132 protein-coding genes and 1 tRNA gene (1 of these 133 running past the window's edge) are annotated in these 105,464 nt (G+C 66.1%); 31 read left to right on the top strand and 102 right to left on the bottom strand.

Going from position 1 to position 105,464, the window contains the following annotated elements; genetic code table 11:
* Window positions 1-2,531, bottom strand: the 5' portion of a protein-coding gene (locus tag DSX2_RS07410) for a lipopolysaccharide assembly protein LapB (protein WP_020880548.1). It extends 202 nt beyond the left edge of the window; the window shows 2,531 of its 2,733 coding nt (coding positions 1-2,531); the start codon lies at window positions 2,529-2,531; its stop codon lies beyond the left edge, outside the window.
* 56 nt (window positions 2,532-2,587) lie between these two features.
* Between DSX2_RS07410 and DSX2_RS07405 the strand changes: the two genes are divergently transcribed.
* Genes DSX2_RS07405 through DSX2_RS07390 form a run of 4 tightly spaced genes read left to right on the top strand, consistent with a single transcriptional unit; the run spans window position 2,588 to window position 6,088 of the window.
* A complete protein-coding gene (locus tag DSX2_RS07405) occupies window positions 2,588-2,965 on the top strand; it encodes a molybdenum cofactor biosynthesis protein MoaE (RefSeq protein ID WP_020880547.1) in 378 nt (125 codons plus the stop codon).
* Between the two features lie 36 nt (window positions 2,966-3,001).
* Window positions 3,002-4,180 carry a glycosyltransferase family 4 protein gene (locus DSX2_RS07400; protein WP_020880546.1) on the top strand — a complete coding sequence of 393 codons (1,179 nt, stop codon included), beginning with the start codon at window positions 3,002-3,004 and terminating at the stop codon, window positions 4,178-4,180.
* Window positions 4,177-5,295: a hypothetical protein gene (locus DSX2_RS07395; RefSeq protein WP_020880545.1), complete on the top strand. Its 1,119-nt coding sequence runs from the start codon at window positions 4,177-4,179 to the stop codon at window positions 5,293-5,295. The genes DSX2_RS07400 and DSX2_RS07395 overlap by 4 nt, the downstream gene beginning before the upstream one ends.
* Before the next feature lie 40 nt (window positions 5,296-5,335).
* The gene (locus tag DSX2_RS07390) at window positions 5,336-6,088 is read left to right on the top strand and encodes a UPF0280 family protein (RefSeq protein ID WP_020880544.1); all 753 of its coding nucleotides are present in this window, start codon (window positions 5,336-5,338) and stop codon (window positions 6,086-6,088) included.
* Between the two features lie 409 nt (window positions 6,089-6,497).
* On the opposite strand, the gene dnaA is transcribed toward DSX2_RS07390, so the two are convergent.
* From dnaA to DSX2_RS07355, 7 genes are all read right to left on the bottom strand, one after another.
* Window positions 6,498-7,922 (bottom strand): chromosomal replication initiator protein DnaA, encoded by a 1,425-nt coding sequence (gene dnaA, locus DSX2_RS07385; RefSeq protein WP_020880543.1) that lies wholly within the window; start codon window positions 7,920-7,922, stop codon window positions 6,498-6,500.
* A 589-nt stretch (window positions 7,923-8,511) separates the two neighbouring features.
* On the bottom strand, window positions 8,512-9,153 hold the full coding sequence (thyX, locus tag DSX2_RS07380; RefSeq protein WP_020880542.1) for an FAD-dependent thymidylate synthase: 642 nt from the start codon (window positions 9,151-9,153) through the stop codon (window positions 8,512-8,514).
* 16 nt (window positions 9,154-9,169) lie between these two features.
* Entirely contained in the window at window positions 9,170-10,162 is a 993-nt protein-coding gene (gene ruvB, locus DSX2_RS07375; RefSeq protein WP_020880541.1) for a Holliday junction branch migration DNA helicase RuvB, read from the bottom strand.
* A 41-nt stretch (window positions 10,163-10,203) separates the two neighbouring features.
* The gene (gene ruvA / locus DSX2_RS07370; protein WP_020880540.1) at window positions 10,204-10,812 is read right to left on the bottom strand and encodes a Holliday junction branch migration protein RuvA; all 609 of its coding nucleotides are present in this window, start codon (window positions 10,810-10,812) and stop codon (window positions 10,204-10,206) included.
* Window positions 10,813-10,876: 64 nt separating this feature from the next.
* A complete protein-coding gene (ruvC, locus tag DSX2_RS07365) occupies window positions 10,877-11,404 on the bottom strand; it encodes a crossover junction endodeoxyribonuclease RuvC (RefSeq protein ID WP_020880539.1) in 528 nt (175 codons plus the stop codon).
* Between the two features lies 1 nt (window position 11,405).
* Entirely contained in the window at window positions 11,406-12,155 is a 750-nt protein-coding gene (locus DSX2_RS07360; protein ID WP_020880538.1) for a YebC/PmpR family DNA-binding transcriptional regulator, read from the bottom strand.
* A 12-nt stretch (window positions 12,156-12,167) separates the two neighbouring features.
* Complete coding sequence (locus DSX2_RS07355; RefSeq protein ID WP_020880537.1) at window positions 12,168-12,797, bottom strand: RlmE family RNA methyltransferase; 630 nt, start codon at window positions 12,795-12,797, stop codon at window positions 12,168-12,170.
* A 67-nt stretch (window positions 12,798-12,864) separates the two neighbouring features.
* On the opposite strand from DSX2_RS07355, the gene DSX2_RS07350 reads away from it, so the two are divergent.
* Window positions 12,865-14,454, top strand: a complete 1,590-nt coding sequence (locus DSX2_RS07350; RefSeq protein WP_020880536.1) for a glycosyltransferase — start codon at window positions 12,865-12,867, stop codon at window positions 14,452-14,454.
* Window positions 14,455-14,543: 89 nt separating this feature from the next.
* A tRNA-Ala gene (locus DSX2_RS07345) sits at window positions 14,544-14,619 on the top strand.
* 148 nt (window positions 14,620-14,767) lie between these two features.
* Here the strand turns inward: DSX2_RS07345 and DSX2_RS07340 are convergent.
* From DSX2_RS07340 to DSX2_RS07150, 38 genes are all read right to left on the bottom strand, one after another.
* Window positions 14,768-15,154, bottom strand: coding sequence for a hypothetical protein (locus DSX2_RS07340; protein ID WP_020880535.1), 387 nt, complete (start codon window positions 15,152-15,154; stop codon window positions 14,768-14,770).
* Window positions 15,155-16,003, bottom strand: a complete 849-nt coding sequence (locus tag DSX2_RS07335; protein ID WP_020880534.1) for a hypothetical protein — start codon at window positions 16,001-16,003, stop codon at window positions 15,155-15,157. It abuts the gene before it with no gap.
* Between the two features lie 123 nt (window positions 16,004-16,126).
* Complete coding sequence (locus DSX2_RS07330) at window positions 16,127-16,834, bottom strand: hypothetical protein (protein WP_020880533.1); 708 nt, start codon at window positions 16,832-16,834, stop codon at window positions 16,127-16,129.
* On the bottom strand, window positions 16,834-17,073 hold the full coding sequence (locus DSX2_RS07325; protein WP_020880532.1) for a hypothetical protein: 240 nt from the start codon (window positions 17,071-17,073) through the stop codon (window positions 16,834-16,836). Before DSX2_RS07325 ends, DSX2_RS07330 begins: the two co-directional genes overlap by 1 nt.
* Window positions 17,070-17,249, bottom strand: coding sequence for a hypothetical protein (locus tag DSX2_RS07320; RefSeq protein ID WP_020880531.1), 180 nt, complete (start codon window positions 17,247-17,249; stop codon window positions 17,070-17,072). The genes DSX2_RS07325 and DSX2_RS07320 overlap by 4 nt, the downstream gene beginning before the upstream one ends.
* Before the next feature lie 7 nt (window positions 17,250-17,256).
* The gene (locus tag DSX2_RS07315; RefSeq protein ID WP_020880530.1) at window positions 17,257-18,654 is read right to left on the bottom strand and encodes a hypothetical protein; all 1,398 of its coding nucleotides are present in this window, start codon (window positions 18,652-18,654) and stop codon (window positions 17,257-17,259) included.
* Complete coding sequence (locus DSX2_RS07310; RefSeq protein ID WP_020880529.1) at window positions 18,651-21,254, bottom strand: hypothetical protein; 2,604 nt, start codon at window positions 21,252-21,254, stop codon at window positions 18,651-18,653. Before DSX2_RS07310 ends, DSX2_RS07315 begins: the two co-directional genes overlap by 4 nt.
* Entirely contained in the window at window positions 21,255-23,639 is a 2,385-nt protein-coding gene (locus tag DSX2_RS07305) for a hypothetical protein (protein ID WP_020880528.1), read from the bottom strand. It lies immediately after the preceding gene.
* A complete protein-coding gene (locus tag DSX2_RS07300; protein ID WP_152512872.1) occupies window positions 23,639-25,765 on the bottom strand; it encodes a hypothetical protein in 2,127 nt (708 codons plus the stop codon). The genes DSX2_RS07305 and DSX2_RS07300 overlap by 1 nt, the downstream gene beginning before the upstream one ends.
* 150 nt (window positions 25,766-25,915) lie before the next feature.
* Window positions 25,916-26,542 (bottom strand): hypothetical protein, encoded by a 627-nt coding sequence (locus tag DSX2_RS07295; RefSeq protein ID WP_020880526.1) that lies wholly within the window; start codon window positions 26,540-26,542, stop codon window positions 25,916-25,918.
* Window positions 26,539-26,988 carry a hypothetical protein gene (locus tag DSX2_RS07290; RefSeq protein ID WP_020880525.1) on the bottom strand — a complete coding sequence of 150 codons (450 nt, stop codon included), beginning with the start codon at window positions 26,986-26,988 and terminating at the stop codon, window positions 26,539-26,541. The genes DSX2_RS07295 and DSX2_RS07290 overlap by 4 nt, the downstream gene beginning before the upstream one ends.
* Entirely contained in the window at window positions 26,985-29,393 is a 2,409-nt protein-coding gene (locus DSX2_RS07285) for a hypothetical protein (RefSeq protein WP_020880524.1), read from the bottom strand. The genes DSX2_RS07290 and DSX2_RS07285 overlap by 4 nt, the downstream gene beginning before the upstream one ends.
* Before the next feature lies 1 nt (window position 29,394).
* A complete protein-coding gene (locus DSX2_RS07280; RefSeq protein ID WP_020880523.1) occupies window positions 29,395-29,964 on the bottom strand; it encodes a hypothetical protein in 570 nt (189 codons plus the stop codon).
* Between the two features lie 3 nt (window positions 29,965-29,967).
* Complete coding sequence (locus DSX2_RS07275) at window positions 29,968-30,435, bottom strand: hypothetical protein (protein WP_020880522.1); 468 nt, start codon at window positions 30,433-30,435, stop codon at window positions 29,968-29,970.
* 60 nt (window positions 30,436-30,495) lie between these two features.
* Complete coding sequence (locus DSX2_RS07270; RefSeq protein ID WP_020880521.1) at window positions 30,496-30,894, bottom strand: hypothetical protein; 399 nt, start codon at window positions 30,892-30,894, stop codon at window positions 30,496-30,498.
* Between the two features lie 27 nt (window positions 30,895-30,921).
* Window positions 30,922-31,854, bottom strand: coding sequence for a major capsid protein (locus tag DSX2_RS07265; protein WP_020880520.1), 933 nt, complete (start codon window positions 31,852-31,854; stop codon window positions 30,922-30,924).
* A 21-nt stretch (window positions 31,855-31,875) separates the two neighbouring features.
* Entirely contained in the window at window positions 31,876-32,748 is an 873-nt protein-coding gene (locus tag DSX2_RS18275; RefSeq protein WP_020880519.1) for a hypothetical protein, read from the bottom strand.
* Entirely contained in the window at window positions 32,749-33,129 is a 381-nt protein-coding gene (locus tag DSX2_RS07255) for a hypothetical protein (protein WP_020880518.1), read from the bottom strand. It abuts the gene before it with no gap.
* Entirely contained in the window at window positions 33,122-33,307 is a 186-nt protein-coding gene (locus DSX2_RS07250; protein WP_020880517.1) for a hypothetical protein, read from the bottom strand. The genes DSX2_RS07255 and DSX2_RS07250 overlap by 8 nt, the downstream gene beginning before the upstream one ends.
* Entirely contained in the window at window positions 33,304-35,028 is a 1,725-nt protein-coding gene (locus DSX2_RS07245) for a portal protein (RefSeq protein ID WP_020880516.1), read from the bottom strand. Before DSX2_RS07245 ends, DSX2_RS07250 begins: the two co-directional genes overlap by 4 nt.
* Before the next feature lie 8 nt (window positions 35,029-35,036).
* Window positions 35,037-35,231 (bottom strand): hypothetical protein, encoded by a 195-nt coding sequence (locus DSX2_RS07240; RefSeq protein ID WP_152512871.1) that lies wholly within the window; start codon window positions 35,229-35,231, stop codon window positions 35,037-35,039.
* 34 nt (window positions 35,232-35,265) lie between these two features.
* Window positions 35,266-35,814, bottom strand: a complete 549-nt coding sequence (locus DSX2_RS07235) for a hypothetical protein (RefSeq protein ID WP_020880514.1) — start codon at window positions 35,812-35,814, stop codon at window positions 35,266-35,268.
* Entirely contained in the window at window positions 35,801-36,568 is a 768-nt protein-coding gene (locus tag DSX2_RS07230) for a phage DNA packaging protein GP2 (RefSeq protein WP_020880513.1), read from the bottom strand. The genes DSX2_RS07235 and DSX2_RS07230 overlap by 14 nt, the downstream gene beginning before the upstream one ends.
* Window positions 36,568-37,338, bottom strand: coding sequence for a terminase family protein (locus DSX2_RS07225; protein WP_020880512.1), 771 nt, complete (start codon window positions 37,336-37,338; stop codon window positions 36,568-36,570). The genes DSX2_RS07230 and DSX2_RS07225 overlap by 1 nt, the downstream gene beginning before the upstream one ends.
* Window positions 37,335-37,904, bottom strand: coding sequence for a terminase small subunit (locus tag DSX2_RS07220; RefSeq protein WP_020880511.1), 570 nt, complete (start codon window positions 37,902-37,904; stop codon window positions 37,335-37,337). The genes DSX2_RS07225 and DSX2_RS07220 overlap by 4 nt, the downstream gene beginning before the upstream one ends.
* 2 nt (window positions 37,905-37,906) lie before the next feature.
* A complete protein-coding gene (locus tag DSX2_RS07215) occupies window positions 37,907-38,161 on the bottom strand; it encodes a hypothetical protein (protein WP_020880510.1) in 255 nt (84 codons plus the stop codon).
* Window positions 38,158-38,388, bottom strand: a complete 231-nt coding sequence (locus tag DSX2_RS07210; protein ID WP_020880509.1) for a TraR/DksA C4-type zinc finger protein — start codon at window positions 38,386-38,388, stop codon at window positions 38,158-38,160. The genes DSX2_RS07215 and DSX2_RS07210 overlap by 4 nt, the downstream gene beginning before the upstream one ends.
* 1 nt (window position 38,389) lies before the next feature.
* Window positions 38,390-38,869 carry a hypothetical protein gene (locus DSX2_RS07205; protein WP_020880508.1) on the bottom strand — a complete coding sequence of 160 codons (480 nt, stop codon included), beginning with the start codon at window positions 38,867-38,869 and terminating at the stop codon, window positions 38,390-38,392.
* A 4-nt stretch (window positions 38,870-38,873) separates the two neighbouring features.
* Window positions 38,874-39,056: a hypothetical protein gene (locus tag DSX2_RS07200; RefSeq protein WP_020880507.1), complete on the bottom strand. Its 183-nt coding sequence runs from the start codon at window positions 39,054-39,056 to the stop codon at window positions 38,874-38,876.
* Window positions 39,057-39,173: 117 nt separating this feature from the next.
* Window positions 39,174-39,383, bottom strand: a complete 210-nt coding sequence (locus DSX2_RS07195) for a hypothetical protein (RefSeq protein WP_020880506.1) — start codon at window positions 39,381-39,383, stop codon at window positions 39,174-39,176.
* The gene (locus DSX2_RS07190) at window positions 39,380-39,907 is read right to left on the bottom strand and encodes a glycoside hydrolase family 24 (protein WP_020880505.1); all 528 of its coding nucleotides are present in this window, start codon (window positions 39,905-39,907) and stop codon (window positions 39,380-39,382) included. Before DSX2_RS07190 ends, DSX2_RS07195 begins: the two co-directional genes overlap by 4 nt.
* A 129-nt stretch (window positions 39,908-40,036) precedes the next feature.
* Entirely contained in the window at window positions 40,037-40,438 is a 402-nt protein-coding gene (locus DSX2_RS07185) for a RusA family crossover junction endodeoxyribonuclease (RefSeq protein WP_020880504.1), read from the bottom strand.
* Between the two features lie 152 nt (window positions 40,439-40,590).
* Window positions 40,591-40,785, bottom strand: coding sequence for a hypothetical protein (locus DSX2_RS07180; RefSeq protein WP_020880503.1), 195 nt, complete (start codon window positions 40,783-40,785; stop codon window positions 40,591-40,593).
* Window positions 40,786-40,809: 24 nt separating this feature from the next.
* Complete coding sequence (locus DSX2_RS17540) at window positions 40,810-41,163, bottom strand: hypothetical protein (RefSeq protein WP_020880502.1); 354 nt, start codon at window positions 41,161-41,163, stop codon at window positions 40,810-40,812.
* Window positions 41,164-41,189: 26 nt separating this feature from the next.
* Complete coding sequence (locus DSX2_RS07170; RefSeq protein WP_020880501.1) at window positions 41,190-41,825, bottom strand: hypothetical protein; 636 nt, start codon at window positions 41,823-41,825, stop codon at window positions 41,190-41,192.
* Window positions 41,819-42,781: a hypothetical protein gene (locus DSX2_RS17535; protein WP_020880500.1), complete on the bottom strand. Its 963-nt coding sequence runs from the start codon at window positions 42,779-42,781 to the stop codon at window positions 41,819-41,821. Before DSX2_RS17535 ends, DSX2_RS07170 begins: the two co-directional genes overlap by 7 nt.
* 3 nt (window positions 42,782-42,784) lie before the next feature.
* Window positions 42,785-42,973, bottom strand: a complete 189-nt coding sequence (locus tag DSX2_RS07160) for a hypothetical protein (protein WP_020880499.1) — start codon at window positions 42,971-42,973, stop codon at window positions 42,785-42,787.
* Between the two features lie 287 nt (window positions 42,974-43,260).
* A complete protein-coding gene (locus tag DSX2_RS07150; RefSeq protein ID WP_020880498.1) occupies window positions 43,261-43,569 on the bottom strand; it encodes a hypothetical protein in 309 nt (102 codons plus the stop codon).
* On the opposite strand from DSX2_RS07150, the gene DSX2_RS07145 reads away from it, so the two are divergent.
* The gene (locus DSX2_RS07145; RefSeq protein ID WP_035041209.1) at window positions 43,568-43,783 is read left to right on the top strand and encodes a hypothetical protein; all 216 of its coding nucleotides are present in this window, start codon (window positions 43,568-43,570) and stop codon (window positions 43,781-43,783) included. The two genes, DSX2_RS07150 and DSX2_RS07145, sit on opposite strands and share 2 nt — an antisense overlap.
* A gap of 9 nt (window positions 43,784-43,792) precedes the next feature.
* Here DSX2_RS07145 and DSX2_RS07140 read toward each other — a convergent pair whose 3' ends face one another.
* A complete protein-coding gene (locus DSX2_RS07140) occupies window positions 43,793-44,011 on the bottom strand; it encodes a hypothetical protein (protein ID WP_020880496.1) in 219 nt (72 codons plus the stop codon).
* 117 nt (window positions 44,012-44,128) lie between these two features.
* On the opposite strand from DSX2_RS07140, the gene DSX2_RS07135 reads away from it, so the two are divergent.
* The 15 genes from DSX2_RS07135 to DSX2_RS07055 all read left to right on the top strand — a co-directional run bounded on the left by DSX2_RS07135 (window position 44,129) and on the right by DSX2_RS07055 (window position 56,731).
* Window positions 44,129-44,356, top strand: coding sequence for a hypothetical protein (locus tag DSX2_RS07135; RefSeq protein WP_152512870.1), 228 nt, complete (start codon window positions 44,129-44,131; stop codon window positions 44,354-44,356).
* Complete coding sequence (locus tag DSX2_RS07130) at window positions 44,353-44,718, top strand: hypothetical protein (RefSeq protein WP_020880494.1); 366 nt, start codon at window positions 44,353-44,355, stop codon at window positions 44,716-44,718. Before DSX2_RS07135 ends, DSX2_RS07130 begins: the two co-directional genes overlap by 4 nt.
* Window positions 44,708-45,178 carry a hypothetical protein gene (locus tag DSX2_RS07125; protein ID WP_020880493.1) on the top strand — a complete coding sequence of 157 codons (471 nt, stop codon included), beginning with the start codon at window positions 44,708-44,710 and terminating at the stop codon, window positions 45,176-45,178. The genes DSX2_RS07130 and DSX2_RS07125 overlap by 11 nt, the downstream gene beginning before the upstream one ends.
* The gene (locus DSX2_RS07120) at window positions 45,178-45,663 is read left to right on the top strand and encodes a thermonuclease family protein (RefSeq protein ID WP_020880492.1); all 486 of its coding nucleotides are present in this window, start codon (window positions 45,178-45,180) and stop codon (window positions 45,661-45,663) included. The genes DSX2_RS07125 and DSX2_RS07120 overlap by 1 nt, the downstream gene beginning before the upstream one ends.
* A 422-nt stretch (window positions 45,664-46,085) precedes the next feature.
* Window positions 46,086-46,283, top strand: coding sequence for a hypothetical protein (locus tag DSX2_RS07115; RefSeq protein ID WP_020880491.1), 198 nt, complete (start codon window positions 46,086-46,088; stop codon window positions 46,281-46,283).
* A 52-nt stretch (window positions 46,284-46,335) separates the two neighbouring features.
* Complete coding sequence (locus DSX2_RS07110) at window positions 46,336-46,530, top strand: hypothetical protein (protein WP_020880490.1); 195 nt, start codon at window positions 46,336-46,338, stop codon at window positions 46,528-46,530.
* Between the two features lie 2 nt (window positions 46,531-46,532).
* Window positions 46,533-46,826, top strand: coding sequence for a hypothetical protein (locus DSX2_RS07105; RefSeq protein ID WP_020880489.1), 294 nt, complete (start codon window positions 46,533-46,535; stop codon window positions 46,824-46,826).
* Between the two features lie 109 nt (window positions 46,827-46,935).
* Window positions 46,936-47,967 carry a hypothetical protein gene (locus tag DSX2_RS07100; protein ID WP_020880488.1) on the top strand — a complete coding sequence of 344 codons (1,032 nt, stop codon included), beginning with the start codon at window positions 46,936-46,938 and terminating at the stop codon, window positions 47,965-47,967.
* Window positions 47,968-47,976: 9 nt separating this feature from the next.
* Entirely contained in the window at window positions 47,977-48,909 is a 933-nt protein-coding gene (locus DSX2_RS07095; RefSeq protein ID WP_020880487.1) for a DUF1351 domain-containing protein, read from the top strand.
* A gap of 80 nt (window positions 48,910-48,989) precedes the next feature.
* Window positions 48,990-49,724, top strand: a complete 735-nt coding sequence (locus DSX2_RS07090) for a hypothetical protein (protein ID WP_020880486.1) — start codon at window positions 48,990-48,992, stop codon at window positions 49,722-49,724.
* A 71-nt stretch (window positions 49,725-49,795) separates the two neighbouring features.
* Window positions 49,796-50,152, top strand: a complete 357-nt coding sequence (locus DSX2_RS07085) for a hypothetical protein (RefSeq protein ID WP_035041199.1) — start codon at window positions 49,796-49,798, stop codon at window positions 50,150-50,152.
* 3 nt (window positions 50,153-50,155) lie between these two features.
* Window positions 50,156-51,310 carry a DNA cytosine methyltransferase gene (locus tag DSX2_RS18015; RefSeq protein WP_020880484.1) on the top strand — a complete coding sequence of 385 codons (1,155 nt, stop codon included), beginning with the start codon at window positions 50,156-50,158 and terminating at the stop codon, window positions 51,308-51,310.
* Entirely contained in the window at window positions 51,307-53,802 is a 2,496-nt protein-coding gene (locus DSX2_RS07075; RefSeq protein ID WP_020880483.1) for a DEAD/DEAH box helicase, read from the top strand. The genes DSX2_RS18015 and DSX2_RS07075 overlap by 4 nt, the downstream gene beginning before the upstream one ends.
* Before the next feature lie 493 nt (window positions 53,803-54,295).
* Window positions 54,296-55,447, top strand: a complete 1,152-nt coding sequence (locus tag DSX2_RS17520; RefSeq protein ID WP_020880481.1) for a site-specific integrase — start codon at window positions 54,296-54,298, stop codon at window positions 55,445-55,447.
* Window positions 55,448-55,828: 381 nt separating this feature from the next.
* Window positions 55,829-56,731 carry a tetratricopeptide repeat protein gene (locus DSX2_RS07055; RefSeq protein ID WP_152512868.1) on the top strand — a complete coding sequence of 301 codons (903 nt, stop codon included), beginning with the start codon at window positions 55,829-55,831 and terminating at the stop codon, window positions 56,729-56,731.
* Window positions 56,732-56,944: 213 nt separating this feature from the next.
* On the opposite strand, the gene DSX2_RS07050 is transcribed toward DSX2_RS07055, so the two are convergent.
* Complete coding sequence (locus DSX2_RS07050; protein ID WP_020880479.1) at window positions 56,945-58,018, bottom strand: response regulator; 1,074 nt, start codon at window positions 58,016-58,018, stop codon at window positions 56,945-56,947.
* A gap of 168 nt (window positions 58,019-58,186) precedes the next feature.
* On the bottom strand, window positions 58,187-58,972 hold the full coding sequence (locus DSX2_RS07045) for an HD domain-containing protein (protein WP_020880478.1): 786 nt from the start codon (window positions 58,970-58,972) through the stop codon (window positions 58,187-58,189).
* Between the two features lie 203 nt (window positions 58,973-59,175).
* On the opposite strand from DSX2_RS07045, the gene DSX2_RS07040 reads away from it, so the two are divergent.
* Window positions 59,176-59,574: a response regulator gene (locus tag DSX2_RS07040; RefSeq protein WP_020880477.1), complete on the top strand. Its 399-nt coding sequence runs from the start codon at window positions 59,176-59,178 to the stop codon at window positions 59,572-59,574.
* 99 nt (window positions 59,575-59,673) lie between these two features.
* On the top strand, window positions 59,674-60,624 hold the full coding sequence (locus DSX2_RS07035) for a Tim44 domain-containing protein (protein ID WP_020880476.1): 951 nt from the start codon (window positions 59,674-59,676) through the stop codon (window positions 60,622-60,624).
* A gap of 90 nt (window positions 60,625-60,714) precedes the next feature.
* On the opposite strand, the gene DSX2_RS07030 is transcribed toward DSX2_RS07035, so the two are convergent.
* The 16 genes from DSX2_RS07030 to DSX2_RS06955 form a co-directional block, all read right to left on the bottom strand.
* Window positions 60,715-61,809, bottom strand: coding sequence for a glycosyltransferase family 4 protein (locus DSX2_RS07030; protein ID WP_020880475.1), 1,095 nt, complete (start codon window positions 61,807-61,809; stop codon window positions 60,715-60,717).
* Between the two features lie 62 nt (window positions 61,810-61,871).
* A complete protein-coding gene (locus DSX2_RS07025; RefSeq protein ID WP_020880474.1) occupies window positions 61,872-62,828 on the bottom strand; it encodes an aminotransferase class IV in 957 nt (318 codons plus the stop codon).
* 5 nt (window positions 62,829-62,833) lie between these two features.
* Window positions 62,834-63,862 (bottom strand): aspartate-semialdehyde dehydrogenase, encoded by a 1,029-nt coding sequence (locus DSX2_RS07020; protein ID WP_020880473.1) that lies wholly within the window; start codon window positions 63,860-63,862, stop codon window positions 62,834-62,836.
* A gap of 20 nt (window positions 63,863-63,882) precedes the next feature.
* Window positions 63,883-64,752: a methylenetetrahydrofolate reductase [NAD(P)H] gene (gene metF, locus DSX2_RS07015; protein WP_020880472.1), complete on the bottom strand. Its 870-nt coding sequence runs from the start codon at window positions 64,750-64,752 to the stop codon at window positions 63,883-63,885.
* Window positions 64,753-64,787: 35 nt separating this feature from the next.
* Window positions 64,788-65,204 carry a (deoxy)nucleoside triphosphate pyrophosphohydrolase gene (locus tag DSX2_RS07010; protein WP_020880471.1) on the bottom strand — a complete coding sequence of 139 codons (417 nt, stop codon included), beginning with the start codon at window positions 65,202-65,204 and terminating at the stop codon, window positions 64,788-64,790.
* Window positions 65,205-65,251: 47 nt separating this feature from the next.
* Window positions 65,252-65,569: a hypothetical protein gene (locus DSX2_RS07005; protein ID WP_020880470.1), complete on the bottom strand. Its 318-nt coding sequence runs from the start codon at window positions 65,567-65,569 to the stop codon at window positions 65,252-65,254.
* Window positions 65,569-67,554 (bottom strand): ribosomal protection-like ABC-F family protein, encoded by a 1,986-nt coding sequence (gene abc-f / locus DSX2_RS07000; protein ID WP_020880469.1) that lies wholly within the window; start codon window positions 67,552-67,554, stop codon window positions 65,569-65,571. Before abc-f ends, DSX2_RS07005 begins: the two co-directional genes overlap by 1 nt.
* Before the next feature lie 335 nt (window positions 67,555-67,889).
* On the bottom strand, window positions 67,890-68,297 hold the full coding sequence (locus DSX2_RS06995) for a bacteriohemerythrin (RefSeq protein ID WP_020880468.1): 408 nt from the start codon (window positions 68,295-68,297) through the stop codon (window positions 67,890-67,892).
* 70 nt (window positions 68,298-68,367) lie between these two features.
* A complete protein-coding gene (locus tag DSX2_RS06990) occupies window positions 68,368-68,775 on the bottom strand; it encodes a bacteriohemerythrin (protein WP_020880467.1) in 408 nt (135 codons plus the stop codon).
* A 277-nt stretch (window positions 68,776-69,052) separates the two neighbouring features.
* A complete protein-coding gene (gene leuB, locus DSX2_RS06985) occupies window positions 69,053-70,132 on the bottom strand; it encodes a 3-isopropylmalate dehydrogenase (RefSeq protein WP_020880466.1) in 1,080 nt (359 codons plus the stop codon).
* Between the two features lie 3 nt (window positions 70,133-70,135).
* Complete coding sequence (locus DSX2_RS06980; RefSeq protein WP_020880465.1) at window positions 70,136-70,636, bottom strand: 3-isopropylmalate dehydratase small subunit; 501 nt, start codon at window positions 70,634-70,636, stop codon at window positions 70,136-70,138.
* 13 nt (window positions 70,637-70,649) lie between these two features.
* Window positions 70,650-71,909, bottom strand: a complete 1,260-nt coding sequence (gene leuC, locus DSX2_RS06975) for a 3-isopropylmalate dehydratase large subunit (RefSeq protein WP_020880464.1) — start codon at window positions 71,907-71,909, stop codon at window positions 70,650-70,652.
* A complete protein-coding gene (locus DSX2_RS06970) occupies window positions 71,894-73,429 on the bottom strand; it encodes a 2-isopropylmalate synthase (RefSeq protein ID WP_020880463.1) in 1,536 nt (511 codons plus the stop codon). The genes leuC and DSX2_RS06970 overlap by 16 nt, the downstream gene beginning before the upstream one ends.
* A gap of 103 nt (window positions 73,430-73,532) precedes the next feature.
* Window positions 73,533-74,303, bottom strand: a complete 771-nt coding sequence (pssA, locus tag DSX2_RS06965; protein ID WP_020880462.1) for a CDP-diacylglycerol--serine O-phosphatidyltransferase — start codon at window positions 74,301-74,303, stop codon at window positions 73,533-73,535.
* Window positions 74,304-74,331: 28 nt separating this feature from the next.
* Window positions 74,332-74,985 carry a phosphatidylserine decarboxylase family protein gene (locus DSX2_RS06960; protein ID WP_020880461.1) on the bottom strand — a complete coding sequence of 218 codons (654 nt, stop codon included), beginning with the start codon at window positions 74,983-74,985 and terminating at the stop codon, window positions 74,332-74,334.
* A complete protein-coding gene (locus DSX2_RS06955) occupies window positions 74,985-75,629 on the bottom strand; it encodes an HAD family phosphatase (RefSeq protein ID WP_020880460.1) in 645 nt (214 codons plus the stop codon). The genes DSX2_RS06960 and DSX2_RS06955 overlap by 1 nt, the downstream gene beginning before the upstream one ends.
* Before the next feature lie 105 nt (window positions 75,630-75,734).
* On the opposite strand from DSX2_RS06955, the gene DSX2_RS06950 reads away from it, so the two are divergent.
* The 5 genes from DSX2_RS06950 (at window position 75,735) to DSX2_RS06930 (ending at window position 81,697) form a co-directional block, all read left to right on the top strand.
* The gene (locus tag DSX2_RS06950) at window positions 75,735-76,943 is read left to right on the top strand and encodes a histidine kinase dimerization/phospho-acceptor domain-containing protein (RefSeq protein WP_020880459.1); all 1,209 of its coding nucleotides are present in this window, start codon (window positions 75,735-75,737) and stop codon (window positions 76,941-76,943) included.
* 25 nt (window positions 76,944-76,968) lie between these two features.
* Window positions 76,969-77,913: a DUF523 and DUF1722 domain-containing protein gene (locus DSX2_RS06945; RefSeq protein WP_020880458.1), complete on the top strand. Its 945-nt coding sequence runs from the start codon at window positions 76,969-76,971 to the stop codon at window positions 77,911-77,913.
* 40 nt (window positions 77,914-77,953) lie between these two features.
* Complete coding sequence (locus DSX2_RS06940; protein ID WP_020880457.1) at window positions 77,954-78,868, top strand: aldo/keto reductase; 915 nt, start codon at window positions 77,954-77,956, stop codon at window positions 78,866-78,868.
* Between the two features lie 234 nt (window positions 78,869-79,102).
* Window positions 79,103-80,020 carry a DUF362 domain-containing protein gene (locus DSX2_RS06935; protein WP_020880456.1) on the top strand — a complete coding sequence of 306 codons (918 nt, stop codon included), beginning with the start codon at window positions 79,103-79,105 and terminating at the stop codon, window positions 80,018-80,020.
* Window positions 80,021-80,032: 12 nt separating this feature from the next.
* Window positions 80,033-81,697: a 4Fe-4S binding protein gene (locus DSX2_RS06930; protein WP_020880455.1), complete on the top strand. Its 1,665-nt coding sequence runs from the start codon at window positions 80,033-80,035 to the stop codon at window positions 81,695-81,697.
* Between the two features lie 123 nt (window positions 81,698-81,820).
* Here the strand turns inward: DSX2_RS06930 and DSX2_RS06925 are convergent, their stop codons facing one another.
* From DSX2_RS06925 to DSX2_RS06900, 6 genes are all read right to left on the bottom strand, one after another.
* Window positions 81,821-82,654 carry a ribonuclease H-like domain-containing protein gene (locus DSX2_RS06925; RefSeq protein ID WP_020880454.1) on the bottom strand — a complete coding sequence of 278 codons (834 nt, stop codon included), beginning with the start codon at window positions 82,652-82,654 and terminating at the stop codon, window positions 81,821-81,823.
* Window positions 82,655-83,001: 347 nt separating this feature from the next.
* A complete protein-coding gene (locus DSX2_RS06920; protein ID WP_020880453.1) occupies window positions 83,002-83,355 on the bottom strand; it encodes a hypothetical protein in 354 nt (117 codons plus the stop codon).
* A 9-nt stretch (window positions 83,356-83,364) separates the two neighbouring features.
* The gene (locus tag DSX2_RS06915) at window positions 83,365-83,964 is read right to left on the bottom strand and encodes a hypothetical protein (protein ID WP_020880452.1); all 600 of its coding nucleotides are present in this window, start codon (window positions 83,962-83,964) and stop codon (window positions 83,365-83,367) included.
* Between the two features lie 60 nt (window positions 83,965-84,024).
* Window positions 84,025-85,662: a glycosyltransferase family 9 protein gene (locus DSX2_RS06910; protein WP_020880451.1), complete on the bottom strand. Its 1,638-nt coding sequence runs from the start codon at window positions 85,660-85,662 to the stop codon at window positions 84,025-84,027.
* A gap of 3 nt (window positions 85,663-85,665) precedes the next feature.
* The gene (gene thiE, locus DSX2_RS06905) at window positions 85,666-86,325 is read right to left on the bottom strand and encodes a thiamine phosphate synthase (RefSeq protein WP_020880450.1); all 660 of its coding nucleotides are present in this window, start codon (window positions 86,323-86,325) and stop codon (window positions 85,666-85,668) included.
* Window positions 86,322-86,636, bottom strand: coding sequence for an MTH1187 family thiamine-binding protein (locus tag DSX2_RS06900; RefSeq protein WP_020880449.1), 315 nt, complete (start codon window positions 86,634-86,636; stop codon window positions 86,322-86,324). The genes thiE and DSX2_RS06900 overlap by 4 nt, the downstream gene beginning before the upstream one ends.
* 214 nt (window positions 86,637-86,850) lie before the next feature.
* Here DSX2_RS06900 and DSX2_RS06895 point away from each other — a divergent pair, with 214 nt between their 5' ends.
* Both DSX2_RS06895 and DSX2_RS06890 read left to right on the top strand, forming a co-directional pair.
* The gene (locus DSX2_RS06895) at window positions 86,851-88,170 is read left to right on the top strand and encodes a malic enzyme-like NAD(P)-binding protein (RefSeq protein WP_020880448.1); all 1,320 of its coding nucleotides are present in this window, start codon (window positions 86,851-86,853) and stop codon (window positions 88,168-88,170) included.
* A gap of 256 nt (window positions 88,171-88,426) precedes the next feature.
* Complete coding sequence (locus DSX2_RS06890) at window positions 88,427-89,005, top strand: TetR/AcrR family transcriptional regulator (RefSeq protein ID WP_020880447.1); 579 nt, start codon at window positions 88,427-88,429, stop codon at window positions 89,003-89,005.
* Between the two features lie 132 nt (window positions 89,006-89,137).
* Here the strand turns inward: DSX2_RS06890 and selD are convergent, their stop codons facing one another.
* From selD to rpsJ, 31 genes are all read right to left on the bottom strand, one after another.
* The gene (gene selD / locus DSX2_RS06885; RefSeq protein WP_084486514.1) at window positions 89,138-90,187 is read right to left on the bottom strand and encodes a selenide, water dikinase SelD; all 1,050 of its coding nucleotides are present in this window, start codon (window positions 90,185-90,187) and stop codon (window positions 89,138-89,140) included.
* A complete protein-coding gene (locus DSX2_RS06880; protein ID WP_052014720.1) occupies window positions 90,184-91,101 on the bottom strand; it encodes a selenium metabolism-associated LysR family transcriptional regulator in 918 nt (305 codons plus the stop codon). The genes selD and DSX2_RS06880 overlap by 4 nt, the downstream gene beginning before the upstream one ends.
* Before the next feature lie 110 nt (window positions 91,102-91,211).
* On the bottom strand, window positions 91,212-91,763 hold the full coding sequence (gene rplQ / locus DSX2_RS06875; RefSeq protein ID WP_020880444.1) for a 50S ribosomal protein L17: 552 nt from the start codon (window positions 91,761-91,763) through the stop codon (window positions 91,212-91,214).
* On the bottom strand, window positions 91,753-92,793 hold the full coding sequence (locus DSX2_RS06870) for a DNA-directed RNA polymerase subunit alpha (RefSeq protein ID WP_020880443.1): 1,041 nt from the start codon (window positions 92,791-92,793) through the stop codon (window positions 91,753-91,755). Before DSX2_RS06870 ends, rplQ begins: the two co-directional genes overlap by 11 nt.
* A 9-nt stretch (window positions 92,794-92,802) precedes the next feature.
* Window positions 92,803-93,429 (bottom strand): 30S ribosomal protein S4, encoded by a 627-nt coding sequence (rpsD, locus tag DSX2_RS06865; RefSeq protein WP_020880442.1) that lies wholly within the window; start codon window positions 93,427-93,429, stop codon window positions 92,803-92,805.
* Between the two features lie 18 nt (window positions 93,430-93,447).
* Window positions 93,448-93,837 (bottom strand): 30S ribosomal protein S11, encoded by a 390-nt coding sequence (rpsK, locus tag DSX2_RS06860; protein ID WP_020880441.1) that lies wholly within the window; start codon window positions 93,835-93,837, stop codon window positions 93,448-93,450.
* Window positions 93,838-93,889: 52 nt separating this feature from the next.
* Entirely contained in the window at window positions 93,890-94,267 is a 378-nt protein-coding gene (rpsM, locus tag DSX2_RS06855; protein ID WP_020880440.1) for a 30S ribosomal protein S13, read from the bottom strand.
* Between the two features lie 14 nt (window positions 94,268-94,281).
* Window positions 94,282-94,395 (bottom strand): 50S ribosomal protein L36, encoded by a 114-nt coding sequence (gene rpmJ, locus DSX2_RS06850; protein ID WP_020880439.1) that lies wholly within the window; start codon window positions 94,393-94,395, stop codon window positions 94,282-94,284.
* 31 nt (window positions 94,396-94,426) lie between these two features.
* Complete coding sequence (gene map, locus DSX2_RS06845; protein ID WP_020880438.1) at window positions 94,427-95,188, bottom strand: type I methionyl aminopeptidase; 762 nt, start codon at window positions 95,186-95,188, stop codon at window positions 94,427-94,429.
* A gap of 2 nt (window positions 95,189-95,190) precedes the next feature.
* Window positions 95,191-96,507, bottom strand: coding sequence for a preprotein translocase subunit SecY (gene secY, locus DSX2_RS06840; protein WP_020880437.1), 1,317 nt, complete (start codon window positions 96,505-96,507; stop codon window positions 95,191-95,193).
* Between the two features lie 19 nt (window positions 96,508-96,526).
* Window positions 96,527-96,973, bottom strand: coding sequence for a 50S ribosomal protein L15 (gene rplO, locus DSX2_RS06835; protein ID WP_020880436.1), 447 nt, complete (start codon window positions 96,971-96,973; stop codon window positions 96,527-96,529).
* Window positions 96,973-97,140, bottom strand: coding sequence for a 50S ribosomal protein L30 (gene rpmD, locus DSX2_RS06830; protein ID WP_020880435.1), 168 nt, complete (start codon window positions 97,138-97,140; stop codon window positions 96,973-96,975). Before rpmD ends, rplO begins: the two co-directional genes overlap by 1 nt.
* 12 nt (window positions 97,141-97,152) lie before the next feature.
* Entirely contained in the window at window positions 97,153-97,647 is a 495-nt protein-coding gene (gene rpsE, locus DSX2_RS06825) for a 30S ribosomal protein S5 (protein WP_020880434.1), read from the bottom strand.
* A gap of 15 nt (window positions 97,648-97,662) precedes the next feature.
* Complete coding sequence (rplR, locus tag DSX2_RS06820) at window positions 97,663-98,022, bottom strand: 50S ribosomal protein L18 (RefSeq protein ID WP_020880433.1); 360 nt, start codon at window positions 98,020-98,022, stop codon at window positions 97,663-97,665.
* Between the two features lie 34 nt (window positions 98,023-98,056).
* Window positions 98,057-98,596: a 50S ribosomal protein L6 gene (gene rplF / locus DSX2_RS06815; RefSeq protein ID WP_020880432.1), complete on the bottom strand. Its 540-nt coding sequence runs from the start codon at window positions 98,594-98,596 to the stop codon at window positions 98,057-98,059.
* 13 nt (window positions 98,597-98,609) lie between these two features.
* On the bottom strand, window positions 98,610-98,993 hold the full coding sequence (rpsH, locus tag DSX2_RS06810; RefSeq protein ID WP_020880431.1) for a 30S ribosomal protein S8: 384 nt from the start codon (window positions 98,991-98,993) through the stop codon (window positions 98,610-98,612).
* A 37-nt stretch (window positions 98,994-99,030) separates the two neighbouring features.
* Window positions 99,031-99,216 (bottom strand): type Z 30S ribosomal protein S14, encoded by a 186-nt coding sequence (locus DSX2_RS06805; protein ID WP_020880430.1) that lies wholly within the window; start codon window positions 99,214-99,216, stop codon window positions 99,031-99,033.
* 11 nt (window positions 99,217-99,227) lie between these two features.
* Window positions 99,228-99,767 (bottom strand): 50S ribosomal protein L5, encoded by a 540-nt coding sequence (gene rplE / locus DSX2_RS06800; protein WP_020880429.1) that lies wholly within the window; start codon window positions 99,765-99,767, stop codon window positions 99,228-99,230.
* Between the two features lie 4 nt (window positions 99,768-99,771).
* Entirely contained in the window at window positions 99,772-100,107 is a 336-nt protein-coding gene (rplX, locus tag DSX2_RS06795; RefSeq protein ID WP_020880428.1) for a 50S ribosomal protein L24, read from the bottom strand.
* A gap of 36 nt (window positions 100,108-100,143) precedes the next feature.
* Window positions 100,144-100,512 (bottom strand): 50S ribosomal protein L14, encoded by a 369-nt coding sequence (rplN, locus tag DSX2_RS06790; protein ID WP_020880427.1) that lies wholly within the window; start codon window positions 100,510-100,512, stop codon window positions 100,144-100,146.
* A 24-nt stretch (window positions 100,513-100,536) separates the two neighbouring features.
* On the bottom strand, window positions 100,537-100,797 hold the full coding sequence (gene rpsQ / locus DSX2_RS06785; protein WP_020880426.1) for a 30S ribosomal protein S17: 261 nt from the start codon (window positions 100,795-100,797) through the stop codon (window positions 100,537-100,539).
* Window positions 100,798-100,809: 12 nt separating this feature from the next.
* Window positions 100,810-101,001: a 50S ribosomal protein L29 gene (rpmC, locus tag DSX2_RS06780; RefSeq protein WP_020880425.1), complete on the bottom strand. Its 192-nt coding sequence runs from the start codon at window positions 100,999-101,001 to the stop codon at window positions 100,810-100,812.
* A gap of 1 nt (window position 101,002) precedes the next feature.
* Window positions 101,003-101,416: a 50S ribosomal protein L16 gene (gene rplP / locus DSX2_RS06775; protein ID WP_020880424.1), complete on the bottom strand. Its 414-nt coding sequence runs from the start codon at window positions 101,414-101,416 to the stop codon at window positions 101,003-101,005.
* Entirely contained in the window at window positions 101,416-102,054 is a 639-nt protein-coding gene (gene rpsC / locus DSX2_RS06770) for a 30S ribosomal protein S3 (RefSeq protein ID WP_020880423.1), read from the bottom strand. The genes rplP and rpsC overlap by 1 nt, the downstream gene beginning before the upstream one ends.
* A gap of 9 nt (window positions 102,055-102,063) precedes the next feature.
* Window positions 102,064-102,396, bottom strand: a complete 333-nt coding sequence (rplV, locus tag DSX2_RS06765) for a 50S ribosomal protein L22 (RefSeq protein ID WP_020880422.1) — start codon at window positions 102,394-102,396, stop codon at window positions 102,064-102,066.
* Window positions 102,397-102,412: 16 nt separating this feature from the next.
* Entirely contained in the window at window positions 102,413-102,700 is a 288-nt protein-coding gene (rpsS, locus tag DSX2_RS06760) for a 30S ribosomal protein S19 (protein WP_020880421.1), read from the bottom strand.
* Window positions 102,701-102,715: 15 nt separating this feature from the next.
* Window positions 102,716-103,546 (bottom strand): 50S ribosomal protein L2, encoded by an 831-nt coding sequence (gene rplB, locus DSX2_RS06755; protein ID WP_020880420.1) that lies wholly within the window; start codon window positions 103,544-103,546, stop codon window positions 102,716-102,718.
* Between the two features lie 3 nt (window positions 103,547-103,549).
* Window positions 103,550-103,840, bottom strand: a complete 291-nt coding sequence (rplW, locus tag DSX2_RS06750; protein WP_020880419.1) for a 50S ribosomal protein L23 — start codon at window positions 103,838-103,840, stop codon at window positions 103,550-103,552.
* Window positions 103,840-104,460, bottom strand: a complete 621-nt coding sequence (gene rplD / locus DSX2_RS06745) for a 50S ribosomal protein L4 (protein ID WP_020880418.1) — start codon at window positions 104,458-104,460, stop codon at window positions 103,840-103,842. The genes rplW and rplD overlap by 1 nt, the downstream gene beginning before the upstream one ends.
* Before the next feature lie 12 nt (window positions 104,461-104,472).
* Entirely contained in the window at window positions 104,473-105,105 is a 633-nt protein-coding gene (gene rplC, locus DSX2_RS06740; RefSeq protein WP_020880417.1) for a 50S ribosomal protein L3, read from the bottom strand.
* Between the two features lie 10 nt (window positions 105,106-105,115).
* Window positions 105,116-105,433, bottom strand: a complete 318-nt coding sequence (rpsJ, locus tag DSX2_RS06735; protein WP_020880416.1) for a 30S ribosomal protein S10 — start codon at window positions 105,431-105,433, stop codon at window positions 105,116-105,118.
* Between the last annotated feature and the right edge of the window lie 31 nt (window positions 105,434-105,464).

Here is a 105,464-nt window from a genome sequence, read left to right as displayed (position 1 = left end):
GCGATGGAGAGGATGACGATGAGGCCCTTCTGCAGCTGCCACTTCTGGCGCAGCAGCATGTCCACCACCCAGCCGCTCATGAAGTGCTCCGTGCCGTAGACGATGACCGGCATGAGAATGAGGGCCAGGCCGAGGCCGACGAGCTCCATCCAGATGAAGTTGCGGCCGAGCAGGAGCACGAAGAATGTGGCGTCGCGGATGACGCGCAGGGTGACCAGGCGCCCCTGCAGGACGTGCAGGCGGTCCTCCACCTCGGTGAGGTAGCCCTGGGCCTTGCGGAAGTTGTCGGCCACCTGCAGGTGCTGCAGCTTCATCCAGTTGAGCTTTTCCGCGCAGTAGTTGAAGTCGCGGTTGAAGTCGCGCAGCAGCTTGGGGAACGGGAACCAGGACGCCTCGCGCTGCACCTCGACCAGGCGCTCGAGCAGGACGTCCACGCGCTTCACGACAACGCGGACCTCGCTGTCCAGCGTCTCCTGCAGGTCCTTGGCAAAGGAGCGGGTGCCGCTGATGAGCCGCTGGAAGGCCACGTAGTTGGTCACTCTGGTCAGGCCGAGCAGCCTGTCCACGCGCGTCCTGGCGGCCTCCATGTAGGGATGGTCCGGGGCGAACCACTGGTCCAGCCGGGCGGAGAGCTCCTCCGCCGTCTTCGCGGCCACCTGGGCCTCGGCCTGGGCCTCGCGCCACAGGTCCCACAGCGACGCCAGGATGCTGAAGCGGCCGCGCTCGAGCTCGGGATCCACGAGAATGCGGTTGAACATGTGCGGGTCGTTCTCGATGAGTCCCTGCAGCTGTCCGATGGCGTGCTCGGTGAAGCCCATCTTCACGAAGCAGACGCACTGCCGGTAGAGCGTGTCGCTCCAGCCCTTGGCGTGCTGCTCCGCCTGCTTGTACAGGGCGATGGCTTTGTCGAAGTTGAAGAGATATTCCCAGAGCCTGCCCTGCATCATGCAGAAGGCGGCGCGCTGCACCGGGGTGTAGGAGAGGCGCTCGGCCTCCTGGAAGAAGAACGCGGCCTGCTGGTAGTCCTCGTTCTCGAGGTTCAGCAGGGCCTGCAGCGAGCGCGGCTGGTAGCTCCTGGGGTAGCGCAGGATTGCGTTGCCGAGCAGGCTTTCGGTATTGGCCTGGTTGCCGGAACGCAGGGCGTCCAGGGCCGCCCAGATGTACTCGCCCTCCTCGGGCCCGAGCCCCTCGAAGGCCCCGGCCCAGTCCTTGGAGCGGCTGCGCCAGACCATGCGCAGCATGCGCAGCTGGAACGGAAGGGTGTTTTCGTAGATGGCCTGCACCAGGAGGCCCGAGCGGTTCTTGGCCTCGAGAAGCTCGGCCACGCCTCCTGCGGGATTCTTCTGCAGGACCTCGTCGACCTCGCGCGAGAGTTCCGTGAAGTCCTCGAGGTTGAGCATGGCCAGCTTCTCCCAGATGTCTGGGCGGCCCATGGGAATGTTGCGCGAGGGGCACTGCGCGGGCTGGTGGCTCTTGAGCCCGCAGTAGAAGCACTCCTTTTCCGCTCCCGCCAGGATGCGGCGCGGCAGGTCCACCTGCAGGCTGCCGCCGCCTCCCTCGCCCTCGCCCGCCTGCGACAGGCTGACGTAGCACCAGTTCTCGAGGCCCTGCCGCTCGTCGAAGTAGCTCACGGCGTTGACCGTGAACTCGTCGCCCAGCAGGAAGGCCGTGCGGTAGCTCATGTGCGGGTAGTCGGGAGTCAGGCGGTTCCACTCGATGGAGAGCTTCTTGGGCAACTCCTCGTTGAAGTTGAGCCCCTCCTTGGGCGCGGCGAGCATGACGCAAGGCCAGTAGTGGCCGTCCGGCTGCCCCTTGACCGCGCGCACCTGGTTCAGCATCTCCCGGGTCCAGCCCCTGAGCAGGCGCAGGTTCTCGAGCGGCAGGATGAGGCTCGACTCGTTGAAGATGAACTTGAGCCCCATGCGCCGCAGCACCACCTCGGCGCGGCCGAAGAACTGGCGCCAGCCCTGCGTGTAGTCGCGGTCTCCGGGGTTGCCGAGCGGCTTGGCCACGAAATACCAGGCCAGCGACGACTCGTAGGAGTAGCTCGGATCGGATTCGAGCCCCCTCCACTCCGCGGCGGCCATGCCGGGCAGGATGGTCACGGGCTTGAGCTCGAGCCCCGCGACGGCCATGGCGGCGTCCTTGCAACGCGGGTGGACGAGTATCGAGAAGGAGGTCGGCGCCAGGGCCTCCTGCTTGCTGAGTTCGGCGGAGACGGACATGGAGCGTTCGTTGCTCCAGCCCACCAGGAGCGAGGCCGGGAGCACCTGGAACGAGACGGGCAGCGGATTGAGGCGGGCCCAGCTCTGCAGCCGCGCCAGGGCCTTGAAGACCTCGCGCGTGGAGAAGAACCACAGCGCCTGCGTGGAGGTCGCGGCCATCTGCATGCCGCCGTGGTCCTCGAGCGTCTGCCCGAGCGCGCGGGTCAACTGCCCGCTCCAGGCCATCCACAGCCCGAACCCGCTGGCCACCATGCGGGACTGCCGCACGCTCGGCAGGTTTTCAATCAGGTCTGAAAAGCTATACATCGGGCCGTCCCGGCGTTATGGTAAGCAAAAGCGAACTCAGCTAACCGGACAAGAACATGGACATCTCAAAAACTATTGCCGAACTCAAGAACGAACCAGGATTCCACGAGAACGTGGGGATGGTTCTGGTCCATAACGGCGTCGTGCGCGGCTGGTCGCGCGCCGACCACAAGGACGTCGACGCCGTGGATATCATCGTCGACCGCGAACGCATGGAGGCCATCCGCCGCGAGATCGAGCAGCGGCCGGGCATCTGGCGCGTCGTGGTCGAGGCCGCGGACGGCCTCCTCTTCCCCGGAGACGACGTGCTCTTCCTGGTCGTGGCAGGCGACATCCGGGAGAACGTCAAGCCCGCCCTGGCGGATCTCCTGGACAAGGTCAAGGCCGAGGCCATCCGCAAGAAAGAGCATATGGCCGACGAATCGAAGGCCTAGCGCTCCCCTGCTCGGAAAGCAAGTAACGGGCCAGCGGTGACCGACTCTCCTCGCGTCTCTTCGGCGGCTTTCACGGCCGCGCGCCCCGGCACGTCCGCGGGCAGCCCGCCCCGCGTGGCCCTGCTCGTGGAACGGCTGTCCACCTACGGCGGCACAGAAGGCTTCGCCTGGCGGCTGGCCAAAGCCCTGACCGGCCGCGGCCACGCGGTGGAGATGGTCTGCGCGCGTCAGGAAACCGACCCTCCCCCGGGCGTCGGCGTCATAACCGTCGGCCGCCCTCCCCTGCTGCGCTGGCTGAAGACCGCCTGGTTCGCCCTGGCCGCGGAGAGGGTGCGCAGGAGGCGAGGCTACACCGTGACCGTGAGTTGCGGCAACACCCTGGCCCAGGACATCGCCCGCGTCAGCGGCGGACCGCTCGACGTCTTCCACGAGAAGTCGATCCGCGCCTATCCCCCCGGCCTGCCGCGCCTGTTCAAGCGCCTGAAGCGGGCGCTCTCCCCGGCCAACGCAGTTGTGCGGGCGGTGCAGAAGCGCCAGTTCGCCGACGGCGGGCGCATCGTCTGCGTCTCGCACCTGGTGCGCGAATGGATGGCCTCTTCCTTCTCCTCCCTCTCCATCGAGGACATGGGCGTGGTCTACAACCGGCCGGACCTCGCCCGCTACCACGTCCCGAGCCGGGAGGAGCGCCGGTCCGCCCGGGAGCGCTTCGGCCTTGCCCCCGGCGAATACGCCGTCGGCCTCGCAGGCACGAACTTCATGCTCAAGGGCGTGGCCACGGCCGTCTCGGCCCTGGCCGAACTGCCGGAGAACACCCGGCTGCTGGTGGCGGGCGGCAGGGCCCCGGAGCGCTTCCTGCGCCAGGCGCGCGAGCTCGGCGTTGCGGAGCGCGTGCGCTTCCTCGGCCGGGTGGCGGACATGGCGGGCTTCTACCACGCCTGCGACCTCTTCGTCCTGCCCACGTACTACGACACCTGCTCGAACGTCGTGCTCGAGGCCAGGGCCTGCGGGCTTCCCGCCATCACCACGCGCAGCAACGGCGCGGGATATTTCCTCGAGGACCGCTGGCTTCTGGACGACGCGGCCGACCACCACGCCCTGGCCGGACTGATCCGGACCGCATCCGAAAGCCCCGGGCTCGTGCCCTTCGCCTGGCCCGAAGACGTGCCCGCGGGCATAGAACCATACGTCCGCATGGTGGAGGAGCTGCTGGGATGAACACCGCTCGCCGCACGACGTGCCGCGCCCTGTGCGCCGCGCTCCTGATCCTTCTCTGCGCGGCCTTCCCCGCCGCGGCGGACACAGCCGGAGACGCGGCGGCCCTGCCCCTCTCCGTGGAGGTCACGGCGCACGGCACCGCCTTCATCGCGCCGCAGCAGAAGAACAGTCCGTCCACGGAGAATGCCGCCAAGCGTGAAGCCCTGCGCCGGGCAAGACTCGACGCGCTGAGCGCGGCCGCGGCGACCGGACTGCCCACAGGCCCCCTGCGCGACGCGTTCATTGAGGTTCGCCCCGTGCTCGAACACATGGCTGCGGGCTATCTCGATTCCGTTCTCGTGAGCAGCGCGGAGAAGACCCCCATGGGCGCCGTGGAGGTCACCGCCAAGGCCGTGGTGCGCCTGCGCGACCTCGCGCAGGACGCCCTGCTCCTGGCCGAACGGCAGCACCTGCACAACACGCCGCGCGTGCGCGTGCAGCCCGCTCCAGACGGAAGCGGCGCCGCGGCCGGGGAACTCGGCAAACTGGCCGGCGGACTCCGCGACCGGCTGCGCAGCGGCGGCTTCGCGCTCGTGCCGGACACGGCAAACGCGTCGGACGCGGATCTGCCGGTGCTGCGCATCGTCCTCTCCGCGGCGCAGGCGGCGGACGGCATCTCCGTCTCCGCGAGGGTCTTCGCTCCGGCGGACGCCGGGACAGGCATGACCGGCGACCAGGTTCTCGCCCAGGCGACATGCCTGGCCCGGCAGAAGGAGGCCGTTCCCTCCTGCGTGGACGCGCTGTGGCCCCGGCTGGTCAACCGGCTGCTCGATGTCTGGCGTGGTCTCTTGGACGCACCCCGAAGCATCGTGCTGCTGCAGGACGAGGTCAGCACCGAGCCGAACGCGCAGCGGATCGACGCCTGCCTGGCCGCAACCCTGACCCGCGCCCAGAGCGTCGCGCTCGTGCGCTACAGCTATCCCGTGGCCACCTCGCAGATGACCTACGCCGGGCTTCCCCTGTTCTTCGGCCAGGATCTCGAACTCAAGTCCCTGCGCCGCCAGTGCGGCGACTTCAGCCTGCGCTACGCCTCGCCCGTCGAGATACGCATCGGCCCCGCCGCACGCGGGAAGTAGATTCCCCCGACACCCGCCGACGCACCCGAGGAGGCCGGCAATGCCCGCAGAGCACCGCGATGCAGCCAGACGCTACAGGGCCGGGCTTGCGGCCCGAAAGGGCGAGGCCACGTTCCAGGTGGTCGTGGGCGAGAGCGACCTGCTGATCACCGCCACGAGCGACCTTTCGTCCGTTGCAGGCGGCGCGGTGCGCGCCCTGCGCGGCCAGATCACGTCCTACGCGGCCCTTCATCCCGACTTCCTGGACAGCCTCTCCCCCTTGCCGCCCGCGCCGGGCGCGCCCGAGATCGTGCGGCGCATGTGCGCCGCGGCCGCCGCGGTGGACGTGGGCCCCATGGCCGCCGTGGCCGGGGCAGTGGCCATGATGACCGCCGAGGCCCTCTCTTCCCTGTCCACGGAGCTCTTGGTGGAAAACGGCGGCGACCTCTACTGCATCTCCACGAAGGAGCGCACCATCGGCCTCCTGGCCGATCCGGCGCAGGGCATCGCGCTCGGCGTGCGCGTGGCGGCCGACGAATTTCCCGTCAGCTTCTGTTCCTCCTCCGGCCGCATCGGCCACTCCCTGTCCTTCGGCCGGGGCGACCTCGTGGCCGTGCGCGCGGGCGACGCCTGCCTCGCGGACGCCGCAGCCACGGCCCTGGCCAACCGCCTGGGCACCTCGCGCGACCTCACCCGGGTCACGGACCAGGCCATGGCCTGGGAAGGCATCGGCATCGAGGGCGTCTTCGCCCAGCTCGGCGAGAAGATGGCGGTGTGGGGGCGGATGGAACTCACTGCGGCCGCGCTCGACTAGCGCGGCGGCCGTCTCCCGGTGAGTCCCGGGAAGACGGCGCGGCCGCGCCCGGCCTAAACGGCACGGACGACGAAACAGCCCCGGCCGCCTGCGCGACGCGGACCTTCATGGCCGGAAACGATGCGGCTAGTGTCGCGTCCGTGAAAAAAAGTCGATATGCTGCGCAGGAGTCGTACGCGACACGTGAACCGGGCGGATGCCCGGTTCCGCCGCCAGCGGCATCCGTTAGGCGAGCGCGCTTTGGCGCGAGCCTTACGGATGCCGACAGCAGCGATGCGGCAGCCGTTAGGCGAGCGCCCCAGGCGCGAGTCTTACGGATGCCGCTGGCGGCGTGAGCAAGCCGAAAACCACGTTTTCAGCGCAGCGATCTTCCGCAAAATACGGCTTTGCGTATTTTGCGGACGTCACACTAGATTTCGAGGAGGTCGAGGGCGCGCTCGAACTGGCGGCCGGCCGGGGTGCGCTTGGTCATCTCCCGTTCGACCTTGGTGATGCCCTTGAGCACGGTGGAATGCTTGCGGTTGAAGCGGACGCCGATGTCCTTGAGGGACAGGTCGGTGTATTTGCGGGCCAGGAAGAAGGCCGTGTTGCGGGCCATGACCACGCCCTGCCTGCGGCTCTTGGAGGCCAGGTCGCCCGCGTCGAGCTGGAAGGTCCGGCAGACGGCGGTGATGATCCGCTCCATGTCCGGGCTGTCCGCGTCGATGGCGTAGTTGGCCAGCACCTGCATGGCCAGGTCCTGGGTGATGTTCTGGCGCAGCAGCTTGGCCTTGAGGATCAGGTTCTGCAGGCAGCTCTCGAGCTGGCGGATGTCCGTCTTGATGCGCTCGGCCATGAGGGCCGAGACATCCTCCGGAATGATGGTCGCGTGCTGGCGCTGCGCCTTCTGCTCCACGATGCGCATGCGCGTGGTGAAGTCCGGGCGGTCGATGACGGCCAAAAAGCCCGCGCCGAAGCGGGAGGCGAGCTGGCTGTCCACGCCGGAGAGCTCGCGGGGCAGGAACGAGCTCGTGAAGACCACCTTGCTGCCGCGCGACTGCAGGGCCTTCAACGTGGCCAGGAGTTCGTCCTGGATCTTCTCCTTGCCCTGCAGGAAATGGATGTCCTCGAGCAGCAGGAGGTCCACGCTCTCCCTGAATTCCGCCTTGAAACGCTCGATCTCGCCCATCTTCAGAGCGACGACCATGCGCGTGGCGAACTCCTCGGCGGTGAGGTAGCGCAGCCGCACGCTGCGGTTCACGGCCGCGCGGGCGAGGTGGCCGCCGATGGCCTGGATGAGGTGCGTCTTGCCGAGCCCCGGGGCGGAGCACAGGAAGAGCTGGTCCGCGTGCAGGGAACACTGGCAGACGCTCTGCGAGGCCGCGTGGGCCAGGGCGTTGCTCGGTCCGACCACGAAGTCGTCGAAGGAGAAGCGCCAGCGGAAGCTCTGGTCCCCGTTCAGGGAGCAGGGCTGGCCGTGCGCCCCGGCGAGTCCGTCGCCCATCCCGGCAGGCATCCTGTCCGACGTCCTGGGGGAATGCCCGTCCGCGTCCACCGGCGCCGCGATGGTGCGCACCGCCGAACTGACGAGCTGCGCCCGGGACGCGACCTGCGCCTTCTGGGCCTGGGCCTTCACGTTGATGGACTTCACGCTGCCGAGCACCTGTTCCGCGGCCTCGGCCACCGTGTCGAGCAGCCTGTCGCGGACCCAGGAGGCCACGAAATCGTTGGGTGCGATAAGGGTCAGGGAGCCGTCGTCAAAGGTGGCGGAGAGGGGCTTGATCCAGACTTTGAAGAGGCCTGGATTCAGCCTTTTTTCGAGGATATTGAGAATATGGTCCCAGCCGTGCTTCATGAGGAGGAGTCTAAACCACTTTGAGGGCCGTGCAGCAATGACGGTTTAGTGGCTAAAGCCCCCTGCAGGACAAAGGTTTTATTTACAGTTCAACAATATGGAATATAAGCATATTTTTCTATGACTCGCGTTTCCGGGACTTCTCTCCGAGGGCCGGGAAGCGGCGTGGCGCCTGACTTCGCTTCAATGTCACGGGATGGCGTCAACACCGAAAGGAAAAGATTTTCCACAGGGCTATTCAACATTTTCTCTCAAAAACTCATTATTAATTTCATTTTTTAACTTAGGCACAGAAAGCGGCCTTGACACGCGCAAGCCCGCATAGCCACGGGAAAAGGTAAAATCCTGCGACAATCATCTGAAATTGCAAGAACAAACCAATATAATGCGTTTTTCATACCTCACGGGAAATAGACCAGTCCGTCCGCGCCCTTTCGGGCGTGTGCCGGAAATCCCCTGCCGGGCGTGCATTTCGGGAGGAAAGTCGGCCTGTCGCGGCAGGCGCGGGAGCGGCCGGGAGACAGGAGCGAGGGTCTTGCGGGACAGCGTTTTCCCGGCACCGTGACCCTGCTCCTGCCCACCCGTCCCGCTAGAGCGAAGGGGGGAAGCGCTCGGCCAGATCGCCGAAGAGTACAGGCAGTCTGCGGGAGAATTCGGCCAGGAGCGGCAGCATGACCTGCCTGATCTGCGGATGCGCGGGCGTGTCGCAGCGGAGCCTGAAGACGTGGCGCCACTCGCGCAGGTTGGCGGTCATGACGATCTCGGTCTTCAGCGAGTTGGGCAGCACGCTGCGCGCCTCCTGCGGCGTGGCCCCGGCGTCGGTGAGGGCCAGGTAGGCGTCCTCCGCGGCCTGCATGGCCTGCGTCCAGAGCGCGTAGCGGGTGTCGTCCTCGGCCCAGAACCAGGGCCGGATGACGGTTATCTCGCGGCCGAACCTGTCCTTGGCGTAGTTGGCGTAGCGCGTGGACTCCTGGCTGTAGGAGGCCAGGCGGTGGCGGACCAGCTCATGGGTCACCCCGCGGTCGCAGACGAAGCGCACCGTGGCCGAGGCGTGCTCGATGACCGACTCGTGGCCGGAACGCACGATGCGGCCGATGAAGGGCGCGGCCGTGCCCGGGGCCACCCGGTCCTCGGACTTGTAGCAGACCCTTCCGGCCAGCTCGAGCAGGCGCAGGACCTCCTCGGGCTCGGCCATGTGCATGATCTCGAAAGACGGCTCGACGATGCGCACGCGCTTCCCCTTGGGGTTAGATGATCTTCAGGTGGGTGTAGGCCTTTGCCGTGGCCACGCGGCCGCGCGGGGTGCGCTTCATGAAGCCGCACTGGATGAGATAGGGCTCGTAGATCTCCTCGAGCGTGCGCACCTCCTCGGAGAGCGCCACGGCAAGGGTCTTGATGCCCACGGGCCCGCCCTGGAACTGGTCGATGAGGATGGAGAGGATGGCCCTGTCCATCTGGTCCAGGCCGTGCGGGTCCACGTCCATGCGGTCCAGCGCCGCGCAGGCGGCCTCCTCGTCGACCACGGCCGCGCCCTGCACCAGGGCGAAATCCCGCACGCGGCGCAGAAGGCGGTTGGCGATGCGCGGCGTGCCCCGGGCGCGCCGCCCGATGGCCAGCGCGCCCTCGTCGGTCACACGCACGCCGAGTATCTTGGCCGAGCGCCGGATGATGCGCGAAAGCTCAGGGGGCGAGTAGAACTCCAGGCGGAAGATGACGCCGAAGCGGTCGCGCAGCGGCGAGGTGAGGAGGCCTATGCGCGTGGTCGCGCCGACCAGGGTGAAGGGCTCGAGGTCGATCTTGACCGTGCGCGCCCCCGGCCCCTGGCCGATGATCAGGTCGATCTTGTAGTCCTCCATGGCCGGATAGAGGACCTCCTCCACACTCGCGGGCATGCGGTGGATCTCGTCCACGAAAAGGATGTCGTGGCGGCCGAGGTTGGTCAGGATGGCCGCGAGGTCGCCGGTGCGCTCGAGCACCGGGCCGGAGGTGGAGACGAGGTTGACCCCGAGCTCCGAGGCCATGATCTGGCAGAGCGTGGTCTTGCCCAGGCCCGGGTTGCCGTAGAAGAGCGTGTGGTCCAGGGGACGGCCGCGCTCGAGCGCGGCGCGGATGAAGACGTCGAGGTTGGCGCGCAGGTCGTCCTGGCCGATGAACTCGGCCAGCCTGCGCGGCCTGATGGAGTCGTCGGCTCCCTGTCCGCCGCCCGCGGGATCATCGAAAGGGGGGTTCTCGCACTGCATCCGGGTGTCCGATGGGCCTGTTCAGGAAGGGCCGGGAGCCTCTAGCTCCGCGCCCTGGCAATGGCCTGGAGCGCCTTGCGCAAGGCGGCCGCGACGTCGAGGTCGGGCTCCTTCTCCAGCACGCCGCGCAGGATCGGCGCGGCCTCCTCCTCGGAGTAACCCAGGTTCACGAGACCGGCAAGGGCGTCCTTGAAGACCCCGCGCGACTGCTGCGGCGTGCCCGCCAGATGCGCCTCGTGTCCCTTCTTGTCGAGCTTGAAGCGGAGTTCGAGGAGCATCTGCTGCGCCGTCTTCTTGCCGATGCCGGAGATGCGCGTGAGCGCGGCCACGTCCTCCTCGACCACGATGCGCGTGAGCTCCTCGGGCGTGTACTGGTTGATCACGGCCTGCGCCTTGCGCGGCCCGAAGCCCGAGATGGAGATGAGAGTGCGGAAGGCATCGCGCTCCTCGCGGCTCTCGAAGCCGAAGAGCTCGAGCGCGTCCTCGCGCACCACGAGGTGCACGTGGAAACAGATCTCCCCGCCGCGCTGCGGCAGCGAGGCCAGGCTCTTGGCCGCCAGCTGGATCTCGTAGCCCACGCCGCCGGGCGTGAGCAGGGTGCAGGTGCGCTCGTCCATGGCGGCAAGCGTGCCGGTGAGGAAAGCGATCATCCGGGAGACTCCGTCGTCTGGCGTCCCCTGTCGCGGGGAGCGCGGGGGTCGCGGGGGCGCGCCGTCAGGAACACTTCGCGCCGGTGGCCTTTGCCAGGCGGCGCAGGCGCCGCTCGTTCAGGTGGCAGACGGCCACGGCCAGGGCGTCCGAGGCGTCCAGCGCGAAGCGGCGCGTGGTGCCGAGCAGCCGCCCGACCATGAAGGCCACCTGCTCCTTCTCGGCCCGGCCCGTGCCCACGATGCTCTTCTTCACGAGGGTGGGCTCGTACCCGGCCACGGGCAGCCCGGCCACGGCGCAGGCCGCGATGGCCGCGCCGCGCGCCTGCCCGAGCTTGAGCGCCGAGAGGGTGTTCTTGTTCACGAAGACGTTCTCGATGGCCGCCTCGAGGGGCCGGTGCTCGGCGATGAGCCCGGCCAGTTCCTCGTAGATGCGGCCGAGCCGCACGGCCATGTCGGCCTGCGCGGCGAGCTTGATGGTCCCGGCGTCGATCAGGGCGAGCGACCCGCCGCGCTCGGCCACGATGCCCCAGCCCGTCACACGGGAGCCGGGGTCGAGGCCGAGCACGATCAGGTCCGCCGGGCGGGGCTCCATGCTAGCCGTCCATCTCCGCCATGAGCTCGTCGGGCAGGTCGGAGTTGTCGTAGACGTTCTGCACGTCGTCGTTGTCCTCGATGGCGTCGAGCAGGCCCAGGATCTTGCGGCCCGCCTCGGCGTCCACCGGCACGGTGTTCTTGGGGATCATGGCCACCTTGGCGTCGAGGTAGGTCAGCTCGGCCGTGTCCAGGGCCTGCTGCACCGCGCCGAAGGCGTCGAAGGCGCAGCGCATCTCGAAGACCTCGCCCTCGTCGACCACGTCGTCGGCACCGGCCTCGAGCGCGGCCTCCATGAGCTGGTCCTCGGTGTAGGTCTCCTTGGAGAAGGCGAAGACGCCCATGCGGTCGAACATCCAGGCCACGGAGCCTGACTCGCCCAGGTTGCCGCCGCGCTTGGAAAAGATGTGCCTTATCTCGGCCACGGTGCGGTTCTTGTTGTCCGTGGCCACCTCGACGAGCACGGCCACGCCGCCGGGGGCGTAGCCCTCGTACATGATCTCCTCGATCGTGTCGCCCTGCAGCTCGCCCGTGCCCTTCTTGATGGCCGTGTCGATCTTGTCCTTGGGCAGGTTGATCGACTTGGCGTAGGCGATGGCCTGCTTCAGGCGGGAGTTGGCGGCGGGGTCACCGCCGCCGAGCTTGGCCGCGAGCATGAGCTCCTTGGCCGCCTTGGTAAAGAGCTTGCCGCGCTTGGCGTCCTGCGCGCCCTTCCTGATCTTGATGTTGGCCCATTTGCTGTGTCCGGACATGAATCCTCTCCTCTATTTCTCCTGGCTCGCGCCATCCTGGCCGGTCGTCTCCGGCCCCTTGTAGCCGAGGCCGATGATGAACATCTCCTTGCTCTCCTCGCGCGAACTCTTGGGCTTGAAAATCTTGACCGTGGCGAAGGAGCGGCGGACCTCGTCGACATAGGCCTTGGTGTCCGGGCCCTCGAAATTCTTCACGACGAAGCTGCCGCCCTTTAGCAGGACGAGGCGCGCCAGCGCAAGGGCCTCCTCGCACAAGTTCATGGACCGCGCCTGGTCGGTGAACTTCACGCCCGTGGTGCGCGGCGCCATGTCCGAGACCACGGCGTCGAACGGCCCTTCCGCGGCCAGCAGCGCGTCGAACTCCGCGCTGCGCTCGAAGACGTCTTCCTTGAGGAAGACCGCGTTGTTCGGAAAGGCGGTGTCCGTGTCCTGGATGTCGCAGCCGAGCACCTTGCCGGAGGGGCCGACCTTCTGGGCCGCGTACAGCGTCCAGGAGCCTGGCGCGGCGCCGAGGTCAAGGACCTTCATCCCGGGCTTTATGATGCCGAAACGGTTGTTGATTTCCTTGAGTTTGTATACAGAGCGGGCAGGATAGTTCTCCTGCTTGGCCTTCTTGAAATAATGATCGCGGTAGTTCTTCATTAGTATGCGGGCCGTAGGGGGTGAACAATCCCCTCTTCTAGCCGAAACCCCATCCGGAGTATAGCCCATGCCCGAGCGTCCCCGCGCCCCGCTTCCCGGCGATCCGCGACCCGAGCGGCTGAAGGTCGTGGCCGAGCTCGGCAGGCCGCAGAGCCTGCCCGCGGGCGAGGAGCAGTTCGAGGCCATGGGCACCGGGCAGGACATCCTGGTCCTCGGGCTTGGGCCGGAGCCGGGGCTTCTGGCCGAGCTTCTGCCGCGCGACGGCGTCTCCTTCGTGGAGTGCCCGGAGTTCGAGGCGCAGATGCCGCCCGAGTGGGGCAAGGCAGTGCCCCGCGCCTGGCAGCGCCTGTCCCCGGACAAGGCGCTCGCGGCCGTCGCCGCAGGCAGGCGCGTGCTCGTCTACCGCCCGAACCTGCGGCTCTTCCCCTCGTTCTGGGGGCCGCTTCGCGCCGCGGCGCAGGTGGCAAGCCTCGGCCGCGGCCAGGCGCACGAGGCCCTGCGCGAGGTCTGGCTGCCCGCGCGCGAGAACGGCCTCCTCGTGCGCGAGCTGGCCGACGCCTTCGGCGAGGAGGGGTTCTCCGTGCGCCTGCTCGCGCCGGAGGATCTTTCGAAAAACCTCCCCCGCCTGCTGCGCGAGGCCACGCCCGCCCTCTTCCTGAGCCTCAACTTCGCCGGGCTCGACGCCCACGGTGAGGCCTTCCACCTGCTCGAGGCCGCAGGCGCGGCCGTGGCAGTGTGGTGCGTGGACAACCCCTTCCACCTCCTCTCCGGCCTGCGCTCGGGTTTCTGGAAGAAGGCGCTCCTGTGCGTCACGGACGACAGCTTCACCCCGCGCCTCATGGACCTCGGCGCGCGCGCGGTGCTGCACCTGCCCCTGGCCGCCTGGCGCGGCTTCGGAGCGAATGTCGACGCAAAAATCGAGACGAACGACGACGTAGCCGAGGCCGAGGGCGCCCCTCCTGTCCGCGACTACGGCCTGGCCGAGCGGCTGGTCTTCGTGGGCCGCTCGGAGTTCCCGGACAAGGCGGGCTTCTTCGCGGGGATAACGCTCCCGGAGGACGTCTGGGAGGCGGCCCGCGAGCGCCTGGACAGAGGATTCCGACCCGACTTCGCCTGGTGGGCCGAACGGCTCGGCAGCCTGCTCTGGCCGGGCAGGCAGTCGCGCGAGCCCGGATTCGGGGCCGAGCAGTGCGCGCGGGAGTGGCGGGCCAGATGCCTCGCGGCCGGGGCTCGGGAGACACCCTTCACGGTCTTCGGCGACGCGGGCTGGGACGCCCTGGTGCCCGGCCTCACGGACAGGCGCGAACCCGTCGACTACTACGGCCCCCTGGCCGACATCTACGCCCAGGCGGGCGCGGTGCTGAACGTCACGAGCCTGCTTCTGCCCGCCGGGCTCACGCAGCGCCATTTCGACGTCTGGGCCGCGGGCGGCTTCCTGCTCACGGACGCCACACCCGGGCTCGCCATCTTCCCCGAGGAGCTGTGGCGCGAGATCAGCTTCGGCCGTCCGGACGACATCCCGGGCCTGTTCAGGAAGTTCAAAAACTCCCGCACCTCGCGCGAGACCCTGACCGCGGCCTGGCGCGAGCTAATCTTCGAGAAGCACACCTATCGCCACCGCGTGCGCTCGGTGCTCGACTGGCTGGACCTGGACTGAGCGCCGCCCGATCCTGCGCCGACAGCGCGCAAGGCGCACAACGCCCCTTGACCTCCATGCGGTTTGCGACTAAATACTCCCCTTCTCACGGGGACGTAGCTCAGCTGGGAGAGCGGCGCGTTCGCAACGCGTAGGTCGAGAGTTCAAATCTCTTCGTCTCCACCAGAAAAATCAAGGGCTTGCGGTGAAAACCGCAAGCCCTTTTTTCGTCTGGGGGACTCGCTTGGGGGACTCTGAGCCTACACCGCCATGATCTCGTCCGCCCTCTCCGGGGCCACGATGCCCTGCGACACGAGAAGAGCCATTCCCCTGGCTAGTACTCGGAGGCTTCGGCGAACACGACGGCGAGGTCGGAGTAACCGAGCCCGGTCGCAATCTCCTGCAGGATGGGGTCTGTCCGTTCGTAGGTGATGCTCTCCTCCCACGCGATCTTCGCGATCATTCGCGTCGTTTCGTCGTCGAGCGCCGCGATTGCGCCGAGCACGTCGGATTCGGGGATTCCGTGGATAGCCATCCAGATGCGAATCTGGCGGCGCGAGATGGAGGACGGAGCAGACGGACCCCACGTACCATCAGCGCCAAGGATCGCGTCGTCGCTCGGTCTGGGCTGGCACGGGATCGCCCCTTCGGGAGGATCGAGGTAGGGAAGAAGTACGATCACGGTGGACTGACCGGGAAAACCGTACATTTTGTTTTCCATCTAAAACCCCCTCGTTACGATGATTCGTGCATATGGAGCGGTGATAGTCGTACCATCTTCAGGAGCCCCTGTACTTGTCGGTACTGATCCAAATGGTTGCCCCGTCAGCATGATGATCGTGCTATTGTAGATTGTGCTCTTCGCGCCGACGCCCCGAGCCCCGTTGAATACCCAGTTCGGGTCGAACCAGTTTGCGCCCTTGATCTGCGTCACGAGTGACACGGGGCATCCGTAGTACGGATTCGCCATCGTGTACTGCATCTGCTGTGCGACCACTCCGGTCGGTGTCGGGGTAATAATCGTCGTCACCCCGGGGTGTGTCATGTACAATGCGGAGAGGACACCGCCGACGACTCCAACGTACCCGACGTAAACACGATGTATCTTTGCATTGCTCGCATTAAGCATCGTATTCTGTGCTATCAGGAACACATCGCCTGTTCCCACGCGCCTGGCGTTGGAATACTCCGGACTCGCGGATGTCGGCGCAGCCGCGCTCAGGGTGCCGTCCTCGGCCACATCCACCGCCAGGTAATACGAGCCGTTCGTGGTCGGAATTGTCCACGTCAGGTTCGACGTAAGCTCCTCGCTCAGCCTGTTTTTCCCCGGCCCGTCTCCGGCGCAGACCTGGAAAGGGTTTGAGGCGTCCGCCGACAGAGTGACGACCTGCCCTGAGAAGGAAAGGAAGTTCGGCGTCACGAGGTCTTCGTAGGGGGAGCCCACTGCGGACGCCAGTTTGCACTTGACGATGGTCTGCGGCTTACCGGAATTGATGGAGTCTATCTGAGCTTGTACGCCGGAAATAACGCCCGGCAACCCGTCCACCATGCTGATCGGCATCTTACTCACGTTTTACGCTCCTACGCAGTATGCAGCGTGCACGGATTCCACGACACGCCGTCGCTGATGTATATATTTACGTTGTGCCACAATGTTCCGTCGCTGCGGTCTCCCATTCTTGGGGGGCGCCCTTTACTGCTTCCAGGTCCCGCCGACATTCAGGGCCGGGGTTGCGGTCTTCCAGGTCCCGCCGACGTTGATGTATGGTGTGCAAGTCTTCCATGTACCCCCGACGTTCAAATACACCACGAGGCCGGAAGACGGGGGAGCCGAGTAGTCGTAGACCCCGAGTTCGTCCAGGGCTTCTTTCGGCGGCGTTGTGGTCGATCCATAACCATAGATGGTGGCATACGTGCCGCCAAGAGTGACCCCGGTGACGGTCTGGGAGGCCACAAGCGCGTCTGTGGAGTCCCAAACAGTGATGATGGTCTGCGACGACGCATTCTGCTCTAGACGGACCTTGATCCGCGTTCCGGAGACGGAAAGCCACGCCGCGTAGCTGATGGTTGCCAGCGTGGCGTACTGGCGCTTGAGGTAGATTTTTCCCGCGGTATTCAGATCGACATATGGACCGTCGGGGGTGGTGGTGGCCGATCCAGAGTTGCATATCCCGATAATGATCTGGGGGTTTGTTCCCCCGGCGTAGGTGATCGAGAATTCAACGTAGACCTGCTGCGACGCCAGATCAACGGAGTACGGAGCGGAGTAGTTTTGAAGGACGAGCTGTCCGCTCGACGTGATGAATTGGTACGCGCTTCCCTTCACCCAAAAAGTGGGTGAGATGTTTTCCAACGCCGTCCCGTCGGTAACGGAAAAGTCGGAATACCACAGGGTGGACATTACAGATCGACCTCATAGACGCCGTCAATGGCGAGCACCCGCGCCTTCGTCGCTTCGTCGATATCGCAGACGACCTCGCAGGAGACGGGAACGTTGTCCACGACGACCCATGACCGGGTTGTGCAGTTGATATTGAGCCCGTCGAGGAAGTACATGGCCTTCGGCCAGTAGTTGGGGGGAGTCTCGGAGCCTTCTTCGCCGCCATAGTTGATGACCGGAGAGAAGAATGCGCAAGTCACGGTGTGTCCTCCAAGTTGATCGGTTGTTCCTGCCCCGTCCACTTCACCGCGAATCCGCGCGCCGCATGGCGCATGATCTGCAGGTCCGTTGCGTTGGGGTGAGCCTTGGCCATGCGGATGCACATGCGAATGTACTCCACGGCCAAAGGGTCCGGGATGTCGAGTTCAATCAGCATGGGGGCGCTACGTGTATTGCAAGTAGATGTCGCCGTCACTTCCGCCGCTCGGCGCCGCCGTGCCTACCGTGATCGTCCGTTTCTGGTTCGCGTTAAGCGTTCCCTCCTTTCCGTCCAGCGCGGTCTGCAAGCCGGTCACGGTGCTGATGGCCTGCGACCCGGTGTGGTTCGCGCGGTCGAGGAGGTAGCTGTCGGCGCTGTTCGCCGTGGCACCGGCCGCCACTCCGGCCAACTTCGTGTGCTCAGCCGGGGCCATCAGCCCGGCATTCGTGCCGTCGGCCAAGGACAACGTTGCGTCCGTGCCGGTATCGCTCGTGACCACGCCCTGCGTCGGGCTGGCCGTGTAGCCGAGATTCGCCACGCCCACGGAAGCCTCGGCCGCGGCCTGGGCAGCGTCCGCGGAGGCCTGCGCCGCAGCAGCAGAGGCAGCGATGGCGTCCAGGTCGCCCTGCAGCCCGGCCACGTCCGAGATGGCGTGCCCGTGGGCGGAAGGAGGATAGGACGAGGGCTTGCCAGATACCTGGTCCCAGGTGACGCTGATGACCTCGCTGCCGCCCTCGGCCAGGGTCGGGATTTCCAGCGTGCAGATGGCGACTACGATTCCGGCGCCCGGCGCCTCGGAGAGCGTGATCGCCCGTCCGGGGATGTCCTCGGTGTAGTCGCCCAGCGCAGGCCACTGATCAACGCCGCCGACCTGCACGACCAGGCGTCCGGAGGTCCAGGTCCACGGGATGCCGCCGACGACAGTCTGCCCGGCCTCGAGGGTGACCACGTACGGCTCTTTCCCCGCCGTGGATACCATCTCTGCCGCCGTGGTCGCGCTGTCCGCCGCGCTGGCGGCGCTTGTCGCCGCGTCCGAGGCGCTGGCCTGGGAGGCGTCACGCGCGGCCTCGGACAGTCCCTGCGCCGTCTCGGCCCCGGCCTGCGCGCTCTGGGCAGCCGTAGCCGCGGCCTGAGCCGCCGCGCGCTCGGACGTGATGTCCTCGAAGGTCAGGGCCTCGGGGTCGGTGACCGGCGCCTTGACGCAGCGGTCGATCTGCTCCTGCAGCTGCTGGTCGATCATGCGCGAGCGGTCGAACTGGCGCTCCACGAGGTCGGCGTCGAAACCGTCCAGGTTCACGAGGTCCAGGTCCTGCACGAGCACGAGGTCACGGTACAGGGTCAGGAGTTTTCCCGACGCGAGCGGGGGCCCGGACACGGGGTAGAGGACGGCGCCGTTCTGTCCGTCTCCTCCGGACACGGAGTAATCCGTTCCGAGCTCGAGCGTCAGCGGGTTGCTTCCGTCGGAATCGGACACCACGACGATGATGTCCGCGGCGTCGTAGAAGGTGAAGGGAACAGGCCAGGCAGTGGTCAGGCCGTTGCCTGCGTACTGTTCGCGCGACAGGGTCGTGGCAATGGTCATCGGAAACCTCCTCCGTATCGGATGACGTGGGATGGTGTGATGTCGCCGAAGATCGGGAGCGTAAGATACTTCTGCCCGAACTCTTTCTTCATGCGCCTCTCCCGTCTGGAGAGCGTGCCGGGGCTCATCATCTCCTGGACATGGAAGAGAGCCGCGTAGTCGAGCGCGGCGCGTGTGTACCAGAGGTTGATGAACGGCGTGTTGTTGAGCGCGAGATAGAAGGCGTCTCCTGCCCTGGCATCCCCGGAGCGCATCTTCTGCCAAAGGCTGATGGCATTGGCCGCGGTTCCAGCCGTCGGACCTGCGATGCTCTCAAGGGGGGAGTTTCCGAACCTGCTGGCCTGGCCGAACAGATAGTCTCCGTAGATGCCAGCCCCGCCGCTCTGCGCCGCCGCGGCTATCCATGTGGACATCTTCTGCGGGTCACGAGGAGTCTTTCCCTTCACGAAGTCCTTGGCGACCATGGCCGCGTAGCCGAAGATCAATGATCCTGCGATCAGGTGCGTGACTCCTGCGAGGTCGCGCGGGCTCCCGCCGCGCTTGTAGACCTGGCCACCGAGGATCCGTTGCATGTAGGCGATGGGGAAGGACTTGAACTGCATGACGAAGCGTGCCACCTCGCCGGACAGAGTGCCAGGCTTTGTCCCCTGCAGCATGAGGGCACGGGTCCTGTCGTCAGGCTCAATCACGGCGTTCATGGTCTCGTCCGCGTAGATGCCCATGAGGTCGGTTTCGAGGCGCTTCCGTGCATCTTGACGCGCGATGTTCGCCCGACGCTCGAACTCCTCGCCAGTGTAGCGCTGCGCCAGGGACGTGAGGCGGTCGCGCAGGAGCAGCCCGTCCAGGGAATCGACGGGAATCCTCCGCGCCGACTCCGGGAGCAGGTAGAGCCGTCCGTCCTGGGCGCGGTGCATCTCGACGGATCGGACCGCCTCCCACTGCGCTTCTTCCCACCCGTGGCGCCGGAACATGGCGCGTAACTCCTCGGGGAGCTCGGGCCAGGTCCTGCTGGTATGGTCCGCGAGATGGGACGAGAACATGCGCGCGTATCCGGCCTTGAGGGCATCGGTCCAATAGGTCAGACCGGAGGCTCTGAACATCGTGTTCATCAGGGAAGACATCTGGCCGGGCATGGAGTCCTGTGCATGCCAGCGAGCCGAAATCTCCCCGAGCACGCCGTCGAACATGGTCCCGAGCATGGACGCGATCTGCCGCTTCTCTCCCGTGTCGCGGCCCTCGAGGAGTGCGGCGAAGGCCTTCCCGTAGGCCTCGAAGAGATTCATGCCGTCATGGCGCGCGGCCATGGCGTAGGTCATGAGATCGGCGACCGAACTGAGCACGGCACCACCGAGCTTGGCCAGGGACTGTACGGCGCGGACGCTGCTCGCCACCTTGGCCGCGCTCACGGACTCGGGGATAAGCGTTTCCCCCAGGACCTCGGACAGGGCGATGCCGATTTTTCCGGTGCGCGAGGAGATGTTGCGGTCGAGCTTGGCAATCCGCGCTGCTTTCTCTTCGGGAGCGAGAGTTGCGTCCTGCCGGATCCTGCGCTTCGCGGATTCCACCACGCTCTTGAGCATGTTTTCCGGGTTCGGCCCCAGACGCTCCATGGCCGCGGCAGAGCGCGCCGCCCGGTCGAGATGGTTGACCACGCCGGTGAAGACGTTCCCGCGTCCGAAGCTCGCGTGGTAGTCGAGGAAGGCGTCAGCATTGCGGAAGTGCAGAACACGATTCTTGCCCATGCCCCGCGCCAGGTTGCGCGGCCCCAGGAACTGGCCCTTCTCGGCCGCGCTCACGGCCTGGCCTCGCCCGGTGACGATGTTCTCGTAGACGTCGCCGAGGATGGCCCGGGCCTCCTCCGGCGTCGCTCCCTCGAACGAGCGCTCGAGGTCGAGGAGCGGCATGGTCCGCTCGACCCACGCCTCATGCCCAGCTTCCAGCATCTTGGCCGCGTCGTGCTCCTGCGGGGCCCATCCGTCGAGCTTGCCGATCATGGCCCCGGCCTCGTTTAGGCGCTGACGCGCGATCTCGCTGTACTTCGAGAAGATGGAGGCCACAAAGCGCGCGTCATCGCTTCCCGTGATGCCCGGTCGTCCCTCCGGCTTGATCTCGTACATCTCGCGCACCACGTCGCCGAGGAAATCCTTGTCCCTGCGCAGCAGCTTGAAGACGTGGGCACGATCCTGGAGTTCCGCAAAGGCCCCGCCGAGCCACTGCCGGGCAATGGCCAGCCGGTCGCGCGAAACTGATCCGCGAGCGTCGAACGCCTCCTTGTAGGACCCATAAAGCATGGACAAGATGCCCTCGACGGTGTTGCCTCCGGTCTCGGACTCGAAGCGCGCGAGGCGGGCGTCCAGTTCCTGGCGCCGCAGGATGTTCAAGGCGGCCTGCTGCCGCTGCTTGGCCGCGGTGATCTTCGCCTGCTCCGCCTTGCGCGACACGAAATCCGCCAACCGCTTCTCCATGCGGTCTGTCTGGCCCAGGGCGCGCAGGCGCTCCCGTTCCGCCAGGACCATGTCCACCATCTCGCGCGCGTCCGTCTCGGACATGCCCGCAGCCTTCACCGAAGCCACGCAGTCGGCTCGCGTGATCTGAGCCATCTATTCCACCGCCTTCGCCAGGCATTCCGCTGCGGACAGCCCGGCCTCTTCCATGCTCTGAGCCACGTCGGAAGCCCTGCCCGCCGCGTCGAGCTCGTCTGCCTCAGCCGCGGTCAGTTCTCCGAGTTCGCGCATGCCGTCGATCTCGGACATGACCTCCGGCGCCAGTTCGGAAATTTCTCCCTGCCCTGCCGCCGCGACATCGCCGGGAGTGCCTGCGGCTGCCTTCGGAGCTTCGAGAGGTCTGTCAGCCTCCGCCGTGCGCCAGTCGACAACACGCCGCGTCTCGGGGGGCTCCACGTGGCCGTCCGTGGTCCAGCGCAGCGCGGCCCGGGCCACTGCCTCGGCATCGTAGTCGCGCAGACCGGGGCGATTCCCGAGCCATTCCCTGATCATGTCGAGCACACGCGACCAGATGCCGCGCTCGGCATCGGTCAGGTCCTGTCCAAGGTCGACCTTCTCCGCCAGCCTGGCCACGTACTCCTCGGCCGCAAGACGAGCTTGCCGCGCATCGGAGATGTCCAGCCCGGAAGACTCTGCCGCGGCGCGGAACTCCGGCGTCTCCCCGGCTCCCTTGATGACGCTCTCCTGAAAGTCGGACATGGCCTCGTGCCAGTTCTCGCCGTGCAGCTCGCGCATGAGACCTCGCAGGCCAGCATGGCCACCCTGCTCATGCTGCCAGACCTCGCGGGCCCGGGTGCGCAGGTAGGAACCAAGGGCGTCCTCCGGAACTCCTGACCGGATTCCGTCAGCCACGAGCCAGACTTTTCCCTCGCGGGGGTCATAGACGCCCTCGGGCGCGCTCGGTAGGCCACCTGCCCACTCCTGCAGGTGCTCCGGAAGATCCTTCGCGCTCTGCACGATCTCGACGGGAGCGGCGTTTTTGCTGGATTCCTGAAGTGGTAAGACGGCTTCGGAGATGGCCTTGACGTCGCCACCTCCCGGGACTATCTTTTCCTTGCCCGGCCCGGTGGGAATGAAATCGAAATCGCCCGCCGCGTATCCCCCGCCACGTTCAACCGACGGACGAGGAGAAGCCGGGCTCCTTTTTTTAGACGCCTCTCTCCCCTTCCCCTCGTCCACGTACATCGTCACGAGCCTAGATTCCGGGTTCTCTCCCCATGCCGATGTCGCGAAGACCAGTTGATTGCCATCCTCGCGAGGAATGCGCCACTCGCGGTGCACGCCGTCGTTGATGGTCGGATCGTAGTCGCGCACGAGTTCCGGGAGCGCGGTCACGTCATCCCGGCTTACGCGAAGATGCGCCGGAGTCGCCGCATTCTCCTCCCCGTGCCCGAAGATGATCTTGACCAGACCACGGCCGCGCCTCGTCCCCGTGAGCTTCTGCATCGCCCGGCCCTGGACGACGATCTGCCCGTCCTTCTCGATGGCCGGTCCACGCTCCACGAGCAGGCGCTGAATGTCTTCTGGTTCGATGCTGGCCAGGACCTCGTCAGCCGGTCCGCCGAGCGGTTCCGAGTGCACTTGGTCATATGCCCGGGCCAGTCGATCACGCTCCCGAGCGATCACGTCCGCGTTGGCATCAGCTACGGGGCGCACGTCGACGGGGTCACCTGCTGCCGCATCGGAGAGGGCCTTTTCCTGCACCTGACCGGCCACGCGCCTCGCCTCCGGGGAGGAGGATTCTCGCGCGCGCCTGATGTCTCCCAGCCTGTTCTTGACCGCCTGTCCTCCCATACCGATGAGCCCGCCGAGAGCGGCGCCGAACATGATGTCCGTGGCCGCGTCCTGCCAGCCGACGTCCTCGCCGCGGCTGTGCAGGTCAGGCAGCACGACGGCATCGGCAGCGGCGGTGCCGAGAGCAGCTTCCCCAGCGGCCAGGCGCGCCCCGCGCCACAGGCTCTCACCCGCTTTGATTTCCCCCAGGCCGATGAAGTTGACCGGGTCTGGCAGATTCCCGAGCAGGGTTGCCCCGAATCCCAGGACCTGCCCGATGGCTCCACCGCGGTAGCGCTGCACGAGGCTGTCGCGATATCGCCTGTCGTCGAAGTCCTCGGCCATGAGCTGCGCACGCACCGGGGTCATCTTGGGCGTGAAGGGGATACCCTCGCGATACCATTCCGATGCCTTCCACTGCTCCTCGGACATGCGGTGCGGGCGCAGCGGGTCGTACCCCCCCGGCCCCCACCTGTCGCGCTTGTCCGTGTTGTACTCGGGCTTGTCGTCTCGGTAGCTCAGGCCGTAGGCATCCCGCTCGGCATGCCCGATGCGCACGGAGTCGTATGCAGCACGAGTCGTAGTGAAATCAAATCCTTGCGATAGCTTGGCGCCAAGGTACTCGCCGGTAGGAGTGGGACGGTTCTCCGCCTCGCTCCGGACGTCGTACTCGTCCTCGGTGGTCGCTGTGATGGGGAGGACGATCATCAGTCCATGCCCTCCAGCCCAGAGAGGCCAGCAGCCCAGTCCGATACGCCTTCATCTGGCTGTGTCGCGCCGAGGGCGTCCCATGTCAGGCGCACAGGCGCCCCGTTCTTTCCAGAGACGGCCAGGCCGCTCGGGCCGATCAGGATCAATCCGTCCCCGTCGGGAGAATTGATCCACGTCGCCGATCCGAGGATATCTGCCCGGCGCTCGCGCCACTTCCTCGCGCCGAGTTCTCCCGCCTGCCAGGATTCGAGCCCGTCCACGACGCTCTGACGCGCAGCGCGCAGCTTGCCGCGCAGGGAATCCGTGTCCGTCCCCTTGGGAAGTATCACGGAGGCGAGGCCGTCCTCGCTGAACGATGGATAGAGCTTGTCCACGAATCGAGCCGCGGCCTGCGGATCGCCCTTGAGCATGGCGAAGCGCACGAGGGTGTTCTCCATGGCTGCGGTCTGCTCTGTCGCTCCTGCCTGCCACGGTTGCAGCCTGGACAAAGACGTCGCCGCGTTCCACGAGTCGCTGTCTCCGAGAGCCGTCAGCACCTCATTCTTGAACTGCTGCGGCGTGGTCCCTCCCTGCTTCATACTCGCGGGGAGGTCTGAGTCCTTCATGCTGTCTGCCTGGACGAAGAGGCGGGCATCTGCCCTGTCTCCCTGGTCAAGGGCGGACTGAGCAAGTTGCGCCGTGGTCAGGCCGAGTTCTCCCAAGGCCTGGGCCTTGTAGCGTCCATACTGGTTCAGCCCCTCGAGGACGGAGAGCTTCGTGTCCGCGTCCGCCTCCAAGTACTGGCTGCGCAGGCGCTTGGCCTGATCGGAGTCGAGGACGCGCGGACGGAACAGGGGGTTCCCCTTGGCAAGGTCGGTCTGCAGCTTGAGGCTGTAGGCCGTGGCCGACTGGATGTCGTCCCCGGCGTGTCCCTGGTAGCGCGCCTGAACGGTCGGAGCCACGAATCCGGCAGGGTTCTCTTGGAACTGCCGCGCCTGATCTTTCACGGCCCTGATCTTGGCCTGACGCTCGCGCTCGTCCGAGGCTATCTGCCGCTCGACCCCCTCTCGCAGGTCCAGAACCTGTTTCGCGCCGGTCTGCCCGGGCACGATGGTGAATTGCCTCTCGGCCTCTGCCATGCGGTCCTCGAAGGGCATGGTCGACGTCGAGTGCAGGAAGTTCCGCACCTTGTAGGCCATGGAGCGCGTGCGCTCGAAACGGGATGCCTCATCCGGGGCGCCGAACCTGCGGTACTCCGCCGCGATGTCGACCGGTCCCTCGCTGCCAGTCTCCTGAATCGAGGCCAGGACGTCCGCCTCGCGGTCTCTGAGGGACGCCACGTAGAGGCGGCGCTCCTGGTCCTGCTCACGCTTACGGCGCTCGTCCTCTGCCCTGATGACCGACTCGACATGCACGATGGTCCCGGGACTGAATTTCCCGGGACTGAGCAGGTCGTTCTGCAACCGAGCTTTGTCCTCCGGATTCTCCGCGGAGTCGATGGCCATCTGCGCGCGGTTGATGCCTGCGAGGATCTTCTTGGCCTCCTCTGGCCTTGCCGTGGCCGTGCTGGCCAGCCATGTGTCCCAGAACTTACGCAGGCGCGTGTCCCAGGCCGGGCGAAGGTTCTCGGGGACGGGATCGCCGGGGTTCCACCGGAAGTCATCCGGCGTGTTGTTGCGGACGAACTGGTCTTTGTACTCCTCGATTGCGGTGACCACGGCCTGCGCCCGGTCGGCGCCGGGCATGGTCGAGATGACGCTCTGGACGTTCTGGAAGGCGGCAGAATCCTGGTTCAGTTTGTAGCGGTTGACCTCCTCGTCCTCGTGCCCCTTGATGGTGTTGTAGTGGGCCGCCATCCTTGTCCGCAGCTTGTTCTCAACCATGGGCCGCACATCGTCGCCGTACTTCGAGGCGAGCTCACCGATGCGCTCCGTGGCCCACGCGCGGTAGTCGTCACCAGAACCCTGCGCGTCACGACCCTGGCGGTACTGGTATCCCTGCGCCCCGTCAGGCTGTCCCGCTCCCGTGATGCGGTCCATGCTCGCCGAGTCGAAATTGATCGCGTCGTCCTCGACCGAGCGCATGATCTGTCTGGCGTTGGCCTCCATGGCGTAGTCAAAGACCTGCCCGCCAAGGGCACGCATGTCGGCGCCAGACCTTCCCAATGCGGCGCTGCCAGCAATCCACGCCGATGTGTTCGAGCGCGGGTTGGCCTGGGGAAGACCACCGGGGACGTTCCACGCGCCCTTCTGGTCGGCGGAGCCTATGATCTGGAAACGTGACATGCGACCTCCCTATGCGTACCCGCCGATCATCTCCTGAGCGGACCTGCCGCCCATGGACGTGGCCGACGTTCCGGTCGTGATCCCCAGGTCTGTGGTTCCAAAGTTCAGAAGACCCTTGCTGTACGCCGTGACGCCAGACAGCGCGGTCGACCCGATGCCCGCGAAGAGGGAACCGTACGCCGCGGATCGAGTCGCCTTTGCCTGCTGGCTCGCCTCCCATTCCGCCAACCGTCCCTGGCTCTCGTCCAGCGTCGCCCCGGTCAGGAGCTCCCAAGCCTGCTCATCCCCCGACCAGCGTTCGTACTCGGCCAAGGAAGCACGGTCGGCGGCGGCCTGGCCGATGAGATCGAGCGGGCTTCCGTCGTCGGTGTTGACGTCGACCCCGGATGCGGCCATGCCGGCGCGAATATGTCCGATGTCGATCATGCCCTGCTCTTCCTGGCCCCTGGCGTTCTTCTCCGCGAGTTGCTTGGCAAGTCCGGCCTGCTGTCGCTTGAGACTCGCGTTGTACTCGTAGATCTGGCGCGTGTACTCGCCCTGCTGTTTCAGGGCGGATGCCTGGGCCTGCTGCGCCTGGAACTGAGCGACAGTGCCGACGGTGCTCAGGGCCAGCCCGGCAACGATGAGACCGGTCATGCTGTCCTCCTCCTCACGCGCGCGTAAAGGTCGACGTCATCGCCCGTCGGGCCGTAGGCTTCGAGGGTCGCCTCGTAGTCCAGGCCCACGTGCTGCATCCATCTGGCCAGGGATTCGTCACCGGACGGGATGATGGCCTGCACGCGGTGCAGATGTTCTTTCTCTTCGACGACGCCGAGGAATCTCCTGACGGCATGGCAGTAGCTGAGGACGTACCGCTGCACGCGCGGTGTGCAGAGCGTCCAGGCCTCCCCCACGCCTCGCCAGGGGATGACCACCCCTCCGGAGGCCACGAGCTCGTCGCGGTCGTCAAGCAAGCTGAAGGCCGGGCCCATTGCCGCCTGAGCCTCGACCCTGTTCCAGTAGTCGGGCATGGCGTCGGAAAGCAGACTGCGCCGCGCTTCCTGACCCGACCACTGCGCGATGTCGAAGGTGACGATCTTCATGATTCGACCTGCAGTTGCATGGTGATGGCCAGAATGGTCATGGGCAAGGGGCTGTCCTGGCGAACCAAGACGGACAGACCGCGCCCGCTCCCACCGTTGAAGGGCACGCGCTTATCACCCGTGAAGAGGTCGACGGCTGCCCCCATGTCCATGTCCGACGTCCGGAACATGACGTCTTGGAGGTGTGCCTCGTCCGGCCCAACCTGCAATCCCAGGGTCTTGAGCATGCGCACGTTGACCGCGTTGATGCGACGGGTGCGGCCGATGGTGCTTCCGATCTGGTCCTGCGTCTCAGGCTGCATGGTCTGCAGGTCCGAGACGTAGCCGATCCCGGCGTGCACGATGGCCGCCGGTCGCTGCAACTCAATCTCGCCTGAGGCCCATTCCCTGCTCGCCCAGGACACGGAAGAGGAATCGCCCACCGTGACCTCCGGTTGGACCATCCCGTCCGCCAAGACCTGCACGGACCTTCCTTGAAGGTGGTCAAGACCGGAAATGAAAGTCGAGAGCTTGGCCCAATGGGAGGTTGCAACGCCTTGCAAGGCTCCAGGGACATCGGTGAGGAGCCTTACCCCCACCTCTCCAGCTGCCGTGAAGGTCGTGATCTCGACCTCGCATGCGGTTCCCGGGTCCATGTCTCCTGTCGCGAGCGAGGAGCGCAGGCGGTATCTGCGGCCGACGTCTTCGGAGGTGAACGGTGAATGACCGATGGCGCTGAGCGTGGCAGCCTCACCGTGCGTCCAGGACTCTGCCGCGAGGCTCATGGACAATTCCCCGTCCATGTTCCATGCGTTCGCGGACAGGCCGGAATCGACGAAGAATGCATCTTCGGCGTGGCCCCCCCGGAACACCTCGTCCAGCCGCTCGAGATAGTAGCGGGTCTCCCCTCCGACCACGCGTCCGACGACGAACCACACTTCGTCCTCGCGCAGCCCGGGGATGGATGCAACGCAGGCCACGGTACCGGACGTCTCGTGGCGCGACCAACCCACCACTTTCTGGTCGCGGATGTAGGCCATGCTGAGCAGCGTTCCGTCGTCGCAGGCCATCCACACCGTGTAGGCGGGAGACTGCTGCCAGACCCAGGATGCGATGCGCCTGTCGTGGAGCATGTGCTCGGCCAGGACAGACAGGTCGGTGGCCATGTAGCCGTCGGTGTCCAGGGTGTACATGAGCTCCCTGACTACGTTCCCCGGCCGCTGAACGAACAGAATGGCGTTCGCCGTCGGCAGAGGGGCTATATCCGCGCTGCCGTGCACCGTCTCGCGCGATGTCTCGACCGAGGACGGTGTCAGCGGGTCGCCTCCGGATCCTGACATCGTCCATTCTGCCCCCACCGTGCCGATCAGCAGCTTGCGCTGCACTGTCGCCAGCCAGACGATCTCGTTCAAATTGTCCGCTGCGATGTCGTAAGTCACAGCGTCATCGTCCTTGAGGGGATTGGAGACGTTGAAATTCTCGTAGTTCGCGCTCTGCGATCCCCAGATTTTTTGCGGTGCGTTGTTGGATCGAGCAAACATCAGGCGTTGCTCGAAGAACTGCGCGGCCTTCGGTTTGTCCCCCGATCCGCTGAACGGATTACGGAACTTCGGGGCCGTGTCGTCGGTGTCCGGAGTCTTCTCCCCCTTGTCATCGTACGTCGTCCCTTCAGCCACGCCGATCCAGCCGAAGACACCATTCTTCTCGCGGTAGACGTTGTACTCCTTGGCCCCGGAGACGGCCGCCCAGGTGACACGGTTGAAGTTCGTGCCCGAGAGGGTGGCGTTACCACTCGCCGTCGTTTTCTCGGACGAGGGGACCGATTCCTCATCCGTCTCGTCCTTCACGGCGGTGACCACGTAGGTGTAGGTCGTGCTTCCAGTCGTTCCCTGCGGGACCACTGAACCGCCAGTAGGAGCCGAGATGGATGGACCGAACACCACGCTGGCGATGGTCCAATTTGTGTGCCCGAGGCGCGAAAGCTTTTGAGGGGCATACGCCGGATGCGTGATGTACATCACGTCCGCGCTCTGGCAGAAGCGCAGCGCCCGGATGTCGTCCATGCTCGTGTAGGGGATGTCGATCTCGTAGGGGATGCCTCCGGACAGGACGGGCCCGGGGCTGTCACCTCCCAGATGAACCCGCATTTTCCCCTGTCCGGAGGCGTTGAGGTAAAACTCGAGCATGTAGGTCTGGCCAGCGCTGACGGAAAACTCGAAGCGCACGAGATGCGAGGCGACGGCCGGATTCGCGCACTCGAAGATGAAGCGCATGCCAGGCCTGCGGAACGCCGGGCCCTGAGGCCAGACGTTGAAGTTCAGGAGCACGGCGCAGCCAGAGCCGCGGCGCTCCTGGTCCACGCGACCGGCCATGAGCGGCGAAAGCTCCCCGGCGTTGAACGAAGCCTGTGTCAGGTACGCGCTCATCTTACGTTGTCCTCACCCGGATCCATTCCGACGTCTCCGGCTCCTCCGGCTCACCCTCGGTGGCATCCACCTCCTCGGCCATGGCCAGCCAGTTGACGTACATGCTCAGCATGCGCTGGCTCTTGCTCTCGCTCTGCGACATGGGCACGGCCAGAAGCGAGGCCAGCAGGAATGAGAGTGTTCGGGAGAAGCGGCCCGTGAACAGGGAAACGTCGGTGACGTTGGTGGTGTAGATGAGCGTGACCGATGGCTGGTCGGTCAGAAGGAGGTCGCCCGCGACCTCGAATGGAGCGCTCATGTCGTCGGCTATGGACCGGGCCTTGACGCAATCGGAGGGGACCTTGAAGGCATAGGCCCACCGAGACGTCGGGGAACTCGGCATCATGGCCAGGGCCTGGTACCGAGTCGCGAAGTTCCACTCGTGCGCCTCAAGCGTCTCGCGGCGCGCCGTGTCGTAGTGCACGGCGCACAGGGAAGCCGCTTTGGTGTTCTGGTCGAGCGAACTGATGACCTCCTCCCCGATGGATGTGAGCGCCATGTTGCAGATGCCGACGACGCTGAGCGCGCCCATGGTTTACTCCGTGGCCTGGCCGGACGGGGCCGGGTTCTGGGGCGTGGCCGAGGCGATCATCTCCTTGAGCTTGGCGACGCCGGTGTTGGGGTGCGGGTTCATCCCCAGAGAACGGGCCTGCTCGATCAGGGCGGCCCTGTCGTCGTCCTCGGTCGCTCGGGGCGGGGTGTTCCCGGACTGCGCAGCCATCTTCGCCAGGGCGAGGAAGCGCTCATGGGTCTTCACGTCCGTGGCGAGATCGGGCATGGCGTCCTCGGTCATGCCGAGGTCGGCCATCTGGCGGCGCAGGTCGAGCTTCTTGGACACGGCCTGCTCGTTTTCGGACTTGGGATCGAGGTCGCGAGTTCCTACGCGCTGGAACTGCGGGGGGACCTTGATGCCCTCCGGGAGCTCGCGCTTGCTGCCCTTGAGGTGCAGGCGACCGGACGAATCGGTGCAATCATCCTGCACGTGGTAGGTATGCATCTTCATGTCGTTCTCCGTGTTGCCCGGTCCGCGCCAGGAAGGGCGAGCGCGGCCCGGGCTTTGGGGTTAGTGGGGCAGGAAGTTCAGGACGACGTCGACCTTGCCCACGGCGCCGGTGTCCGTGGTCGCGATGTTGACCTTGGAGTACTTGCGCAGGTCGCTCGGCAGGCCGACGAACATGACCGGGTCGCCCGCCTTGAAGGTCATGGCGCTCGCGCCGGCGGTCTTGGTCCGCGCGGACACGGCCGTGAAGGTCACGTTGTCGGCGCTGTCGAGCACGGTGACGGTGATGGACTTGGTGGTCGCGATGGAGATGTCGATGTTCGCGAGAACGGCGATCTCGACGCCGCCCATGGAACCGTTGAACTCCTTGGCCCCGCCGTTGCCGTCGGCGTTGGTGTTGAGAGGCAGGACCTGGGCCGCGGCCAGATATTCGCCGGACTGCTTGAGGTAGTTCTTGTACATGTAGTTCTCCTTCTCCTCGCCTGCCGACTAGGACAGGGTCACAGCGGACTCGGTGCCGTCGAGGAAGTTGTAGGACGTGACGATGGGGATGCCGTTCCAGGCATCGAAGGTGCGGTCCAGGTCCTTGCTGGCGGGCATGGTCTGCAGGCTGCCCACGCCGGGCGTGGTCCCGTCGCCGCCCTTGTACTTGTTGAGGAAGTTCTTGCAGCGCATGTGCATGAAGAGCTTCGTGTCGCGGCTGTCGGCGCGGACGTTGGCGAGGATGTCGTCGATCTGCGCGGGCGTCGGGACATGGGTGGAATCGATGTTGACGATGGCGGCCACGGTGCGCGGGTCGGCGATCTGGACGCCGAAGTAGCCCTTGAGCCGCATGCCGTAGACCAGGACGCCCGAGGAGTTCTTGTACAGGCCGCCGTTGTTGATGGGCATCAGGTCCAGCAGGCCGTTGCGCATCGCGAACCCCTCGGGGCTGTAGAGACCGCAGGTGACCTCGGGCTCGAAGCGCACGGCCAGGATGGAATAGCAGTTCGCGGTGGCGCTCGCGCCGACGGCCTTGCCCTTGTCGATGGCGAACTGGCGGAAGTTGTTGTAGAGGATCGCCTTCTCCGCGCTCATGCCCGAGGCGCGCAGGATGGCATCCATCTTCTTGGCGAAGTACTTCTCCTTGCCGCCGAACATGCGGGCCTTGTCCTCGGGCACCTCGATCTCGCCGCCCATGATGCCGAGGTCGACCTTCTTCAGGTCGGAATCGGCGCTCACGCTCGGCAGCGCGGCGTTCATGTCCACGAACCCGGCGCCCACGATGTTCGTCATGTCCTCGTAGGCGTTCCACAGGCCGTGGCTCGCCGCGGAGAAGGGAATGACGTCCAGGATGGGGGCCTTCTCGGTCAGGGTGTCGATCTGCTTGGCCTGCTTCTTGGCCTCGTTGACGGCGAGGTCCTTCAGGGTGGTGGAGCTCATGCGCTCTCTCCTTGCTTTGGTTTAGGTGTCGGACAGGGCCGCCTTTTTGAGGGCGGACGTGACCCATTGCTCGTTGGTCATGGGCTTCTCGTCTCCGGCGGGGGAATCGTCCCCGCCGCCGAAGCTGGCTTCGTTGGTGGCCCCTTCGAACCACGCCAGCATCTTGTGCAGGGCCGGGGAGAGGAACGCGCGGCTGGACGAGAGGGCCTGCGAGATGCCGGGGAACTTGGCTTCCAGCTTCTCCATGCCCGCGAAGCTTTTGGCGGCGTTCTCCTCGTAGGTCTTGCCGGGCCAGGCCTTGCGCAACTCTTCCCGGCAGACATCCATCTGCGCATTCCACGATTCCGTGTCCGCGCGCATCTGCCACTCGGCGAGCTTCTGGACCAGACCGGAGGGCAGATTCTCGGCCACGGCGAACTGTTTGAAGCTCTCCAGGGCGAGCGCGTCGGCCTCCATGCCTTCGGGCAGGTTCAGGGCCAGGTCCTCGGCCTTGGACACGGGGGAGCCCCACGCCTCCCGCTGGTCGTGCACGACCCTGGCGAGTTCGGCCACGTCCTTCACGTCCTTGAGGTGCGGACTGACGCGAAGGTCCTCGGGCAGGCTGGCGTGCCAGTCCTGCGCTTCGGATTCTCCGGGCTTCGCAGGCGTGGTGCCGTCTCCCTGGGGCTGCCCATCCCCCAGGAGGCTGCTGTTGAACGCAGGCGCGGGAGAACTCTTGCCGTCGGGGGAAGCGCTGCTTCCCTGGGGCTTGTCTCCCTGCGGCGTGGGGGTGGAGGGCGTGGCGCCCTGGGCCTCTGACGCGGGCGCGGCAGGCGGAGTCCCAACCGCATCTCCCTGACCGCCGTTTCCGGTGGGTGCCTGCGACGGCGCGGCCGGGGTGTTTTCGAGTTCCATCTACGATCTCCTTCCCTTGAGGGTTCTCGCCGCCTCCTGCGCGGCCTCCCGCGCGGCAACGGCCATGAGCTTGAGGTAGAGCCCGGGCGCGGCCATGGACATCTCGGCCTCGCGGGACCTGGCGTAGTCGGCCAGGGCCGCGTTGGCGTAGACCTGCGCCCCGGTCACGAAAATGGGCGCTGGAGTCGCCTGCCCACGCCAGTGCCAGAGCACGCGCAGGCCCTCGGGGGTGGACATGACCGCACGCAGGTCCTCGAGGTAGCGCGCGAAGTGCGGCGCCTCCTGCGGGTCCATGTCTCCGGTCCATTCGTCCTCGCCCCCGAACACGTCGAGCCCCAAGACCTCACCCATGATCTTCAGCTCGGTGTCGATATCAGCCATGCTTGAAACTCCAGTCGGCGGCCGTCGCCCCGCTCAGCCCCAGAGGCTCGCGGATGACGACCTTGATGTCCTTGGTCTGACCGCAGCGCGGGCACCGGAGACGGTTCATGGCCTCGGACGTGGTCCAGACCTCTCGGCAGACGCCGCAGGTGCAGCGCTTTTCGACCGTCGTGCTCACTGCGGCCCTCCCTGCATGACGGAGTCGCGCAGTTCTGTGAGGGCATTGCGCCCCTCCATGTTCGCTCCGGAAAGGTCGCGAGCGGCCTGCACAGCGGCCATGCCCTGCTGCATAGCGGCGGCCTGCTGCGCCTGCTGCTCGCGGGACTGCCTGATATCGGCCACGGCACCGTCGGAACGCACGAGGTCTGCCGGCGTGCCCATGATGTCCGCGAGGTCGTCCACGGCCTGATCGAGGTCGATCTTGTCCATGATCTCCGGATGCCCCGTTGTCTGCGCCACCTGGCTGGACACGGCGACAAGCTGTGTGATGGACTGCGCTCCCGAGAGCTTCTGCGCCTGCGAGAGCATGGACACGTACTCGATGACGAGCTCGCCGCCCTGCACTGCGTAGGTCGCGACCGCGCGAGGCTGCCTGGGGATACGTCCCTGGCGCTCCATCAAGCGGTAAAGCCTGATGATGAGCATGCCCAGAAACTCGGACTGCAGCCGCTCCACGATGGGACCGAGCATGAGCAGCTTCTCGGCCTGCTTCTCCATGATCTCCGTGGCCGTGACGCCGGAGCGCTCCATGCTCGAGATCATCAGGAAGAGGTCGTTGAAAAACCCGGAACGGATCTGGTTGCGCACGTCCTCGATCACGGCCGTGACCTCGGCGATGGACACGCGCGCCTCGTAGAGAGGAGCCAGGCCGTCGGCCTGCTGCGGGTTCACATAGTTCTGCCCGCCCGGCACGAGGTTCAGCCTCTTGGCGAACTTCGAGGGCACGCGCATGGGCGGCCGAAGCCCCAGGTGCACGGCCTGCAGCCGCCCCTTGGCCATCTCCTGCAGCATCTTCACGTCGGGCAGCACGGTCATGCCCGGGCCGCGGCCGTATTTCTCGGAACCGGTCACGTCCCACCGCGGGCAGAGGAATGGAAACTCGTTGAACCCGGACTCCTCGAGGAGGTCTTCGTCATCGTCATCGGCTCCGGTGGAGATCACCGAGTACAGTGCCCACGGCATGTTCCGCGACCCGATCTTCCCGGGAGAGGCATCGGCACGCGGCAGGACGAGCCGAACAACCTCGACCTTCTCGTCTCCTCCCGATCCCTTCTTTCCCCCGCTGTCCTTCAGCTTTTCGCGCATCTTCGGGGGGAGCTTCTCCTCGCCCCACTTGTCCGCGATCTGCCTGAGCGTCATTTCGCGACGCACGGCCACGGTGTTCACACGGCCCTGATGGTCGCAGGCCCAGGAGAACTCGCCCGCGGTGTAGGTGTGGAACCTGGCGCCCCAGGTGGTCCCGTGCTCTTCCGAGGCCTCGGAGAACATGCAGGCCGAGGCGAATCCTCCGAGCTCGAGGTAGAGCGCGTGCGCGCACTGGTAGAAGTTGGACCGGGCGAGCTCTGCGTAGAGGACCTGCTCCACTGCGTAGAGCCATGCCCTGACCCCGTCCGCCTCGCGCAGGGCGTCGTCACGCACGCCCAGGCGGAACCACGGCTTTGCCGGGCTGGTGAGTCCGCCCATGAGCCCAGCGGCGAGGATCTGGTGGGCGCGCGTGGCCGTGGAATCCACGATCTTGCCCATGCGCTTGCCGCCGTCACCGGGCTGATCTCTTCCCGCCCACCTTCCGCGGTCAGGGCACACGTAGTCCGAGACGTCCTGCCAGTGATCGTCCCAGGACTGCCGCGCGGCTTCCAGTTCCGCGACTTTGTCCAGGACCTGCTTGCGCGTGAGGGACATGCGTCCTCCTACTCCCCGAGCAGGGTCTTCTTCTGCGTGGTGGCCTGCGAGGTGTCTCCGAGCGCTCCCGTCAGGATGGTCGATTCACGACCCCTCGCCTGCGCGGCTGCCTTCTTGGCGTCGGACCTGGCAGTGCGTTCGGCCTCTGTCTGACCGTCAGTTTCGGTCGGGACCTCGGGCGCAGGCGCCGGCGTGCTGATCACGGCCGGTGCCTTTGCCTTCGGCGGTGAGAAAAAGCTACCCATGGGACGCCTCCTTGAGGAGTTCTGCGGTGATGTAGTTGACGGCCAGGCCCTCGGTGCGGCCAGCGTGCTCAATCCATGCGCCGCCAGGCAGCACGCCGAGCGTCTGGAACCCGAGACGCCGACCGAACGACAAGGCCGGGGCATTGGATTCCGGGAGCATGCCGTAGACCGTCTGATAGAGCGGACGCCCATCGCGACATGGCCATGCGAGCAGGCTCTCGAGGAACAGGCGCGCCAGCGGCAGGGCGTGGCGGCGGCCGTGGCGGAAGAAGCAGAAGTGGATGCGCACGGCGCGCCCGGCCTGGTCGGTGAGCCAGGACATGGCCGCCGGGAGCCAGTCCCCGCCACCTGGATAGCCGACATAGAGCTGCGCCCGCGAACGCATTGCCGCGTCGAAGGTCTCGGCGTCGCGGATATCCCCCTCGTAGAAGACGGATGGCACGAGACCGTCTCGCTCAAGCATGTCCCAGAGGAGGCGCGTGATCGGCTGCGTGCACTCGCCGCAGACGTGCAGGATGGTGTAGCCGTCAGACCCACGCATGGGCATCGTCCTCCCCGAACATGTCGTAGTCGCCACGCGCGCGTTGCGGCATCTCTTCTGCGCCGACAGGCCTGACCCTGGACACGTCCTCTCCGGACATGACGAGGTAGCGGGTTGCATCCATGAGGTGGTCGCGCTCCTTGACCACCCGACCGTTCTCGTCACGGCGATAGAGGCGGTACTCCGCGAGCCAGGAGGCGAGACTCGCAAAGACCTTCAGCCTGCCGGTGGAGAGGAGGCTCCACACGCGGTAGATGCCCGCCTCCACGGCGTTGTCGGCGGGCGCGAGGTCGAGGCCGAGCCCGAGGTAGATGTCCATGAGCCTCCTGCCGTCTGCCTGGGATCGGCCCCGGCTGGCAGGGTCGATGACCCCAGGAATCCAGTCTCCAGGAGCGCGCAGGCCGTGGGCTTGGAGCTCCGGCTCTGCCTGCCCCCGGTAGTGCTCGGCGTAGAGGTAGATGACGCCGGTATCCCGGTCCCATGCGCCCCATACTGCGGCTGTTCGGTTCCAGCCCACGTCCAGGCCGTAGGCGCGCGGCCAGTAGTTCGGGATCTCGAAGGGCGCCACCGTGATCTCGGTCTCGGGCACCGGATAGATGGCGCCCGCGCCGAGTTGCGGCACGCCCCGCGCCCTCGCCTCGCGCAGATGTGGCGGGGTCTGCTCCCAGAGTTCGCGCTTCTGCGCGGCCGAGAGATGCGGCACGTCGTCCCAGGTTGCGGTGACGAGGTACTTTCCGGGCGCGACCAGAGGCATCAGGACACCTCCTGCGCAGGATCTTCCGGGACCTTTCCGTCTGGCATGAACTGCAGGACCACGTCCGTGAGGCCCATGAGCGGGGTGAAAGTCAGGAGCACGAGGCCGTCCGTGGTCATGGTGCGCATCAGGCACTCGGCGTAGACGTCCATGGGCGGCTCTTCGTCGAGCCAGATGATGTCCTGCTCCGTGCCCTGAAACGCCCGGCGCTTCTGGTCGTAGGACTTGAACTTGCAGATGGAGACGCCGCCCGAGGCGTGGCGCACGTGCACGGCGTCGACGGCATCGGCCACGGCCCCGCCACGGCGCACCACGCGCACGATCATCTCCCCGGGGATGAGGCCCGTGCCCTCCTGACCGGGCTCGCCGAGCAGCTTCTTCTGCACGATTTCGCGCACTGATTCTGTCGTGTCGCCGCAGGCCCAGGCTCGCACGGTGTGCACGAAGCGGCGGCCCTCCCACCAGTCTGGGTAGAGGCCGGTCAGGTGGAGGGCCATCTCGTAGCCGCCCACGCCCTCGGTCTTGCCAACGCGGTTGGCGGCCAGCATGAGGCGCTGACGGCAGATGGACCCGGCGCTGAAAAATTCCATGTGGCGCGGATAGAGCTCGCGCCGCAGCGGTCCTTCGTCCGGGTACATGGTCGCGATCTTGCGCATCTTGTTGCGCCTGGATATCTCCCTGACCATGGCATAGGCGCGCTCCTGCTCCTCGCGGGTCAGAGCGGCGAACGCCTGCGGGGAGACGTCGGGCATGGCCATCAGCTCGATCACTGCGGCCTCCCGACCGTGGAACCCACGAGCGCGCAGAATGCGCCCGAGAGTTCGCCGTCGCTCATGGTCTTGACGTCGAGCTCGCCCTTGACGTTGGCGTCGACCTTGTCGGTGAACATGGCCAGGTGTCGTCCGAGGAGCTCGAGGGCCTTCAACTTGTCGCAGGTCTTGAGGCCGAGCGACCCGCCTTCCTTGGTGCGCGTTTCCCTGACCTCGGACACGAGCGCCGCCTCGTCTGCGGTCAGCTTCTCGCTGTCCTTGAGTTCAACGCCGCCCGGGCCCCACTTCATGACCCGGCGCGGGTCGCCGAACGCCACGCGGGCGAGCTCTGCGACCACCATGTCCTGCGTCACCTCGGTGCGCTGCTGGCGGGCTGCCATGGCCTCGCGTACGGCCTTGGCGACGTTGGGCTTGGCGAGGAGGTCCACGGCCGTGCGGTCAGCGCGGCGCGCGCTGTACCCGGCGCGGATTGCGGCCTGCGTCCCGTTGAGGTCCACAAGGTATTCGCTCACGAAACGCGCCTGCGCGGCGGTCATGGGCGTGTCCTCGGTGATCTTGTGGGACATGATCAGTCCCTCGCCCCGTGCTGCTTGGCGCAGGCCACGGCCTGGGCATTGAGGCGGTCGTAGAGGGCGGAAATGTCGGCCTTGGCCTCGGCCAGCTCGCTTTTTCTGGCCATGTCCTCCCACAGCGTCTCGCGCAGGGCGTTGACGTCGGCGCGCAGCCCCGTGAGGGTCGCCTTGAGCCCCCAGATGGCGATGGCCAGGAGACCGTTGAGGAGCACGGACACGAGCAGGATGGGGAGCGAGCTTTCGGCGATCATTCCGTGCCTTCCTCGTGGATGGACTGGCAGCGTATGCACCGGCTGCATCCCTGGACGGCCATGATGCGGTCGAGCGGGATGGCGTCGCCGCACTCGCGGCAGAGGGGCGTTCCTGACACCCACATCGGTCCCTCGTGGTCCGTCTCGATCATCCGCTGCCGCCGCGCCATGGCCTCGGCCAGGACCAGCGACTCTGCCGCCTGGGCATCGTCGATCACGTCGGCCATGCTACCCGGCCTCCTTCCTGCCGCCGAAGTTGAGCTTCACGGCGCCCTTGTCGAAGGCGCTGCGGCCAAGGAAGTAGTAGCCGTAAACCCACCCGCCCATCTCGGTCAGCGTACGGAGCTTGTCCTCGGGGACACCGGTGGCGAACACGCCGACCATGATCGCCACGGTGATGCCGAGGAGGCAGAGCGGGCGCACGTTCTTGGCCAGCCAGGAGTCGGACTTCATGTCCGCCTCGTGGCGGCGCGTGAGCTGTTCCTGAAGTCCTGCGGAGTAGGAGTTGAACGCCTGTTGGAACTGGAGTTGGATGTCAGCCTCGGCTTGGATGCGCGCGATGGCCTTCTCCGGATCCTGCTCTCCGGTCAGCGATGTGGCGATGGAGACGGCCTTGTCGGCCACCTCCCCCGCCTTGTCCCCGCCTATCCAGCGCGTGATGGTCGGAACGATCCCGGCCAGCGCTGTGATGATGGTGATGGGGTCCATGCCCCTACTTCCCCGTGACCTTGGAGCGGATGTCGGCCACGGTCTTCTGGGCCTGGGCCTTGATCTCCTCACCCTTGGCCTTGACGTCGGCCTCGATCTCGACCGCGCGGGCCTTGATCTTCCGGCGCAGGAACCAGCCGACGATGCAGAGAATCAGGACGATGGCGATGACGATGTAGATGCCCATACTTGGCCCTCCGTTTTCCCACGGAGGTTAGCACTGGTGTTTTCACGACGATGAGCCAGGGCAGAACCAGGGCAGAGCCAGGGCAGAGCCAGGGAGGGGGTTGACAGGGTTTCAGTGTCAGGCGCTTTGGTGATTTCTCCCCCGGTACCACGCCCACAGTTCCGCAGCCTCGGCCCTCGCGACGTTGCGCTCGTCACGCACGATGGGAGCCCCCTCATCCTCCCACGCGATCAGGGTCTTTTTTCCGACCTTGAACTCTTCCCCGATGACGCTGTGCCCCACGAGGATGCGGATCGGCCGCGGTATGGCATCCTTCCCCGTGCTCATGCCCATATCCCGTTACGCATGCGTGCGGACAGTTCTCGCGCCCGCGCTCCGACCTGGCTTGCCCACAGGCTGTCCAGCATCTCGTCAGCCGCTGCGCGGTAGTCCCCTCTCTCGGCCGCAGCCAGCATCCGTCGAAACCCGGCGAGCTTTCCGGAACCCATGTTGAAAGCCATGTCGGCCAGCACGAGGAAGCGCGCGTTGTCGAGCGTTTCTGACCAGGGCCAGCGGCGCAGGATTTCTCCTACCGCGTCCTCTACCTGGGAGCGCAGAACGTCTCGCGCCTGCGTCTCTCCCCACTCCATGCCAGCCTCGCGCAGGGCGTCGCGCAGAGGTTCCCCCGTGAGATGCGCCGTAACCGGGCGCAGGGAGGTCGGAATGAACTCCCGATGTGCCTCGAGGTTGCAACCGTAGCCGATGGAACAGTGCCCCGTCGGGCAGAGGTAGGGGCGCGGCTCGAAGCCTTCTTCAACCGCGGCCCTGTCTGCCAGCGCTCCGATGATCTCCTGTCGTCTCAACTCGTCCATTTCCGCCCTCTCCGTTTTTCATTCCCTGTGCCCACACATCCGCGCCGTCTACCGGGGGATGGCAGGCTCTGCACACCCATGATCCTCCGGCCGTGCGCCAGAACTCCGTCCCGCCGCAGCTTCCGCAGGTCATGCCACATCCAGTCTCAGTTGATCGTCGAGCACGCGCACACTGACCCTGGCCTGCCCAGGAGAAGCGACCGGGCCACGCACAAGGGTGATCTGGTCAATCTGCGAATCGTCGTGCCACACCCCGGCCTCGGTCATGGCGTCGAGCAACGCCTTAAGGCTGTTGTCGATGTCGCGCGCTCTGCGGTCCGGTGCCACGAGGACCACCTCGACGGCGAGACGTCCGGCCAAGCGGCAATGAGCGGGCAGCCGCTTGCCCACTTCCACGGCCACGGCCTTCTTGTACTCGCGTCCGGCCTTCGAGATGAGCGTGGCTACCCGTCCCCCCATGACCACGCGGCGCCAGTAGTGGTTGACCGAGGGAGGCCACGGGAGGATGAGGCCGATGATCATGCCGGGCATGCTGTGCTCCTGCGTTGCTTGTTTCGTCCCATCGTGCCGCGCCTCCCTGGCCATCCACTGAGCGAGCCCGCCCGCCTCTCGTACTTCTGCTGCCGTGACCATGGCGCTCCTCCGAGTCCCGGGGTGAGCATGCACCCACCCCGGGGATATGATCAGGCCTCGGCCTTGTTGCAGGTGTAGATGGGGCTGACCCTGGTCCGGCTGTGCAGACCGCACCGGATGGTCTGGTACACGCCCTCCTTCTTCGCCTGGGCGTGCTTGCATTTCTGGCAGCTCACGATAGGACGCCCCTGGGAAGAACGGTAGCTGTCCTCGCGGTGCCACCGCGTGATGTAGTTCTCGGACATGGTCTTCTCCTTGTCGGTTGTGGACTACGCCTCGGCCTTGCCCTCGACGCCGCGCATCATGCGGTGACGCGTGCGAGCCTGAAGCTCGCCGAGGCATATCCTGGCGTGGTCCAGCGCGGCCGCGTTCTCGGTACAGGCGAACGGCACGGCCTGGAAACCCTCGAGGCGGTCGATGACGATGGCGAGCAGGGCCTCGTTGGTGATGCCGGGGTGGTCGAGGCTGACGAAGACGAGATGCTCGATCTCGTCCAGGCCATCCTTGCCCGGGTAGATTATCTCGTACTCCTGCTCCGCGCCGCCCGTGCCGACCTCGCCGAGTGCCGTGATGACAGGCTGCCGGTCGCCCTCGTGGACGTGATGCGTCGTGATGGTTCTCATGGTCTTTCTCTCCTTCCGGTTATGGTTCATCCCTCGGCCGCCATGGCCTGGGCATAGGCGTCATAGTCATTGTCCGCGCTCCCTCCCTCGGGCATCTCGCTGCCCGGGCCGCGGTACTCGCCCTGCCGATGGCACTTCGGGTCGTGCCGCGTGCCGCGCGTGCGCTGTCCCCAGTCCGTCGCGTCCGCATCCTCCGCGCCCTGTCCCGGCGTCTCTGGCGCGATCTTCCCCAGGTGCACCGCATGCCCGCCGTCGTCGGGATGCGCAGGCGCTCCGCTTGGCTGCCACCCGCGCCACTTCTCCGGGGCCACCTCGGGGTACGGAAGAGGCCGGCCGCCGATGATGGCCATGACGTTGGCCGCGTGCTTCCTCGAGCGCTCTGGACCGCAGAAGCGCCCAGCATGCTGATCAACGGCCTTTCTTTCGGGAGGCCTGTACGACTCCCGGTAGGCGCGCAAGACGTCGGCCGACTTGGGGAAAGTCCGGCACGCCTGGCGGGCGAGGCAGATGCACTCGCGCAGCACGTTGTCGTCCGTGATGTGCAGGCGCAGGTCACGCCACCACGTCTCGGCGATGATCTCAATCTGCTCCTGGGGGAGGCGCGCGAGGTAGACCGTGTTGAGGCGCACGACCTCTGCCGTGACGGTGATCTGGTTCAGCATGCGATTTCTCCCTCTGCAGGCGGCTGATTGCCGTTCTTCTGCGCGGCGTCGTACTCGAGCAGGCGCGCGGCCATCTGCCGCTGCTCCTCGCGCTCGCGCTGGTAGGGGGTCATGGGCGGGGTGGTTGAACCGGAGCCCATGGGAATGGCTCCGGGGACGGGCTCGCTCTCCTCGTCCTCCCACCGCCTTCCGGTGATCCATCCCTGGGCCATCTTGGGGGTTCGGCCTGCGGCGATGAGCGCGGGTCGTTCGGCGGCCTCACGCTCGGCCGCGGTGACGATTTGCTGGCAGATGGAATCCGTGAGCTCCGGGATGTCGATCCAGGCGTCAGCCGCCCGCCGTTTATCCCGCTTGTAGTTGAAGGCCGACCAGAATCGCTCGAACCAGGCCAGACGCTTTCCGGTCAGCTTCCGCTTCTTGGCCGTGAGGAAGAATTCCACTTGCGCTGCTGTTTGCGCGTGCTGCGCATCGCCAGATGCGCAATGCATTTGGTCTTCTTCTTCCTTCTTCTCTTCTTCCCTTCTTAATCTATCCTGTGCCCTCAACTCGCCCTTCGTAGACTTTTCGTTGTGCCCTTCATTATGCCCTTCGTAGTTTTTTGGGTCTTGATAAAGTTCATAATTATATACAGTTATGAGCATCCCGCGAGTGCCCTTCGTGATGCCGATCATTGTGCCCTTCGCTTGCCCTTCGTCGGACTTTCGTGCGAACCACTCATACGCAGAACGAATTTCCTTAATTGTCGGCCGGATAAGCCTGTATCCGACGTGCCACGACATGGCATCGCGCATCTCTTCGATGGTGGTGTGGAACTGCCCTCGCTTGAGCTTCATCCCGTCACGCCACTCGGCGCGCAGGAGCATCCAATCCCAGAGCTTGGAGTACAGCGGGGGCTTGTCCATCAACTCCGATTCCAGGGTCTTGCGTGCCTTGAGGATGTACCCTCCCTGGATCATGCCCTACGCCTCCCCTGCCATAGCCATGGGGAACCGCTCGGCGATCCTGTCGAGATGTCCCTCAAGCTCCGCGACGCGGCGCGCGAGGGCTGCCTTGTCGCGCTCGAGGCGGATAACCGTGTCCTTGAGGACGCGGACGTGCTTGGTTGGCGAGTAGGCCCCGGACGGAGTGAAGTAGGGAGGCTCTTTCATGCCGCCACCTCGCCGTAGAGACCTGTCTGACCGGCGTTCTCCCATGGGTCGCGAACGGCCACCGGGCTCCATGTGAGGGGGGGGGCATTGCGCTGCCGAGGGTGGTGTCCTCGCTTTCCCCCAGACGCCCCGTATCTCCTCCTGGACGTTCTCTCCTGCACCTCGTGTTTCTTGCGGCATTCTGTGCAGCAGTACCGACGCTGCGGAGGGTCGACGGGCTTGCCGAAGTGCAGGCAACTATTCCGACATGGAGAGCATGTTTTTCCTTTCATTTCTGCCACCTGCGATCACCTCTCCCGGATGCGCGGGCGGGCGCCGCGCAGTAGGCTCTGGATAAGCTGGGGGTTGGCTATGAGCATGGGCACGGCCAGAAGCAGGGCGGCGCGGATGGCTTCCGAACGGTTCGCCCCGGCCGCTCCGGCGGCGCGCAGAAGTTCGTCGTGAAGGTCGTGTGGAATCCAGGCCTCGCATCGGCGGTGCGTGGCGAGAATCCCCTCGTCCTGGGCAGAGGCCCGAGGTTGCTCGAGCTCGAAGACGATGGTGTCGGCCTCGAGCTGATCGCCGTGCGACTTGATGAACCGGGAGAGAATCGACATGACCGACTATGACCTCCGCATGCAATTCGCCCGTGCCAGGGACGGCGACGTCCTCGCCCGTGTGGCCGTGGTCGGCCCGACCGGGGTGACCTTTCGCGTGGTGCGCGGCCCGGGAGAACTGTCCGAGATGGTGGAGACGGTGCTTGACTGCGTCGAGATCGACGGCTGCGCCCGCGTCTGGCTGCCGCTGCCGCTCAACGTCGGAGGGAAGTAGGCCATGGCGCTAGGCCGCCTGGTCCGTCCCGGGGCGTATCAGCGCATGAAGCAGGAGCCTCTTGTCGGCCGGAAAGGTCGCGGGGTCTGCCTCGGCCGCCGCCCGCGCCCGGCGGTACGACGATCCGTGCTGATAGCCAAGGGCCTTGGCGGCGGCCGTGTGGCTGCCGCAGGCCTGGCGCAGTGCCTCGAACAACTCGGGGAGGGGATTCGGATTCGTGCTTTCCATGGCCCACCTATAGCATCGTGCGCTAGCAGGTCAATAGCGATTTTTGGGCTGTCGCAGAGCCGATAGGTGAGGCAGAACCAGAGCATGACAGACCCCATGCAGTATGAGCGGAGAGCGGTGAAGGTAATCGCCGAGATAGCCGAAGGCCGCTCCATGTCCCATTCCGAGCTCGCCCGGGCGGCGTTCGGCGCGGAGCCGAAGAAAATTGTGCGATGGGCCAACATGCGCAATCCCCGGAAGGACACGGGCAAGGCGCAGGCCCTAACCGTGGCCGACTTCGCCGCCCTGTCCATGGCCCTCGGGGATGATCCCGCGACCATGGCGTTCAAGGTCGAGAAGGCATGACGCAGTACACCCCGGAGCAAATAGAGCTCGAGGCCGTGCGCCAGATCAAGCGGCTGGCCGATGAGCGAGGCATGAAGCAATCCGTCCTGGCGGCCACGGCCTGGCCGGGAGAGGCCAACGCGCCGACGAAGTGGCGCCAGATCAGGAACGGCAGGAAGCAGACGGGAGCGCCGCAGAGGATCACGGTGAGCGAGGCGGTCGCCCTCTGCAATGTCCTGGGCGTGGAGTTCTCGACCATCCTGTTCCGGGCGCAGGAAGCGATCAAGCTGCGGCGGGCGACGCCATATCCGACGGCGGTTGAAGAAAACCGCGAGGAATGGCCCGCGGCTGCTGAAAAGCGGGGACGATACAATGAAAATTGACGGCCTGGGCTATGCCCTGCTTGGAGCGGCGGCATTCTGGTTCTGGCTGGCCGCGAGGGCCGCGACGCCCTGGGCGGTTGTTCCGGCCATCCTCGGGCTCGGCCTCGCTGCCGTCGCCGTGGCGCGGGCGCGCGAGGAGGCGAAAATCTTTCGCGCCATCAAGGACAGGCGGCGAGCCATGCGCCAGACCGGCACCCCTGTCCCCAGCTCGAATGCTCTCCGGGATTTCGCCGACGAGGCCTGGCCGGTCATCGTCTTCTACATGGCCCTGATCGTCTCCGGGATCTTCATCACGGAACTCTTCATCCGGACAGGGATAACGTCGTCGCGGATGTCGTCACTCGAGATCCTGATCGTCTGCGCGATCTCGGTCTACGTGTCGATCCTGGCGGCCATGCGCGCGGATAGAATTCTTGCCTTCCTGCGGAATATCTCCGCCAGGATCGCGGGGAGGAAATGATGCGCTCCTGCTGCCTTCTCATCGCTCTCGTGCTGTTGCCCGCCGCGTCTCACGCGGCCGACATCGCCTCCTGCATGCGCGCGCTCGACGGCGACTCCATCATCGTCGAAGTCCAGGGCCACACGCTCAATGTGCGCTTGCTCGGCATCGACGCCCCGGAGCATGGCCAGGAATGGGGCGAGCAGGCCAAGGCCTACACGCAGAGGTGGTGCGAGGGCGGCCCCATCACCCTCGAGTACGACCTCGAGCGCACGGACCGCTATCACCGTACCCTTGCCTACGCCTGGCGCGGCTCGGACTTCCTCAACGAGGACGTGGTCCGCTCCGGGCTCGCGCTCTCGGTCTACTACAGCCCCAACGGCAAGCACCTCTCGCGACTCAAGGAGGCGGAAGCCCAGGCCAAGACCGACCGCGCCGGGTTCTGGTCAGGGGGCGGCCTCGCCGAAACGCCGCGCAAGTGGCGTCAGGAGCACCGCCGTGAATAAGAACCCGCAGGGTAAGGACGACGAGAATGGTTTCACGGTTGTACCCTGGGCCGACATCCCCCTCGTCCCCTCTCGTCCATCCTCCCCCAATCCCCGCGCGGAAGACACGGATCGCGCCGATAACCATCCCGACAATCCAGCGTCCTAGATCCCGGCAGCCACCGGGCATGTCTATTCGCCCATAGGGCAGCCTATTCCCTTACCCCGTCCCCCAGCGCATGGCGCTACAATCTTCCGCCCCATGCTTTAGCATGATGCGCTATTTTTTTATTGACCACTAGCGCACCATGCTATAGACATGGATCACCACGACGGCAGCGAGTCCGCGAAACACGCCAGGGTGCAGAGCCGTGCGGAGCAGTAGCGGGGCAAGACCGAGGTCGTGGGAAGAGTAGCAAAACGGCAACACAGGAAGGACCCACATGCAGATCACGATCAAGAACAAGTTCGCGGCGATGCTCACCCTCGGGGGAGATACCTCCAAGCTGACCCCGGAAGACGTCGCGGCGGCGGCCAGTTCCTCGGACTGGCGCATCCGCGCGGCGGTGGCCCAGGCCGCCGGGACGCGGGGCATCATGTCGCAGCTCCTGGACATCTTCATGCGTGCCATTGGCGCGTGATTCCACACACCCATGGGGAGAACATCTGCTCCCCATGGGAAGGAGGCCATCCATGAAGAAGCGCATCACCATCGGACATTTCGTGTGCCAGCACTGCGGCGACTCGAATGCTCCGCGACCGTGGGAAGTCCGCGACCTGTTCGGAGGCGTCATCGCCAAGCGCGAGACGGAGCAGGACGCCACCCGCGTGGCCTTCACGGCCGCTTTTGCAGAGCGGATCAACGACCTCGGGCCGGAGGCGGCGTAGCCATGGCCACCATCCACATTTTCGACCAGGGCCACACGCACGGCGAGTGCGAATTTTTCGAAGCTGACCCCCTGCACTGCGGAAAAGGCACATGCGAGCAGGCCGCCGAGCTGCTGCGGCAGCAGGGGATAAGGGATGTCCTGCCCGTCCCCGTCTTGACGCTCGGGAGTGCCCACGGCTGCCCCTTCTGGGAGATGAGCGAAGAGGCGCGCGAGGAGCGAGATGCCGAGGAGGCCTACATCGCGTGGCGCAAGCGCGATGACGCCGACGTGCGCCGCGCCGCGGCGGGGATGTGATGCGCTCGCTGCTCTACGCCCTGGCTCTGGCCGCCGGCATCATGGCGATGACGGCGGCCGGCCAGTGGCTCGTCAGGGGAATCTAGGATCAACAGGAAGGAGATAGATCATGGAAGGGAACACCGCGCAGGCACTTGTGGCCAGCAATTACCAGGGCTGCCACGAGGTGGCCACCATCGACGATTTCGCCACTTCGGCGGCCGTGCTCCTGCAGCGCAAAAAGACGCTGCAGACCGTGATGGAGCAGGTGATGATCAAGGACGAGCACTTCGGCGTCATCCCCGGATGCGGAAAGAAGCCGTCGCTCCTCAAGCCCGGGGCCGAGGCCATCGCCTCCACGTTCCGCCTCTGCCCGCGCTACATCATCACCAAGTCCGAACTCGGCGGCGGCCACCGGGAGTACGAGATCCTGTGCGAGCTCTACAACCCGGCCGGAGGATTCGTCGGCTCCGGCGTCGGCTCGGCCACGACCATGGAGACCAAGTACCGCTTCCGCGTCGGGGGAGGAGAGATCACCGAGGTCCCCGTGCCCAAGGCGTATTGGGACCGGCGCAAGAACGACCCCAAGGGAGCGGCCAAGGTGCTCCGCGACGCGGCCCACGCCGCCGGGATCGAAGGCGAGTCATTCGGCACGCAGAAGGACGACAGCGGACAGTGGATGGTCAGCACGAAGACCGCTGAGAAGGTCGAGCACGACAACCCGGCCGACTACTACAACACCGTCCTCAAGATGGCCAAAAAGCGCGCCTTCGTGGATGCCGTGCTCACGGCGACGGGCGCCTCGGACATCTTCACCCAAGACATCGAGGACATGCCCGAGGTCATCCCGCAGGCCAAGCCTTCCCCCAAGTCCCAGACGCAAGCGCAGGCTCAGCCCACCCCCCAGGAGCAGCAGAACGGCGCGCAGCGAGAGATCAGCCAGCAGCAGATCAAGGCCATCATGGATGCCGCCGAGCGCGAGGGCATCGCCATGTCCGACCTGCTGTCCGATGCCCGCGCCCGCTTCCAGGCCGACGACATCGACGACCTGAGCAAGCTGTGGGCGCACGAGGGCATGCAGCTCCTGCAGGCCATCAACAGCCGCCAGATCGGAACGCCCACGGCCACGAGTCAGATGGACCAGATGCCGCAGGGATTTTAGGAGGACACCATGGAAGACATCAAGCTCACGACCACGCTGCCCGCCATCTCGTTCGACTTCGACGGCCTCAAGGCCTTCGCCGAGGGAATCGTCGAACAGTATCGCGGACTCATCGTGCAGGAGGACCAGATCGCGGGCATCAAGTCCGAGATGGCTGGCCTGAACAAGCTCAAGAAGCAGATCGACGACGCGCGCAAGGAGACCGTCAGGCAGGTGAGCGCTCCCGTCAAGGAGTTCGAGGGCAAGATCAAGGAAATCTGCGCCATTTTCGACGAGGCGTACGGCTTCCTCGGCGGCCAGGTGAAGGCCTTCGAGGACCGCGCCAGAGAGGATAAGCGCCACGAGGTGCAGGTCATCATCGACCACCTGCGCGCGGAGCACGGAGTGCAGCCCCTGGACATCCCCGTCGAGGATCGCTGGCTGAACAAGACCACCAAGCTCAAGGACGTCCAGTCGCAGATCGAGGCGATCATCTTGGACCACCTCAAGGCCGAGAAGGACAAGGCCGCGCTCGAGCAGGCCCGGCGAGACCGTGCCGTCTTCATCGAGGAAAAGTGCGCGAGTCTCGGGAACCTGCATGGGTTCCTCCTGCCCGCATCCTCCTTCCTGCACCTGCAGGATATGGACATCTCCATGCAGGATGCCGCCGCGCAGATCGAGACGGCCTACGCGCAGAAGGCCAAGGATATGGCCGATGCCGCGCGGCAGGCCGAAGAGGCGCAGGCCAGGGCGGCGAGGAAAGACGCCGCGCAGCCTGCCGCCACTCCCTGCCCCACCTCCAGGCCTCAGCCTGTCACCACGTCCCGCCCGTCCGCGCAGCGTGTCGTCCGGACCATCACCATCGAATACTACGCCACGCGCGAGGTCGAGATAGCTTCCGCGCTCAAGACTCTCGCGGCGTCCTGCATCTCGCTGGCAGACGCCAGGAGCAGGGCCGCCTAGTTCCCTCCCCTACCCCCTGACGACGCCCCCGACCGGTTCATCCCCCTGGCCGGTCGGGGGCAAAAACAAGGAGCACCATTATGCCTGCCGCCACCGCCAAGAAGATCACCGACCAGACCGCCCCCGAGGAATCCCACGTCGTGTCCATGGTGTCCGCACGCGGCGCCCGCGACCGCACGCACAAGACTGCGTGCCTGCCCGGCATCCTCTCCACCTTCTTCTCCGGAGTCTCGTTCCCGGTCTGGGACGAGGCCGCGGCCCGGGCCCTTCCCGTCGAGTCCTGCATGTCGCAGTCCGCGGCTGAGTCCATCGCCGCCCTGCGCGCTCTCATCTCCCACCAGGACGCCACCATCGAGGCTCTGCGTCGCGACTACCGCGACCTCGAAGGCGAGCTCGGTGAGGCCTACAGCGAGATCAAGCGCCTGATCGATAAGCCGTCCTACAAGGCCAGCGTGCGCGAAATCCTGGCCGTGGCCGCGCTGCTCGACGGCGACGTGGTCCACGCCGTCGCCCAGGGCATCCGCGATGGTGTGCAGCAGGCGCAGCGGTACGGGGCGCACGCCTTCGAGTGCACGCACAAGCTCCATGCCGCCATCTCCATGGATGCCGATGAGGACACTGGCGAGGTCGTCCAGTCCCTGCACCTCGAGGTGTCCAGCAAGGGTACGGTCAAGGTCGAGTTCGGCGCGGGCAAGCGCAAGGGAGTCAACTGGCTCGACTCGGACGGAGAGCTCGTCATCCCCGACAACCTGGTCAAGTCGCTCCCTCTCTTCCGTGAGCAGGAAGAGTCCGAGTCAGCGCGTGATGCCGCCTAGCATCCATCCCTCACACCTCCCGTCCGAGCGTCGGGAGGCAGTGGGCGATGAACGGAAGTAAGGAGATGGGAATGAGCGACGACAAGTTGGGCCCGTGCCCGGTGTGCGGGAGCGATAATGCGTACGAGCGTAATGAGTGGATTTACTGCGAAGAATGCGGATATGCGGCTGATATTTTGACATGGCCGACTCTCTGCGCCCTCCGCCGCGAGCGCGACGAGCTGAAGGCCCGCGAGGCGCGGCTGCGGGAGGCGTTGCATTGGTGTGTTCAGCTCATCGATACTGTGTGCGGCGTCGGCCCGGATGATCGAGATGAATTCGACAAGGCCTGCGCGGCCCTTTCTCCCTGCGCCCCGTGCCACGCCAAGGACGAGCCCGGGGACTTCGAGGACTGCGAGGCGCGCCGCGCGCAGCAGGCGGAGGGGTAGGCAATGACCATTCGTTTTGCGACCGTCTGCACGGGCATCGCCGCGGCCGAACAGGCGGTGATCCGCGCCGGGCTCCATTGGCGTCCGGTCTTCATGTCCGAGATCGAGCCGTTCCCCTGCGCCGTGCTGGCGCATCGCTTCCCCGGAGTGCCGAACCTCGGCGACATGACAAGGATTGACGGCCGAAAATGGCGTGGGTTGGTGGACCTGCTCGTCGCCGGAACGCCGTGCCAGGCGTTCAGCCTCGCCGGGCTGCGCCGGGGTCTGGAAGACTCGCGCGGAAATCTGACCATCAAGCTCGTGGAGCTCCTGGATGCAATTCAGTCTGCCTCTCTTCTCTGGGAAAACGTACCCGGTGTCCTCTCCGACAGGGGAAACGCCTTCGGATCATTCGTCGGGCTGCTCGCCGGAGCAGACTTCGACGCCGAGCCCGGTCCAAGGCCCCAGATGGGAAAGAGTTCGCCCTTTTGGACTTGGGATCGAGATGCACGGGTCCATGTTCCGAAGTGGCCCGCTTGTGGTTGGGTTGCTGGACCAGCGAGGACAATCGCGTGGCGGTGCCTCGATGCCCAATATTTCGGACTGGCCCAACGCCGCCGCCGTGTGTTCCTTGTCGCGTGTCCTAGAGACGGGGCCGATCCCAGAGAAATACTTTTTGAGCGCGAGGGCCTGCGCCGGGATCATCCGCCGCGCCGAGAGAAGGGGCAAGGATTTGCCCATGATCTTGCGCCGTGCCTTGGAGCAAGCGGCCGGGGAGTCGAGCGCACAGGAGAGACGAGAGGCCAGGACCCGGTAGTCGCGTGCTTCGGAGGAAACAACTCTTCCGGTCCGGTGGACGTGGCCACGGCCAGGAACGCTCACGGCGGACCTCATGGCCGTCTCGACTTCGAGTCGGAGACGTACGCGGTGCATGGCGGCATGCGCGTCCGCCGCCTCACCCCGCGCGAGTGCGAGCGGTTGCAGGGCATGGAAGACGACTTCACACTCATCCCCTGGCGCGGCAGGCCGGCCGAAGAATGCCCAGACGGGCCGCGCTACAAGGGAATCGGGAACTCCATGCCCGTGGACGTGATGGCCTGGATTCTCACGCGCGTGGACGCGGCGTTGACCGCAATCAGAATGCCAGCCGGGGTGCTGGCGCGGGAGGGCGTGGCGTGAGCTACCTCGACTTCATTGCCGCCAAGTGCCGACTCTCCACGCGCATGGGGTTCCACGTCGACCAGGACGAGATCAACCACATGCTCAAGCCCCACCAGCGCGACATCGTGCAGTGGGCCATATCGGGCGGGCGCCGGGCAATCTTCGCGGCCTTCGGACTGGGAAAGTCCTTCATGCAGCTCGAGGTCCTGCGCCTGATCGGCAAGCACGAGGGCGGACGGCAGCTCATCATTGCGCCCTTGGGCGTGCGTCTCGAGTTCCGCAAGGACGCGGCCAAGCTCGGCATCCCCCTGACCTTTGTGCAGCGCACCGAGGACCTGGGCGATGCCGGGATGTACATCACCAACTACGAGGCCGTGCGCGACGGGCGCCTCGACGTGACCGCCTTCAACGCCGTCTCCCTGGACGAGGCGGACGTCCTGCGATCCTACGGGTCGCTCACCTTCCAGACGTTCCTGACGCTGTTCGATTCGGTCCGCTATCGCTTCGTGGCCACGGCCACGCCGTCGCCGAACAGGTTCAAGGAGCTGATCCACTACGCTGGATTCCTGGGCATCATGGACACCGGGCAGGCCCTGACGCGCTGGTTCAAGCGGGACTCGACCAAGGCCAACAACCTCACGCTCTACCCGCACAAGGAGCGTGAGTTCTGGTTGTGGGTCAGTTCATGGGCTGTGTTCCTGCAGCGCCCCTCGGACCTTGGCTACAGCGACGAGGGGTATGCCCTGCCGAAGCTGCATGTGCACTACCACATGGTGCGCTCGTCCTCGGGGCCCACTGCCGACAAGGGCGGACAGATGCGCCTGATCCAGGATGCTGCCCTGAGCCTGGGAAGCGCGGCGCGAGAGAAGCGGTCCAGCCTTCCGGCGCGCATCGAGAAGATGTGCGAGATTCTGCTCGCCGCGCCCGAGGAACACTGCATCATCTGGCATGACCAGGAGGCCGAGCGCCACGCCATCAAGCAGGCCCTGCCCGCGGCCGTCGACGTCTACGGCTCCCAGGACCTGGACGTGCGCGAGAGCCGCGTTGCCGGGTTCTCCGAGGGCGAGTTCCAGTACCTGGCCACCAAGCCGATATTGTCCGGCGCCGGCTGCAACTTCCAGCGGCATTGCGCCATGGCCGTCTTCCTGGGAATCGGGTTCAAATTCAGGGACTTCATACAGGCCATCCACCGCATCCACCGCTTTCTGCAGGATCGGGAGTGCCACATCCACATCATCTACGCCGACACCGAAGCAAGGATCCTCGAGGTCCTGAAGAGGAAGTGGCGGCAGCACGAGGAGATGACGGAGAATATGAGCGAGATCATCCGCAAGTATGGGCTCTCTGCAGTGGACATGGAATCGGAACTGCGCCGGGCCATCGGTGTGGAACGCGTCGAGGCACGCGGACAACTCTTCACGGCCGTCAACAACGACTGCGTGCTCGAGTGCCAGGGCATGGCCGAGACCTCGGTGGACCTGATCGTGACCTCGATCCCTTTCAGCAACCACTATGAGTACACCCCGAGCTACCAAGATTTCGGGCACACGGACGGGAACGGCCACTTCTGGGAGCAGATGGACTACCTGACGCCTGAGCTGCTTCGCATCCTGCGCCCGGGCCGCATCTACTGCTGCCACGTCAAAGACAGGATCCTGTTCGGAAACGTGACCGGGACCGGCGTGCCCACCGTGAGCCCCTTCCACGCAGAGGCCATCTTCCACGCGCGCCGCCACGGATTCGACTTCATGGGGATGATCACGGTCATCACCGACGTGGTGCGCGAGAACAACCAGACCTACCGTCTGGGGTGGACCGAGCAGTGCAAGGACGGCACCAAGATGGGGGTCGGATCACCGGAGTACATCCTGATCTTCCGCAAGCCGCAGAGCGACCGCAGCCGAGGCTACGCCGACGTGCCCGTGGTCAAGGACAAGGGCGAGTGCAGCCGGGCCCGCTGGCAGGTCCAGGCGCATGCCTTCCATCGCTCGTCAGGCGACCGACTCATGACCGCAGATGAGCTCGCCGGGCTTCCTCCTGACCAGCTTGTGCAGGCCTTCACCGAGCGCAGCCTCCAGTCCGTCTACGACTACGAGGAGCATGTGCGCATCGGAGAGGCCCTGGAACTGCGCGGGGCTCTTCCCGCGACGTTCATGGCCATCGCTCCCGGCTCCTGGCATCCGGACGTCTGGCACGACGTCGTGCGCATGCGCACGCTCAACGGATCGCAGTCTCAGCGCGGCCTGGGACAGCACGTATGCCCCCTGCAGTTCGACATCGTCGACCGGCTGGTCGAGCGCTACAGCAATCCAGGAGAAGAGGTCTTCGATCCGTTCGGCGGCCTCATGACGGTCCCCTACCGGGCCATCAAGCTCGGCCGCCGCGGTCGCGCTGTGGAGCTCAATGCCGACTACTGGCGCGACGGCGTGAAGTACTGCCGTGCCGCCGAGCAGGACGCAACGGCTCCGAGCCTCCTGGACTTCTGCGGCGGGGGGAAAGAAGCCGCATGACCACCCTCCGCCGCCCACACGACCCATGGCAGGACGAGCGCGAGAACCCGCCAAAGTCGGCCGTTCGTCCCGCCTTCTGCCGCTCTGCCTGCCCGCTGTGGACCGAAAACGGCTGCCCTGTCGGCAAGGCCAGCGGGCACACGGCCCTCTGCGCCCACACCGTGGCCAATCTGCGGCGCCACAACGCGATGAGGGAGAGCTTCTAGTGGACCTCCGGACATCGGCGGAACTCGCGGTTCTCCTGCGATTGAAGACTCCGGGTGCGGCCGAGAAGAAAGCACGCGAGCTCGGTGTTTCTCCCTATGCCTTCGGCCGCGGTCGGGGAAAGGGGAACCGTTGGGACTGGATCGAGGTCCAGGAGGCCTTGCGGGCGACGCGCGAGAAGCGGCAGAAAGCCCCCATGGCATCCTCCGCGGCTGGAATCATCGGCCGCCCGGTCGCAGAAATCATGGCCGAGTTGACGGGCGCTTCCCCCAGGCAGTAGAAACCACCGATGTCCATCGAGCATCGGCCTGACCGCAAAAGCCCATGGCGCGTCGTGTGGCGCAACCCGATCACGGGAAAGCGTGAGCACAAGGCCTTTGGCGAAAAGGCCGAAGCCCTCAAGTTCGATTCTCTCATCAAGCACCGCATCAAGTTCGAGCCCGAATCCTTCGACGACGGGACAGAGCCAAGGCGCGACGCCTTGACCCTGGACGGGCTCGTGCTGCTCTACCTGCGGGACAAGAAGATGTCTGACCTGGACACCCGCAAGACGCTCTGCCACGTCAAGCCGCTCCTCGAGGCTGTTGGGCGCGTGCTCGTGTCCACCATGACGGTTCAGGACATGCGGCGCGGGGTGTCCGCGCTGAAAGCGACAGGGATCAAGCAGGTCACGATCAATCGAAGGGTCTCCATCGTCAAGGCGGCCTTGAACTGGGGCGAGGATAACGGCGTGATCGAGCACAACCCCGTCCCCCGCTTCTCATTCCCTCGCGGAGACGAGACGCGCATACCTCCGCCGACTCCGGCAGAGATCGAGCGGATCATGATGGTCACGCCGGAACATGTCCGGCGTGTCGTCATCCTCGGGGCTGCGCTCGGAGTGCGCATCGGTCCGTCAGAGTTGTTCGCATTGCGATGGGAGAATGTGGACACCTCTTCCGGAATGGTGCGTGTGACCGCCGCCAAGAAGAACAAAAAGCGCCCATGGCGAGATCTGTACATCCGGCCGGAACTTCGGCCATTGCTGGAGGCATGGGAAAGACAGGATGCGCTGGACAGAGCAAAGCACGAGGAGCACGGCAAGTCGGTCGATGGACGTTACGAGCACCTCATCCATTGGCGCGGGCATCAAGTCTCCTCCATCAAGACGGCATGGTGGTCGATGTTGAAGCGAGCCGGAATCACACGCCGCATTCGCCCCTACGACCTGCGCCACGCATTTGCCACCTACGCCCTGGATGCAGGAGCCGACCCCAAAGCCGTCGCCGAGGTCATGGGGCATGCGGACATGGCGATGGTCCATCGGCACTATCAGCACGTCCTGGAGAGGCAGCGCCGTGACGCCCTGGAAAAGGCCCCTCTTCCCGGGGGACATTCCGGGGGACTCGCGGGGGACTTTTCGGGCACTTTTGACGCCCCCGACGAAAATAAAATTCAGTAAAAACAAGACTTAATATGAAAGCCTGCGCGTTCGCAACGCGTAGGTCGAGAGTTCAAATCTCTTCGTCTCCACCAGATAAATCATGGGGTTAGGCTGCAAGGCCTGACCCCTTTTTCATTGCAGGCATACCGGGTGGCCCCATGACGAAACAGCCCTGCCAAGGCGTTCAGCACCCAGGCCGGAGCCCGAACAGATCCTCCGGTCCAGAGCGGCTTCACAGCCTTCGGACAAATCTTTCCGCCTTCCCCGGCGTGTTTATTTTCCGGCCCAAGGCCCCCCATTCCTTTTGCACCCCCGGACGAGTTCGCGTATAGGCCGGAGAGACCACTGCACAGCGCTTTCGCGGCCTTCCCGTCTCCCTGGAAAGACGGAGACGGCCGGGTGAAACGTCCGAGGAACAAGCGCGCGATGATGGACGACGACATTCCCGCCCCGAAGATCATGGGCATCTTCTCCGAGCGCGAGAAGAGCGGTCCGCCGACGATCGGCACCGTCTTCTGGTTCGCGCGCGAGGACGAGGACGGGACCATGGCCGTGCGGCCGCTGGACGACAACTTCATGCCCGCGGGCGAAGTGGAGCACTTCGAGCGCGAGGCCTTCCTCAAGCGCTTCTTCCTCGAGCCGGAGCTGTGGTACCGCCACGTCTCGCAGCGTCTGGCCCAGGGCGACTACTACCGCAAGAAGAACCTGCACATAGAGGCCAAGATCGAATACAATAAGGTCCTGGCCATCGACGAGGAGAACGTGCGGGCCAACTTCGGCCTCGGGCTCACCTACCTGGCCATGAACGAGCTCGAGAAGGCGAGCTACGTCTTCGAGACCATCGTCAGCCTGGACGAGGCCTTCACCCCGGTGCACAAGCACCTCTTCAACGAATTCGGCATCGCCATGCGCAAGAAGGGCATGTTCGAGATGGCCCTGCGCTACTACGGCCGGGCCATAGGCGTGGCCCCGGACGACGAGAACATCTTCGTCAACGTGGCCCGCGCCTGCCACGAAAAGGGCGACGTGGAGGCCGCGCTGGACGCCCTGCGCAAGGCGCTGCAGCTGAACCCGGCCCATCGCGAGGCCGGGGCCTTTCTTGACTACCTCTTCAAGCACGGCGTCATGCCCAAGGACCAGGCCCTGCGCGAGTTCTTCGCCGCGGTGCGCGGACCGGCCAGGAAGACGGGAGCCGCCCGCGCGGACCGGGCCCTCCCGCAGGAACCCCGCTCTGCGTCCGAGGCCGAATCCCCTTCCGAGGCCGCGTCCAGGTCCAAGGCCTCTCCGCCCTCCCGGGACTGACCGACCGGGGAAACGCATTCTCTCGGCTCCGGCTGCCGGCCGTCCAGACCTTCCGGCTGCACACGATTCGCTGACGCCCCCATCCTCAGACCGCTCAAAACGTGCCGGGTGCAAGGAGCAGGTAAAAGCCGGGCCCTCGCGCAGTTCTCCTTCGCGAGGGCCCGGCTTTTTCGCGGCGACGCCGCAGACGGCGCGTTTTCAGCTGTCCGAGACCTAGTCGTCGTCGACCACGGACTCCGAGCGCCGCCGGGCTTCCTGGCCCTGGGCGCTGGGCAGCGCGGGCACGCTCCATTCCTCGCCCGTGAGCAGGCTGTAGAGCTTGCGCGCCTCGAGAAAGGCGGGATTGCGGGTCAGGGCCTGGCGCACCGTGGACAGGGCGTGCCCCTTGTTGCCCATGAAGTAGTGGGCCTTGGACATGTTGAAGTAGACGTTCTCGTCCTCGGGGGTGAGCTTGACCGCCTGGTCGTAGGCGTGCAGGGCGCCCACGTTGTCTCCCTCCCGGCGCAGCCGGACGCCGAGGGTGTTGAAGGGGTTGGGCGCGCCGCTCTCGTACTTCAGGATCTCGATGAACAGCTCCTTGGTCTCCTCCAGGCGGTCGAACTGGGCGTGGGTCTCGGCGGCCTTCTTGAGGAAGAGCTTGTAGTTGTCGAAATCGCCCTTGCCCTTGTAGGCGTCGGCCAGGCCCTTGTAGGCCTCGGCGAAGAGGGCGTTGATCTTGACGGCCTTCTTGAAGGCGATGATGGCCTTGCCGTACTTGCGCTTGAACAGGAAGCTGCAGCCCATGTCGTAGTACTTCCTGGCCTCGTCCTGGCCGGAAAGCACCTCCTCGTAGGCCTCGATGGCGTCGTCGAACTCGCCCCGGCTGACCATGTCCCGGGCCTCCTCGAGCTGGATCTCCTCGATCTCGCACACGGCCTCCACGTTCAGGGCGAGCTTCACGTGGCGCTCGAAGGTCTCCATGGAATAGGGCCTGAGGATGTAGCCCGCGCAGCCCGCGGAGATGCAGTCCAGGACCTTGGTCTTCCTGTTCTCCAGGGTGACCATGACCACCGGGATCCGGGTCAGGTTCATGTTCTGGCGCAAGAGACGCAGGAAACGCACGCCGTCCATGTCCGCGAGCGCGCTGTCGCAGAAGATGATGTCCACCCGGTTGCGCGAGAGGTAGTCGAAGGCGTCCGACCCCTTGTCGAAGAAACGCACCACGCGCGGCCCGAAGGCCAGCACGGACTGCTTGTCGCGCTTGGCGTGCGTCTCGTTGTCGGTGAGGATGATGACCGAGTCGAACATACGTCGCTGTTCAGCCGCGGCAGACCATGCGCGCCGGCTGTGCCCCCCATGCCTTCTGATAGTGGGAGTTGCGGACGAAGGCAAGTTCTGCGCATGCAGGCAGAACTCCGGCGCCTGTTCAGCGCTCGGGGTCGTTGCGGCCGTTCGGCGGTCTGCTCGAGCCTCGGATCAGGGAGCGGCCCTGCGTGCGAGCTCGGCGCGCAGGAGCGCGGGCAGGTCGGCGAGCTCGGGCGCGGGCGGCAGCAGCGCGGCCATGCGGCCCACGTAGTCCCGCTCCAGAAAGGCCCTGGCCGAGGCGGCCAGGTTCAGGTCGTGGACCCAGGAGAGCATGAGCAGCTTGAAGTCGTTGCTCCAGCGCAGGTCGGCGTAGCTCGCCAGGCGGCCCCCGCGCAGGTCCGCGAGCATGCCGGGGCTGTAGGCCGTGGGATGCTCCTCCGTGCGCAGGCGCATGAAGGCGGGCTTCTCGCCCTCGGCCGAGAAGTAGTCGAGCATCACCGTGTAGATGTCGAGCTTGTCCGCATCGCGCAGCAGGCGGGCCAGGAAGCCGAGCGGCGTGTCCGCCGCGCGCCGCACGCCGCGCCGGTTGTGCAGCATGATCGCGCCGTAGACCAGGCGGCGCTCCGCCTCGGGCACGGACGCGAGGAAGCCCTGCTCGAGGCAGACGCGCACGGAGAGCCGGGCGTGGTTGGCCGAGGCGGGGTCGTTGAAGGTCTTGTAGCGCGCGTACTGCGTGAAACGCCCCACGTCGTGGAAGAGCCCGGCCAGCAGGGCCGCGCGCCGCGGCACTCCGGCGGAGGCCAGGGCCGCGCCGTGCGCATCCGCCAGCCCCCGGGCCTCGGCATAGACGCGCAGGGAATGGTCGAGCTTGACCTCGTGCGCGTAGTCGTCCCCTTCGCCGCGGAAAAAGCCTCGTGCATAGGCCGCGAAGGCCTCTTCGAAGGGGCGCATGTCCATGTCCGTCTCCTGTCGCATGATTTTTTCACTCCGCTCGAGCGGTGCTTCCGCCTCAGGGCGGTAGCGCGAACAGCCGCTCCCGGCAAGGCTGCAGGCCGCCCGGGAGCGAAGGCAGGGCGGGCCGAAGAGCCTGTGGCGGCCTTGATTTAATCTGAAAAGGCTCTATGTAGAAGGCAGAATTCACGACAGGACGAGGTTCGAACATGCGCGCGCTCATCGTCGAAGACGACTTCACCAGCCGCAAGCTGCTGCAGAAGATACTGGCTCCCTTTGCCGAATGCGACATCGCGGTCAACGGGCAGGAATCCGTGGAGGCCTTCACCCAGGCCCTGGACGAGGAACGTCCCTACGACCTCATCACCATGGACATCATGATGCCGGAGATGGACGGTCAGCAGGCCCTGCGCCTCATCCGCCAGGTGGAGAAGGAGCGAGGCAGGCGCGGCGAGGACGAGGTCAAGGTGGTCATGACCACGGCCCTGGACGACCCCAAGAACGTGGTCGAGGCCTACTACAAGGGCGGAGCGACCTCCTACATCCCCAAGCCCATCGACAAGCACATGTTCCTGCATCTCCTGCGCAACCTGGGCCTCATCGAGTAGCCGCCGCGGCACGCATCCGGACGCCGGTTTCACCGGCGCGTTCCGCACCGAGGGCCCCAGGCGGCGGCCCGAGGCCCCCAGAGCATCCACGAGTCCATCATGTCATCGAAATCCATTTTTCTCGTCATCGCCGCCCTGCTCGCGGCGATCTGCCTCGCGGCGCCGCAGGGCGCAGAGGCCTCCCGCCTGGGCGGCGGCAGGTCCTTCGGCGGCGGCTCGGGCTACAGCCGTCCGGTTCCCTCGCCCTCGCGCGGCTTCTCCCAGCCCTCCTCGCCCGGTGGGATGTCCCCCGGGGGCCAGGGCCAGAGCATGCCCATGCGCCGCGGCATGAGCCCGTTCGGCGGCATGTTCTACGGCGGGCTGCTCGGCTCCATGTTCTTCGGCCACCCCTTCGGAGGCGTCGGCGTGTTCGACATCCTGATCATCGGCATGCTCATCTGGGTGGTGGTGCGCTTCCTGGGCTCGCGCGGGCGCAGGGGGCCGACGGACCGCCACTACGGCAACAACAGCCACGGCGGCATGGAGAGCGACGATTTCGAGTCCGGCCAGGGATACGGCCGCGACGCCCGCTACCGCGCCGCGGAGCAGGCCTGGGACGCCCTGCGCTCCCCTTCCGAGCGGCGCGGCCCGGAACTGGGACAACAGGCCGACGTGGCCGAGGGCGTGCATCTCCCCGCCGGATTCGACGCCGACGAGTTCATGAAGGGCGCCAAGATCGTCTTCGCCCGCCTGCAGGAGTCCTGGAGCGGCCGCGACCTGGACGACATCCGGGAGTTCACCACCCCGAACATGTACGGCGAGATCGAGCGCCAGGCCAAGGATGACCCCACGCCCGCTCCCACGGACGTGCTGGTCATCAACGCGCGCCTCATGGAGGTCAAGCAGCAGGGCCGCGCCACCTCGGCCACGGTCTACTACGAGGTGACCATGCGCGAGAACCGCGCCATGGCGACCACGGAGCAGGTGCGCGAGGTCTGGACCTTCGTGCGCGACGAAGCCGACCCCAAGGCCATGTGGAAGCTGGACGGCATCCAGCAGATCGAAAAGTAGCCGGCAGACAGTAGAAAGAAAAGATCAGCAGCCGCAGCCTGCCGCCATCGACCCCGGCAGGCGGCAGGAACGGCGGGTGCAAGCCGTGCGTCAGACGAGAAGAAACCCCTCAAGCTCTCCCAGGGTGCGTTCCGTGGTGAAGAGCGCCTCCAGCCGCCGCCTTCCGGCCTCCCCCATGCCCGCTCGCAGGTCCTGATCGAGGACCAGCCGCTCCAGGTTCGCCGCCAGGGCCGTCGCGTCACGGGGCGGGGACAAGAGCCCCGTCTCCCCGTCCGCCACTATCTCCGGAATATTGCTGCCGCCGAAAGAGGCGATGGGCAGCCGCATGGCCATGGCCTCCACGAGCGTGTAGCCGAAGCCTTCCCAGAGGGAGGAACAGGCCAGCACGTCCAGGGAGGCGTAGAAGCCCTTGATGTCCTCGACGAAGCCGAGAAAGCGCACCACGTCACTGATCCCGAGGCCGTCCGCCTGGCGGCGCAGGTCCTGCTCCAGTTCGCCGGAACCGGCCAGGAGCAGCCGGAAGGGGACTCCCCGCCCCTTCAGCCCGGCCACGGCCTGCAGCAGGTACTCGTGGCCCTTCTGCTTCGTCAGCCTGCCCGCGGCGCCTATGGTCACGAGGCCCGGCTCGACGGGCACCAGGGGCTTCCCCGGCTGGGCGTCGAAGGCCGCGAGATCGAGGCCGTTCGGGATCACGCGGATCCTCTCCTGCGGGATCAGCGCCGGGTTCTTAGAGAGGACCATGCGCTTCGTGTCGTTCGAGTTGCACAGGAGCTTGGTCAGCACGCGGCGGAAGAGGAAGCGGTTGAAGAACGTGTCGCGCGTGGGCAGCGCGATTCCCCGGCGGAAGATGATGTCCGGGACCCCCGCCAGCCTGGCGGCCAGTCCTCCGGCCTTCATGTCCGCGGGCAGCGCGAAGATCACCTTCTCCACGCCCTGGGCGCGGAAGAAGGCGGACAGCCTGAGCAGTATGGCGGGATTGAGGAAGCTCGTGTTGCCGAGAGGCAGCCGCAGCAGGGGGATGCCGCCCCTGCGCTCGAGCCTGTCGCCGAGCTCCGAGGGGACGTTGGCCACGGCGCTGACCGTCCAGCCGCGTTCGGAAAGCAGGCGCGCGTGGTCGAAGAACCACTTCTCGCCGCCGCCCCACGCCCGGTTGGAATTGAACAGACAGATCGAGCGACGCATCATGACACCGGCATTCCGGGCCCGGGGGCGGCTGTGCAGCCGCCCCCGGACCCGGCCATGACCCGCTACGCGTTGTAGACGGGGATGCCGTTCTCCTGCAGGTCCTTTTTCAGAAGCTCGCGCATCCGCTTGGCCACCGGCCCGGGACGCGCGTCGTGGATGGGCTTGCCGTTGAAGCGGACGATGCTGACCGCGTCTACGGTGGTGCCCACGACGATGAACTCGCGGGCCTCGTAGATCTCGGACTCGCGGATCTTGCCGAAGTCCACCTTGCGCTCGCCCGAGATGAGTTCCATGGCCCGGCGCATGGTCGTGCCGGCCAGGCAGTTGTCGAAGGCCGGAACGCGCAGCACGCCGTCGCGGTCCACGATGCAGACGTTCTCCACCGCGCCCTCGGCCAGGAAGTCGTGCTCGTCGAAGCAGATCGGGTAGTCGAAGCCCTTCTGCACGGCCTCGCGCTTCATGAGCATGTTGGGCAGGTAGTCCGTGCTCTTGATCGTGGCCATGTAGCTCTGCTTGGCCGGGATGCTCGTGCGGAACGCGGTGACTCCCTTGGCGTAGGCCTCCTCGCTCTTGGGCGTGAAGGTGTAGGCCACCACGTAGAGCGCGGGCAGCGGGCACTCCAGGGGATCGATGCCGAAGCCGCCCGGGCCGCGGCCGAGCAGCACGCGGACCATGCCGTTCGGCCTGTTCGCGGCCTTGGCCACCTGGATGCAGATCCCGCTCACCTCTTCCAGGGAACAGGGCGGCGCGAGGAAGATGGAGCCTGCCGAGCACTGCATGCGCTTCAGGTGCGGGTCAAGCTGGTAGAGCTTTCCGTCCACCCACTTCATGGTCTCGAACACGCCGTCGCCCCGGTGGACCAGATGGTCGTCCCAGAGCATGAGCATGAGGCGCGGGTCGGTGCCGATGACGCCGAGGCGGTGCTCGTAGAAGGCGAGCATCTTCTCGCCGCCGGGCCTGTGCGCGGCCAGGAGCCGCTTCAGATATTCGTCGCTGTCGACGACAGGAATGGTGTTCATTTCTTTTACTTCACCCGGACCAGGTCCTTCAGGATCAGGGTCTCGGCGATCTGCACGGCGTTCAGCGCCGCGCCCTTGCGGATGTTGTCGGCCACGATCCACATGTTCAGGCCGTTCTCGACGGTCTCGTCCTTGCGGATGCGGCCGACGAAGGTGTCGTCCTCGCCCGCGGCGTCCACGGCCATGGGGTAGATCTTCTCGCGCGGGTTGTCGAGCACGTGCACGCCCGGGGCCTGCGAGAGGATGGCCCGCGCCTGCTGCGGCGAAAGCGGCCGCTCGAACTCCAGGTTCACGGACTCGGAGTGGCTGTAGAACACCGGCACGCGCACCGTGGTCGCGGTGACCTTGATGGACGCGTCGCCCATGATCTTGACCGTCTCGTTGACCATCTTCATCTCTTCCTTGGTGTAGTCGTTCTCAAGGAAGACGTCGATCTGCGGCAGGCAGTTGAAGGCGATCTGGTGCGGGTAGACCTCGGCCACGGCCTCCTGGCCGGACATCAGGCGGCGGACCTGGTTCTCCAGCTCCACGATGGCCTTCTGGCCCGTGCCGGACACGGCCTGGTAGGTGGAGACCACCACGCGCTTGATGCGCGCCGCGTCGTGCAGGGGCTTCAGCACCACGACCATCTGGATGGTGGAGCAGTTGGGGTTGGCGATGATGCCCTTGTGCCATTCGAGGTCGTCGGGGTTGACCTCGGGCACGACCAGGGGCACCTCGGGGTCCATGCGCCAGGCGCTCGAGTTGTCCACCACCACGCAGCCGGCCTTGGCGGCCAGGGGAGCGAACTTCTCGGACGTGGAGCCGCCCGCGGAAAAGAGCGCGATGTCGAAGCCCGCGAAGGAATCCTCGCGCAGCTCGCGCACGGTCAGCTCGCCGCCCTTGAAGGGCACGGTGGTTCCGGCCGAACGGGAGGAGGCGAAGGGAACGACCTCCGCGGCGGGGAAGTCGCGCTGTTCGAGGACCTTGAGCATCTCGCGGCCGACCGCGCCCGTGGCGCCGGCGACCGCAACCTTCAACTGATCCTTGGCCATGAGAGGTTCCTCCAGGAAACCTAGATGTTGAGCTCGCCCGCGATGTGCAGGCAAGCGTCCGCCTTGTTCAGGGTGTACAGATGCACACCCGGGGCGCCGCCGTCAATGAGGCGTCGGCATTGGTCGATGGCGAAGCGCATGCCGATCTCGCGCACGGCCTCGCTGCCGCCCTTCTTGTCCGCGGCCTCCAGCTCCAGGTAGAAGGAGCCGGGAATGCTGGCCCCGCACAGGGAGAGGATGAAGCGGATGGAGGCCAGGCTCATGATGGGCAGGATGCCGGGGATCACCGGCACCGTGATGCCCATGGAGCGCAGCCTCTCCACGAAGTCGAAATACTGGCGCACGTCGAAGAAGAGCTGGGTGACGATGAAGTCGGCGCCCTTCTCCACCTTGAACTTCGTCCAGCGCAGGTCCTCGGCCACGGTGGGCGACTGGGGATGCGGCTGGGGGTAGCCCGCCACGCCCACGCACAGCCCGGGGAAGCGCTCGCGGGCGAAGGTCACCAGATCCGAGGCGTGCTGGAAGCGCTCGTTGTCCGGCGCGAAGTCGCAGCCGCGCGGCGGGTCGCCGCGAAGGGCCAGGATGTTCTCGATGCCCGAGTTGGTCAGCGCGTCGAGGAAGGCGGCGATGCGCTCCTCGGTGGCGCCCACGGTGGTCAGGTGCACGAGCGGCTCGTAGCCGATCTGGTTCTTCAGGCGCGCGGCGATCTCGAGCGTGTTGTCCTGCGTGCTCCCGCCCGCGCCGTAGGTCACGGAGACGAAGAGCGGCGCCACGGCCTTCAGCTTCTCGGCCTCCTCGAAGAACGAGCCCCATTGCTCGCGCTCCTTGGGCGGGTAGAACTCAAGCGAGACGAAGGGGGTCTTTTGCTCGATCAGATCGCAGATGCGCACGCCATTCTCCTTGCTGCAGGGACCTCGGCCGGGTCCTACATTTCGCCGCCCGGCGCGGACAGCCCAATGATCTCGGCCAGGATGTCCTCGTCGGCGGGCAGAAAGGTCAGATCGCAGGGGACGCCGGGCATCAGCCAGGCCATCTCCTGGCCCTCGCGGGGCTCGGGCTCGCCGTCCACCTCGCGGACGTGGAAGAAATGCAGCCGCACCGAGACGTGGTCGTAGTCGTGCCGCGCCACGCGGGCGAACTCCATCTGGCGCGCACGCACGCCGAGTTCCTCGTCGAGCTCGCGCACCAGGGCGCGCTCGGCCGACTCGCCGGGCTCCACCTTGCCGCCGGGAAACTCCCAGTAGCCGGCCATGCTCGTGCCGGGCGGCCGCCTGACCGCGAGGAACCGGCCATCCTGCCAGAGGATGCCCGCAGCCACGTCGATGATCCTGTGTTCGCTCATCACTGTTCCGTCGGCCCGCGATGCCCGCAGGACCGGTTCGGCCCGGATCAGTTCGGCCGGACGCTGTCCATGACGTTGTCCAGGTCGAAGGACTTGGAGGAATAGCCTCCCGGACGGAGCGTGTAGCGCGTGATCTGCCATTCGAGGTTGTCGATCACGTCCAGGCCGCCCCAGCCGCCCTCCTCCATCACCGCCACGAGGAGATCCAGGGCCGCGTCGACATCGACCCACGGACCTTCGTGGTCGATGTCCAAGAGGCCGTTTGTATAGCCCACGGAGTCAAAAGGCAACTCGGCGCGCAGCCGCGCAAGCGCCTCGGCGGGAATGCCCTTGACCGTGCCGTAGATGCGGTAGGCGGCCTGCATCAGCCCTCCTCCCCGGCGGCAAGCTCGGCGCGGCGCGCCTCGAGCTCGCCTATGGCGGCCTCGAGCCCCGAGAGTTCCAGGAAAAGCTCCTCCTCCCGCTCCTTGGTCCGCTTGTAGTCGCTCGTGAGCTGCACGAAACGCGACTGGTCCGCGTAGGTCTCGGGCAGGGCAAGGACGCGCTCGAGCTCGGCCTGGGCGGAGGCCACCTGGTCGAGTTCGGCCTCGAGCCTGTCGTAGGCCTCCTTCTTGGGCTTGAGCTCGCGGTAGAGGGTGTTGCGCAGCTCGGCGCGGCGCCGCTTCTCCTCCTTGTCGAGCCTCTTGCGCATCTGCTGCTCGGGCGCGGGACAGGAGCCCGTCTCCTCGCCGCCCGCCTCGCGGGCCTGGTCGCGGCGGCAGCGCTCATACTCCGCGAAGCCGCCCATGTGCCGCGTCATGCCATCGTGCGAGAGCGCCCAGGCCTCCGCGGCCACTTCCTGCATCAGCCAGCGGTCGTGGGCCACGAGCAGCAGCGTGCCCTCGAAGGCCGAGAGGGCCTCGATGAGCGCCTCGCGGCTCTCGAGGTCGAGATGGTTGGTGGGCTCGTCCAGCACCAGGAAGTTGCAGCGCTTGAGGAACAGGCTGGCCAGCACCAGGCGGCTCTTCTCGCCGCCGGAGAGGCGCTCCACCGGCCGGTCGAAGAAATCCTCGCCCAGCAGGAAGAGGCCGAGCGTGGACATCAGCTGCTCCTCGGTGCAGCGCGGGTCCGAGAGGCGGCGCATCTCGCCGATCACCGTGCCCGAGAGGTTCAGTATCTCTGTCTGGTGCTGCGAGTAGTAGCCGAGCCGGGTCTTGGCGCCCAGGATGACGTGTCCTTCCTGGGGACGCAGCTGGCCGACGAGGAGCTTGATGAGCGTGGACTTGCCCGCGCCGTTGGGCGCCACCAGGGCGATCTTCTGCCCGCGGTAGACGGTGAAGCTGAGCGGGCTCCAGAGCGGCGGCCGGTCGACGTACCCGCCCACGAGGTCCACGGCCTGGATGACCACCTTCTCCGAGGGCTCGGGCGTGGGCAGGCTGAAGGACAGCGTCTTTCGGCGACGCTCCGGGGTCAGCTCGGAGAGCTCTTCCTTCAGCTTCTCCACGACCTTCAGCTTGCTCTGGGCCTGGGCCGCCTTGCGCGCCTTCACGCGGAAACGGCGGATGTAGTCCATCTGCCGCGCGATGCCCGCCTCGATCTTCTCGGCCTGGCGCGCGCGCACGACCTCCTGCTCCTCGAGCCAGGCCACGTACTGCGTGAAGTTGCCCCGGCGCGGCACGGCGCGGGCCGTGCCGAGCGGCAGGACGTGCGTCGCCACGCGGTCCAGGAAGACGCGGTCGTGGGCCACGAAGACCACGGCGCCCGCGAAGCCGAGCAGGTACTGCTCGAGCCATTCCACGGCCTCGAGGTCGAGGTGGTTGGTGGGCTCGTCGAGCAGCAGCAGGCTCGTGCCCTGCACCAGCACGCGGGCGAGCTTGGCGCGCTCGCGCCAGCCGCCGCTGAACTGCCCGAGGCTCTTGTGCAGGTCGTCGCGGGAAAAGCCGAGCCCCATGAGCACGGATTCGGCCTTGTGCTCCGGGTTGTAGCCGAAGCGCGCCTCGAGCTCGGCCTGCTCCGCGGCCAGGCGCGAAAGCGCGGCCTCGTCGCCCGTGGCCAGCGCCTCCTCCCAGCGCGCCCAGAAGCCCGCCCAGGAGGGGAAGACCGCCAGGACGAAGGCGAGTATGCCCTGCTCCAGGTCGCCGGGGGAGAATTCCTGGGCCACGTAGCCGACGCCCGCAGGGTCGGAGGCCTTGATCTCGCCCCTGTCCGCCTCGGCCACTCCGGCCAGGATGCGCAGCAGCGTGGACTTGCCGCAGCCGTTGGGACCGACCAGGGCAAGGCGGCTGCCGTCGGCCACGTCGAAGGAAAGGGCCGCGAAGAGATCGCGGCCCCCGTAGGACTTGGAAAGATTCTGAACGGAGAGACCGGACATCGCTGGTCGTTGCAACCTCGTGGCGAAATGAAATATTCCAACGTGTTAAACGAGACTGATTAGGATATCAGAAGGCTTGGAAAAGTCAAAAGCCGCGTGCCCCACCGAGAAGGGACGGGAACGGAAAAAGTGGGGGAAAAGAGGGAAATCGTCGGCAGGAAGGGAGGGCGCTCGCCGGAGGTCCGGCCTCCCTCCCCCAGGTGCGGCGAATCGACGGTCCGGGCGGGAACCGCGGCATCCTGCGGGAGGTAGCGCAGGGGCCCCGACAACCCTGCCGCTGCGTTCCGCCCGGACCGTCTCGGGGGTGATGGCGGGTGGGCGCGCTACGGCGCGTCTCAGCGCGCGCCCTTGGCTTTCAGGTAGGACACGTACTGCATGTCCTGCCCCTGGATATGGTTCACCAGCCAGTCGGAAAGGAACTTGGCCACCGGCATGGTCAGGAACTTCCTGCCCGCTGCGCAGTCCGCCTGGAAGGCCGCCGCCTTGTCCGTGAACTTCCTGTGCTCGTCCGCGTGCCGCGCGGTATCGGGATAGCCGCTGTCGGCGAAAAGCTTCTCTTCGGCCGTGAAATGCTGCGCGGCGTATGTGTTGAGCCTGCCGACAATGGTCGTGCAGACCTCGCCGCCCTTGCCCCCGCTCATGGCCGTCAGCAGCTCGTTCAGGGTGTCCACGAGCTGCCTGTGCTCGCGGTCCACGGAAGCGATGCCGGTTTCCAGCTCAGGTCCCCACTTGATGATGCCCATGCGTCCTCCTCATGCGTTCTCCGTGCTCCGGGGCCGCTCTCCGAAGGCCTGCCCAGGAAAAGGCACGGCCTCAGCGCACGCCTTTTTCCTTGAGGAAAGGCACGTATCCCATGTCCAGGCGCTGGATGTGGTTGACCATCCAGTCGGAGAGGAACTTGGCCATCGGCATGGTCAGGAATTTCTTGCCCGCCGTGCAGTCCGCCTTGAAGGCGGCGACCTTGTCCGTGAACGTCTTGTGCTCGGCCGCCTGGCGATCGCAGCCGGGATAGGCGTGGGCGGCCAGGAGCTTCTCCTCGGCCGTGAAATGGCTGATGGTATACTTTTCGAGCTTGCCGATGATGGTCGAGCAGACCTCGCCCCCCTTGCCCTCGCTCATGGCGCCCAGCAGCTCGTTCAGGGTGTCCACGAGCTGCCTGTGCTCGCGATCCACGGCAGAGATGCCGGTCTCGAGTTCGGGTCCCCATTTGATGATGCTCATGTGGTCTCCTTGTGCGTTTCCGTGCGGCGGCCGAGACTCGATCAGCGTCTCGGCCAAGTCCGAGGCTTCCTTCATACCCCGGGGGCTTTTTTGTTGCCTACCGTTTGGGCCGCAAAAATAATTCGGTCACGCAGACAATAACCCACGCCGTTTTTTGCCATCCGATTCCGGTCGATTGAACTCCCGCTTCCTGCGCCGAGTGACGAAAAAGGGGCCGCGGCGATGCCGCGGCCCCTTGGGAATGCCGGAATGCGCGATGCGCCGAGGAGAGCCTCGGCTATTTCGCGATGCGCTCCGCCACCAGGCTGCCCATCTTCTCGCAGCCGACGAGCTTCGCGCCTTCCTGCATGATGTCGCCGGTGCGCCAGCCTTCCTTCAGCACCGCGCGCGCCGCGGCCTCGATGGCCTCGGCCGGGGCGGCCATGTCCAGGGAATGGCGCAGCATCATGGCCACGGAGAGGATGGTGGCCAGGGGGTTGGCCTTGTCCTGTCCCGCGATGTCCGGGGCCGAGCCGTGGATGGGCTCGTAGAGCCCGGGGCCGGAGGAGCCGAGAGAGGCCGAGGGCAGCATGCCGATGGAGCCGGTGATGACCGCGGCCTCGTCCGAGAGGATGTCGCCGAAGAGGTTGCCGGTGACCATCACGTCGAACTGGTGCGGCGCGCGCACGAGCTGCATGGCCGCGTTGTCCACGTACATGTGGGAGAGCTCCACGTCCGGGTAGTCCTTGGCCGTGCGGATGACCACCTCGCGCCACAGCTGCGAGACGTCGAGCACGTTGGCCTTGTCCACGGAGCAGAGCTTCCCCCGCCGCTTGCGGGCGGCCTCGAAGGCCACGCGGGCGATGCGCTCGATCTCGGACTCGGCGTAGACCATGGTGTTGAAGGCCCGGCGCTCGCCGTCCTTGGTCTCCTCGCCCTTGGGCTCGCCGAAGTAGATGCCGCCCGTGAGCTCACGCACGATGAGCACGTCCAGGCCCTGCGCCGCGATGTCCGCGCGCAGCAGGCAGGCGTGGCGCAGCTCGTCGAAGAGCGTGGCCGGGCGCAGGTTGGCGAACAGGCCCATGGCCTTGCGGATGCCGAGCAGTCCCCGCTCCGGGCGGATGGACTTCTCGATGTTGTCCCACTTGGGGCCGCCCACCGCGCCCAGGAGCACGGCGTCAGCGGCCGTGCAGGCCGCGACCGTGGCCTCGGGCAGCGGGGTGCCCGCGGCGTCGATGGCCGCGCCGCCGAGCAGCGCCTCCGAGGTTGCGACCGTGAAGCCGAAGGCCTTGGCCGTGACGTCCATGATCTTGACCGCCTGGGCCATGATCTCCGGGCCGATGCCGTCGCCCGGCAGAAGGCAGATGTTCAGGCTCATCGCTTATGCTCCCTTGGACAGGCGTTCCTTGACGTACGGCACGAGCCCGCCCTTATCCAGTATGTTCTGCATGAAAGGGGGCACGGGCTGGCAGGAGATGCTCCTGCCGTTCGTCAGGTCCTTGACCACGCCCGTGGCGGTGTCCACTTCGAGCTGGTCGCCGTCCGCGATCTGCTCGGCCAGCTCGCCCACCTCGAGCAGCGTGAGTCCCATGTTGAAGCTGTTGCGGTAGAAGATGCGCGCGAAGCTGTGTGCCACGACCACCTTGATGCCCGCGCCGATAAGGGCGATGGGCGCGTGCTCGCGCGAGGAGCCGCAGCCGAAGTTCTCGCCCGCGACCATGATGTCGCCGGGAGAGACGCGCTTGATCCAGCCGGGCTCGAGCCCCTCCATGCAGTTGCGGCCGAGCTCGTCCGGATCCGTGGTGACCAGGAAGCGGGCCGGGATGATGGCGTCCGTATCGATGTGCGCGCCCACCTTGTGGGCCTTGCCTTTGACTATCATCTCACGTCTCCTTCTACAGCGAGTCCGGATGCACGATGCGTCCGGCCACGGCCGAGGCGGCGGCCACGGCGGGGCTCGACAGGTAGACCTCGGACTCGAGGCTGCCCATGCGGCCCTTGAAGTTGCGGTTGGTGGTGGCGATGGCGCGCTCGCCCTTGGCCAGGATGCCCATGTGGCCGCCCAGGCACGGGCCGCAGGTCGGCGGCCCGATGACCGCGCCCGCGTCCAGGAAGACCGTGAACAGGCCTTCCTCCATGGCCTGCCGCCAGATGCGCGGCGTGGCGGGCAGGACGATGAGGCGCACGCCCTTGGCGGCCTTCCTGCCCTTCAGGACCTCGGCCGCGGCGCGCAGGTCGGAGATGCGGCCGTTGGTGCACGAGCCGATGACCGCCTGGTGGATGACCACGTCGCCGACCTCGCCGACCGGCTTCACGTTCTCGGGCAGGTGCGGGCAGGCGACCTGCGGCGCGAGCTTCGAGACGTCGATGTGCAGCCTTCTCTCGTACACGGCGTCCTCGTCACCGGCCATGGGCTCGCAGCCAGGATGGCCGTGGGCCTTGGCGAAGTCGAGGGCGACCTTGTCCACCGGGAAGAGGCCGACCTTGCCGCCCGCCTCGATGGCCATGTTGGCGATGGTCATGCGCGATTCGGCGTCCATGGCCGAGACGGTCTCTCCCGCGAACTCGAGCGCCTTGTACAGCGCGCCCGAGACGCCGATCTCGCCGATGACCTTGAGGATCAGGTCCTTGGCCGAGAGCCAGCGGGGCATCTCGCCGGTGAAGTCCACGCGCACGGTCGGCGGGATCTTGAACCAGGTCTCGCCCGTGGCCATGGCCGCGGCGATGTCCGTGGAGCCCATGCCCGTGGCGAAGGCCCCGAGCCCGCCGTAGGTGCAGGTGTGGCTGTCCGCGCCCACGACCACGTCGCCGGGGCCGACCAGGCCCATCTCGGGCAGCAGCGCGTGCTCCACGCCGCACTCGCCGCCTTCGATGTAGTGGGTCACGCCCATCTCGTGCGCGAACTCGCGCACGCCCCGCACCTGCTCGGCGGAGTCGATGTCCTTGTTCGGCGTGAAGTGGTCCATGACCAGGGCCACGCGGTCCTTGTCGAAGACCTTCTCGGCGCCCATGGCGCGGAAGGACTTGATGGCCAGCGGGGCGGTGATGTCGTTGGCCAGCACCAGGGAGACCCGGCAGCGGGCGATCTGCCCCGGTCCGGAGATCGCCTCGTCGCAGTGCCGCTGCAGGATCTTTTCGGCTAAAGTACGGCCCATTCTCTTTTCTCCTCTTTCTTGGCCAGACGGTTCAGCGCGTTCAGGTAGGCCTTGGCGCTCGCCACGATGATGTCGCCGTCGGAGCCACGGCCCACGGCGTTCTTGCCGGCGAGCTCCATGCGCACGGTCACCTCGCCCTGGGCGTCGGTGCCGCCGGTCACGGCGCTGACCAGATATTCGAGCAGACGGGGCTTTTGCCCCACTATCTCCGAGATGGTGTGGAAGACGGCGTCCACCGGCCCCATGCCGAAGCCGGAGAGCTTCTTCTCCTCGCCGTCCACCTCCATGACCACGGCGGCCGTGGGCGGCACGCCGGTGTTGCCCGCAAGCACGCTCAGCGTCCGCAGGGCGTACTTGTCCGGGATGCGGAAGATCTCTTCCAGGACCAAGGCTTCCACGTCTTCGTCGAAGATCTTCTTTTTCTTGTCCGCCAGCCGCTTCACCGCCTCGAAGACCGTGGCTGTCTGCTCGTCGTTCAGGTTGAAGCCGAGTTCCTTCAGCTTGGCCGTGAGCGCGGTGCGGCCCGAGTGCTTGCCGAGCACGATGTCCGTGCCCGAGCGGCCGATGCTCTGCGGGGTCATGATCTCGTAGGTCTGGCGGTTCTTGAGCATGCCCGCCTGATGGATGCCCGATTCGTGGGCGAAGGCGTTGCGGCCCACGATGGCCTTGTAGGGCGGGATGGGCATGCCGATGATGCGCGAGAGCAGGCGGCAGGAGGGATAGAGCTGCTCGGTCTCGATGCCGGTCTCAAGCTCGAAGAAGGGCTGGCGCACGTTGAGCGCCATGACCACCTCTTCCAGGGCGCAGTTGCCCGCGCGCTCGCCGATGCCCGAGAGCGTCACCTCGGCCTGGCGCGCGCCCGCGCGCAGGGCGGCCAGGGTGTTGGCCGTGGCGAGGCCGAGGTCGTTGTGGCAGTGCACGCTGAACACGGCCTTGCCCGAGTTGGGCACGTTCGCGATCAGCCAGGAGATGAGGTCGCCGAACTCCTCGGGCTGGGCGTAGCCCACGGTGTCCGGGATGTTGATGGTCGTGGCGCCCGCCTCGATGGCCGCCTCGACCACCGTGGCCAGGAAGGGACGCTCGGAGCGCGAGGCGTCCTCGGCCGAGAACTCCACGTCGTCGCAGAGCGACCTGGCCAGCGTCACCGCGTCCTTGGCCATCTGCAGGACCTGCGCGGGCTCCTTGCACAGCTTGTACTGCATGTGCAGGGGGCTCGTGGCGAGAAAGACGTGGATGCGGGGCTTCTCGGCGTCCTTGATGGCCTCCCAGCAGCGCTCGATGTCCGCGGGCACGCTGCGCGCCAGCCCGGCCACGCTGCATTTGGAGACCGCGCCCGCAATGGCGCGCACGGACTCGAAGTCGCCCGGGCTCGCGGCCGGGAAACCGGCCTCGATGATGTCCACGCCGAGCCGTTCCAGCTGCTTGGCGAGCCTCACCTTCTCGTCCTGGCTCATGGTCGCGCCGGGAGACTGCTCTCCGTCACGCAAAGTCGTGTCGAAAATGCGGATCTTGTCGCTCATTTGGTCCCTCCGTGGGGGTATTCGTCAGAATTGTCAAGCCGGTGCCGAGCACCGAGGCCGGGGGCCTATGGGATGGACGCGCGCGGACCGCGCGCGGCGGAGCCTAGGATAGCCCCTGAGACTGGTCGCCTAGGAGGCGAGGGCGGCGGCGCGGCAGGACAATGAAGGTGTAGACGATGCCGGAGACCATGTAGAAGGCGAAGATCGGGAAAAGCAGGAGCGCGGGCTCGGAAGCCACGAGCACGAAGAGCAGCACGGCGGTGACCAGGGAGCCCATGGCGTGGGCCTTGAACCAGCCGTACTCCTTGAAGGCGAAGTAGCGGATCTTGCTGACCATGAGGAAGGAGAGCCCGTAGGCCAGGATGAGGCAGAGCGGCGCCATGATGGCGTGCACCGCGCTCGGCGGCAGGGTCTCGTGGAACAGGACCAGCGTGGCCAGGGTGCAGCCCGCGGCCGGGGTGGGCAGGCCGGTGAAGAGCAGCTTGCCTGCGCTGGACGTCTGGACGTTGAAGCGGGCCAGGCGCAGGGCCGCGCAGGCCATGAACAGGAAGCAGGCCATGAGGCCCAGGCGGCCGTAGGCGCGCAGCTGCCAGAGATAGGTGAGCAGGGCCGGGGTGACGCCGAAGGCCACGAGGTCGGCCAGGGAGTCGAGCTGGACGCCGAACTCGCTGGCAGTGTGGGTCAGGCGGGCGATCTTGCCGTCCAGGCCGTCGAGCACGCAGGAGACGAGCACGGCCCAGGCGGCGGATTCGTACGCGCCGTTGATGGCCATGGTCATGCCCAGGAACCCGGCGAACATGCTCGCCGTGGTCATGAGGTTGGGCAGGATGTAGACGCCCCTTCTCCGGAGCGAGCTCTTCCTTTGTTCGTCCACGTGATCGTCCAAATTCAATGGCAAATTCTCAGACGCCTTTGCCGCGCTTCGGCCTGGCCAGGGCGGTCTGCCCCGCCACGGTCCGCTCGCCTTCGGCAACACACGGCTCATAGTCATGCGGGAGATAGACGTCAACCCGCGAGCCGAACTTGATCATGCCGAAGCGAAGCCCGCGCGTCAATGCATCTCCGGTGTCCGCCCAGGTGACGATGCGCCGCGCCACCAGACCCGCGATCTGGACCACGGTCCAGGACCGCTCGCCGTCCTCGATGCGCAGCATGCAGCGCTCGTTGTCCTCGGAGGCCTTGTCCAGGGAGGCGTTCAGGAAGGCGCCGGGGATGTATTCGATGCGCGTCACGGTGCCCGCGGCAGGGGCGCGGTTCACGTGCACGTCGAAGACGTTCATGAAGATGCAGATCACGGTGCGCGGCTCGCGGGTGATGGGGTCCTCGGCCTGGCCCACTTTGACCACCTTGCCGTCTGCCGGGGCCACGGCCACGTCCTCGTCGTGCGGCGGCACGCGCTCCGGGTCGCGGAAGAAGTGCAGCGAGAAGATCGTGGCCGCCAGGCCGAGAACGGCCAGGAAGGGCCAGCGCAGCAGCGCGAAGACGATCCCCGCGAAGGCGAACATGAAGATGTAGGGCACGCCCTCCGGGGCCAGCGCGATGCTCGGTCGCTTCATTACCGCTCCTCCCTGCCGGAGCCATCCGGCGCCAGGGGCAGGAGCCCCGGAAAGTAGGCCGCGAAGTCGCGGGCGAAGGCCTGAAGCCCCGTGAAGTGGATGGCTTTCAGGCCCACGTCGCGGGCCACGGCGATGTTGCCCTCGGCGTCGTCCACGAAGAGCGAGGTCGCGGGGTCGGCGCCCATCTGTGCGAGGGCGATGTCGAAGAACTCCCGCTGCCCCTTGTGGTGGCCGTAGCGGTAGCTGTTGAAGACCTTGTCGAACTCGCGGAAGAAGCCGTCGCGCGCGTCGAGCTCGTCCAGCCAGTTGGTCTGGTCCGAGAGCATGGCGACCTTGACCTTCTGGGCGCGGAGCCTGCGCACGAGGTCGATCATCAGCGGCCTGACGCGGAAGCGGGAGAGGATCTCGCGGCGCAGGTCGTCCGCGGAGACGGCCGGGTGCAGGTCCTTTTCCACGCGCCGCCAGAACTCCGCCTCGCCCGCGTGGCCGGTGATGTAGCCCGTGGCGATGATGATCTCGCGCACGTCCCAGAAGAACGCCTCTGGATCGCGCCCCTCCTGGGCGGCCACGGCCTTCAGGCCGTTCAGGAAACCTTCCTCGGCGATGACGCCGCCGAAGTCGAAAAAGACGTGTCGTATGCTCATGTTCTGTGTGTCCCCTTGTGACGAGGGCACAGGATTAGCCGCCAGGGCTGCCCGCGTCAACGCGAATGCGTTGCAATTTTCCGCTCCGCTGTTACAAAGGTCTCAATGGATACCCTCTCTCCCATGCTCGTCACCCACCTCTCTCCCCCGCTGACGCGGCTGCGCTTCTTCCGCGAGCAGCTCGGCATCTCGCCCGGGGTCAGCGACGTTCTCGCGCCCTGGCGCCAGGCCTTCCTCGGCCGCAAGGAGGCCATGAGCGAATTCCTGTACAGACTCATCTCGGGCTACGCGCAGACCAAGATCGTTCTCCAGCACCAGACCTCCGAGGAGCGGCTGCGCCACAACTGGCAGGGGTGGTACGAGCGGCTGTGGCAAGACCCGCAGAGCGACGAATTCCTCTCCGCGCTGTGGCGCAGCGGAACGCGTCACGTGCAGTACGGGGTGGACCACCGCTTCATCAGCCTGGCCTACTCGCACGTGCACCGCTTCTGCGAGGCCGAGGTCCGGAGCATCGTGCCCCAGGACGAGCAGGCCGCCGTGGCGCAGGCGCTGAACGGCCTCTTCGACCTCTGCCTGCTGGTGGAGACCGACGCCTTCATCAACAGCGCCAGCCGCTGCGACCTCGACGTCATGGCCGGCGTGGCCCACCAGATCAGGAACCCGCTGATGATCATCGGCGGCAACGCGGCGGCGCTCATGCGCAGCGCGGCCGAGGACACGCGCGCCCGCCAGGCCGGGGAGACGATCATCGACGAGGCCAAGCGGCTCGAGCGCATGGTCAAGAACGTGGGCGTCTACGTCACCACCCTCTCGCGCGAGCCCGTCTTCGCCAAGGTGGAGATCGAGCCCCTGCTGCAGGAGATGGTCGAGCTCCTGCGAGGCGAGAAGGCCCTGGACGGCTGCCGCGTGAGCCTCGAACTCGATCCGGAGGCGCGCGTGGCCGAGGCTGACCGCGAGACCCTCCTGCCGCTCTTCTACCACCTCCTGCAGAACGCCGCCGAGGCCACGGACCCGGGCGATCCGCGCCTGACGATCACCTCGCGCCCGTCGCGCATCATGCCCGGCTTCGTGGAGCTGCGCATCTTCAACACCGGCGACCTGCCGAAGAACGTCTCCGAGGAGAGCCTGTTCCTGCCTTTCCACTCCTCCAAGGCGTACGGCACAGGCTTCGGCCTGCCCATCGCCCGGCTCGCCGCGCGCAAGAACTTCGGCACCGTGGAGCTCTCTCGCGCGCCTGACAAGGGAACCTACGTGGACGTGGTCCTGCCCGGCCCGGGCGCCGTGGACGCCAGCGGCCTGTTCGTGAAGACCTAGGCGCCCGAACTTTTTGGAGGAAGACATGCGACTTCGCCTGGGCGTCAGCTCCTGCCTGCTCGGCGCAAAGGTCCGCCACGACGGCGGGCACCGGCTGGACCGCTGGATCCACGACACTCTGGGCGCCTTCGTGGACTTCGTGCCGGTCTGCCCGGAGACGGAATGCGGCCTGCCCGTGCCGCGCGAGGCCATGCGCCTCGTCGGCGACCCGGCCGCCCCGCGGCTCGCGGGCAGCCGCAGCGGCCACGACTTCACCGCGCAGATGAAGGATTTCTGCGCCCGGCGCGTGGCCGAGCTTGCAGGCGAGGACCTCTGCGGCTTCATCTTCAAGGCCAAGAGCCCGTCGAGCGGCCTTCACCGCATCAAGGTCTACGACGAGCGCGGCATCCCCCGGGAGACGGGCGTGGGCCTCTTCGCCCGGGCATTCCAGGAGGCCTTCCCCCTGCTGCCCTGCGAAGACGACGGCAGGCTGCACGACCCGGGGCTGCGCGAGAACTTCCTCGAGCGCGTCTTCACCATGCTGCGCTGGCGCGAGATGCTGGCCGAGGGGCCGGGGCTCGGCGAGCTCGTGGACTTCCACACCCGGCACAAGATGCTCATCCTCGCCCACTCCCAGCCCATCTACCGCGAGATGGGCCGCCTCGTGGCCGCGGGCAGGGAGACGCCCCTGCCCGACCTACTGCACGCCTACCAGGACCGGCTCATGGCCGCGCTCGCGGCCAAGACCACGCCGCGTCGCCAACTGAACGTGCTGCAGCATGCCGCCGGACACCTGAAGACCATGCTCACGGCCGACGAGAAGGCCGAGCTCGGCGAGGTCTTCGGCCACTATGCTGACGAGCACGTGCCGCTCATCGTGCCCGTGACGCTGCTCAACCACTACGTGCGCAAATACGGGGTTGAGTATCTGGCCCGGCAGGTCTATCTCAATCCGCATCCCATCGAGCTCAAGCTGCGCAACCACGCCTGAGCCGCGCCCAGCCCACCCGAGCCCCTGCGCGAGGAAGACCATGCCCGACGCCCCCGAACAGCATCCCGGCCAGTCCGCGAACCAGCCCTCGGCTTCCGCTCCCGCCGCCCTGCCCGACGCCTTCTTCGGCTCCACGGGCCGCAGCGTGAGCAGGCTGGGCCTCGGCGGCGAGGGGATCCTGCGCACCTTCGGGGAGGAGGCCGGGGCAGAGGCGGTCATCGACACGGCCCTGGCCGAGGGCGTCACCTATTTCGACACCGCGCCCGCCTACTCGGGCAGCGAGGGCTACCTGGGCCGCGCCTGGGCCAGGCACCCCGGCGCGCGCGAGCGGGTGTTCCAGACCAGCAAGTCCGCCCGCCGCGAGCAGGACGGCGCGCGCGAGGACCTGGAGAACAGCCTGCGCACACTGGGCACGGACCACCTGGACCTGTGGCAGATCCACGACGTGCGCACGGCGGAGGACATCGCCCGCATCGAGGGACCCGGCGGAGCGCTCACGGCGTTCACGGACGCCAAGGCCCGGGGCCTCGTGCGCCACATCGGCGTGACCGGCCATCACGACCCGGACGTGCTGCTGCACTGCGTGACCCATTGGCCCCTGGACAGCGTGCTCCTGCCCGTGAACGTGGCCGAGGGCGCGCTGCCCGGCTTCCTGGACCGCGTGGTCCCGGCGGCCAGGGCCCGTGGCATGGCCGTCGTCGGCATGAAGGTCTTCGGCGGCGGCCACTACATCTTCCCCCAGGGCCACGTCACGCCCGAGCTGCTGCTGCGCTTCGCGCTCTCCCAGGACGTGGACCTCGTGCTCGCGGGCTGCGGCATGCCGGACCACGTGCGCATCGCGGCCAAGGTGGCGCGCGAGTTCCGCCCCATGCCGCCCGCGGCCCAGGAAGAGCTCCTCGAGGCCTTCCGCCCCCACGCCGCGCAGCTGGCCTTCTACCGCGGCACAACGGCCTGAGCCGCGCGCCGCTTTCCCCGCGGCGCAATCTCCTTCCGCCCCCGTTGCGGCGTCCGGCAGGCCATGCGGCGCCGAACGCGAGGAATGGGCCGGCCTTTCGGACATTCCCCACTTGCCCCCCGGCCCGCTCTCGACCATTATCCGTATTCATGGCCCCTCCGGAAGGCTCCGGCCGGGGCCGCGGCAGGATGCACCGCAGCAGAGTCCGGGCGCCGCGCGCCCGGGGAGGCACCCATGCAGCGCAGGGATTTCCTCAAATGGCAGATGTCCGGAGCGCTCTGGCTGGCCGCCGGAGCCTCCCTCTTCGCCCCGTCCCGCCTCCTGGCCGCGGCCGAGCCCGACGTCGGCGTGGCCAAGGGGGATCCGGCCGCGGCCACGCGCTCGGCCGTGGAGCTTCTGGGGGGCATGAAGCGCTTCGTCCGCCCCGGCCAGAAGGTGCTCGTCAAGCCCAACATGAGCTTCGCCACGGACGCCGCCTCCGGCGCCGTAACCCACCCGGCCGTGGTCTCCGCCATCGCCCTCATGTGCAAGGAGGCGGGCGCGTCGAGCATCCTGGTCATGGACAACCCCCTGGCCTCGGCCGAGGCCTGTCTCGAACGCACGGGCATCCGCGCGGCCTGCAGGGACGTCGGGCCGGACATCGTGCAGGCCCCGAGCGCGGAGCGCTTCTTCCGCGAGGCCGCGATCCCCGGGGCCAGGGAGATGGAGTCCAACGTCTTTCTGCGCGAGGCCCTGGACGCCGACGTGCTCATCGCCGCGCCCACGGCCAAGTCGCACAGCTCGGCGGGCGTCAGCCTCTCTCTCAAGGGAATGATGGGGCTCGTCCGAAACCGCGGGGTGATGCACTCGCGCTACGACCTGGACACGGCCATCGTGGACCTGAACACCAGGCTCAAGCCCGCCCTGGTGGTGATCGACGCGATCTACGTGCTGTCCACCAACGGACCGGGCGGCCCGGGCAAGGTGCTCAGGGAGGACACGGTCATCGCCTCGGCCGATCCCGTGGCCGCGGACGCCTATGCCGTGGAGGCCTTCGAGTGGTACGGCAGGCGCTTCAAGGCGCGCCAGGTCGGCCACGTGCGGCAGGCCGCCGAGCGCGGGCTCGGCCGCATGGACCTCGAAGCCCTCGAGATCCGGCAGGTGACGCTCTAGGCGCCGCACGCGATGACTCTGCGCCGCGTCGTCCAGACCGTCTGCCTCGTCCTCTTCGCGCTCCTGGCCCTGGGCACGGCGGAGGCGCTTGTCGGCGGCTCTGCAGTCCCATTCGCTCCAGGCCGCGACCTCCTCGTGCGCCTGGACCCGGCCGCAGCCCTGCTGGCCGCCGTGGCGGACCGTTCCGTGAGCCTCGCCATCCTGCCGGGCCTCGCGGTCCTGGCCTCGGGCCTCGTCCTCGGACGGGCGTTCTGCGGCTGGGTCTGCCCCTTCGGGGCCATGCTGGACATCACCGACCCGCTCCTACGCAGGCTGGCGGGCAAGAGGAGGAACGTGCCGCGCGCGGGCGGCCGTACCCTGCCCCGGCGCCTCAAGTTCGGCGTGCTGGCCGGGCTTCTGTCCGCGGCCGCGTGCGGCGTCTCCCTGGCCTTCTGGGCCGCGCCTCTGCCCCTGGCCGCGCGCCTGTGGGGCCTTGCGGGGCGCGAAGGGCTCTCCCGCCTGGCGGACGCCGGGCTTCGGGTGATCGATCCCCTGGCCCGCGGCCTCGGCGCGACGGGCCTGGCCTTCGCGGAGGTCAAGCTGCCCTCCTACGCCACCCTCTCCTTCACCCTGCTCTTCTTCGCCCTGGCCTTCGGGCTCGGGCTCCTGGGCAGCCGCGTCTGGTGCCGCTGCCTCTGCCCCGCCGGAGCGGCCCTGGGGCTCCTTTCCCGCCTCGCGCCCTGGTGCCGCACGGTCGGCGAGGGCTGCACCTCCTGCGGCGCCTGCGCCCGCGCCTGTCCTGCCGGGGCAATAGGAAGCGATTTCACGGCCACGGACCACGCCGAATGCCTCAAGTGCCTGCGCTGCCGCGATACGTGCCCACAAGACGTCGTACGATTCGGCTTTACACGCACGGAGCAGGCGGCCTTCTCGCCCCTGCGCCGCACCCTGGTCGGCGGCGCGGCCCTCGGCGCGGGCGCGGCAGCCCTCGGGCTCTACGGCCCGGCCCTGGGCGCGGCCCTTGCAAAGGGGAACGGCCCCGGCGTGCTGCGCCCGCCCGGCGCCCTGCCCGAGCAGGACTTCCTGGCCCGCTGCGTGCGCTGCGGGCTGTGCGCCACGGCCTGCCCCACGAACACGCTGCAGCCCGCCTGGCTGGCCGCCGGGGGCCTTGGCATGTTCAGCCCGGTGGTCACGCCGGTGAAGGGCTTCTGCAATCCGCTCTGCCACGCCTGCGCGCCCGCCTGCCCCACGGCGGCCATCCGCGTCGTCGCGCCCGGGGACCGGCTCTTCGCCAAGCTCGGCACGGCGTATATCGAACGCAAGGATTGTCTGGCCTGGGAAAAAAAGAAGAAGTGCCTGGTCTGCGACGAGGTCTGCCCCTACGACGCGATTTCGTTCAAGCCCGAGCCGGACAACCCGGTGCGCGTGCCGCACGTGGACGCCAAGCGCTGCGCGGGCTGCGGCTTCTGCGAGCACCACTGCCCGGCCGTGAATCCCGTGCGCGGGAGCAAGGCCATCGTGGTCCGCGCCAAGGACGCGCTTCGCCCGCGCACGGGCAGTCTTCGCGCCGCGGCCGAGGGTGCGGGCCTGCGCCTCATCTACACGCCGAAGAAGAAGGGGACGGACGGCGCGCAAGGCGCTGAGCCGCCCGCGCCCGAACCGTCCCCGAACGGACTGCCGCCGGGGTTCTCGGAGTAGTTCGCGGAGGAGTTCGCAGAAGAGCTTTCGGGGAAGAGAAAACGGGTACGCATCACCGGCGCAGGCCGGGCGCTGTCGGCAAGCAGGCGGATCAGCGGATCAGCAGATCAGCAGATCAGCAGATCAGCGGTAGTAGATGGACTTCAGCCGCCGCACCAGCGCCTCGTCGGCCTGATGGGGGTTGTCCACGGGCGCGCAGCACGGCAGGGACACGTCCGAGGCGAAGGGCGTGGCGGCGAGGAGGCGCTCCGAGGCGTAGCGCAGGAGCGTGCCCAGGTTCAGCACATCCTCCGCGTTGTAGGCCAGCAGCGTCTGCAGGGCCTTCTCGTCGCCCGTGTCCAGGAAACGCTTCCAGAGCAGCACGGCGAAGTAGCCGTCCACCCCGTCGAGTTCCGCGCGGTCGAGCCCCAGCGCCTTCTCGCAGCGCTTGAGCCCGCCGGTCAGCCCCACCCTTTTCAGCACGAAGCGCAGGTCCACGTGGGCCTTGGGCAGGACGATCCTCATCTCGCGCTCGATGAAGGGCGCGTCGAAGGAGCGGCCGTTGTAGGTCACGAGCAGCTTGTAGTCGAGGATGTCGTCCTGGAACGACTCGAGATTCCGGCCGTGCACGTAGGTGCGCAGGCTCCTGCCGTCGAACAGGGCGATGGAGGTGATGTGGTCGTTGCCGCGGCCGAGTCCGGTGGTCTCGATGTCCACGTAGGCCGTGGCGTCCCTGAAGTGCGGCCACAGCCGCCAGTGCTCCTGGGCGGGCAGCCTGGCGGCGAAGAACTCCGCGTCGCCCGCCTCCAGGCGCTCGCGCGACTCGTCGAGCAGGGCGGCGGCCTGGGCGTGGCGGTGGGCGGAAAGCAGGGGCGCGGCAAGGGCGAAGTCGTCCCAGCCGCGGACGCCCGCGGCCCAGAGCTTCTCCTCGGTGCGCACGCCCACTCCGGGCAGATGGCAGAAGGTCCTCGTCAGCATGGGTACCCTGAGTAACCATCTCCCCCGCGCCTGACAAGCGGAGAAACGGCGGAAAACGGCGGAAGGCCCACCAGGGGCGCGATCCGAAAGGCTATTATGAAAAGGATCGGAAGAAAGGGGCGGGAAGGCGGGGACGGGGCTCTCCGCCCCGTCCCCTTCCACCCGGAGGAACGCGGCCTGGCCGCGCTTCAGATCGATGGCCGACTCTTTTTCGCAGGCCGCTCACAAGGTGTCGGATGCAAGGAGCAAGAAAAGTTCAAGGCCGACGCGTACCATGACATACGCGAGGGTTTGAACTTTTCGCGGTGACGAGGCGGACGGCGCCTTTTCAGTGCTCCGAACGCGGGCTAGCCGCGCTTGCTGATGTAGCGGCTCTGGACCGGCGAGCGCATGCCCGCGGCCTGCTTGTAGCCGCCGAAGCGGCCCGTCTCCTGGCGCACGCGCACAAGGTCTTCCTTGAGCTCGGCGTGCAGGCGCTTGGCCTCGGCCGTCAGGCGGCCCTGCATGTTCTTCAGCTGGTTCAGCTTGTCCAGCAGCGCGTCGGGCGAAGTCTCGTCCTTCATGGAGAGCACCTGGCGGATGATCTCTCCCCGCCTGGCGGAACTCTCCTCGGCCTTCTCGAAATCTCCCTCGGCCAGGAAGCCGAGTTCGGCCTCGCTCATGGCCAGGGCATCGTCGAGCATCTTTATCTTCTCGGACATGGCGTCCTCCTACTGGACGTCCCGGATATCCTCGCGCAGCTTGGCGATGACCTGCTTCCACCGCTGCACGGCCGGAATGTATTCGTATTCGAGCAGATCGGAGAGGAGGATCCAGTCCTCGTTCTCGGTCACCTCGAGCATCTCGCCGAAGAGGTTCGAAAGGTCGTCCACGGCGGTGCCGAACTGCTTGTTCTGCTTGAGCGTGAACTCGTCGCGCAGCACGGCGACCATGCTGAAGAAGTCGCGGGTCACGTCCAGCAGGTCCTGGTACATCTCCAGGGCCTCGGCGTCGTCGGCCTGGCGGAAGAGGCCGGAGACCTTCTTGGCGCCGGAGTCCATGAGCGTCACGACCTTGTAGAGCTCGCGGGTGATGTTCACCGCCATCTCGTTCACGCCCATGGTCACGATCTCGAGCTGCTTGACCTCGGAGGCCGGGATGTCCTCGGCCTGGTGGGGGTAGATCTCGGAAAAGTTCTCCTGGTTCAGCAGAACGTCGGTGACGACGCGGTCGTTCATGTACTCGTCGGACATGACGGTGAGCAGAATCTGCTCCAGGTTCTGGAATTGCGCGATCTCGATGGGAGCTTCGCGTCCGTCGACAACGATCATGGCACTCTCCTCCGTGGGGGTGGCTTTTTCCTGCCGGGAAAATATTCAAGAAGCGTGCCGTTAATCGGCACTGGAGGCGCAGAGCCCGGCCAGTGCGGCCAGCCCCGCCTGGAAACGGCGGATAAGGGACAGTATGTCCGCGAGGTTGTCCCCGCGCTCCTCGCCCTGGGTGGCCAGCAGCCAGCCGAGGGGAGCCAGGCGGGGATCGGCCTGCAGGCGCGCGGTCAGGCGCTGCCAGGAGGCCAGGAACTTGGTCTTGAAGGCGGGCAGCGGGTCGCGCAGCAAAAGCGTGCCCTGGCTCGAGAGCAGCGTGATCAGGCCGGAGGCCTCTGCCAAGGGCGCGGCGAGCTCGGCCCGGGCCGTCCCTGAAAGCGGCGGCAGGCCGGAAAGGTCCGGGGAGTCCACCCCGTCAAGGAACTGACGATAGAAGGCGCGCTGCACCAGAAGCCACGCCTGGCGGTCGTCCGGCGCGTGCTCGCCCAGGCGCGTGAGCCCGAGATACCCCCAGGCGTCGCGTCCCGCCACGAAGGCTCGGGAGCCGCACGGCGCGGCGTCTCCCCATCCCTGCCCGGCAAGGCACGCCGCGGCCGCGGCGAACACGCCCTCGGGCCCTATGGCCTTGCGGCAGGCCTCGCCGCGCGCGCAGGGCGCGCCGAAGGCGCAGGGGTGGCAGTCCATGTCCGGCTCGAGGCAGAGCGCTCCCTCGAGGTAGGGGCCGGTGTCCCAGGGCTGGGCGGTGCACAGGAAGACCGCCAGCACGGGCGTGGAGAGCCCGGCGGCCAGGTGCATGGTGCCCGTGTCGTTGGTCACCAGGAGGCGTGCGCGCGTGAGCACGGCGGCCAGCTCGGGAAGCGACGTGCGGCCCACCAGGGAGATGTGCGGGTGGTCGGCCTGCGCGGCATAGCGCTCGGCCAGCCGCTGCTCGCCGGGCCCGCCCAGGAGCACCGGCAGGGCGGCGCATTTTTCCCAGAGCAGGCGGCCCAGGCAGGCAAAATATTCCAGCGGCCAGCGTCGCCTCTCCTCGCTCGCGCCGAGCTGCAGGGCCACCAGCCCGCCCGGAGCCTTGCCGGGAGTCTCGGGCAGGCCTGACAGGACCGTGGCCTCGAGTTCCGCTAGGAGCGCATCCACCCGGGCGCGGTTCGCGGCGTCCGGACCGGCCAGGCGCAGGGCCGGAGGGCATTCCCCGGCGCCGAGTCCGGCCACGCGGCAGAAGATGTCGGCCACGTTGAAGGGACTCGTGCCGCGATGCCTGCTCGCGGTCTGCAGAAAGGCCGCCCACGGGCTCGTGTCCAGGCTGAAGCCCTCCTCGTCCAGGCAGAGCCCGACCTGCTCGACCGGCGATGTTCCGGAAGCGGCGCCAAAGGCGCCGACGGCCGCGAAATGCCGCGCCAGGACGCGCCCGGCGAGCGAGGGGGTGATGTTCACCACGCGCTCGGGCGCCATGCTGCGCCGGACCTCTTCGCCCCACTCCCAGAACGAGGAGAGCATCCGGCGCCAGTCCGCGCCCGGTCCGGCCACAAGGCGCGAACCCGGCAGCGCGGCGACGCCTGAGAGGCCGTCGAGCAGCCCGGCGGCCGCGCGGAAATTCTCCAGACAGGCCAGATGGACCTCGTGGCCCTGCGAAGCCAGGCCCGAGATGCAGAGCTGGCTCTGGATCAGGTCGCCGAAGCGGGTGAGGTTCAGGAGCAGGACGCGCATGGGCTACGAGCCTTGCACGCCCCGTGCCGCGCGCACCACGTCGGCCAGCCTGGCTGCGGCCTCGCGCGGCGCGGGGGCGGAGCACACGGCCGAGACCACGGCCACGCCTGCCGCGCCCGCCCGGATGACGCCGGCGGCGTTGTCCGCGCCGATGGCGCCGATGCCCACCACCGGCCGTCCGGCCAGCTCGACGATGCGCGAAAGCCCGGCAAGCCCGATGACCGGCGCGGCGTCCTTCTTGGTGGTCGTGGCGAAGACCGGCCCGGCGCCGAGATAGTCCACGGGCAGGTCGCGGGCCGCCAGGGCCAGCTCCTCGCTCTCCACGGAGAGTCCGACGACGGCGTCGGGACCGAGCGTACCCTGCACGATGGCGCGCACGTCCGCGGGATTCATGTCCTTCTGCCCCACGTGCACTCCGGCCGCGCCGCAGGCCAGGGCCACGTCCACGCGGTCGTTGATGAGCAGGGGCACGCCGAAGGGATCGAGCAGGGCCTTCACGGCCCTGGCGAGCTCCACGAACTCGCGCGTCTGCGCGTCCTTCTCCCTGAGCTGCACGAGCGTCACGCCTCCGGCCACGGCCTCGCCCACCACGTCGACGAGCTGCCGCCCGAGGCACAGGGGGCGGTCCGTGACCAGGTAGACCGAGAGGTCGAAGCGCCTCATTCGCCCTTCTCCCTGGCCGCCAGATGGCCCTCGACCGAGGCGATCTTGGAGCTCAGGCGGCCTGCCTGCCCCTCGCGCGAATCCACCTTGAGCGTCATGTAGACGCGCGCGGAGCGCTCGCGCATGGCCGCGTGGCAGCGGCCGACCACGTCCATGACCTCGCCCCATTCGCCCTCGATGCAGGTGCCCATGGGCCCGAATTCATGCGCCAGGCCGCTTTCGCGGATGATGCGCACGGCCCCGGCCACATGCTCGGACAGGCTATCGCCGAGACCGACGGGGAATATCGAAAGTTCCGCCAGAACGCTCATTGGACCCTCCTTGGTTGGTTGCCCGATCAATTTGCCCTCGAGCACCCTGTGAGGCAGATGTACGACCACCCGGGAAGCAAGGCAAGGCCTGCCTTCCTGGGCGTCGGCCATATGCTCTTTACATCTTTTGGGCGCTTTTGTAGCGTGCAGTCCTCTCTTTCCAACCGCGCGGGGGGGAAATTTTCCCCGCCCGCCCACCAACTGGAGGTGTCCGATGGCCCTGTTCACTCCCGAGGAGGCGCTCACCTATCACAGCGCCGGCCGCAAGGGAAAAATCGAAGTCGTTCCCACCAAGCCGTGCCTGACCCAGAAGCATCTGACGCTGGCCTATTCGCCCGGTGTCGCGCATGCCTGCATGGCGATCCACAAGGATCCCTCCCTGGTCTACAAGTACACCACCAAGGGCAACCTCATCGCCGTGGTCTCCAACGGCACGGCGGTGCTCGGCCTCGGCAACATCGGCCCCTTGGCGGGCAAGCCGGTGATGGAAGGCAAGGGCGTGCTCTTCAAGGTCTTCGCAGACATCGACGTCTTCGACATCAACCTCGACTGCAAGGACCCGGACCGTCTCATCGACGTGGTCAAGGCGCTGGAGCCCACCTTCGGCGGCATCAACCTCGAGGACATCAAGGCCCCCGAGTGCTTCCACATCGAGACCACGCTCAAGCGCGAGATGAAGATCCCGGTCTTCCACGACGACCAGCACGGCACGGCCATCATCTCCGGCGCGGGCCTGTTGAACGCCCTCGAGATCAGCGGCAAGAAGATCGAGGACATCGTGGTCGTGGTCTCGGGCGCCGGCGCCGCGGCCATCGCCTGCCTCAAGTTCTACGAGGCGCTCGGCGTGAAGCACGAGAACATCCACATGTTCGACTCGCGCGGCCACGTCCACAAGGGCCGCACGGACCTGAACCCGCAGAAGGCCTACTTCGCCCAGGACAAGGCGCTGCCCTCCCTGGCCGCGGGCATGAAGGGGGCGGACTGCTTCCTCGGCCTGTCCGTGGGCGGCATGGTCACGCCGGAGATGGTCAAGTCCATGGCCAAGAGCCCGATCATCTTCGCCTGCGCCAACCCCGACCCCGAGATCACCTATCCCGACGCCAAGACCGCCCGTCCGGACGCCATCATGGCCACGGGCCGCTCGGACTTCCCCAACCAGGTCAACAACGTGCTCGGCTTCCCCTTCATCTTCCGCGGTGCGCTGGACTGCGAGTCCACGTCCATCAACGAGGAGATGAAGGTCGCGGCGGCCCGGGCCCTGGCCGACCTGGCCAAGGAGCCGGTCCCGGACTACGTGAAGAAGGCCTACGGCGTCTCGGAGATGGAGTTCGGCATCGACTACATCATCCCCAAGCCGCTCGACCTGCGCGTCATCGAGTGGGAGGCCCCCGCCGTGGCCAAGGCCGCCATGGACAGCGGCGTGGCCCGCAAGGCGCTCGACATGGACAAGTACAAGGTCGAGCTGCGCGATCGCCTGGCCGCTTCGCGCGCCCGCGTGCAGACGCTCGTGGACAGCTACGAGCTGGGCTTCTAGGCTCCCTTCCCTTCGCCCTCCACACCGGGAGGCGGCCCTGCGCCGCCTCCCGTTTTTTTTGCCCGCCGTATTCCCGTTTGCACGCCTATCCCCGCGGATGCATAAATATCATTCCCACCGCCCGCGCCGGGGGGTAGAGTTCAAAGAACCGTCAACCCCGGACGGCAATTGACAAATATTGTCCAGGGTCCTAGTTAAGGACCCTACTTTCCGGCGTGGCGGCCGTTGCGCCGGCCGAGATGACTCCAGGTGAGGCATGGGCAAAATAAAGGCGATCGTGGACGCGGCACAGACGTTGTTCGCGGAGAAGGGATACGAGAACACCCCGGTGGCGGAAATCGCCAAGATCGCGGGTGTTGCCGGCGGGACGATCATCTATCATTTCAAGAACAAGGAAAACCTGCTCTTCATCGTCACCTGGCGCATCCTCTACTCGCTCTACAAATCCACGCTCAAGGGGCTGGGCCCGAGCCCGGACGGCCTGCAGGCCGCAGTCGCTTTCGTGGACACGTTCTTCGACTCCTTGGAATCGCATCGCAACGAATTTCAGCTCATGCTGAAGAATACGGCCTACGACACCCTGGACGTGGATGCCTTTCCCAATGCCGACCTGAAGCTCCTGCACCTGCGCTATCTCCAGCTCCTGGAGGACGCACTGGACAGGGGGCAGCGCGACGGCTCCATCAACATCGAGGACGTCCACGCCACCGCGACGATCATCTACGCCACCCTGGTCGGAGCCGCGCGCATGCACATCTCCCATGGAGAGCCCCTGGGCGTGCTGCACAAGGAAGCCGCCACCTTCGTCCGCGCCCGTCTGACGTTGCCTGCCTGAGGGGTACCTGAAAACGCACCCCGGCGCGCCTGCCTGACGGCAGAACACGCGAAATGATGCCCGCCGCCTCGAACCGAGGCCAGCGGGCTTTCTTTTGTCCTGGACTGGGCCCGAAGGGCCAGGAGCGGAGGATCAGGAAAGAACGAGACGCGCGGGGAGATCGTCAGTAGGCAGGACCTGGCCGATGACAGCGGCCATCTCGCCTGCCTCGCCGAGCATGGACAGGGCGCGCGGCAGAAGCTCCTCCGGCACGGCCAGGACCAGGCCGCCCGAGGTCTGGGCGTCGAAGACGAGGTCCGCGCGCACGGGCTCTATGCCCTGCTCCACGCGCACGGCCGTGGAACAGAAGCTCCTGTTGGCGTGGCTGCCCATCGGGACGAGGCCCATGGCGGCCAGCTCCAGCGCCTCCTCGAGCATGGGCACCTCCCTGACGAAGAGGCGCACGGCCACGCCCGATGCATGGGCCATCTCGAGGAGATGGCCGCCCAGGCCGAAGCCGGTCACGTCCGTGGCCGCCTTGAGCCCCAGCTCGCGGATGACCCGCCCGCCCGCGGCGTTCAGATGCGCGGCCCAGCGCACGAGCAGCTCCTCGAAACGCGCGCTCCCGCTCCAGCGGGCCTTGAGCCCGGTCGCCAGGATGCCCGTGCCGAGGGGCTTGGTCAGCACCAGGCGGTCGCCCGGGCGAAGCCCCTTGTTCGTGGCCACGCGCTCGGGATCGATGATGCCCGAGACCGACAGGCCGTACTTGATCTCGTCGTCCTCCACGCTGTGTCCGCCCGCGAGCACGGCCCCGGCCTCGAGGATCTTGTCGCGGCCGCCGCGCAGGATGTCGGCCAGCACGTCATGCGGCAGGGTCTTGATCGGGAAGCAGACGATGTTCATGGCGGACAGGGGCTCGCCACCCATGGCGTAGACGTCCGACAGGGCGTTGGCCGCTGCTATCTGGCCGAAGGAATAGGGATCGTCGACGATGGGCGTGAAGAAGTCGAGGGTCTGCACCAGGGCCTTGCCGCCCGGGAAGGCGATGATCGCGGCGTCCTCGTTGCCCGAGGTGCCGACCAGGATGCGCGCGTCAAGAGGCGCGGGACCGAGCATGGCCAGGACTTCCTCCAGATCCCCGGGAGGAATCTTGGCGGCTCAACCAGCGGCCTTGACCTTGTCGACCAGCGTGATGCGGCTCATGAGGCGTCTCCGAGGGTGCCGCGCGCGGCCGTGTCCAGGACGTGGCGGACGAAATAGCGGTAGGCGGGCATCAGGCTGCGCTTGGAGTTGCGCACGAGCCAGAACTGCCTGGCCATGTCCAGTCCGGTCACGGGCACGGAAACGATCTCCCCGCGCTCGAGGAAGGGACGTGCGGCAAGGCGCGAGGTCACGGAGACGCCGAGCCCGAGGCGCACGCACTGGATCACGGCCTCGGTGCTCACGGCCGAGACCGCCACGCGCAGCTCGAACAGCCCGAGCCCCTGGCGCTGCAAGGCGATCTCGAGCGCCTTGCGCGTGCCCGAGCCCCGCTCGCGCATGATCCAGGGCCAGGCGCGCAGCTGGTCCAGAGCGGCGGCCTGTCCGTCCTTGGGGGCCAGGGAGGGCGGAGCGATGAGCACCACGTCGTCGTCCATGATCTTGTCGAAGAGCAGGTCGGGATGCTCCACAGCGGCGCCGACGATGCCGCAGATGAGGCGGCCGTCCACCACCTGCTCGATGATCCCTCCTGAATCCGAGACCTCCATGTGCACGGCGACCTCGGGATAGGCCTCGAGGAAGCCCCGCAGAAGCTCGGGCAGGATGTAGTGGGCAGGTATGGTGCTCGCGCCGACGACCAGATCGCCGCCGACCTTGTCCAGGAGGAGCTGGATTTCCGCGCGGGCACTGGTCAGGCTGCGGAAGGCCTCCTTGACGTGGCCGTAGAGGAGCTCCCCCGCCTGCGTGGGCAGCACTGTCCTGCCCATGCGGTCGAAGAGCTTAACGCCGAGCTCCTCCTCCAGAACCGAGATGTGCGAGCTGATGGTCGGCTGGGAGAGAAAAAGTTCCTGACCTGCCTTGGAAAAGCTCGCCAGCTCGTAGACCTTGCAGAACGCTTCGAGTCTCCTGATATCCATAAGCTTGATGGAATACATCAAGATCGCAAATAAGAAAATAGAAAAGGCAGGCCGAAGCCTGCCTTTTTTCTATTTGCCATCCTGACTCGCGCGGAGCCGGGACATGTCAGCTACTCGGCCTTGGGCTCCTCGGCGGGGGCTTCGGACGCCTCGGCGGGAGCCTCGGCGGCAGCGGCCTTCTTCCGGGGAGCGGCCTTCTTCTTGGGCTTCTCCTCGGCGGCAGCTTCAGGAGCTGCCTCGGCCTTGGGGGCCTTCCTGGCGGCGGCCTTCTTGGGGGCAGCCTTCTTGGCCTCGGGCGCAGCCTCGGGAGCGGCGAACTCGATCAGCGCCAGGGGGGCGTTGTCGCCCTTGCGGGGCTCGCCGAGCTTGACGATGCGGGTGAAGCCGCCGGGCACGCCGGTGAACTTGGGACCGATCTCGTCGAAGAGCTTCTGCACCAGCTGGTGGTTCTCCAGGACCTTGTAGGCCTGGCGACGGGCGTGCAGGTCGTTCCTGAGCGCCAGGGTGATGAGGCCGTCGGCCACCTTGCGCAGCTCCTTGGCGCGGATCACGGTGGTGCGGATGCGACCGTGGATCACCAGGGAACGGGCCATGTTCCGGAACATGGCATTGCGGTGGGAGGGCTGCATCCCGAGTTTCTTTCCGGACTTCTTATGCCTCATTGTTCTCTTTCCTCTTCAGCCATTCCTGGAGTTTTTCCTCGAAATTGTCGATCTTGACCCCGAATTCCAGGCCCATGTTGTCCAGGACGCGGCGGATCTCCTCCAGCGACTTGCGGCCGAAGTTCTTGGTCTTCAGCATCTCGTTCTCACCGCGCTGCACCAGTTCGCCCACGTAGCGGATGTTGGCGCTCTTCAGGCAGTTGGTGGCGCGCACGGAGAGTTCGAGCTCGTCGATGGACTTGAAGAGGTTCTCGTTCTCCTCGCCCGAGCCCGCGTGGCCCGAACGCTCGTCCTCGCTGGTCTGCTCGTCGAAGTTGATGAAGATCGAGAGCTGGTCCTTGAGGATCTTCGCGCTGTAGGCGATGGCGTCCTCGGGGCTCACGGAACCGTCGGTCCAGACCTCGAGGATGAGCTTGTCGTAGTTGGTCATCTGACCGACACGGGCCTGCTCCACCGCGTAGGCCACCTTCTTCACGGGGGAGAAGCTGGCGTCCAGGGCGATCAGGCCGATCTCCTGGGTCTGATCGTGCATCTCGGCCGGAACGTAGCCCTTGCCCATCTGCACCTCGAGCGTGACCTTGAACTCCACGTCGTCGGACAGGGTTGCGATGTGCTGGTCCGGGTTCAGGACACGCACGTTGTGCGTCTCCTTGATCGCGGAGGCAGTCACCTGGCCCTTCTTGTTGGCGTGCAGGACGAGGGTCTGCGGCTCCTCGGTGGCCATGGCCAGGCGGACCATCTTGAGGTTCAGCACGATGTCAGTGACATCCTCGATCACGCCGGGGATGGTCGTGAACTCGTGCTGCACGCCCTCGATGCGGGCGGAGACGATGGCGGCGCCCTGAAGGGACGACAGCAGCACGCGGCGCAGCGCGTTGCCGATGGTGGTGCCAAAGCCCCGCTCCAGCGGCTCGCACACGAACTTGCCGTAGGTGTTGCCCGACTTGGTATCCTTGACCAGCTGTTCGGGCTTGACCAGTTCGGACCAGTTCCGGGTGTTGATAAGCTTGTCGCCTTGCTGGATGAGCATGGTGTCCCCTTACTTGGAGTACAACTCGACGATGAGCTGTTCGTTGATGGGGTGCTGGATGTCCTCGCGGCGCGGCGAAGCCTTCACAGTGCCCTTGAAGTTCTCGCCATCGACCTCGAGCCACTCGGGGCAGCCGCGGCGGGCGATGACCTGCTGGGCCTCCTGAATGACGGGGACCTTGCGGGACTCCTCGCGCACGAGAAGGACGTCGCCGGGCTTCACCTGCATGGACGGGATGTTCACGCGACGGTTGTTGAGCGTGAAGATGCCGTGACGCACCAGCTGGCGGGCCTGGTCGCGCGAGTTTGCAAAGCCCATGCGGAAGACAACGTTGTCCAGCCGCTGCTCGAGCAGGGCCAGCAGGTTGTGACCGGTGACGCCCTTCTGGCGGTCGGCCTCCTGGAAATACAGGCGGAACTGGTGCTCCAGCACGCCATACATGCGGCGGACCTTCTGCTTCTCACGCAGCATGACGGCGTAGTCGCTCATCTTGCCGCGGCCACGGCCGTGCTGGCCGGGGACGTACGGACGGCGCTCGTAAGCGCACTTGTCAGTGTAGCAGCGGTCGCCCTTCAGAAAGAGCTTGCCACCTTCGCGGCGGCACACCCGGCATTTGGGACCATCATAGCGAGCCAACTCTTAATCCTCCCTCGGTTAAACGCGGCGGCGCTTCGGCGGACGGCAGCCGTTGTGGGGAATGGGCGTCACGTCGCGAATGAAGGTGACCTTGAAGCCAGCGTTGTTGATGGCACGCATGGCCGCTTCACGGCCGGCGCCGGGGCCTTTGACCAGGATGCCGACGGAACGCATACCGTTCTCCTGCGCCTTCTTGGCGGCAGTCTCGGCGGCGATCTGCGCGGCGAAAGGAGTCGACTTGCGCGACCCCTTGAACCCGCTGCCGCCCGAGGACGCCCAGGACACCACGTTGCCCCTCATGTCGGTGAAGGTGATGATGGTGTTGTTGAAGGACGCCTGGATATGGGCGATGCCAGTCGGGATGTTCTTCTTTTCTTTCTTCTTCGTCACACGGCGCGCTTTGGCCATGACCCTACTCCAAAGTCGAAATTATGCGAAACGTCGCGGAAAGCAAAAACGCCTACTTGCCTTTCTTCTTGCGCCCGACAACGCTCGGACGCGGTCCCTTGCGGGTGCGGGCGTTGGCGTGCGTGCTCTGGCCGCGCACGGGAAGACCCTTGCGATGGCGCAGGCCACGATAGCAGCCGATTTCCATCAGCCGCTTGATATTCCCGGTCACGTCGCGGCGAAGATCGCCCTCGACCTTGTGCGTGGTCTCGATCTCCTTGCGGAGAATGTTGACCTCGTCGTTGGTCAGGTCATCGGCGTTCTTGTTCCACTCGACGCCGGTGGCGTCACAGATCTTGAGCGCGGTGGTGCGACCGATACCGAAAATGTAGGTCAAAGCGATGTCCAACCGCTTGTTCCTGGGCAGTTCGACTCCTGCGATACGAGCCACGTGAGCTACCTCTCTTAACCCTGGCGCTGCTTGTGCCTGGGGTTTTCGCAAATGACGCGCAGCACGCCCTTGCGTTTGATGATCTTGCACTTGGGGCAAATCTTTTTGACCGACGGCCTCACCTTCATGACCTTGTCTCCCTGTCGTCTTGTGCCCGCATCACAGGCTCAATATCTCAGGACCTTCTCCCGTCACCACGACGGTATGCTCGAAATGAGCCGACAAACTTCCATCCCTGGTGACAGCGGTCCAATTGTCGTCCAGTACCTTCACCTCGGGCGAGCCGACAGTGACCATCGGCTCTATTGCCAGAACCATCCCGGCCTTCAGCGGCAAGGACGGCGAGCGCGACGGCACGAAGTTCGGAACCTCGGGCTTCTCGTGCAGACTCCTTCCTATGCCGTGGCCGACAAAACGCCGTACGACACTGAATCCCCTGCCCTCCACGTATTCCTGGACGGCGCGGGAGATGTCGTACAGCTCGTTGCCTGGCCTCGCCTGCTCGATCCCCCGGTAAAGCGATTCCCGGGTGATTTCGAGAAGGGCGTTAGCTGTAGCCGAAACTTCGCCCACTGTAAAGGTCCTGGCGGAATCGCCGTAGAACCCTTCGTAGACCACGCCCATGTCGACGCTCACGATGTCTCCTTCGACGAGCGTCCGCTGGGACGGGAAGCCGTGGACGACCTCCTCGTTCACCGAGCAGCACAGGGCGTAGGGAAAGCCGTGGTATCCCTGGAAGGCGGGTTTGACCCCGAACTCACGGCATTTCTCCTGGGCGATATCTTCAAAGAACATCGTCGTGATCCCCGGACGGACCGCCTGTTCGAGCGCGTCCAGGATGCGGGCCACGATACGGTTGGCCTCGCGCATAAGCCCGATTTCAGCGGCGTTCTTAATAAAGATGCCGCGGAACTTCTTCACTACTAGCGCCTGCCCTTGACCCTTCCGGCCTTGTCCATCAGACCCTGATACTGGCGCGAAATGAGGTGCGATTCAAGCTGGCCCATGAAATCCATGGCCACGCCGACGACGATCAGAAGCGACGTGCCGCCGAAATAGAAAGGCACCTTGAACTGCGTGATGAAGATCATCGGCAGGACGCAGATCACGGAGATGTACAGGGCGCCCCACAGGGTGATGCGCGCCAGCACGCGGTCGATGTATTCCTTGGTCTTCGCCCCGGGCCGGATACCGGGAATGAAGCCGCCGCCCTTCTTCAGATTGTCCGCGATCTGGCTCGGATCGAAGATGATCGCGGTGTAGAAGTAGCAGAAGAAGACGATGAGGCCCACGAAGACGACGTTGTACAGGACCGACGAGGGCGTGAACCAGGTGGCGGCCTGCTGCAGCCACTTCACGCCGGAGAACTGGGCGATGGTGCCCGGGAACATCAGGATCGAGGAGGCGAAGATCGGCGGAATGACGCCCGCGGTGTTCACGCGCAGCGGCAGGTGCGAGGACTGGCCGCCGTACATCTTCCGCCCCATCTGCCGTTTGGCGTACTGGATGGGTATGCGCCGCTGGCCGCGCTCGATGAAGACGATGATCACCAACACGCCGAGCATGATCGCGCCGAGGATGAGCGCCACGAAGAGGCTCAGCTCGCCAGCGGACAGGAGGCGGAAGGAGTTCGTCAACGCACGGGGCAGCGAGGCGACGATACCCGCGAAGATGATGAGCGAAATGCCGTTGCCGAGTCCCTTTTCCGTAATCTGCTCGCCGATCCACATGATCAGGATCGTGCCTGCGGTCAGGGTCAGGACCGTGGTGAAGCGGAAGGCCCATCCGGGAGCAAGGACCACGGGCATACCCGTGGGGCTGGTCATGCTCTCCAGGCCGATGGCGATGCCCATGCCCTGGACCAGGGTGATGAGCACGGTGCCGTAACGGGTGTACTGTGTGATCTTCTTCTGCCCCTGGGCCCCGTCTTCCTTCTGCATGCGCGCCAGTTCGGGACTGACCACGCCGAGCAGCTGGATGATGATGGAGGCCGAGATGTAGGGCATGATGCCCAGGGCGAAGATGGAGATCCGCGACAGACCGCCGCCGGAGAACATGTCAAAGAGCCCGAAGAGCGTGTTGCTGGCGCTCTTGAAGAACTCCGACAGGGCGGCGGTATCCACCCCGGGAACCGGGATGTGGATACCGACCCTGTAGAAGGCCAGGAGCGCGAAGGTCCAAAACAGCTTCCTGCGCAGCTCCGGCAGCTTGCCGATATTCTCGACTCCGAGAGAGGCCATGTACCTTCCCTGTCCTGGTTTAGGCTTCCAGGGCCTTGGCCGTTCCGCCGGCCTTCTCGATCTTTTCCTTGGCGCTGCCGCTGAAGCGATGAGCCTCGATGGTCACCGCAGCGGAGAGCTCGCCACGTCCGAGCACCTTCACGGGAAGGCGTTCGGCGCAAAGCCCCTTCTCGTAGATCGCCTCGACCGTGATCTCGCTCACGCCCTCGAAGGCCGCGAGCAGGGTGTCGAGGTTGACCGGCGCGTACTCGACGCGGGTCAGGTTCTTGAAGCCGCGCTTGGGCAGGCGGCGCTGCAGGGGCATCTGGCCGCCTTCGAAGCCGGCCTTCTTGCCGCCGCCGGAGCGGGCGCGCTGGCCCTTGTGGCCCTTGCCGGAAGTCTTGCCCAGGCCGGACCCCTTGCCGCGGCCGACGCGCTTCCTGGTCTGACGTTCCTCGGGGAACGGATACAGTTCGTGCAGCTGCATTAGTCCACAACCTCCACCAGGTGCTCCACCTGCTTCACCATGCCGCGAACGGCATCATTGTCCGGCATTTCCTTGACCTGACGGATCTTGCGCAGGCCCAGGGCCTCGAGCACCTTCCGCTGCTTGGGCGTGGCGCCGATTGTGCTGCGCTTCTTCATGATCTTCATGACTCGGCTCCCTTACTTCCGCGGGGTGGACAGCGCCTTGCCGCGGATGTCGGACACCACGTCGGCGCTCGTGATCTCGGCCAGGCCGGCCATGGTGGCCTTGAGCACGTTATGGGGATTGTTGGTCCCGATGGCCTTGGTCAGGATGTCGTGCACGCCGGCGGCTTCCATGATCGCACGCACCGGGCCGCCGGCGATGATGCCGGTACCCTTGCTGGCGGGCTTGAGCAGCACCGTGGCGGCGCCGAAGATGCCGAGGATCTCGTACGGCAGGGTGCCGTCGATCAGAGGAACCTCGATCATCTCCTTCTTGGCGCGGTCAGAGGCCTTGCGAATGGCCTCGGGCACCTCGTTGGCCTTGCCCAGTCCGACGCCCACGTGCCCGTTGCCGTCACCGACGACGACCAGGGCGCTGAAGCTGAACCGACGACCGCCCTTGACGACCTTGGCGACGCGGTTGAGATAGACGATCTTTTCAATGTGTCCGGTATCGTTGGTCTCGGCCATGACGGCTTCCACTCCTTAGAATTTCAGTCCGGCTTCACGAGCGCCATCGGCCAGCGCTTTGATGCGGCCGTGGTACTTGTAGCCGTTACGATCGAAGACAACGGCCTCGATGTTCATGGCCTTGGCCTTCTCGGCCACATCCTTGCCGACGCTCGTGGCGCCGTCCTTGTCCAGCTTCAGCGTGGAACCGCCCTTGTTCAGGGACAGGGTGGACGAGGAGACGAGGGTCTTGCCGGTCTCGTCGTTCACCAGCTGGGCGTAGATGTGCTTGTTGGAGCGGAAGACCACCAGGCGCGGGCAGCCCACCGAACCGGAGATCTTCTTACGGATCCGGAACTTGCGGCGCTTGCGCCGTTCTTCCTTGGTCAGCTTCATGGCGTTGTTCCTTTCTCAGGCATTACGGCGGCTGTTACTTCTTGCCGCCGGACTTGCCGGCCTTGCGGCGGATATGCTCATTCGCGTACTTGATGCCCTTGCCCTTGAAGGGCTCGGGCGGACGCACGCGGCGAATCTGAGCAGCCACCTCGCCGACCAGTTGCTTGTCGATGCCCATGATGGTCAGCTTGTTGCCCTCGGCCTTGGCTTCAATACCGGCAGGCAGGGGGAAGTTGACCGGATGGGAATAGCCCACGGAGAGCACCACGCTCTTGCCCTGGACCTGAAGCTTGTAGCCCACGCCCACGACCTCGAGCTCCTTCTGGTAGCCCTTGGTCACACCCTCGACGCAGTTGGCCAGCAGGGTGCGGCGCAGACCGTGCTGCTCGCGGGCGGCACGGGATTCGTCAACACGGGTGATGTTGACCTGATTGCCCTCGACCGCGTACGCGACCTTCGCGTGCCGGGGGGTCGTGAGGGCGCCCTTGGGGCCCTTCACCTCGACGACCTCGTCGCCGACCTTGACTTCGACTCCGCTGGGGAGCTCGATATGCTTCTTGCCGATTCGGGACATGGCTCGATTCCTCTTACCAGATTTCGCAGAGCAGCTCGCCGCCGACCTTCTCGGTGGCGGCCCTGTTGCCTTCCAGAATGCCCCGGGAGGTCGACAGGACACAGATGCCCAGGCCGTTGCGGACGCGGGGGATGTCACCCACGCCGACGTAGACACGACGGCCGGGGGTGCTGATCTTCTTGGCGCCGTTGATGACCGGCTTGCCGCCCGCATATTTCAGGGTGATGACCATATCGCGCTCGCCCACTTCGTAGTCGGCGATGAAGCCTTCTTCCTTCAGGATGCGCGCGAGGTCGGCCTTCATCTTGGAAACCGGCACGTTGACGTGGGCGTGGAGGCCCTGATGCGCGTTGCGCAGGCGGGCCAGCATGTCGGCCACGGGATCACAGACAGCCATTGCTCATTCTCCTCGATCGTTCCTGGTACCTTGCGGACTACCAGCTCGACTTACGCACGCCAGGCAACTCGCCGCGCAGGGCCTTGTTCCTGAAGCAGATACGGCAGATGCCGTAGCGGCGCAGGTAGGCGCGAGAGCGACCACAGATCGGACAGCGGTTGTACGCGCGGGCCGAAAACTTGGGCTTGCGACGCGCCTTGACCATGAGAGAGGTGCGGGCCATTGCGTAACTCCTTATTTCCTGTAGGGCATGCCGAGCAGGGACAGGAGCTGCTTGGACTCCTTGTCGCTGGTCGCGGACGTGACGATAGTGATGTTCATGCCCTTCACACGCTCCACCTGATCGACGTTGATCTCGGGGAAAATCGTGTGCTCACGCACGCCCAGGGTGAAATTGCCCCGGCCGTCGAAGCCCTTGTCCGGAACGCCGCGGAAGTCGCGAACGCGGGGCAGGGAGAAGTTGATGAGCTTCTCCAGAAAATCCCACATGCGATCCCCGCGCAGCGTCACGCGGCAGCCGATGGGCTGACCTTCGCGAAGCTTGAAGGAGGCGATGGACTTCTTGGCCTTGGTGACCACGGCCTTCTGGCCCGAGATGCGGGTCAGCTCGTCCACAGCCTCTTCGATGAGCTTGTGGTTCTGGCTCGCCTCGCCCAGGCCGATGTTGAGATGGACCGAGCGGATCCTGGGGATCTGCATGGTCGACTTGTACCCGAACTCCTTGGTCAGCTCGGGAACGACCTTTTCCTTGTACATTTCTTCCAAGCGCGTCATCGTACTAACCCGCCTTGATGATCTCGTTGCACTTCTTGCAGAAGCGCACCTTGGTTCCGTCTTCGGTGTAGCGGTATCCGACGCGGGTGGCTTTGGCGCAGGCGTCGCAGACCACGGCCACATTGGAAATGTGGATCGGGGCCTCCTTTTCGACTATGCCGCCGGCCTGGCCGCTGTAGGGATTGCCGCGGGTGTGCCGCTTGACCACGTTCACCTTCTCGACGATGACGCAGTCCCTCTTTTTGAGGACCTTCAGCACTTTCCCGACCTTGCCCTTGTCCTTGCCGGCAAGGACTTCGACCTTGTCGTCCTTGCGGACACGATAGTTCTTGGCTTCCATGGCTTTCCTCGCGCTTCCTTCTTCGGGTCCCAGAGCTTACAGGACCTCGGGGGCCAGGGAAACGATCTTCATGAAGTTCTTTGCACGAAGCTCTCTGGCCACCGGCCCGAAGATGCGGGTGCCGACGGGCTCGTACTGCTTGGACAAAATGACGGCGGAGTTGTTGTCGAACTTGATGAAGGTGCCGTCAGGACGACCGATCTCCTTCGTAGTCCGAACCACCACCGCGAACATGACGTCGCCCTTCTTCACCTTGGCGTGGGGCATGGCGTCCTTGACCGAAACCACGATGATGTCACCGACGCTGGCGTACCGACGATGGGAGCCACCGAGCACCTTGATGCACATGACTTCCTTGGCGCCGGAATTGTCCGCAACGTCGAGTCGGGTCTGAACCTGGATCATTGCCGTTTTCCTTATTGCAAAAGCTTAGACAGCTTTTTCGACGATCTTCAGAAGCTGCCACCGCTTGCGGGCGGACAGGGGCCGCGACTCGACGATCTGGACCTTGTCGCCGATTCCGCACTCGTTCTGGGGATCGTGCGCCATGAACTTGTTGCGGCGACGGATGTACTTGCCCAGCAGCGGGTGCTTGACCAGGGTCTCGACGCGCACGACAATGGTCTTGTCGTTCTTGTCGCTGACCACCTCGCCGACGAGCACGCGCTTGCTGCTATTGTTCTCGCTCACGAGCTTTCTCTCCTACGCCTTGGGCTTTTCGTTCTTCACGGTCAGGATGCGGGCGATGCTCTGCTTCACGGCCTTCAGGCGCTGCGTGTTCTCGAGCTGCGCGGTGGAGTGCTGGAAGCGGAGGTTGAAGAGCTCCTGACGGAGTTCGTTCAGCTTCGCGTCACGCGCCGCGGAATCGAGTTCGCGAACGGCTTTCATGTCCATGTTAGATCGCCTCCTTGACCACAATGGCGGTCTTCACGGGCAGCTTGTGGGCGGCGCGGGTGAGCGCCTCCTTGGCCACCTCGAGCTCGACGCCGGCGAGCTCGTACATGATCCGGCCGGGCTGCACCGGGGCCACCCAGCCGACCGGCGCGCCCTTGCCCTTGCCCTGACGGACTTCGGCGGGCTTCGCCGTGATCGGATGATCGGGGAAGATGCGGATCCACACCTTGCCGCCGCGCTTGACGTGGCGGGAGATGGCGATACGGGCGGCCTCGATCTGCTGGGCGGTGATCTTGCCGTGCTCGAGGCACTTCAGACCGACCTCGCCGAACGCGACGGAGGTGCCGCGCTGGGCCTGGCCCTTGAGCCGGCCCTTCTGCCGCTTGCGGAATTTCAGTTTCTTGGGAGCAAGCATTACTGTTCCACCTCGTCCAAAATCTCACCCTTAAAGATCCAGACCTTCACGCCGATCACGCCGTAGGTCGTGCGGGCCTCGGCGAAGCCGAAGTCCAGATCCGCGCGCAGGGTCTGCAGCGGCACACGGCCGTCACGATACCACTCGCTGCGGGCGATCTCGGCACCGGCCAGACGACCGGCGCAGGCGACCTTGATGCCTTCGGCGCCGAACTTGCGGGCAATGCCCACGGTGCGCTTCATGGCGCGGCGGAAGGCAACGCGGCGCTCGAGCTGGGTGGCGATGGACTCGGCCACCAGCTGGGCGTCGGTCTCGGGGCGACGGATCTCGATGACCTCGATGGAGAACTCGCGCCCGAACTTCTTGCGCAGATTCTCGCGGATCTTCTCGATCTCGACGCCCTTGCGGCCAATGACGATACCGGGACGGGCCGTGTGGACCACGATGCGGACCTTGCCGCCGGCGCGCTCAAGCTCGATCTTGGCGATGCCGGCGTGGAAGAGTTCCTTCTTCACGTACTTCCGGACCTTGTCGTCCTCGAGCACGAACGCGGGGTAGTCCTTCTTGCTGAACCAGCGGGACTGCCAGTTCTTATTGTAGCCGAGCCTGAACCCGTAGGGATGTACTTTCTGACCCATGACGACCTCTTAGCTCTCGTCCACCACGATGGTGATGTGGCTGGTCCGCTTGAGGATACGGTAGGCGCGGCCCATAGCACGGGGCATGATCCGCTTCCAGGTGGGACCCTCGTTGACAATGACGCTCTTCACATAGAGCGAGTCCACATCCACGCCGGGCAGCTGGCCGGCATTGGCCACGGCGGACTTCAGGACCTTGTTCAGCTCCTGAGCGGCCTTCTTGGGGGTGAAGCGGAGAACGTTCATCGCGTCCTCCACGGGCATCCCCTTGATGTTGTCCGCGACCAGCCTGGTCTTGCGGGGCGAGATTCGCACGTATTTGGCGACGGCCTTGGCTTCCATCGATAATCTCCCTCGGCTACTTCTTGCCCGCGGCCTTGCTCTTCTTGTCGGCCGCGTGGCCGAAGAAGGTGCGCGTCGGCGAGAATTCGCCCAGCTTGTGCCCCACCATGTTCTCGGTCACGAAGACCGGGATGAACTTGCGGCCGTTGTGCACGGCGAAGGTCAGGCCGACCATTTCCGGAACGATGGTGGAACGCCTGGACCACGTTTTGATCACGCGGCGATCCGAGGTCTCGTTGGCCTTCTGCACTTTGTTGATCAGGCTGGTGTCCACGAAGGGACCCTTTTTCAGTGACCTGGGCATGTCCAGTTACTCCTGCTATTTCTCGCCGCGCCGCTTCACGATCAGCTTGGACGAAGGCTTGTTCGGCTTGCGGGTCTTGTAACCCTTGGTCGGCTTACCCCACGGGGTGCAGGGATGACGACCGCCAGAGGACCGGCCCTCGCCGCCACCGAGCGGGTGGTCGACCGGGTTCATGGCCACGCCGCGGACCTTGGGACGCTGTCCCAGCCAGCGGTTGCGGCCGGCCTTGCCCAGGGAGATGTTCTCGTGCTGGATGTTGCCCACCTGACCGATGGTCGCGATGCAGGCAGCGAGCACGTTGCGGATCTCGCCCGAGGGCAGGCGCAGGAGGGCATACTTGCCTTCCTTGGCCACGAGCTGGGCGTAGGTGCCGGCGGCGCGGCAGAACTGGCCGCCGCGGCCGGGCTGCAGCTCGATATTGTGGACCACGGTGCCGGTGGGGATGCGGCCGAGCTGCATCGCGTTGCCGGGCTTGATGTCGGCACCCTCGCCGGAAAGCAGCGCATCGCCGACCTTCAGGCCCACGGGCGCCAGGATGTAGCGCTTCTCGCCGTCGGCATAGTGCAGCAGGGCGATGCGGGCGCTGCGGTTGGGATCGTATTCGATAGCGGCGACCTTGGCCGGGATGCCCAGCTTGTTCCGCTTGAAATCGATGATACGGTAGAGCTTCTTGTGCCCGCCTCCCCGGCGCCGGGAAGTGACGCGGCCGTAGCAGTTACGACCGGCCTTCTTCCGCAGGCCCTTGACCAGGGACTTTTCGGGAGCCGTCTTGGTGACCTCCTCGAACGTGGAGACCATCTGGAAACGGCTGCCCGCGGAGGTGGGCTTCAGCTTGCGCACGGCCATCGCTTACACTCCTTCGAACAATTCGATCTTATCGCCTTCGGCCAGCGTGACGTAGGCTTTCTTGAAGCCGGGGACCTTTCCCGTCACCTTGCCGAACTTGGTGCGGGGCATGGGCTTCCTGCGGACCACGTTGACGCCCGTGACCTTGACCTTGAAGGCGTCTTCGACGGCCTTCCTGATCTCGATCTTGTTCGCCTTGTCGTGGACGTAGAAGATCACCTGCCCGTCCTCTTCCTTCACGAAGGTAGCCTTCTCGGAAATGACCGGCCGGAGGAGAATCTGGGTGTAGTCCATTACTTCAACCTTTCCTCGACGCTTTTGACGGCGTCCGTGAGCATCACCAGCTCCGGGTACGTCAGTACGTCCAAAACGCTCAATTTGTCGGCCTCGAGGACTTTGATGTGAGGCAGGTTCCTGGCCGAAAGAGCGAGATTCTTATCAAGGCCGCCCACAACAATCAAGGCTTTTTTCAAGCCAAGCTTGCCGACCACGTCGGCGAAGAGCTTGGTCTTCACCTCGGGCAGCTCCAGCTTGTCAACCACGGTCAGCTTCTCGCCGATGGCCTTGGAGGTCAGCGCCATCTTCAGCGCCAGGCTCCGGACCTTCTTGTTGACCTTGAAGTCGTAGGAACGGGGCTTGGGGCCGAAGGCCACGCCGCCGCCGCGCCAGACAGGGTTGCGGGTCGAGCCCACGCGGGCGCGACCGGTGCCCTTCTGCTTCCACGGCTTCTTGCCGCCGCCGCTGACCTCGCCCCTGGCCTTGGTGGCGTGCGTTCCGGCGCGCAGAGACGCGCGGTGGGCACGCACCACCAGGTTGAGGATCTCGGGGCGGACGTCCACTCCGAAGACGTCGGAGGCAAGCTCCAGGCTGCCGACTTCGACGTTGTTCTGATCGACTATCTTCACGTTCGCCATTGTCGTACCTGCCTAGTCCTGCTTGCGGATCATCACCAGGCCGCCCTTGGCACCCGGCACCTGGCCCTTGACCAGGATGACGTTTTCCTCAGGAATGACCTCGAAGATCTCGATGTTCTTGACGGTCACGCGGCGATCGCCCATGTGGCCGGGCATCTTCTTGTTCTTGAAGACGCGGCCGGGCTGGGTGCGGTTGCCGATGGAGCCGGGCGAACGGTGCACCTTCTCGGTGCCGTGCGTGTCGCGCAGGCCGCCGAAGTGAAAGCGCTTCATGACGCCCTGGAAGCCCTTGCCCTTGGAGGTACCGGTGACCTTGATCTTCTCGCCGGCGGCGAACATCTCGACGGTCAGGTCCTGGCCGACTTCGTAGCCCTCCAGGTTCTCCACGGGGAACTCCTGCAGGGTGCGGAAGCAGCCCTTGCCGGCCTTGGCCATGTGCCCCTTGAGGGGCTTGGTGACACGCTGCTCGGGGACTTCCTCGAAGCCCACCTGCAGAGCCGTATAACCGTCCTTCTCGTCGTTCTTGATCTGAAGGATGGGACAGGGGCCGGCCTTCACGGCGGTCACGGCGGTGACCGTGCCGTCTTCGGTGAAGACGCGGGTCATGCCGAGCTTGCGGCCCAGAATTCCGAGTTTGGTGGCCATGGCGTCCTCGCTAGAGTTTTATCTCAACGTCCACGCCGGCGGGCAGCGAAAGCTTGCCCAGGGCGTCGACGGTCTGCTGCGTGGGCTCCAGGATGTCGAGGAGGCGCTTGTGGACGCGCTGCTCGAACTGCTCCCGGGACTTCTTGTCGATGTGCACGCTGCGCTGAACGGTCGTCTTGTGGATGTTCGTGGGCAGCGGAATGGGGCCGGCAATGGCGGCTCCCGTGTTGCGCGCGGTATCCACGATCTCCGCCACAGCCTTGTCCAGGATGCGGTAGTCGTACGCCTTCAGCTTGATGCGAATGCGGTCGCTGGTCATGCTCGCCATAACTGTCACCCTACTCCTGGATCTCGGAGAC

Origin of the sequence: Desulfovibrio sp. X2 (assembly GCF_000422205.1) — a bacterium.
Lineage (GTDB): Bacteria > Desulfobacterota > Desulfovibrionia > Desulfovibrionales > Desulfovibrionaceae > Alkalidesulfovibrio.
The sequence above is the reverse complement of the archived record's forward strand: the minus strand, read 5'-3'. Positions and strand labels throughout refer to the sequence as shown.

What these genes read in the sequence shown, in the direction of transcription:
- DSX2_RS07285 (WP_020880524.1), bottom strand. Translation starts at nt 29,393, where the DNA reads ATGAGCGCGTACCTGACACAGGCTTCGTTCAACGCCGGGGAGCTTTCG.
- rpsC (WP_020880423.1), bottom strand. Translation starts at nt 102,054, where the DNA reads ATGGGTCAGAAAGTACATCCCTACGGGTTCAGGCTCGGCTACAATAAG.
- leuC (WP_020880464.1), bottom strand. Translation starts at nt 71,909, where the DNA reads ATGGGCCGTACTTTAGCCGAAAAGATCCTGCAGCGGCACTGCGACGAG.
- DSX2_RS07220 (WP_020880511.1), bottom strand. Translation starts at nt 37,904, where the DNA reads ATGTCCCACAAGATCACCGAGGACACGCCCATGACCGCCGCGCAGGCG.
- DSX2_RS07170 (WP_020880501.1), bottom strand. Translation starts at nt 41,825, where the DNA reads ATGCTGAACCAGATCACCGTCACGGCAGAGGTCGTGCGCCTCAACACG.
- DSX2_RS07160 (WP_020880499.1), bottom strand. Translation starts at nt 42,973, where the DNA reads ATGAAAGAGCCTCCCTACTTCACTCCGTCCGGGGCCTACTCGCCAACC.
- DSX2_RS06870 (WP_020880443.1), bottom strand. Translation starts at nt 92,793, where the DNA reads ATGCTCATCCAGCAAGGCGACAAGCTTATCAACACCCGGAACTGGTCC.
- DSX2_RS07045 (WP_020880478.1), bottom strand. Translation starts at nt 58,972, where the DNA reads ATGGACATGCGCCCCTTCGAAGAGGCCTTCGCGGCCTATGCACGAGGC.
- DSX2_RS07305 (WP_020880528.1), bottom strand. Translation starts at nt 23,639, where the DNA reads ATGATCGTCCTCCCCATCACAGCGACCACCGAGGACGAGTACGACGTC.
- rplO (WP_020880436.1), bottom strand. Translation starts at nt 96,973, where the DNA reads ATGCAGCTGCACGAACTGTATCCGTTCCCCGAGGAACGTCAGACCAGG.
- rpsE (WP_020880434.1), bottom strand. Translation starts at nt 97,647, where the DNA reads ATGGCCGAGACCAACGATACCGGACACATTGAAAAGATCGTCTATCTC.
- rpsH (WP_020880431.1), bottom strand. Translation starts at nt 98,993, where the DNA reads ATGGCTGTCTGTGATCCCGTGGCCGACATGCTGGCCCGCCTGCGCAAC.
- DSX2_RS06895 (WP_020880448.1), top strand. Translation starts at nt 86,851, where the DNA reads ATGGCCCTGTTCACTCCCGAGGAGGCGCTCACCTATCACAGCGCCGGC.
- DSX2_RS07190 (WP_020880505.1), bottom strand. Translation starts at nt 39,907, where the DNA reads ATGGACGAGTTGAGACGACAGGAGATCATCGGAGCGCTGGCAGACAGG.
- DSX2_RS06950 (WP_020880459.1), top strand. Translation starts at nt 75,735, where the DNA reads ATGGATACCCTCTCTCCCATGCTCGTCACCCACCTCTCTCCCCCGCTG.
- DSX2_RS07185 (WP_020880504.1), bottom strand. Translation starts at nt 40,438, where the DNA reads ATGCCCGGCATGATCATCGGCCTCATCCTCCCGTGGCCTCCCTCGGTC.
- DSX2_RS07180 (WP_020880503.1), bottom strand. Translation starts at nt 40,785, where the DNA reads ATGTCCGAGAACTACATCACGCGGTGGCACCGCGAGGACAGCTACCGT.
- leuB (WP_020880466.1), bottom strand. Translation starts at nt 70,132, where the DNA reads ATGAGCCTGAACATCTGCCTTCTGCCGGGCGACGGCATCGGCCCGGAG.
- DSX2_RS07085 (WP_035041199.1), top strand. Translation starts at nt 49,796, where the DNA reads ATGAGCGACGACAAGTTGGGCCCGTGCCCGGTGTGCGGGAGCGATAAT.
- DSX2_RS17535 (WP_020880500.1), bottom strand. Translation starts at nt 42,781, where the DNA reads ATGATCCAGGGAGGGTACATCCTCAAGGCACGCAAGACCCTGGAATCG.
- DSX2_RS07025 (WP_020880474.1), bottom strand. Translation starts at nt 62,828, where the DNA reads ATGAACACCATTCCTGTCGTCGACAGCGACGAATATCTGAAGCGGCTC.
- DSX2_RS07300 (WP_152512872.1), bottom strand. Translation starts at nt 25,765, where the DNA reads ATGCGTGCCCTTGGCGGGCAGGTCTTTGACTACGCCATGGAGGCCAAC.
- DSX2_RS07395 (WP_020880545.1), top strand. Translation starts at nt 4,177, where the DNA reads ATGAACACCGCTCGCCGCACGACGTGCCGCGCCCTGTGCGCCGCGCTC.
- dnaA (WP_020880543.1), bottom strand. Translation starts at nt 7,922, where the DNA reads ATGAAGCACGGCTGGGACCATATTCTCAATATCCTCGAAAAAAGGCTG.
- DSX2_RS06920 (WP_020880453.1), bottom strand. Translation starts at nt 83,355, where the DNA reads ATGTCCGAGAAGATAAAGATGCTCGACGATGCCCTGGCCATGAGCGAG.
- DSX2_RS07105 (WP_020880489.1), top strand. Translation starts at nt 46,533, where the DNA reads ATGGCCACCATCCACATTTTCGACCAGGGCCACACGCACGGCGAGTGC.
- DSX2_RS06910 (WP_020880451.1), bottom strand. Translation starts at nt 85,662, where the DNA reads ATGCGCGTCCTGCTCCTGAACCTCACCCGCTTCGGCGACCTGATCCAG.
- DSX2_RS06980 (WP_020880465.1), bottom strand. Translation starts at nt 70,636, where the DNA reads ATGATAGTCAAAGGCAAGGCCCACAAGGTGGGCGCGCACATCGATACG.
- rplE (WP_020880429.1), bottom strand. Translation starts at nt 99,767, where the DNA reads ATGACGCGCTTGGAAGAAATGTACAAGGAAAAGGTCGTTCCCGAGCTG.
- DSX2_RS17520 (WP_020880481.1), top strand. Translation starts at nt 54,296, where the DNA reads ATGTCCATCGAGCATCGGCCTGACCGCAAAAGCCCATGGCGCGTCGTG.
- DSX2_RS06995 (WP_020880468.1), bottom strand. Translation starts at nt 68,297, where the DNA reads ATGGGCATCATCAAGTGGGGACCTGAGCTGGAAACCGGCATCGCTTCC.
- DSX2_RS06955 (WP_020880460.1), bottom strand. Translation starts at nt 75,629, where the DNA reads ATGAGCATACGACACGTCTTTTTCGACTTCGGCGGCGTCATCGCCGAG.
- DSX2_RS07130 (WP_020880494.1), top strand. Translation starts at nt 44,353, where the DNA reads ATGACGCAGTACACCCCGGAGCAAATAGAGCTCGAGGCCGTGCGCCAG.
- DSX2_RS06900 (WP_020880449.1), bottom strand. Translation starts at nt 86,636, where the DNA reads ATGAGCGTTCTGGCGGAACTTTCGATATTCCCCGTCGGTCTCGGCGAT.
- DSX2_RS07145 (WP_035041209.1), top strand. Translation starts at nt 43,568, where the DNA reads ATGACCGACTATGACCTCCGCATGCAATTCGCCCGTGCCAGGGACGGC.
- DSX2_RS07230 (WP_020880513.1), bottom strand. Translation starts at nt 36,568, where the DNA reads ATGCCTCTGGTCGCGCCCGGAAAGTACCTCGTCACCGCAACCTGGGAC.
- rpsK (WP_020880441.1), bottom strand. Translation starts at nt 93,837, where the DNA reads ATGGCCAAAGCGCGCCGTGTGACGAAGAAGAAAGAAAAGAAGAACATC.
- DSX2_RS06945 (WP_020880458.1), top strand. Translation starts at nt 76,969, where the DNA reads ATGCGACTTCGCCTGGGCGTCAGCTCCTGCCTGCTCGGCGCAAAGGTC.
- DSX2_RS06935 (WP_020880456.1), top strand. Translation starts at nt 79,103, where the DNA reads ATGCAGCGCAGGGATTTCCTCAAATGGCAGATGTCCGGAGCGCTCTGG.
- DSX2_RS07140 (WP_020880496.1), bottom strand. Translation starts at nt 44,011, where the DNA reads ATGGAAAGCACGAATCCGAATCCCCTCCCCGAGTTGTTCGAGGCACTG.
- DSX2_RS07255 (WP_020880518.1), bottom strand. Translation starts at nt 33,129, where the DNA reads ATGGCTGATATCGACACCGAGCTGAAGATCATGGGTGAGGTCTTGGGG.
- rplW (WP_020880419.1), bottom strand. Translation starts at nt 103,840, where the DNA reads ATGGACTACACCCAGATTCTCCTCCGGCCGGTCATTTCCGAGAAGGCT.
- DSX2_RS07215 (WP_020880510.1), bottom strand. Translation starts at nt 38,161, where the DNA reads ATGATCGCCGAAAGCTCGCTCCCCATCCTGCTCGTGTCCGTGCTCCTC.
- DSX2_RS06960 (WP_020880461.1), bottom strand. Translation starts at nt 74,985, where the DNA reads ATGAAGCGACCGAGCATCGCGCTGGCCCCGGAGGGCGTGCCCTACATC.
- DSX2_RS18275 (WP_020880519.1), bottom strand. Translation starts at nt 32,748, where the DNA reads ATGGAACTCGAAAACACCCCGGCCGCGCCGTCGCAGGCACCCACCGGA.
- DSX2_RS07205 (WP_020880508.1), bottom strand. Translation starts at nt 38,869, where the DNA reads ATGGACCCCATCACCATCATCACAGCGCTGGCCGGGATCGTTCCGACC.
- rplB (WP_020880420.1), bottom strand. Translation starts at nt 103,546, where the DNA reads ATGGCCGTGCGCAAGCTGAAGCCCACCTCCGCGGGCAGCCGTTTCCAG.
- DSX2_RS06805 (WP_020880430.1), bottom strand. Translation starts at nt 99,216, where the DNA reads ATGGCCCGCACCTCTCTCATGGTCAAGGCGCGTCGCAAGCCCAAGTTT.
- rpsJ (WP_020880416.1), bottom strand. Translation starts at nt 105,433, where the DNA reads ATGGCGAGCATGACCAGCGACCGCATTCGCATCAAGCTGAAGGCGTAC.
- DSX2_RS07405 (WP_020880547.1), top strand. Translation starts at nt 2,588, where the DNA reads ATGGACATCTCAAAAACTATTGCCGAACTCAAGAACGAACCAGGATTC.
- DSX2_RS07030 (WP_020880475.1), bottom strand. Translation starts at nt 61,809, where the DNA reads ATGATGCGTCGCTCGATCTGTCTGTTCAATTCCAACCGGGCGTGGGGC.
- DSX2_RS07235 (WP_020880514.1), bottom strand. Translation starts at nt 35,814, where the DNA reads ATGCGTGGGTCTGACGGCTACACCATCCTGCACGTCTGCGGCGAGTGC.
- DSX2_RS07005 (WP_020880470.1), bottom strand. Translation starts at nt 65,569, where the DNA reads ATGCAGGCCGCCTACCGCATCTACGGCACGGTCAAGGGCATTCCCGCC.
- ruvB (WP_020880541.1), bottom strand. Translation starts at nt 10,162, where the DNA reads ATGCAGTGCGAGAACCCCCCTTTCGATGATCCCGCGGGCGGCGGACAG.
- rpmJ (WP_020880439.1), bottom strand. Translation starts at nt 94,395, where the DNA reads ATGAAGGTGAGGCCGTCGGTCAAAAAGATTTGCCCCAAGTGCAAGATC.
- DSX2_RS07095 (WP_020880487.1), top strand. Translation starts at nt 47,977, where the DNA reads ATGGAAGACATCAAGCTCACGACCACGCTGCCCGCCATCTCGTTCGAC.
- DSX2_RS07120 (WP_020880492.1), top strand. Translation starts at nt 45,178, where the DNA reads ATGCGCTCCTGCTGCCTTCTCATCGCTCTCGTGCTGTTGCCCGCCGCG.
- DSX2_RS18015 (WP_020880484.1), top strand. Translation starts at nt 50,156, where the DNA reads ATGACCATTCGTTTTGCGACCGTCTGCACGGGCATCGCCGCGGCCGAA.
- DSX2_RS07115 (WP_020880491.1), top strand. Translation starts at nt 46,086, where the DNA reads ATGCAGATCACGATCAAGAACAAGTTCGCGGCGATGCTCACCCTCGGG.
- DSX2_RS06940 (WP_020880457.1), top strand. Translation starts at nt 77,954, where the DNA reads ATGCCCGACGCCCCCGAACAGCATCCCGGCCAGTCCGCGAACCAGCCC.
- DSX2_RS07295 (WP_020880526.1), bottom strand. Translation starts at nt 26,542, where the DNA reads ATGACCGGTCTCATCGTTGCCGGGCTGGCCCTGAGCACCGTCGGCACT.
- DSX2_RS07035 (WP_020880476.1), top strand. Translation starts at nt 59,674, where the DNA reads ATGTCATCGAAATCCATTTTTCTCGTCATCGCCGCCCTGCTCGCGGCG.
- DSX2_RS06970 (WP_020880463.1), bottom strand. Translation starts at nt 73,429, where the DNA reads ATGAGCGACAAGATCCGCATTTTCGACACGACTTTGCGTGACGGAGAG.
- DSX2_RS07200 (WP_020880507.1), bottom strand. Translation starts at nt 39,056, where the DNA reads ATGGGCATCTACATCGTCATCGCCATCGTCCTGATTCTCTGCATCGTC.
- DSX2_RS07040 (WP_020880477.1), top strand. Translation starts at nt 59,176, where the DNA reads ATGCGCGCGCTCATCGTCGAAGACGACTTCACCAGCCGCAAGCTGCTG.
- DSX2_RS06990 (WP_020880467.1), bottom strand. Translation starts at nt 68,775, where the DNA reads ATGAGCATCATCAAATGGGGACCCGAACTCGAGACCGGCATCTCTGCC.
- rplC (WP_020880417.1), bottom strand. Translation starts at nt 105,105, where the DNA reads ATGGCCACCAAACTCGGAATTCTGGGCCGCAAGCTCGGCATGACCCGC.
- DSX2_RS07210 (WP_020880509.1), bottom strand. Translation starts at nt 38,388, where the DNA reads ATGGCCGACGTGATCGACGATGCCCAGGCGGCAGAGTCGCTGGTCCTG.
- DSX2_RS07350 (WP_020880536.1), top strand. Translation starts at nt 12,865, where the DNA reads ATGCCCGAGCGTCCCCGCGCCCCGCTTCCCGGCGATCCGCGACCCGAG.
- DSX2_RS07275 (WP_020880522.1), bottom strand. Translation starts at nt 30,435, where the DNA reads ATGAAGATGCATACCTACCACGTGCAGGATGATTGCACCGATTCGTCC.
- rplF (WP_020880432.1), bottom strand. Translation starts at nt 98,596, where the DNA reads ATGTCCCGAATCGGCAAGAAGCATATCGAGCTCCCCAGCGGAGTCGAA.
- DSX2_RS07265 (WP_020880520.1), bottom strand. Translation starts at nt 31,854, where the DNA reads ATGAGCTCCACCACCCTGAAGGACCTCGCCGTCAACGAGGCCAAGAAG.
- DSX2_RS07320 (WP_020880531.1), bottom strand. Translation starts at nt 17,249, where the DNA reads ATGCTGATTGAACTCGACATCCCGGACCCTTTGGCCGTGGAGTACATT.
- rplR (WP_020880433.1), bottom strand. Translation starts at nt 98,022, where the DNA reads ATGAAGCTGACCAAGGAAGAACGGCGCAAGCGCCGCAAGTTCCGGATC.
- DSX2_RS17540 (WP_020880502.1), bottom strand. Translation starts at nt 41,163, where the DNA reads ATGAGAACCATCACGACGCATCACGTCCACGAGGGCGACCGGCAGCCT.
- DSX2_RS07125 (WP_020880493.1), top strand. Translation starts at nt 44,708, where the DNA reads ATGAAAATTGACGGCCTGGGCTATGCCCTGCTTGGAGCGGCGGCATTC.
- rpsS (WP_020880421.1), bottom strand. Translation starts at nt 102,700, where the DNA reads ATGCCCAGGTCACTGAAAAAGGGTCCCTTCGTGGACACCAGCCTGATC.
- rplN (WP_020880427.1), bottom strand. Translation starts at nt 100,512, where the DNA reads ATGATCCAGGTTCAGACCCGACTCGACGTTGCGGACAATTCCGGCGCC.
- DSX2_RS07290 (WP_020880525.1), bottom strand. Translation starts at nt 26,988, where the DNA reads ATGAAGATCGTCACCTTCGACATCGCGCAGTGGTCGGGTCAGGAAGCG.
- thiE (WP_020880450.1), bottom strand. Translation starts at nt 86,325, where the DNA reads ATGAGGCGCTTCGACCTCTCGGTCTACCTGGTCACGGACCGCCCCCTG.
- DSX2_RS07280 (WP_020880523.1), bottom strand. Translation starts at nt 29,964, where the DNA reads ATGGGCGCGCTCAGCGTCGTCGGCATCTGCAACATGGCGCTCACATCC.
- abc-f (WP_020880469.1), bottom strand. Translation starts at nt 67,554, where the DNA reads ATGTCCGGTCTCTCCGTTCAGAATCTTTCCAAGTCCTACGGGGGCCGC.
- DSX2_RS07150 (WP_020880498.1), bottom strand. Translation starts at nt 43,569, where the DNA reads ATGTCGATTCTCTCCCGGTTCATCAAGTCGCACGGCGATCAGCTCGAG.
- DSX2_RS07245 (WP_020880516.1), bottom strand. Translation starts at nt 35,028, where the DNA reads ATGTCCCTCACGCGCAAGCAGGTCCTGGACAAAGTCGCGGAACTGGAA.
- DSX2_RS07110 (WP_020880490.1), top strand. Translation starts at nt 46,336, where the DNA reads ATGAAGAAGCGCATCACCATCGGACATTTCGTGTGCCAGCACTGCGGC.
- DSX2_RS06925 (WP_020880454.1), bottom strand. Translation starts at nt 82,654, where the DNA reads ATGCTGACGAGGACCTTCTGCCATCTGCCCGGAGTGGGCGTGCGCACC.
- DSX2_RS07310 (WP_020880529.1), bottom strand. Translation starts at nt 21,254, where the DNA reads ATGGCTCAGATCACGCGAGCCGACTGCGTGGCTTCGGTGAAGGCTGCG.
- rplV (WP_020880422.1), bottom strand. Translation starts at nt 102,396, where the DNA reads ATGGAAGCCAAGGCCGTCGCCAAATACGTGCGAATCTCGCCCCGCAAG.
- rpmD (WP_020880435.1), bottom strand. Translation starts at nt 97,140, where the DNA reads ATGAAGATCATGAAGAAGCGCAGCACAATCGGCGCCACGCCCAAGCAG.
- DSX2_RS07360 (WP_020880538.1), bottom strand. Translation starts at nt 12,155, where the DNA reads ATGTCCGGACACAGCAAATGGGCCAACATCAAGATCAGGAAGGGCGCG.
- rplQ (WP_020880444.1), bottom strand. Translation starts at nt 91,763, where the DNA reads ATGAGGCATAAGAAGTCCGGAAAGAAACTCGGGATGCAGCCCTCCCAC.
- DSX2_RS07090 (WP_020880486.1), top strand. Translation starts at nt 48,990, where the DNA reads ATGCCTGCCGCCACCGCCAAGAAGATCACCGACCAGACCGCCCCCGAG.
- DSX2_RS07390 (WP_020880544.1), top strand. Translation starts at nt 5,336, where the DNA reads ATGCCCGCAGAGCACCGCGATGCAGCCAGACGCTACAGGGCCGGGCTT.
- DSX2_RS07355 (WP_020880537.1), bottom strand. Translation starts at nt 12,797, where the DNA reads ATGAAGAACTACCGCGATCATTATTTCAAGAAGGCCAAGCAGGAGAAC.
- ruvA (WP_020880540.1), bottom strand. Translation starts at nt 10,812, where the DNA reads ATGATCGCTTTCCTCACCGGCACGCTTGCCGCCATGGACGAGCGCACC.
- DSX2_RS07330 (WP_020880533.1), bottom strand. Translation starts at nt 16,834, where the DNA reads ATGTCCACCCTGTGGTATTCCGACTTTTCCGTTACCGACGGGACGGCG.
- DSX2_RS07020 (WP_020880473.1), bottom strand. Translation starts at nt 63,862, where the DNA reads ATGGCCAAGGATCAGTTGAAGGTTGCGGTCGCCGGCGCCACGGGCGCG.
- rpmC (WP_020880425.1), bottom strand. Translation starts at nt 101,001, where the DNA reads ATGGACATGAAAGCCGTTCGCGAACTCGATTCCGCGGCGCGTGACGCG.
- DSX2_RS06880 (WP_052014720.1), bottom strand. Translation starts at nt 91,101, where the DNA reads ATGGATATCAGGAGACTCGAAGCGTTCTGCAAGGTCTACGAGCTGGCG.
- ruvC (WP_020880539.1), bottom strand. Translation starts at nt 11,404, where the DNA reads ATGGAGCCCCGCCCGGCGGACCTGATCGTGCTCGGCCTCGACCCCGGC.
- DSX2_RS07010 (WP_020880471.1), bottom strand. Translation starts at nt 65,204, where the DNA reads ATGAGCGAACACAGGATCATCGACGTGGCTGCGGGCATCCTCTGGCAG.
- rplP (WP_020880424.1), bottom strand. Translation starts at nt 101,416, where the DNA reads ATGCTTGCTCCCAAGAAACTGAAATTCCGCAAGCGGCAGAAGGGCCGG.
- DSX2_RS06890 (WP_020880447.1), top strand. Translation starts at nt 88,427, where the DNA reads ATGGGCAAAATAAAGGCGATCGTGGACGCGGCACAGACGTTGTTCGCG.
- rplD (WP_020880418.1), bottom strand. Translation starts at nt 104,460, where the DNA reads ATGGCGAACGTGAAGATAGTCGATCAGAACAACGTCGAAGTCGGCAGC.
- DSX2_RS07195 (WP_020880506.1), bottom strand. Translation starts at nt 39,383, where the DNA reads ATGAGCACGGGGAAGGATGCCATACCGCGGCCGATCCGCATCCTCGTG.
- DSX2_RS07315 (WP_020880530.1), bottom strand. Translation starts at nt 18,654, where the DNA reads ATGACCATTGCCACGACCCTGTCGCGCGAACAGTACGCAGGCAACGGC.
- DSX2_RS07050 (WP_020880479.1), bottom strand. Translation starts at nt 58,018, where the DNA reads ATGTTCGACTCGGTCATCATCCTCACCGACAACGAGACGCACGCCAAG.
- DSX2_RS07100 (WP_020880488.1), top strand. Translation starts at nt 46,936, where the DNA reads ATGGAAGGGAACACCGCGCAGGCACTTGTGGCCAGCAATTACCAGGGC.
- DSX2_RS07270 (WP_020880521.1), bottom strand. Translation starts at nt 30,894, where the DNA reads ATGTACAAGAACTACCTCAAGCAGTCCGGCGAATATCTGGCCGCGGCC.
- rplX (WP_020880428.1), bottom strand. Translation starts at nt 100,107, where the DNA reads ATGGAAGCCAAGAACTATCGTGTCCGCAAGGACGACAAGGTCGAAGTC.
- DSX2_RS06930 (WP_020880455.1), top strand. Translation starts at nt 80,033, where the DNA reads ATGACTCTGCGCCGCGTCGTCCAGACCGTCTGCCTCGTCCTCTTCGCG.
- secY (WP_020880437.1), bottom strand. Translation starts at nt 96,507, where the DNA reads ATGGCCTCTCTCGGAGTCGAGAATATCGGCAAGCTGCCGGAGCTGCGC.
- DSX2_RS06915 (WP_020880452.1), bottom strand. Translation starts at nt 83,964, where the DNA reads ATGATCGTTGTCGACGGACGCGAAGCTCCCATCGAGATCGCGCAATTC.
- DSX2_RS07340 (WP_020880535.1), bottom strand. Translation starts at nt 15,154, where the DNA reads ATGGAAAACAAAATGTACGGTTTTCCCGGTCAGTCCACCGTGATCGTA.